The sequence below is a fragment of the Nostocoides sp. F2B08 genome (genome assembly GCF_009184895.1).
Taxonomy (GTDB): Bacteria; Actinomycetota; Actinomycetes; order Actinomycetales; family Dermatophilaceae; genus F2B08.
On the sequence record NZ_WESE01000002.1, the window covers coordinates 1 to 113,074 of the forward strand.

At 70.1% G+C, this 113,074-nt stretch carries 115 protein-coding genes, 5 tRNA genes and 1 pseudogene (1 of these 121 cut by a window edge); 45 read left to right on the forward strand and 76 right to left on the reverse strand.

Annotation, left to right across the window (positions count from 1 at the left end):
* The first annotated feature begins 468 nt into the window (after positions 1-468).
* Positions 469-1,224 carry an alpha/beta fold hydrolase gene (locus GA707_RS03565; protein WP_193315158.1) on the forward strand — a complete coding sequence of 252 codons (756 nt, stop codon included), beginning with the start codon at positions 469-471 and terminating at the stop codon, positions 1,222-1,224.
* A 222-nt stretch (positions 1,225-1,446) separates the two neighbouring features.
* Here the strand turns inward: GA707_RS03565 and GA707_RS03570 are convergent, their stop codons facing one another.
* The 7 genes from GA707_RS03570 to GA707_RS03595 all read right to left on the reverse strand — a co-directional run bounded on the left by GA707_RS03570 (position 1,447) and on the right by GA707_RS03595 (position 6,914).
* Entirely contained in the window at positions 1,447-1,791 is a 345-nt protein-coding gene (locus tag GA707_RS03570; protein ID WP_152177080.1) for an antibiotic biosynthesis monooxygenase, read from the reverse strand.
* Positions 1,792-1,886: 95 nt separating this feature from the next.
* Positions 1,887-2,393 carry a DinB family protein gene (locus GA707_RS03575; protein ID WP_152177081.1) on the reverse strand — a complete coding sequence of 169 codons (507 nt, stop codon included), beginning with the start codon at positions 2,391-2,393 and terminating at the stop codon, positions 1,887-1,889.
* A 187-nt stretch (positions 2,394-2,580) separates the two neighbouring features.
* Positions 2,581-2,736, reverse strand: a complete 156-nt coding sequence (locus GA707_RS20710) for a hypothetical protein (RefSeq protein WP_193315159.1) — start codon at positions 2,734-2,736, stop codon at positions 2,581-2,583.
* Positions 2,737-2,922: 186 nt separating this feature from the next.
* Positions 2,923-2,995, reverse strand: a tRNA-Thr gene (locus GA707_RS03580).
* A 61-nt stretch (positions 2,996-3,056) separates the two neighbouring features.
* Positions 3,057-4,736, reverse strand: coding sequence for a threonine/serine exporter ThrE family protein (locus GA707_RS03585; protein WP_193315160.1), 1,680 nt, complete (start codon positions 4,734-4,736; stop codon positions 3,057-3,059).
* Positions 4,733-6,373, reverse strand: coding sequence for a serine/threonine-protein kinase (locus GA707_RS03590; RefSeq protein ID WP_226963504.1), 1,641 nt, complete (start codon positions 6,371-6,373; stop codon positions 4,733-4,735). Before GA707_RS03590 ends, GA707_RS03585 begins: the two co-directional genes overlap by 4 nt.
* 112 nt (positions 6,374-6,485) lie before the next feature.
* Positions 6,486-6,914: a CBS domain-containing protein gene (locus GA707_RS03595; RefSeq protein WP_152177083.1), complete on the reverse strand. Its 429-nt coding sequence runs from the start codon at positions 6,912-6,914 to the stop codon at positions 6,486-6,488.
* 308 nt (positions 6,915-7,222) lie between these two features.
* Between GA707_RS03595 and GA707_RS03600 the strand changes: the two genes are divergently transcribed.
* Entirely contained in the window at positions 7,223-8,326 is a 1,104-nt protein-coding gene (locus tag GA707_RS03600; RefSeq protein ID WP_152177084.1) for an ABC transporter ATP-binding protein, read from the forward strand.
* A gap of 104 nt (positions 8,327-8,430) precedes the next feature.
* A complete protein-coding gene (locus GA707_RS03605) occupies positions 8,431-9,675 on the forward strand; it encodes a DUF4032 domain-containing protein (RefSeq protein ID WP_152177085.1) in 1,245 nt (414 codons plus the stop codon).
* Positions 9,676-9,766: 91 nt separating this feature from the next.
* Here the strand turns inward: GA707_RS03605 and GA707_RS03610 are convergent, their stop codons facing one another.
* From GA707_RS03610 to GA707_RS03635, 6 genes are all read right to left on the reverse strand, one after another.
* Positions 9,767-10,207: a DUF2752 domain-containing protein gene (locus GA707_RS03610; RefSeq protein WP_193315161.1), complete on the reverse strand. Its 441-nt coding sequence runs from the start codon at positions 10,205-10,207 to the stop codon at positions 9,767-9,769.
* An 11-nt stretch (positions 10,208-10,218) separates the two neighbouring features.
* Positions 10,219-10,551 (reverse strand): DUF4190 domain-containing protein, encoded by a 333-nt coding sequence (locus GA707_RS03615; RefSeq protein ID WP_152177087.1) that lies wholly within the window; start codon positions 10,549-10,551, stop codon positions 10,219-10,221.
* Positions 10,552-10,629: 78 nt separating this feature from the next.
* On the reverse strand, positions 10,630-11,604 hold the full coding sequence (rlmB, locus tag GA707_RS03620) for a 23S rRNA (guanosine(2251)-2'-O)-methyltransferase RlmB (protein WP_152177088.1): 975 nt from the start codon (positions 11,602-11,604) through the stop codon (positions 10,630-10,632).
* Position 11,605: 1 nt separating this feature from the next.
* A complete protein-coding gene (gene cysS / locus GA707_RS03625) occupies positions 11,606-13,132 on the reverse strand; it encodes a cysteine--tRNA ligase (protein WP_152177089.1) in 1,527 nt (508 codons plus the stop codon).
* Between the two features lie 149 nt (positions 13,133-13,281).
* Positions 13,282-13,926 (reverse strand): MBL fold metallo-hydrolase, encoded by a 645-nt coding sequence (locus tag GA707_RS03630; RefSeq protein ID WP_152177739.1) that lies wholly within the window; start codon positions 13,924-13,926, stop codon positions 13,282-13,284.
* A 51-nt stretch (positions 13,927-13,977) separates the two neighbouring features.
* Positions 13,978-15,069 carry an S-(hydroxymethyl)mycothiol dehydrogenase gene (locus tag GA707_RS03635; RefSeq protein WP_152177090.1) on the reverse strand — a complete coding sequence of 364 codons (1,092 nt, stop codon included), beginning with the start codon at positions 15,067-15,069 and terminating at the stop codon, positions 13,978-13,980.
* 217 nt (positions 15,070-15,286) lie between these two features.
* Between GA707_RS03635 and GA707_RS21070 the strand changes: the two genes are divergently transcribed.
* Entirely contained in the window at positions 15,287-15,601 is a 315-nt protein-coding gene (locus GA707_RS21070) for a transcriptional regulator (RefSeq protein ID WP_226963505.1), read from the forward strand.
* Positions 15,602-15,630: 29 nt separating this feature from the next.
* Here the strand turns inward: GA707_RS21070 and GA707_RS03645 are convergent, their stop codons facing one another.
* From GA707_RS03645 to GA707_RS03660, 4 genes are all read right to left on the reverse strand, one after another.
* Positions 15,631-17,094, reverse strand: a complete 1,464-nt coding sequence (locus GA707_RS03645) for a protealysin inhibitor emfourin (protein ID WP_152177092.1) — start codon at positions 17,092-17,094, stop codon at positions 15,631-15,633.
* A gap of 65 nt (positions 17,095-17,159) precedes the next feature.
* On the reverse strand, positions 17,160-17,648 hold the full coding sequence (gene ispF / locus GA707_RS03650) for a 2-C-methyl-D-erythritol 2,4-cyclodiphosphate synthase (RefSeq protein ID WP_152177093.1): 489 nt from the start codon (positions 17,646-17,648) through the stop codon (positions 17,160-17,162).
* Positions 17,645-18,352, reverse strand: a complete 708-nt coding sequence (gene ispD, locus GA707_RS03655; RefSeq protein WP_226963506.1) for a 2-C-methyl-D-erythritol 4-phosphate cytidylyltransferase — start codon at positions 18,350-18,352, stop codon at positions 17,645-17,647. Before ispD ends, ispF begins: the two co-directional genes overlap by 4 nt.
* Before the next feature lie 30 nt (positions 18,353-18,382).
* Positions 18,383-18,865, reverse strand: coding sequence for a CarD family transcriptional regulator (locus tag GA707_RS03660; protein WP_152177094.1), 483 nt, complete (start codon positions 18,863-18,865; stop codon positions 18,383-18,385).
* A gap of 254 nt (positions 18,866-19,119) precedes the next feature.
* Here GA707_RS03660 and GA707_RS03665 point away from each other — a divergent pair, with 254 nt between their 5' ends.
* The gene (locus GA707_RS03665; protein ID WP_152177095.1) at positions 19,120-19,617 is read left to right on the forward strand and encodes a hypothetical protein; all 498 of its coding nucleotides are present in this window, start codon (positions 19,120-19,122) and stop codon (positions 19,615-19,617) included.
* Between the two features lie 125 nt (positions 19,618-19,742).
* Here GA707_RS03665 and GA707_RS03670 read toward each other — a convergent pair whose 3' ends face one another.
* Complete coding sequence (locus GA707_RS03670) at positions 19,743-20,441, reverse strand: response regulator transcription factor (RefSeq protein ID WP_152177096.1); 699 nt, start codon at positions 20,439-20,441, stop codon at positions 19,743-19,745.
* Positions 20,438-21,775 (reverse strand): cell wall metabolism sensor histidine kinase WalK, encoded by a 1,338-nt coding sequence (locus GA707_RS03675; protein WP_226963507.1) that lies wholly within the window; start codon positions 21,773-21,775, stop codon positions 20,438-20,440. The genes GA707_RS03670 and GA707_RS03675 overlap by 4 nt, the downstream gene beginning before the upstream one ends.
* Before the next feature lie 268 nt (positions 21,776-22,043).
* On the opposite strand from GA707_RS03675, the gene phoU reads away from it, so the two are divergent.
* Positions 22,044-22,733: a phosphate signaling complex protein PhoU gene (gene phoU / locus GA707_RS03680; RefSeq protein WP_152177097.1), complete on the forward strand. Its 690-nt coding sequence runs from the start codon at positions 22,044-22,046 to the stop codon at positions 22,731-22,733.
* Positions 22,734-22,765: 32 nt separating this feature from the next.
* Here phoU and GA707_RS03685 read toward each other — a convergent pair whose 3' ends face one another.
* Positions 22,766-23,506: a phosphoglyceromutase gene (locus tag GA707_RS03685; protein WP_152177098.1), complete on the reverse strand. Its 741-nt coding sequence runs from the start codon at positions 23,504-23,506 to the stop codon at positions 22,766-22,768.
* A 44-nt stretch (positions 23,507-23,550) separates the two neighbouring features.
* The gene (locus tag GA707_RS03690; RefSeq protein WP_152177099.1) at positions 23,551-24,072 is read right to left on the reverse strand and encodes a YbjN domain-containing protein; all 522 of its coding nucleotides are present in this window, start codon (positions 24,070-24,072) and stop codon (positions 23,551-23,553) included.
* Positions 24,073-24,108: 36 nt separating this feature from the next.
* Between GA707_RS03690 and GA707_RS03695 the strand changes: the two genes are divergently transcribed.
* Entirely contained in the window at positions 24,109-24,912 is an 804-nt protein-coding gene (locus GA707_RS03695; RefSeq protein WP_152177100.1) for a class I SAM-dependent methyltransferase, read from the forward strand.
* Positions 24,913-24,930: 18 nt separating this feature from the next.
* Here GA707_RS03695 and GA707_RS03700 read toward each other — a convergent pair whose 3' ends face one another.
* The 11 genes from GA707_RS03700 to GA707_RS03750 form a co-directional block, all read right to left on the reverse strand.
* Positions 24,931-25,308 carry a phosphomannose isomerase type II C-terminal cupin domain gene (locus GA707_RS03700; protein WP_226963508.1) on the reverse strand — a complete coding sequence of 126 codons (378 nt, stop codon included), beginning with the start codon at positions 25,306-25,308 and terminating at the stop codon, positions 24,931-24,933.
* Positions 25,309-25,349: 41 nt separating this feature from the next.
* The gene (locus GA707_RS03705) at positions 25,350-25,664 is read right to left on the reverse strand and encodes a DUF2516 family protein (RefSeq protein ID WP_152177102.1); all 315 of its coding nucleotides are present in this window, start codon (positions 25,662-25,664) and stop codon (positions 25,350-25,352) included.
* 45 nt (positions 25,665-25,709) lie between these two features.
* Complete coding sequence (gene dtd, locus GA707_RS03710; protein ID WP_152177103.1) at positions 25,710-26,135, reverse strand: D-aminoacyl-tRNA deacylase; 426 nt, start codon at positions 26,133-26,135, stop codon at positions 25,710-25,712.
* A gap of 10 nt (positions 26,136-26,145) precedes the next feature.
* Positions 26,146-27,168, reverse strand: coding sequence for an asparaginase (locus tag GA707_RS03715; protein ID WP_152177104.1), 1,023 nt, complete (start codon positions 27,166-27,168; stop codon positions 26,146-26,148).
* 152 nt (positions 27,169-27,320) lie between these two features.
* Positions 27,321-28,001 carry a hypothetical protein gene (locus tag GA707_RS03720; RefSeq protein WP_152177105.1) on the reverse strand — a complete coding sequence of 227 codons (681 nt, stop codon included), beginning with the start codon at positions 27,999-28,001 and terminating at the stop codon, positions 27,321-27,323.
* A gap of 2 nt (positions 28,002-28,003) precedes the next feature.
* The gene (locus tag GA707_RS03725; RefSeq protein ID WP_152177106.1) at positions 28,004-28,657 is read right to left on the reverse strand and encodes a helix-turn-helix domain-containing protein; all 654 of its coding nucleotides are present in this window, start codon (positions 28,655-28,657) and stop codon (positions 28,004-28,006) included.
* 243 nt (positions 28,658-28,900) lie between these two features.
* A complete protein-coding gene (locus tag GA707_RS03730; RefSeq protein WP_152177107.1) occupies positions 28,901-29,386 on the reverse strand; it encodes a DUF4395 domain-containing protein in 486 nt (161 codons plus the stop codon).
* Positions 29,387-29,573: 187 nt separating this feature from the next.
* Positions 29,574-30,410, reverse strand: a complete 837-nt coding sequence (locus GA707_RS03735) for a 3-keto-5-aminohexanoate cleavage protein (protein WP_152177108.1) — start codon at positions 30,408-30,410, stop codon at positions 29,574-29,576.
* A gap of 57 nt (positions 30,411-30,467) precedes the next feature.
* Complete coding sequence (locus GA707_RS03740) at positions 30,468-31,010, reverse strand: DUF2231 domain-containing protein (protein ID WP_152177109.1); 543 nt, start codon at positions 31,008-31,010, stop codon at positions 30,468-30,470.
* 135 nt (positions 31,011-31,145) lie between these two features.
* Complete coding sequence (locus GA707_RS03745; RefSeq protein ID WP_370460013.1) at positions 31,146-32,249, reverse strand: folate-binding protein YgfZ; 1,104 nt, start codon at positions 32,247-32,249, stop codon at positions 31,146-31,148.
* Complete coding sequence (locus GA707_RS03750; RefSeq protein ID WP_152177111.1) at positions 32,243-32,674, reverse strand: Fur family transcriptional regulator; 432 nt, start codon at positions 32,672-32,674, stop codon at positions 32,243-32,245. Before GA707_RS03750 ends, GA707_RS03745 begins: the two co-directional genes overlap by 7 nt.
* A 47-nt stretch (positions 32,675-32,721) precedes the next feature.
* On the opposite strand from GA707_RS03750, the gene GA707_RS03755 reads away from it, so the two are divergent.
* Positions 32,722-33,717: an LCP family protein gene (locus tag GA707_RS03755; protein ID WP_152177112.1), complete on the forward strand. Its 996-nt coding sequence runs from the start codon at positions 32,722-32,724 to the stop codon at positions 33,715-33,717.
* 259 nt (positions 33,718-33,976) lie between these two features.
* Here GA707_RS03755 and GA707_RS03760 read toward each other — a convergent pair whose 3' ends face one another.
* The 4 genes from GA707_RS03760 to GA707_RS03775 form a co-directional block, all read right to left on the reverse strand.
* Positions 33,977-34,474, reverse strand: a complete 498-nt coding sequence (locus GA707_RS03760) for an FABP family protein (protein WP_152177113.1) — start codon at positions 34,472-34,474, stop codon at positions 33,977-33,979.
* Positions 34,475-34,610: 136 nt separating this feature from the next.
* A complete protein-coding gene (locus GA707_RS03765; RefSeq protein ID WP_226963509.1) occupies positions 34,611-34,979 on the reverse strand; it encodes a DsrE family protein in 369 nt (122 codons plus the stop codon).
* Entirely contained in the window at positions 34,976-35,881 is a 906-nt protein-coding gene (locus GA707_RS03770) for a hypothetical protein (RefSeq protein ID WP_152177114.1), read from the reverse strand. The genes GA707_RS03765 and GA707_RS03770 overlap by 4 nt, the downstream gene beginning before the upstream one ends.
* A gap of 21 nt (positions 35,882-35,902) precedes the next feature.
* On the reverse strand, positions 35,903-36,163 hold the full coding sequence (locus GA707_RS03775; RefSeq protein ID WP_152177115.1) for a MoaD/ThiS family protein: 261 nt from the start codon (positions 36,161-36,163) through the stop codon (positions 35,903-35,905).
* 51 nt (positions 36,164-36,214) lie between these two features.
* On the opposite strand from GA707_RS03775, the gene GA707_RS03780 reads away from it, so the two are divergent.
* The 9 genes from GA707_RS03780 to GA707_RS03820 all read left to right on the forward strand — a co-directional run bounded on the left by GA707_RS03780 (position 36,215) and on the right by GA707_RS03820 (position 45,864).
* Positions 36,215-36,943, forward strand: coding sequence for a response regulator transcription factor (locus GA707_RS03780; protein WP_152177116.1), 729 nt, complete (start codon positions 36,215-36,217; stop codon positions 36,941-36,943).
* Positions 36,940-37,890, forward strand: coding sequence for a mycothiol synthase (gene mshD, locus GA707_RS03785; protein WP_152177117.1), 951 nt, complete (start codon positions 36,940-36,942; stop codon positions 37,888-37,890). Before GA707_RS03780 ends, mshD begins: the two co-directional genes overlap by 4 nt.
* 42 nt (positions 37,891-37,932) lie before the next feature.
* Entirely contained in the window at positions 37,933-40,194 is a 2,262-nt protein-coding gene (locus tag GA707_RS03790; RefSeq protein ID WP_152177118.1) for an RNA degradosome polyphosphate kinase, read from the forward strand.
* An 11-nt stretch (positions 40,195-40,205) separates the two neighbouring features.
* Entirely contained in the window at positions 40,206-41,168 is a 963-nt protein-coding gene (locus GA707_RS03795; RefSeq protein WP_152177119.1) for an NUDIX hydrolase, read from the forward strand.
* Positions 41,169-41,360: 192 nt separating this feature from the next.
* The gene (gene pstS / locus GA707_RS03800; protein WP_226963510.1) at positions 41,361-42,488 is read left to right on the forward strand and encodes a phosphate ABC transporter substrate-binding protein PstS; all 1,128 of its coding nucleotides are present in this window, start codon (positions 41,361-41,363) and stop codon (positions 42,486-42,488) included.
* 161 nt (positions 42,489-42,649) lie between these two features.
* Positions 42,650-43,597, forward strand: coding sequence for a phosphate ABC transporter permease subunit PstC (pstC, locus tag GA707_RS03805; RefSeq protein ID WP_152177121.1), 948 nt, complete (start codon positions 42,650-42,652; stop codon positions 43,595-43,597).
* Positions 43,597-44,700, forward strand: a complete 1,104-nt coding sequence (gene pstA, locus GA707_RS03810) for a phosphate ABC transporter permease PstA (protein ID WP_152177122.1) — start codon at positions 43,597-43,599, stop codon at positions 44,698-44,700. Before pstC ends, pstA begins: the two co-directional genes overlap by 1 nt.
* Positions 44,701-44,776: 76 nt before the next feature.
* Positions 44,777-45,556, forward strand: coding sequence for a phosphate ABC transporter ATP-binding protein PstB (gene pstB / locus GA707_RS03815; protein ID WP_152177123.1), 780 nt, complete (start codon positions 44,777-44,779; stop codon positions 45,554-45,556).
* Positions 45,557-45,657: 101 nt separating this feature from the next.
* Positions 45,658-45,864 (forward strand): hypothetical protein, encoded by a 207-nt coding sequence (locus GA707_RS03820; protein ID WP_152177124.1) that lies wholly within the window; start codon positions 45,658-45,660, stop codon positions 45,862-45,864.
* 180 nt (positions 45,865-46,044) lie between these two features.
* Here the strand turns inward: GA707_RS03820 and GA707_RS03825 are convergent, their stop codons facing one another.
* Positions 46,045-46,656, reverse strand: coding sequence for a hypothetical protein (locus tag GA707_RS03825; protein ID WP_226963511.1), 612 nt, complete (start codon positions 46,654-46,656; stop codon positions 46,045-46,047).
* A 119-nt stretch (positions 46,657-46,775) separates the two neighbouring features.
* On the opposite strand from GA707_RS03825, the gene GA707_RS03830 reads away from it, so the two are divergent.
* On the forward strand, positions 46,776-48,011 hold the full coding sequence (locus tag GA707_RS03830; protein WP_152177743.1) for a YihY/virulence factor BrkB family protein: 1,236 nt from the start codon (positions 46,776-46,778) through the stop codon (positions 48,009-48,011).
* Positions 48,012-48,025: 14 nt separating this feature from the next.
* Here GA707_RS03830 and GA707_RS03835 read toward each other — a convergent pair whose 3' ends face one another.
* The gene (locus tag GA707_RS03835; protein ID WP_152177126.1) at positions 48,026-48,286 is read right to left on the reverse strand and encodes a GlsB/YeaQ/YmgE family stress response membrane protein; all 261 of its coding nucleotides are present in this window, start codon (positions 48,284-48,286) and stop codon (positions 48,026-48,028) included.
* Positions 48,287-48,384: 98 nt separating this feature from the next.
* Here GA707_RS03835 and GA707_RS03840 point away from each other — a divergent pair.
* Positions 48,385-48,457: transfer RNA gene (locus GA707_RS03840), tRNA-Lys, on the forward strand.
* Between the two features lie 19 nt (positions 48,458-48,476).
* On the opposite strand, the gene GA707_RS03845 is transcribed toward GA707_RS03840, so the two are convergent.
* A complete protein-coding gene (locus GA707_RS03845) occupies positions 48,477-48,887 on the reverse strand; it encodes a PPOX class F420-dependent oxidoreductase (protein ID WP_152177127.1) in 411 nt (136 codons plus the stop codon).
* A gap of 301 nt (positions 48,888-49,188) precedes the next feature.
* Positions 49,189-49,665: a VOC family protein gene (locus GA707_RS03850; protein ID WP_152177128.1), complete on the reverse strand. Its 477-nt coding sequence runs from the start codon at positions 49,663-49,665 to the stop codon at positions 49,189-49,191.
* 84 nt (positions 49,666-49,749) lie between these two features.
* Here GA707_RS03850 and GA707_RS03855 point away from each other — a divergent pair, with 84 nt between their 5' ends.
* Complete coding sequence (locus GA707_RS03855; protein ID WP_152177129.1) at positions 49,750-50,052, forward strand: putative quinol monooxygenase; 303 nt, start codon at positions 49,750-49,752, stop codon at positions 50,050-50,052.
* A gap of 156 nt (positions 50,053-50,208) precedes the next feature.
* On the opposite strand, the gene GA707_RS03860 is transcribed toward GA707_RS03855, so the two are convergent.
* The 4 genes from GA707_RS03860 to GA707_RS03875 all read right to left on the reverse strand — a co-directional run bounded on the left by GA707_RS03860 (position 50,209) and on the right by GA707_RS03875 (position 53,632).
* Complete coding sequence (locus tag GA707_RS03860) at positions 50,209-50,430, reverse strand: hypothetical protein (protein WP_152177130.1); 222 nt, start codon at positions 50,428-50,430, stop codon at positions 50,209-50,211.
* A 464-nt stretch (positions 50,431-50,894) separates the two neighbouring features.
* Positions 50,895-51,542: an SRPBCC domain-containing protein gene (locus GA707_RS03865; RefSeq protein WP_152177131.1), complete on the reverse strand. Its 648-nt coding sequence runs from the start codon at positions 51,540-51,542 to the stop codon at positions 50,895-50,897.
* A complete protein-coding gene (locus GA707_RS03870) occupies positions 51,539-52,363 on the reverse strand; it encodes a D-hexose-6-phosphate mutarotase (RefSeq protein WP_152177132.1) in 825 nt (274 codons plus the stop codon). The genes GA707_RS03865 and GA707_RS03870 overlap by 4 nt, the downstream gene beginning before the upstream one ends.
* 9 nt (positions 52,364-52,372) lie before the next feature.
* A complete protein-coding gene (locus GA707_RS03875; RefSeq protein WP_152177133.1) occupies positions 52,373-53,632 on the reverse strand; it encodes a DUF445 domain-containing protein in 1,260 nt (419 codons plus the stop codon).
* 180 nt (positions 53,633-53,812) lie between these two features.
* On the opposite strand from GA707_RS03875, the gene GA707_RS03880 reads away from it, so the two are divergent.
* Positions 53,813-55,255, forward strand: a complete 1,443-nt coding sequence (locus GA707_RS03880) for a GuaB1 family IMP dehydrogenase-related protein (RefSeq protein WP_152177134.1) — start codon at positions 53,813-53,815, stop codon at positions 55,253-55,255.
* An 8-nt stretch (positions 55,256-55,263) separates the two neighbouring features.
* A complete protein-coding gene (locus GA707_RS03885) occupies positions 55,264-56,310 on the forward strand; it encodes a PHP domain-containing protein (RefSeq protein ID WP_152177135.1) in 1,047 nt (348 codons plus the stop codon).
* Here the strand turns inward: GA707_RS03885 and GA707_RS03890 are convergent.
* Positions 56,297-57,283: a hypothetical protein gene (locus GA707_RS03890; protein ID WP_152177136.1), complete on the reverse strand. Its 987-nt coding sequence runs from the start codon at positions 57,281-57,283 to the stop codon at positions 56,297-56,299. The genes GA707_RS03885 and GA707_RS03890 overlap by 14 nt on opposite strands.
* 167 nt (positions 57,284-57,450) lie before the next feature.
* On the opposite strand from GA707_RS03890, the gene GA707_RS03895 reads away from it, so the two are divergent.
* The 3 genes from GA707_RS03895 (at position 57,451) to GA707_RS03905 (ending at position 57,754) form a co-directional block, all read left to right on the forward strand.
* Positions 57,451-57,523 (forward strand) — tRNA-Glu (locus tag GA707_RS03895).
* Between the two features lie 22 nt (positions 57,524-57,545).
* Positions 57,546-57,619, forward strand: a tRNA-Asp gene (locus GA707_RS03900).
* Positions 57,620-57,677: 58 nt separating this feature from the next.
* A tRNA-Phe gene (locus tag GA707_RS03905) sits at positions 57,678-57,754 on the forward strand.
* Positions 57,755-58,250: 496 nt separating this feature from the next.
* Here the strand turns inward: GA707_RS03905 and GA707_RS21075 are convergent.
* Genes GA707_RS21075 through GA707_RS21085 form a run of 3 tightly spaced genes read right to left on the reverse strand, consistent with a single transcriptional unit; the run spans position 58,251 to position 59,286 of the window.
* Entirely contained in the window at positions 58,251-58,481 is a 231-nt protein-coding gene (locus GA707_RS21075) for a hypothetical protein (protein WP_226963512.1), read from the reverse strand.
* Positions 58,478-59,125 (reverse strand): hypothetical protein, encoded by a 648-nt coding sequence (locus tag GA707_RS21080; protein ID WP_226963513.1) that lies wholly within the window; start codon positions 59,123-59,125, stop codon positions 58,478-58,480. Before GA707_RS21080 ends, GA707_RS21075 begins: the two co-directional genes overlap by 4 nt.
* On the reverse strand, positions 59,074-59,286 hold the full coding sequence (locus GA707_RS21085; RefSeq protein ID WP_226963514.1) for a hypothetical protein: 213 nt from the start codon (positions 59,284-59,286) through the stop codon (positions 59,074-59,076). The genes GA707_RS21080 and GA707_RS21085 overlap by 52 nt, the downstream gene beginning before the upstream one ends.
* Positions 59,287-59,981: 695 nt before the next feature.
* On the opposite strand from GA707_RS21085, the gene GA707_RS21090 reads away from it, so the two are divergent.
* Positions 59,982-60,452, forward strand: coding sequence for a DUF6325 family protein (locus GA707_RS21090; RefSeq protein ID WP_152177137.1), 471 nt, complete (start codon positions 59,982-59,984; stop codon positions 60,450-60,452).
* Between the two features lie 302 nt (positions 60,453-60,754).
* On the opposite strand, the pseudogene GA707_RS03920 reads toward GA707_RS21090, so the two are convergent.
* From GA707_RS03920 to GA707_RS03940, 5 genes and pseudogenes are all read right to left on the reverse strand, one after another.
* Positions 60,755-62,347, reverse strand: a pseudogene (locus GA707_RS03920) (SulP family inorganic anion transporter); the annotation flags it as partial.
* 142 nt (positions 62,348-62,489) lie between these two features.
* Positions 62,490-62,921, reverse strand: a complete 432-nt coding sequence (locus GA707_RS03925; protein WP_152177138.1) for a hypothetical protein — start codon at positions 62,919-62,921, stop codon at positions 62,490-62,492.
* A gap of 92 nt (positions 62,922-63,013) precedes the next feature.
* Positions 63,014-65,269, reverse strand: a complete 2,256-nt coding sequence (locus GA707_RS03930; RefSeq protein WP_152177139.1) for an AAA family ATPase — start codon at positions 65,267-65,269, stop codon at positions 63,014-63,016.
* 274 nt (positions 65,270-65,543) lie between these two features.
* A complete protein-coding gene (locus GA707_RS03935; RefSeq protein WP_152177140.1) occupies positions 65,544-68,447 on the reverse strand; it encodes an arylsulfatase in 2,904 nt (967 codons plus the stop codon).
* A gap of 446 nt (positions 68,448-68,893) precedes the next feature.
* Entirely contained in the window at positions 68,894-69,268 is a 375-nt protein-coding gene (locus GA707_RS03940) for a DUF4440 domain-containing protein (protein ID WP_152177141.1), read from the reverse strand.
* A 177-nt stretch (positions 69,269-69,445) separates the two neighbouring features.
* Here GA707_RS03940 and GA707_RS03945 point away from each other — a divergent pair, with 177 nt between their 5' ends.
* Both GA707_RS03945 and GA707_RS03950 read left to right on the forward strand, forming a co-directional pair.
* Positions 69,446-69,916 carry a UPF0158 family protein gene (locus GA707_RS03945; protein ID WP_152177142.1) on the forward strand — a complete coding sequence of 157 codons (471 nt, stop codon included), beginning with the start codon at positions 69,446-69,448 and terminating at the stop codon, positions 69,914-69,916.
* Between the two features lie 169 nt (positions 69,917-70,085).
* On the forward strand, positions 70,086-70,400 hold the full coding sequence (locus tag GA707_RS03950) for a sporulation protein (protein ID WP_152177143.1): 315 nt from the start codon (positions 70,086-70,088) through the stop codon (positions 70,398-70,400).
* Positions 70,401-70,536: 136 nt separating this feature from the next.
* On the opposite strand, the gene GA707_RS03955 is transcribed toward GA707_RS03950, so the two are convergent.
* The 5 genes from GA707_RS03955 to GA707_RS03975 form a co-directional block, all read right to left on the reverse strand.
* Positions 70,537-70,929 (reverse strand): VOC family protein, encoded by a 393-nt coding sequence (locus tag GA707_RS03955; RefSeq protein ID WP_152177144.1) that lies wholly within the window; start codon positions 70,927-70,929, stop codon positions 70,537-70,539.
* Between the two features lie 203 nt (positions 70,930-71,132).
* Positions 71,133-71,465 (reverse strand): hypothetical protein, encoded by a 333-nt coding sequence (locus GA707_RS21510; protein WP_152177145.1) that lies wholly within the window; start codon positions 71,463-71,465, stop codon positions 71,133-71,135.
* 112 nt (positions 71,466-71,577) lie between these two features.
* A complete protein-coding gene (locus tag GA707_RS03965) occupies positions 71,578-71,961 on the reverse strand; it encodes a hypothetical protein (RefSeq protein ID WP_152177146.1) in 384 nt (127 codons plus the stop codon).
* A 479-nt stretch (positions 71,962-72,440) separates the two neighbouring features.
* Positions 72,441-72,788 carry a type II toxin-antitoxin system PemK/MazF family toxin gene (locus tag GA707_RS03970; protein WP_152177147.1) on the reverse strand — a complete coding sequence of 116 codons (348 nt, stop codon included), beginning with the start codon at positions 72,786-72,788 and terminating at the stop codon, positions 72,441-72,443.
* Entirely contained in the window at positions 72,775-73,005 is a 231-nt protein-coding gene (locus GA707_RS03975) for a ribbon-helix-helix domain-containing protein (RefSeq protein WP_152177148.1), read from the reverse strand. The genes GA707_RS03970 and GA707_RS03975 overlap by 14 nt, the downstream gene beginning before the upstream one ends.
* Positions 73,006-73,289: 284 nt before the next feature.
* On the opposite strand from GA707_RS03975, the gene GA707_RS03980 reads away from it, so the two are divergent.
* Positions 73,290-74,057, forward strand: a complete 768-nt coding sequence (locus GA707_RS03980; RefSeq protein ID WP_226963515.1) for a class I SAM-dependent methyltransferase — start codon at positions 73,290-73,292, stop codon at positions 74,055-74,057.
* A 274-nt stretch (positions 74,058-74,331) separates the two neighbouring features.
* Here the strand turns inward: GA707_RS03980 and GA707_RS03985 are convergent, their stop codons facing one another.
* The 7 genes from GA707_RS03985 to GA707_RS04015 all read right to left on the reverse strand — a co-directional run bounded on the left by GA707_RS03985 (position 74,332) and on the right by GA707_RS04015 (position 84,304).
* Positions 74,332-75,000, reverse strand: coding sequence for a TrkA family potassium uptake protein (locus GA707_RS03985; protein WP_226963516.1), 669 nt, complete (start codon positions 74,998-75,000; stop codon positions 74,332-74,334).
* Entirely contained in the window at positions 74,993-76,354 is a 1,362-nt protein-coding gene (locus GA707_RS03990; RefSeq protein WP_226963517.1) for a TrkH family potassium uptake protein, read from the reverse strand. The genes GA707_RS03985 and GA707_RS03990 overlap by 8 nt, the downstream gene beginning before the upstream one ends.
* A 130-nt stretch (positions 76,355-76,484) precedes the next feature.
* Positions 76,485-76,802: a carboxymuconolactone decarboxylase family protein gene (locus tag GA707_RS03995; RefSeq protein WP_152177150.1), complete on the reverse strand. Its 318-nt coding sequence runs from the start codon at positions 76,800-76,802 to the stop codon at positions 76,485-76,487.
* A complete protein-coding gene (locus tag GA707_RS21100) occupies positions 76,792-78,333 on the reverse strand; it encodes a hypothetical protein (RefSeq protein ID WP_226963518.1) in 1,542 nt (513 codons plus the stop codon). Before GA707_RS21100 ends, GA707_RS03995 begins: the two co-directional genes overlap by 11 nt.
* A gap of 1,373 nt (positions 78,334-79,706) precedes the next feature.
* On the reverse strand, positions 79,707-81,578 hold the full coding sequence (locus GA707_RS04005) for an HAD-IB family hydrolase (RefSeq protein ID WP_226963519.1): 1,872 nt from the start codon (positions 81,576-81,578) through the stop codon (positions 79,707-79,709).
* Positions 81,565-83,952, reverse strand: a complete 2,388-nt coding sequence (locus tag GA707_RS04010; protein WP_152177151.1) for a glycerol-3-phosphate 1-O-acyltransferase — start codon at positions 83,950-83,952, stop codon at positions 81,565-81,567. The genes GA707_RS04005 and GA707_RS04010 overlap by 14 nt, the downstream gene beginning before the upstream one ends.
* Before the next feature lie 40 nt (positions 83,953-83,992).
* Positions 83,993-84,304, reverse strand: a complete 312-nt coding sequence (locus GA707_RS04015; RefSeq protein ID WP_193315164.1) for an HGxxPAAW family protein — start codon at positions 84,302-84,304, stop codon at positions 83,993-83,995.
* 191 nt (positions 84,305-84,495) lie between these two features.
* Between GA707_RS04015 and GA707_RS04020 the strand changes: the two genes are divergently transcribed.
* The 3 genes from GA707_RS04020 (at position 84,496) to purM (ending at position 87,325) form a co-directional block, all read left to right on the forward strand.
* On the forward strand, positions 84,496-85,647 hold the full coding sequence (locus GA707_RS04020; RefSeq protein WP_226963520.1) for a Glu/Leu/Phe/Val dehydrogenase: 1,152 nt from the start codon (positions 84,496-84,498) through the stop codon (positions 85,645-85,647).
* 249 nt (positions 85,648-85,896) lie between these two features.
* A complete protein-coding gene (locus GA707_RS04025) occupies positions 85,897-86,094 on the forward strand; it encodes a DUF3073 domain-containing protein (protein WP_152177152.1) in 198 nt (65 codons plus the stop codon).
* An 85-nt stretch (positions 86,095-86,179) separates the two neighbouring features.
* Positions 86,180-87,325, forward strand: a complete 1,146-nt coding sequence (purM, locus tag GA707_RS04030) for a phosphoribosylformylglycinamidine cyclo-ligase (RefSeq protein WP_152177153.1) — start codon at positions 86,180-86,182, stop codon at positions 87,323-87,325.
* Between the two features lie 360 nt (positions 87,326-87,685).
* Here the strand turns inward: purM and GA707_RS04035 are convergent, their stop codons facing one another.
* The 4 genes from GA707_RS04035 to GA707_RS04050 all read right to left on the reverse strand — a co-directional run bounded on the left by GA707_RS04035 (position 87,686) and on the right by GA707_RS04050 (position 91,662).
* The gene (locus GA707_RS04035; RefSeq protein ID WP_226963521.1) at positions 87,686-88,237 is read right to left on the reverse strand and encodes a cysteine hydrolase family protein; all 552 of its coding nucleotides are present in this window, start codon (positions 88,235-88,237) and stop codon (positions 87,686-87,688) included.
* Positions 88,234-89,760 (reverse strand): cytosine permease, encoded by a 1,527-nt coding sequence (locus GA707_RS04040; RefSeq protein ID WP_152177154.1) that lies wholly within the window; start codon positions 89,758-89,760, stop codon positions 88,234-88,236. The genes GA707_RS04035 and GA707_RS04040 overlap by 4 nt, the downstream gene beginning before the upstream one ends.
* Positions 89,761-89,831: 71 nt before the next feature.
* A complete protein-coding gene (gene purF / locus GA707_RS04045) occupies positions 89,832-91,430 on the reverse strand; it encodes an amidophosphoribosyltransferase (protein ID WP_152177155.1) in 1,599 nt (532 codons plus the stop codon).
* Position 91,431: 1 nt separating this feature from the next.
* Positions 91,432-91,662 carry a hypothetical protein gene (locus GA707_RS04050; RefSeq protein WP_152177156.1) on the reverse strand — a complete coding sequence of 77 codons (231 nt, stop codon included), beginning with the start codon at positions 91,660-91,662 and terminating at the stop codon, positions 91,432-91,434.
* Between the two features lie 108 nt (positions 91,663-91,770).
* Here GA707_RS04050 and GA707_RS04055 point away from each other — a divergent pair, with 108 nt between their 5' ends.
* From GA707_RS04055 to GA707_RS04085, 7 genes are all read left to right on the forward strand, one after another.
* Entirely contained in the window at positions 91,771-93,438 is a 1,668-nt protein-coding gene (locus GA707_RS04055; protein WP_152177157.1) for a molybdopterin-dependent oxidoreductase, read from the forward strand.
* Positions 93,439-93,589: 151 nt separating this feature from the next.
* Positions 93,590-94,270 carry a fasciclin domain-containing protein gene (locus tag GA707_RS04060; protein WP_152177158.1) on the forward strand — a complete coding sequence of 227 codons (681 nt, stop codon included), beginning with the start codon at positions 93,590-93,592 and terminating at the stop codon, positions 94,268-94,270.
* A gap of 101 nt (positions 94,271-94,371) precedes the next feature.
* Entirely contained in the window at positions 94,372-95,028 is a 657-nt protein-coding gene (sigK, locus tag GA707_RS04065) for an ECF RNA polymerase sigma factor SigK (protein WP_152177159.1), read from the forward strand.
* The gene (locus GA707_RS04070; protein ID WP_152177160.1) at positions 95,025-95,819 is read left to right on the forward strand and encodes an anti-sigma factor domain-containing protein; all 795 of its coding nucleotides are present in this window, start codon (positions 95,025-95,027) and stop codon (positions 95,817-95,819) included. The genes sigK and GA707_RS04070 overlap by 4 nt, the downstream gene beginning before the upstream one ends.
* Before the next feature lie 2 nt (positions 95,820-95,821).
* Positions 95,822-96,184 carry a sterol carrier family protein gene (locus tag GA707_RS04075; protein WP_152177161.1) on the forward strand — a complete coding sequence of 121 codons (363 nt, stop codon included), beginning with the start codon at positions 95,822-95,824 and terminating at the stop codon, positions 96,182-96,184.
* A 209-nt stretch (positions 96,185-96,393) separates the two neighbouring features.
* Positions 96,394-98,541 (forward strand): bifunctional UDP-sugar hydrolase/5'-nucleotidase, encoded by a 2,148-nt coding sequence (locus GA707_RS04080; protein WP_152177162.1) that lies wholly within the window; start codon positions 96,394-96,396, stop codon positions 98,539-98,541.
* Positions 98,541-99,194 carry a class F sortase gene (locus tag GA707_RS04085; protein ID WP_152177163.1) on the forward strand — a complete coding sequence of 218 codons (654 nt, stop codon included), beginning with the start codon at positions 98,541-98,543 and terminating at the stop codon, positions 99,192-99,194. Before GA707_RS04080 ends, GA707_RS04085 begins: the two co-directional genes overlap by 1 nt.
* Positions 99,195-99,220: 26 nt before the next feature.
* On the opposite strand, the gene purL is transcribed toward GA707_RS04085, so the two are convergent.
* Positions 99,221-103,180, reverse strand: a complete 3,960-nt coding sequence (gene purL, locus GA707_RS04090) for a phosphoribosylformylglycinamidine synthase (RefSeq protein WP_152177164.1) — start codon at positions 103,178-103,180, stop codon at positions 99,221-99,223.
* Positions 103,181-103,338: 158 nt separating this feature from the next.
* On the opposite strand from purL, the gene GA707_RS04095 reads away from it, so the two are divergent.
* Together GA707_RS04095 and GA707_RS04100 are read left to right on the forward strand one after the other, a co-directional pair.
* The gene (locus GA707_RS04095; RefSeq protein WP_152177165.1) at positions 103,339-103,821 is read left to right on the forward strand and encodes a GNAT family N-acetyltransferase; all 483 of its coding nucleotides are present in this window, start codon (positions 103,339-103,341) and stop codon (positions 103,819-103,821) included.
* A gap of 45 nt (positions 103,822-103,866) precedes the next feature.
* The gene (locus GA707_RS04100; protein ID WP_152177166.1) at positions 103,867-104,175 is read left to right on the forward strand and encodes a hypothetical protein; all 309 of its coding nucleotides are present in this window, start codon (positions 103,867-103,869) and stop codon (positions 104,173-104,175) included.
* A gap of 10 nt (positions 104,176-104,185) precedes the next feature.
* Here GA707_RS04100 and GA707_RS04105 read toward each other — a convergent pair whose 3' ends face one another.
* Entirely contained in the window at positions 104,186-104,845 is a 660-nt protein-coding gene (locus tag GA707_RS04105; protein ID WP_152177167.1) for a hypothetical protein, read from the reverse strand.
* A 50-nt stretch (positions 104,846-104,895) separates the two neighbouring features.
* Between GA707_RS04105 and GA707_RS04110 the strand changes: the two genes are divergently transcribed.
* From GA707_RS04110 to GA707_RS04120, 3 genes are read left to right on the forward strand one after another with little or no spacing between them, the layout of a single operon-like run.
* The gene (locus tag GA707_RS04110) at positions 104,896-105,075 is read left to right on the forward strand and encodes a hypothetical protein (protein WP_152177168.1); all 180 of its coding nucleotides are present in this window, start codon (positions 104,896-104,898) and stop codon (positions 105,073-105,075) included.
* A 9-nt stretch (positions 105,076-105,084) separates the two neighbouring features.
* Complete coding sequence (locus GA707_RS04115) at positions 105,085-106,032, forward strand: phosphotransferase (RefSeq protein ID WP_152177169.1); 948 nt, start codon at positions 105,085-105,087, stop codon at positions 106,030-106,032.
* Positions 106,029-106,817 carry a spermidine synthase gene (locus GA707_RS04120; RefSeq protein WP_226963522.1) on the forward strand — a complete coding sequence of 263 codons (789 nt, stop codon included), beginning with the start codon at positions 106,029-106,031 and terminating at the stop codon, positions 106,815-106,817. The genes GA707_RS04115 and GA707_RS04120 overlap by 4 nt, the downstream gene beginning before the upstream one ends.
* A 34-nt stretch (positions 106,818-106,851) precedes the next feature.
* Here GA707_RS04120 and GA707_RS04125 read toward each other — a convergent pair whose 3' ends face one another.
* The 3 genes from GA707_RS04125 to purD are packed head-to-tail and all read right to left on the reverse strand — an operon-like array spanning position 106,852 to position 109,925.
* Positions 106,852-107,724, reverse strand: a complete 873-nt coding sequence (locus GA707_RS04125; protein WP_152177170.1) for a hypothetical protein — start codon at positions 107,722-107,724, stop codon at positions 106,852-106,854.
* Positions 107,725-107,742: 18 nt separating this feature from the next.
* Positions 107,743-108,648 carry a phosphoribosylaminoimidazolesuccinocarboxamide synthase gene (locus GA707_RS04130; RefSeq protein ID WP_152177171.1) on the reverse strand — a complete coding sequence of 302 codons (906 nt, stop codon included), beginning with the start codon at positions 108,646-108,648 and terminating at the stop codon, positions 107,743-107,745.
* Entirely contained in the window at positions 108,645-109,925 is a 1,281-nt protein-coding gene (gene purD / locus GA707_RS04135; RefSeq protein WP_152177172.1) for a phosphoribosylamine--glycine ligase, read from the reverse strand. Before purD ends, GA707_RS04130 begins: the two co-directional genes overlap by 4 nt.
* A 138-nt stretch (positions 109,926-110,063) precedes the next feature.
* Between purD and GA707_RS04140 the strand changes: the two genes are divergently transcribed.
* Positions 110,064-112,382: a UvrD-helicase domain-containing protein gene (locus tag GA707_RS04140; RefSeq protein WP_370459994.1), complete on the forward strand. Its 2,319-nt coding sequence runs from the start codon at positions 110,064-110,066 to the stop codon at positions 112,380-112,382.
* A 24-nt stretch (positions 112,383-112,406) separates the two neighbouring features.
* Here the strand turns inward: GA707_RS04140 and GA707_RS04145 are convergent, their stop codons facing one another.
* Positions 112,407-112,586, reverse strand: a complete 180-nt coding sequence (locus GA707_RS04145; protein WP_152177173.1) for a DUF5302 domain-containing protein — start codon at positions 112,584-112,586, stop codon at positions 112,407-112,409.
* A 196-nt stretch (positions 112,587-112,782) separates the two neighbouring features.
* Positions 112,783-113,074, reverse strand: partial view of an adenylosuccinate synthase gene (locus GA707_RS04150; protein WP_152177174.1) — the 3' end only. The gene runs 1,010 nt beyond the window's last position; 292 of the gene's 1,302 nt are visible here — the last part of the coding sequence; the start codon falls outside the window, past its right edge; it ends in the stop codon at positions 112,783-112,785.

Sequence of the window (113,074 nt, forward strand, 5' to 3'; positions counted from 1 at the left end):
GCCGCCACCGGGCGGCGCGACCAAGGAACATCCAGTGGAACCCTCCCGGCAGCGAGGCCGGGAGGTCACCCCTGCCCCGACATCACCACCCGAGACTCATCCTCGCGAGGCCAACACCCAAAACGTCATCGGTGGATCCGGGCTTAGAGCAGGGCAGACCCCTCTGGAGCCACACCATCGCCACGGTGTCCGGCGGGACCGCAAACCGAAAGAGAGCCACACCGATCACGCTGGTGGGCAGCCGGATAAAGAGCAACCCGCCGGACACCTGGATCGAGTCTGGCCAGACACCGGCCCTACCCACAAGCATCCAAGTAGCCGGATATGGCCGCGCCCAGGGGCATATCGCTGTGCTCCATACTGAGAGGCGTGGCGGGCCTTTATCGTTCCTCTGTCGGCCAGGCTCGGGTGCGGAACTGGTGTTCGGCACGGCTTTCTAGCTGGGATCTCCCGCACGAGGATCACGAGATGGGCACATCCTGCGGACAGACTCATGTCGTCTCCGTCGGGGCCGGTGACGGTGTCTGCATCTATCTGCCGGGCACGAACTTCAACGCCGCGACCAGCACGGTTGCGATCGACGCGCTCGCCTCCGGCTGTCGGGTCTACGCCGCAGACCTGCCTGGGCAACCAGGTCTGAGTTCGGCGGCCAGACCAGGTCGCCAGGCCCGAGGCTATGCGGGGTGGGTGACGGAGCTGATCGCCTGGGTCAGACACCGGCACCGCCGGGAACGTCTCGTGCTCGCCGGGCACTCCCGCGGAGCTGCCGTGGCCTTGTCTGCCGACCCGCACGACGTCCAAGGCTTAGCTCTACTTTCTCCGGCTGGCCTGACGACTGTGCACCCGTCCATGGAGATGCTGCGAGCCACCGTGCCCTGGATCGTGCGTCGCGACCAAGCCGGCGCCAGGCGCCTGCTCGAATACATGTCCGGGCCCGGACACACCCCGAGCGACGACCTGGTCGAGTGGATGACGCTGGTCTCCCAGGCCTGTCGGACGACCGGCGCTCCGGGGCCGCTATCGAAGGAGGACCTCATCAGATGGAAGGGTCACGATGTGCTGGTCGCGGTCGGCGAGAACGACGTGTTCTTTCCCGTTAGCACGCTTCGAGAGCCGTCGAGATCCATGCTCGGACAGGAACCGATCGTCGTCCCCGGCGCCGGTCACCTCCTCGTCGATGAGGAGTCCGTGCTGATCTCACAGATCGTGACAAGCCTGCTCTGATGTGGCGCTGTTCCATCGGTCGATGACCCTTTGAACCCAGAGCGTCACAGTCAAGGGTGGCCCTTCTCGCCGATAGTCCGCCGCCTCCGTCCTTCGGCGACCGACCAGGGGTGAACCCGCGTCTCACCTTCGTCCCGTCCTGGGAGCCTTCGCTTCTACGTACCACGGCTCGACCACCCGGACGTGGGCATACCCCGACACCCCGGCGCCTTGAGCGGTGGGCTACGACCCACCTTCACGGTCAGCGGCCAGATGATTCTCGACGACATCGAAATGCGCCGAGTGCTCATCGAAGTGCGACAACAGGGCCCGCGCCTGTGGGGGTACGACGCTGCCGAGCCCATCGCCGCCGGCGAACTCCCGCACCCCATCCCAATCGTCGAAGGTCATGATTGTCACGAACTGGACCTCCGTTCCGGACGGTTCGCGTTCTCGCAGGATCTCGGTCGCACGAAGGCCAGCGATTCGCCGAGCTGTGATGCCTGGAACGATCGTGGTGTTCAGCAGGTGCTCGTATTCGTCAGCGTTGTCCACGCTCGTCCACCCGCGCCAGACCCGCTTGATCATGACTCCTCCTCGGTACCCGGCCAACCTGATTGTCGCCGCACGGCCAAAGGTGCCGCAACCCTCGACCACCCGGAAGGAACTGCAAGAGGGTGTGCTCAGATTCCGGTTGATCCGTCGAGGGTCTCGCGAATGATGTCCGCGTGCCCTGCATGCCGGGCCGTCTCTTGGATCATGTGGAACATGACGTAGCGCAGGTTGCACTCGATGATGTCGGTCCTGGTGCATGGGCTGTCCAGATCCATCGATGCCACGACAGCGTGCGACTGCGCGATCTGTTCGCGGTACTCCGCGACCCAGCCCTCCACCGTGTCGCTCTCATTGACCATCATGTCGGCGTCGAGGGGTTCGGGTCGCACCTCGGGCCAGCCGTCGGGAAGTTCACGGCCGGCCATGATGACCTGGAACCATCTCTGCTCCCATGTCGCCGCATGCTTGACCAGCCCAAGCAGCGACAGCGAACTCGCCGTCGGCGCCTCCCGTGCCAGCGCATCATCGAGCCCTTCGATCTTCCTGATCAGCCCCTCGCGTTGTGCGTCGAGATTCATCGCGAGGGCCTCGCGCTCCGAGTCAAGTGCGAGCAACTGGGTGTGATGGACGGGCACGCGGGGATGCTAGCGACGTTCGTGGCACGCGCGCTAACCGACACCAGGACGAGAGCTGACCGCGTCGATTCCCCCCAGGCTGTCGCTCGCCAGACAGCTGGCCTGATCGCGGATGGCATCGCTGTGGGCAGAGCGCATCGAACGGATGCCTACTCCGGATCACGACCGTCACGCGCCTCGAGGTAGGCTACTGCGCCCGCACCGCCAAGGACGCCCGCTCGATGTTGACCAGCACGCATGTCGCGGCGATGCCGGTGGAGTACCCGACCCCGAGCATCGAGGCCCACGCCGTGCAGGTGCAGGTGCTCTTGGTCGGAGAGGATCGACATCGCGAGCCCTCCATCCTCGACATCATCATCGCCGCAACAGCAGAACTGGCCGGACTGACCCTCCCTCACCTGGACAAGGAGTTCGCGCTCATCGCCACCATCACGGGCCAACGCAACGAGCGACTCCGGATGTGGGCATTCCGCCGGAGAGTCGCAACGAACTCGCCGAGGGAAGCGGCGACTGCACACTGTGACATGAGAGCTGGAGAAGGGACTCGAACCCTCAACCACCTGTTTACAAGACAGGTGCGCTACCGATTGCGCCACTCCAGCGGGCCCCGGCACGGGACCTCAGCAGTGTAACCAGCCTGGGGCCGGTCACCTGATGGTCGACTCAGCCCTGACGGCGGCGGCGATGGTCCCACCGGGCACGGCTCAGTCGACGTCCGACCGGGTTCATCATGATGTCTCCGAGCGTGGTGCCGGTGGCGATGGCCAGGAGGGTGGCCATCGCACCGAGCAGGGTGGTGATGCCGGACTGGACCGACAACGTGCCCGCGAACGGCCCGGAGGAGACCACCATCTCGTAGAGGCCGCGGAAGATGGTGAGCCCTGGGAGCAGCCCGAAGCTCGACGGGATGATGACCGTCAGCGCCGGGGCCCCGGCCCGTGTGGCGATCAATGCCCCGAGGACGCCCACGAAAACGGCTCCCACACCGACCGAGCTGGACTGTCCCATGCCGACGACGTCGGACATGGTGCGGTAGACGAGGACGGCCCCGGCCGAAAGCAGGGCGATCGGCACGAGGAGGAGGCGACGGCTGAGCACGGTCACCGAGGCGAAGAGGCCGAGCACGAAGGCACCGATGACCGCACTCGACAGTGGAGCACCGAACGTGCGCAGGTCCAGCACCTCGGGTGAGACGAAGTCGGACTCGAGTGCGTTCGCAACGGCCAGGGTCAGCGAGAGTGATCCCGCCACACCGATGATCAGTCCCGAGGTGTTGAGGAGCACCGCCAGCATCCGACCGGCACCTGTGACCTGGTAGCCGGAGATGACGTCCTCGACCGCTGACGCCATCGCTCGCCCTGGAAGCAGGACGACGATGCCGCCGGCGACCATGTAGGCGAAGTCGGCAACGGACAGCGGGAGCCAGTCCCGGATGCCGGCGACGTAGGCCAGCCAGGCCAGGCTTGTCGCGATGAAGCCGCCCGCGGCGACCTGGTAGAACTCGGGGAAGCCGTGGTTGCCGAGGACCCTGGTGCTGCGGTGGACCACCATGGCCGAGCCGATGGTGATGAGCACAGCGACGAAGCCGGCCCCGAGCATGAACGTCACGGCCCCGGCGAAGACCCCGGTCGAGATGAGAACCATCCAGTCCGGATAGTTGCGGCGGTGGATCTGGATCCGGCGCAGCCGGTCCCGCACGACAGGCGCGTCGAAGCCATCGGCCACGATCTCCTCCACGAGCCGGTGGATGCCATCGAGGCGGGCGAAGTCCTGGCGGGAGCCCTGGACCACGCGCAACCGGGTGATGGTCTGACCGTCGCTGAGCACACACTGCATGAGCAGCGACTGCAGCGTGATGTCGACATCCAAGCGCCGCAGACCCGCAGCGGCCCCCACCGCGACGATGCTCGCCTCGACCTTCGACGCCGCCGCACCGCAGCGCAGCATGAGTTCGCCGAGCCGCAGGGCGATGTCGATCGCCTCACCGGCAGCCTGGACCTCGCTCTCGGAGGCGGTGAGCTCCTTGGGAGACCGCGACATCCGGTACGGAGTGTGCCGAAGCCGGTCGACGATCGGCATCGGCTGGGTCGGGGTGTCTCCGTGCCACAGCCGGCTCCGCCCGTCCTCCCGCTGCTGCTCCCTCGCGGTATCGGCCGCCGCGGCCACTGGACCCTCGTCGCGCCGGACCTCAGCCCCGCCGCCCCCCGCCGGGTCAGCCGGCTCCGACGGGCCGGTCGGCTCGACGACAGGGTAGATGCCGCGGTCGGCCGCCGGGTCCGGCCGGTCGCCGACGTCCTGGAGCCCGACCGGCTCGGTCTCGGGGCCCGTCTCCGGGTCCCTCACGGCAGCTCGGGCGGCCCGGAGGAGGGCCACCAGGTCGGTTGCAGCTCGGCGGTCGTGGTGAGCCAGATGATCGAGCCGAGGGCGATGACGCCGAGGACGATGAGGAACACCTGACGCGCTGTCTGGGTGGGGGTGAGCCCTCGCACCAGGCTGCGTGTCCCGCGCCGCAGGCTCGCGCCACCCGGCCCCCACCATGAGGCAAGGACGCCGCCCACGGCGCCCGCGGCGAGTGGGAGGGGCCGGATCGGCTCGATGAGTCCCCCGGTGCCTGCAGACACGAGGAAGGCCACGGTGAACATGACGCCCACCGCGACGATGAGTGGCACGATCGAGAACACGAGGGAGCCGAGCAACCCGAGCACGAAGTGCAGCGGGCTGGCCGCGACCGCGAGCGGCACGTCGGAGCGGCGCACGCCGCGTTCGGTGCGGCGCAGGATCAGGCTGGTCACCGAGCGGTCCGCCGTCCGGGCGAGAGCGCCGAGGGAGACGAGCAGGCCGAACGCGAACAGCGGCGCCGCGGCCGCCAGCGCGGTCAGCATCGCGCCGACCGCAGCGATCTCGCCGCTGCGCCCGGGACGCCCGATGCGCGGGTCCACCCCGGCCGGGGCGCCCATCGCGGCCTCCCAGTCGCTGACCCCGTTGGCGATCGGAGGGTATGCGGTGGCCGGGGCCCGCCCGGGGTCCTGCGCCGGGGGCGGTGGCGGCGGTGGCGGGTCGGAGGACACCGGCCCAGCGTCCGGAGGTGGTGGCGGCGGATTGTCGATGACCTGCGTGTGGGCCGACCACCGGGTTCCGTCGGCGACCGGCTCGCCCGCCGCATACCGGCGGAGTGCCTCGACCACCTCGGTGCTGCTCGGGCGGTTGTCCGGATGCGGGTCGAGTGCCGCCCGCAGGAGCGGCCGCAGCCCGGGGTCGGTGTCGCGCAGGTCGCTCTCGCCGCGGGCCACGCGCGCGAGGACCGCCTCCATGGGTCCGCGGCCGAACGGCGGCCGGCCGGTGGCGGCGAACGCCAGCGTCGCGGCCCAGCCCCACCAGTCGGTCGCCTCGGAGACCTCGGCTCCTTCGACGATCTCCGGCGCCAGGTACCCCGGTGTCCCCATGACCAGCCCGGTCATCGTCAGCCGGATGTCGTCCACCGCATGCGCGATGCCGAAGTCGATGAGGACCGGCTCTCCGTCGACGACGAGGACGTTTCCGGGTTTGAGGTCGCGATGGATCACTCCCGCCGCGTGGATGGCGTCGAGGGCGCCGGCAAGGCCCTCCGCGAGGCGAGTGAGGTCGTCGCCGTCCATCGGGCCGTGCTCGGCGACGTAGTCGTCCAGTGGCGGGCCGGGGACGTACTTCGTCACGAGGTACGGTCGTGGGCCGTCGAGGTCGGCGTCGAGGACGGGTGCGACGTTGGGATGGCGGACGATCTCGAGGGTCTCGACCTCGCGCGCGAGTCGGGCCCTCGCGTCGGGGTCGTGGGCGACGTGCGGGCGGAGCACCTTGATGGCGACGGCTCGGCCCTGTCGGTCCAGGGCGAGGTGGACGACTCCCATGCCGCCCTCGCCGAGCTGCTGGACGAGGCGGTAGGGACCGAGGCGTGAATGCTCGGCCAGGGGCGGCTCGTTGCCGTCCATCACCTCGGTTTCCATGTCACCACGGTACGTCCCCACGGCGCTCTGGACCGAGTTCCGCCTTCGCCGAGGGCGACGCGTCGAGTCCGCGAGAGACACCTCCCGGCCGAAGGCGTCGGCCGGCGGCGGTCTACTGGTTGATGTAGGAGGCCAGCTGGTCGCGCTCGGACTGCAGGTGCACGATCCGGTGCTTGACGACGTCGCCGATCGAGACGATGCCGATGAGGCGACCCTCCTCAACGACCGGGACATGCCGGATTCGGCGCTCGGTCATCGTCGACTCCAGGTCGTTGACGTGGTCGTGCCGTGAGCACGTGTGCACCTCGGTCGTCATGATGGCGCTCACCGGCCCGTCGAGGCAGGGCGCGCCCCTCGTGTGAAGGTGGCGCACGACGTCCCGCTCCGACACGATGCCGTCGACAGTGTCACCCGTCTCGGAGACGACGACCGCGCCGATCCGGTGCTCATCGAGCAGGGCGAGCAGGTCCATGACGCTGGCATCCGGCCTGATCGTGATGACCCCGTCACCCTTGTGGCGCACGATCTCGGAGATCTTCATGGCTGCTCCTGACTCGTCGGCGGAGGAACACGTCGGCGTTGTGGGTAGAACCCTAGTGTCCACCGCAGGGACATGCCACACATAGCGGCGCACGTCTCAGCCCACGGCGAGCACCGCATACGGAAATGTCTGCGGGACGGGCGGGACGCCCGTCGAACACACCCGCACGAACGTTGGGCGGCGATTGCACACGGACCCCCTGGACACGGCATACTGGTGAAACCGCTTACACAGACGTGAGTGGCTGCATCCTGATGCAACGGATCGTCCGGCACGTACCTGCCGGCTGAAGGAAAGGCAATGACGCCATGGCAACAGTCCGATTCGACAAGGCGACGCGCATCTACCCAGGCGCGGACAGCCCGTCGGTCGACAAGCTCGACATCGACATCGCGGACGGGGAGTTCCTCGTCCTCGTCGGCCCCTCCGGATGTGGCAAGTCCACCTCCCTCCGGATGCTCGCCGGCCTCGAAGAGGTCAACGAGGGCAAGATCTGGATCGGTGACCGTGACGTCACCAACCTCTCCCCCAAGGACCGTGACGTGGCCATGGTCTTCCAGAACTACGCGCTGTACCCGCACATGACGGTGGCGGACAACATGGGCTTCGCGCTCAAGATCGCCGGCGTCGACAAGTCGGAGATCCGCAGGCGCGTCGAGGAGGCGGCCAAGATCCTCGACCTCGAGCCCTACCTCGAGCGCAAGCCGAAGGCACTCTCCGGTGGCCAGCGCCAGCGCGTCGCCATGGGTCGCGCGATCGTGCGCTCGCCCCAGGTGTTCCTCATGGACGAGCCCCTGTCGAACCTCGACGCGAAGCTCCGCGTGCAGACGCGCACCCAGATCGCCTCGCTCCAGCGTCGGCTCGGGGTCACGACGGTCTACGTCACCCACGACCAGGTCGAGGCGATGACGATGGGCGACCGGATCGCGCTGCTCAAGGACGGCATCCTCCAGCAGGTCGCCAGCCCGCGCGAGATGTACGACAAGCCCGCCAACGTCTTCGTCGCCGGGTTCATCGGCTCGCCTGCCATGAACCTCCTCTCCGTGCCCGTGACCCAGGACGGTGCGAAGTTCGGCACCCACCGGCTCGATATCGGCCGTGACGAACTGGCCAACGCCGGCAGCAAGGTCGTCGTGGGCGTGCGGCCCGAGGACGTCGAGGTCCGCACCGACAACGACGGCCTCGAGATCGAGGTCGACGTCATCGAGGAGCTCGGCGCGGACGCCTACGTCTACGGAAGTCCGGTCAGCAAGGACATCCACCTAGAGGGCAGTGACGAAGAGGGCGAGCGCCCGTTCATCGCCCGGGTGGACGGCCGCAACGTGCCGCGCAAGGGAGAGCACATCTTCGTCTTCCCCAAGCCGCAGCACATTCACGCGTTCAACCAGGAGACCGGCGCCCGGCTCATCTGACCGCCCGACTGCTCAGCGGTGGGCCGACTCAACCGACGGGTCGGCCCATCGCTGACGTCGGACCGGGCTGACAGCCGAGGCGGGACGACACCGAGGAGACCGTCGTGGCACTCGAGATCACGGCCGCCCGGGCCGATCCGGCCCTGCTCGACCTGCCCTGGGACACCCCGCTCGAGGAGTGGCCCGACGAGATCCTCGCGGCATACCCCCGCGGCATCTCTCGGCATGTCGTCCGCTTCGTCAAGCTCTCCGGCCGCGTGCTCGCGATAAAGGAGATCAAGACCGACATCGCGCGGCGCGAGTACGAGATGTTGCGCAACCTGCGGCGACTCGACCTGCCGAGCGTCGAACCGTTCGCCGTCATCAGCGGTCGGGTCTCTCGCGACGGTGAGCAGTTGGACGGGGCGCTGATCACCCGCCATCTCCAGTACTCGCTCCCCTACCGCGCGCTCTACAGCCAGTCCCTGCGCAAGGGAACGGCGAGCCGGCTCATCGACGCCCTCGCCGTGCTGCTCGTGCGTCTGCACCTGGCCGGCTTCTGGTGGGGCGACGTGTCGCTCTCCAACACCCTGTTCCGTCGTGACGCCGGCGCCTTCGCGGCGTATCTAGTCGATGCCGAGACCGGAGAGCTGCGGGTCCAGCTGTCGGACGGACAGCGGGAGCACGATCTCGACATCGCCCGGGTCAACATCGCCGGCGAGCTCATGGACCTCGAGGCGGGTGGCCTGCTCCAGGAGGACCGCGACCCGGTCGAGGTCAGCGAGCGCATCATGACCCGCTATCGCGAGCTCTGGAGCGAGCTCACCGACACCGAGATCGTGGACACCGGCGAACGGTGGCGGGTCGACGAGCGGATCCGCCGGCTCAACGCGCTCGGCTTCGACGTCGGCGAGCTCGCGATGACGACGGACATCGACGGTACCTCGATCCAGATCCAGCCCAAGGTCGTCGACGCCGGTCACCACTCGCGCCGGCTTCTCCGCCTCACCGGTCTCGACGTCCGCGAGAACCAGGCCCGCCGGCTGCTCAACGACCTGGACTCCTACCGGGCCGCGCTCGGTCGTCAGGCCGACGACGAGGAGAACGTCGCCTTCGACTGGCTGCACGAGATCTATGAACCGCTGGTGCGCTCGGTCCCCAAGGAGCTGGCGCGCAAGATGGAGCCGGCCGAGTTCTTCCACGAGCTCCTCGAGCACCGGTGGTACCTCGCGGAGAAGCTCAAGCGGGATCTGTCGCTCCCGGAGGTCAAGGAGGACTACCTCGCCAACGTCCTGCCGACGAAGCCGGACGAGAAGGAGGTCGTCGGCGTCGATACCGTCGAGATGCCGGTCGTCGCCTGGGACGACTGACGGCGTCCGGCGGGTGGCATGTGGTGCCGAACGGCGCCTGCACGCACCACCTGGCACCACATCGGGGCTCGACCGGCATCAGGGCCGAGGGCTACACCGGCGAGATGAAGTCCAGGCCGGGCAGGTTGCGGACCACGCCATAGACGATGACGGCGATTCCGATCGTGATCGGCACCCATGACGGCGGGTTCCACACGAACCTCTCGCCGCGCCAGCGCAGCACGACCCATCGAATGAAGACGAGCGCGAGAATCAGCAGCAGCGGCGGCATGATCGGGTTGCGGGCGAACGACTCCACCAGGTCGCCGTTCGCGAGACTGTGCATCGACCGCAGCGACCCGCAGCCGGGGCAGTACAGCCCCGTCACCGCGAACAGGGGGCAACTCGGGTAGTTGCCCGACGCATACGGGCTGACCGAGCCGATGTAGGTGAACGCCGCCGCCGTGCCGGCGACGATCATCGCCGGCGTGCGCAGCCGGGCGACCCGGTCCGCCTGCTGCGGACCGGGTCGCTCGACCGTGCGGGTGTTCATGGAGTCCATCGTCACATGGAGGAGTCCAGGCCCCCGCTGAGGGCGGCAAGGCCACCGAGGAACACGAGCCAGATGATCGACAGGACGAGCAGAACGGTGCCGATGATGCCGAGGATCCGGCCGATCTGGACGATCTGTCGGTTCGAGTAGCGACCGGGCGAGGCGTCGATCTCCTTGAGCGCGTTGTTTCCCATGAGCCATGCGGCGATGCCGAGCGGGCTGCAGCAGACGAGCGAGAGGATGCCGAGAATGAGGATCGTCATCCCCTTCGGGTGGTCGACCGCACCCGGTCCGCCACTCGGCGGGGGCGGGGGCGGCGGCGGGGTGGAGCCGTAGTCAGACATGAAGACCTTCCTGGTAGATCGTGCCGCCGGGTCGAGGTCCCCCGGCCGGAGGCACGGTGCGTTCGTGCGTCAGCGATCCTAGCCGCGGCCGGAGCGTCGGCGCGCGATCTCGTAGAGTGTCACGCCCGCGGCGATCCCGGCGTTCAGCGACTCGGCAGAGGACGACATGGGGATCGAGACGATCTGGTCACACGTCTCCCGGACGAGCCTCGACAGGCCCTTGCCCTCGGAGCCGACGACGACGACGAGCGGCTCGGAGGACAGCTCCAGACCGGGAAGGTCCACGTCACCGTCCATATCGAGGCCGATGACGAAGAAGCCCGCCTTGCGGTACTCCTTGAGCGTGGTCGTCAGGTTGTTGGCCTGTGCGACCGGGATGCGGGCGGCCGCCCCGGCGCTGGTCTTCCACGCCGAGGCGGTCATCCCGACGGAGCGGCGGGCCGGGACGACGACGCCGTGCCCGCCGAAGGCACCCACCGAACGGATGATGGCGCCGAGGTTGCGGGGGTCGGTGATGCCGTCGAGGGCGACGACGAGGGGGATGCCCGGAGCTTCGGGATCGACGAAGTCGCTCGGGTGTGCGTACGCGTAGGGGGGGACCTGAATCGCCAGCCCTTGGTGGACGGCGCCGTCGGTGAGCCGGTCGAGCTCGCCGCGGGGGGTCTCGAGAACGGGGATCGTGCGCTCGGCGGCGATCTTGAGCGCCTCCTTGACGCGATCGTCGCTCTCGATCCGGCCGGCGATGTAGAGCGTCACGACCGGCACCTCTGCCCGGAGCGCCTCGACCACGGCGTTGCGGCCGGCGACGATCTCGCTGCTGGCCCGCTCACGGCGAGGCGGACGCGAGCCGCCCCGGCCGGATCCGCCGCCGTCGCGGCCCGTGCCGGCGGGCCGGGCCTTCTTGTAGGCCTTGTGGTTCGGCCGCTCGGCGGCCTTGGGGGTGGGGCCTTTGCCCTCGAGGCCCTTGCGGCGCTGGCCGCCGGAGCCGACGATGGCGCCCTTCTTCGAGCCGGACCGGCGCACGGCGCCTCGGCGTGATGAGTTACCGGCCATATCAGGCCTCCGAGTCGTCGGTCGTGGTAGTGCTGGTCGTTGTGGTACTGGCCGGCGCAGCGGTGGAGGTCGCAGCAATGGTCGTCGTGCTGGGAGTGGGCGGCGCGGCGAGCGACCACCGCGGCCCGGTCGGCGTGTCCTCGATGACGATGCCCGCCGCCGTGAGCTCGTCGCGGATGGCGTCGGCCGTGGCGAAGTCGCGGTCCGCGCGAGCCTGCGCCCGCGCCGCCAGCCGACCCTGGATCAGGGAGTCGAGAGCGCCGGTCGCATCGGGACCCTGAGGACCCCCCGCGTTCGACTGCCAGGCCGGGTCGAGCGGGTTGACCCCGAGGACGTCGGTCATCGCGACGACGAGGTATGCGGCGGTCCGGGCCGCGTCCGTCTCGCCTCGGTCGAGAGCGCTGTTGCCGGCGCGCACGGTCTCGTGGACGACGGCGAGAGCACCGGGCACGCCGATGTCGTCGTCCATCGCGGTGACGAACGCCTCCGGGAGCGCTTCGTCGCCCGTCGGCAGGTGCGTCACGAGGTCGGGCAGTGCCCGGGACAGGAAGCCTTCGATCCGTTCGACCGCGGCTTGGGCCTCGTCGAGGGCGCCGTCGTGGTATTCGATCATGGAGCGGTAGTGCGCGGCCGTGAGGTAGTAGCGCAGCACCAACGGCCGGACAGTGCGGGTGAGCTCGGTCACGGCGAGCGCGTTGCCGAGCGACTTGCCCATCTTCGAGCCCTTGACCGTCACCCACGCATTGTGCAGCCAGTAGCGGGCGAAGCCGAGGCCGGCGGCCTGGGACTGGGCCTGCTCGTTCTCGTGGTGGGGGAAGCGCAGGTCCACGCCCCCACCATGGATGTCGAAGGTGTCACCGAGGTACTTGCGGGCCATCGCGGAGCACTCGAGGTGCCAGCCCGGACGCCCCGGCCCGAAGGGCGTCGGCCAGGACGCGGTCTCCGGCTCGCTGGGCTTGCGGCCCTTCCACAGCGCGAAGTCACGCGGGTCGCGCTTGCCGCGCGGATCGGCGTCCTCGGCGTCGGACATGTCCTCGAGCCGCTGCCGGGTGAGCGAGCCGTAGGCGGGCCAGGACCGGACGTCGAAGTAGACGTCGCCACTGCCGTCCTCAGCGGGGTAGGCGTGGCCTTTGTCGATGATCGTCTCCATGAGCTGGATCATCTCGGGCACGTGCCCTGTGGCCCGCGGCTCGTAGGTCGGCGGCAGGACCCCGAGGAGCCGCAGCGCCTCCGCCGTCTCCACCTCGTTGCGATAGCTGAGCGCGTACCACTGCTCGCCGGAGTCGGCCGCGCGGGCGAGGATCTTGTCGTCGATGTCGGTGACGTTGCGGATGAGGTCGACCTCGTAGCCGTGACCTCGTTCGAGCCACCGCCGCAGCACGTCGAACGACACGGCGAAGCGGACGTGACCGATGTGCGGAGCACCCTGCGTCGTGAGCCCACAGATATACAACCCGACCCGGCCCGGGGTCAGCGGCGTGAACTCGCGCAGCGAGCGCGTCGCGGTGTCGTGGAGGTGCAGACTCACCCGCCCAGCCTACCGGCGCACCGCGGGCTCCCCTTTCTCTCCCCAACCGGCAAAGGGATCCTTCACCACGGCAACTAAGCGTGGTGAAGGATCCCTTTCTCTCCCCAACCGGGAAAGGCGAGCGAGCCGACCGACGCCCGGAGAGCCGATCAGTGACCGCGGTCGATCCACTCCTGCAGGTGCGGCTTCTCGGCGCCGATGGTCGTGTGGTCGCCATGGCCCGTGAGCACCAGGGTCTGGTCGGGTAGTGACAGCAGCCGGGACGAGATGGAGTCGATGATCGTCGGGAACGAGCTGTAGGAGCGTCCTGTCGCGCCGGGTCCGCCCTCGAACAGCGTGTCGCCGGAGAACACGACTCCGAGGGCCGGGGCATAGAAGCAGCAGGCGCCCGGCGAGTGGCCCGGGGTGTGCAGCACCTCGAGGGCGACGTCGCCGACCATGACGCGGTCGCCGTCGGCGAGGTCGTGGTCCGGCTCGACCTCGATGACGGCGTCCCACAGCATGCGGTCGTCGGGATGGATCTGCACCTCGGCGCCGGTGAGGTCCTGGAGTGCGACGACGGCGTCGATGTGGTCGTTGTGTCCGTGGGTGCACAGGATCGTCGAGAGGACCCGGTCGCCGACGGCCGCCTTGATGGCCTGCGCGTCATGAGCCGCGTCGATGACGACGCACTCGCTGTCGTCGCCTACCACCCAGACGTTGTTGTCGACCTCCCACGACCCCCCGTCGAGCTCGAAGACGCCCGAGGTGACGACCCGGTCGATGCGCACGCCGCCTGCCGAGGCGGGCAGCATCAGCTGGTTCGGGTCGCCGGACTGCTTGATGTTCTCCGACACGGATCCTCCTCAGGAGTCGATGATGACGACGGACCGCAGCACGTCTCCGCGGTGCATCTTCTCGAACGCCTCCTCGACATCGCCGATGCCGATCTTCTCGGTGACGAACGCGTCGAGGTCGAAGCGACCCTGGCGGTACAGGTCGACGAGCATCGGGAAGTCCCGCTTGGGGAGGCAGTCGCCGTACCAGCTCGACTTCAGTGACCCTCCCCGGCCGAAGATGTCGATCATCGGCAGCGTCACCTGCTTGTCCGGGGTGGGGACGCCGACGAGGACGACCGTGCCGGCGAGGTCACGCGCATAGAACGCCTGCTCGTAGGTCTCCGGGCGGCCGACCGCCTCGACGACGACGTCGGCGCCGAAACCGCCGGTGAGCTCGCGAATGCGCTCGACGGCGTCCTCGGTGGAGCTGTTGACCGTGTGCGTGGCGCCGAACCGCTCGGCGTGCTCGAGCTTGCGGTCGTCGACGTCGACCGCGATGATCGTCGTCGCGCCACTGACCTTGGCGCCCTGGATCGCCGCGTTGCCGACGCCGCCGCACCCGATGACCGCGATGCTGTCCCCGAGGCCGACGCCGCCGGTGTGCACGGCGGCACCGAAGCCCGCCATCACGCCGCACCCGAGGAGACCGACCGCCGCTGCGTCCGCGTCGGGGTCGACCTTGGTGCACTGGCCCGCGGCGACGAGCGTCTTCTCGGCGAAGGCACCGATGCCGAGCGCCGGGGTCAGCTCGGTGCCGTCGGTGAGCGTCATCTTCTGGGTCGCGTTGTGCGTGGCGAAGCAGTACCACGGCTTGCCCCGATGGCACGCGCGGCAGTTGCCGCACACCGCCCGCCAGTTGAGGATGACGAAGTCACCGGGCGTCACCTCGGTCACCCCGTCACCGACCGCCTCGACGACTCCGGCAGCCTCGTGTCCGAGGAGGAACGGGAACTCGTCGTTGATGCCACCGTCGCGGTAGTGCAGGTCGGTGTGGCAGACCCCGCACGCCTGGATGGCGACCACGGCCTCACTCGGACCGGGGTCGGGGATGACGATGTCCGTGAGCTCGACGGGCTGGCCCTCGGCGCGGGCGATGACGCCCTTGACGGTCTGCGGCATGGCGGCTGGCTCCTGTGCTGTCGGTGGTGCGTGTCGATGCGGTGGTTCTCGCACGGGCGGCTGCACGCGCAGCGACCGTGCTCAGTGTCGCCTCCCACTGTTGTATGCGGTGCGCGCCTCAAGCAAGCACGTGCCGGTCGATCGCGACCACGGCCGAGCACGAATTGCCCGACCTACGCCTTTCCCGAGCGGAAACTCATCGGCCTACGATCGAGCCGTGAGTCCCCATCCACGCTTCGACCGCGTCATCCACGAACCCAACCGGCTGCAGATCTGCGCACTGCTCACGCCACGCCCGAGCATGGAGTTCGCCGAGCTCCGCGACGAGCTCGGCCTCGCCGACGCCGCGCTGTCCAAGCACCTCAAGGCCTTGGAGACGGCGGGCTACGTCACGCTGCGCAAGGCCCTCTCCGACGGCCGGATCCGCACCTCGGTCGCCATCACCCCCGCCGGGCGGGAGGCGGTCTGCGGGCACGTGTCCGAGCTCCAGCGGCTGGCGCGGGTCGTCTCGCCACGGTCACGCGCACGCTGAGCCACGCGCGGCCGGCCGGCGACCTTCGGCTACCGATCGGCCTCGAGAGCCCGGTCGAGCAGCTCCCGGGTGGGCTCGTCCAGGGCCGTCTCGGGAACCTCGACATCGACCGGGGGTTCGTCGCAGCAGACCGCGTAGCTGTACCGGTCGGCGGCCCCGGCCCGCTCGGCGCGGGCGGCGGCAGCGCGCAGCTCCGGACCGGTGAGCAGCTCCGCCCAGGCCCGGGCGTCGGCGGGCTCGAGCTCGTCGAGGCGCACCCGACGTTCGCGGACCAGGCCGGTGAAGCCACCCGACCTGCGGACCAGGACTTCGGCGTCGACGACTCCCGACACTGCGGACCCGGGCGGCGGGGTGGCCCGGTCCGAGGGCGCGCCCGACCCCGCCGCAACGACGCCGACAGCCTGCCACGCCTCCCGGACGGCACCATGCTCGACCGATTCCGTGCCGAAACGGCGGGCGGCGGCACTCTCTGTCAGGGCGGCGAAGGTGGCGAAGTCGCAGTCGGCGTCGATGTCTCCGGTGATCGCGTCGACCCAGATCCTCCCCGCCCGCTCCCACGCGAAGCCCCCGATCGCGGTCGCCGCCAGGACGAAAGCCCGGTTGGGGATCCCCGAGTTGATGTGGACGCCGCCGTAGTCAGCCGCGGTGACGACGAAGTCGTCCATGTGCGCCGGCTGTGGGTCGCGCCCCAGCCTCGGGTCGTCGTATGCGGTGCCCGGCTCCCGCATCGACCGCAGCGCGACGCCGCTCACGCCGGGGAGAAGAAGGTCCGCGCCGACGAGCCAGTCGGCTTGATCGGCGCGCTGCCCGAGCTCGCGCTGGACGACGAGGACCCCGAAGACGTCCGAGACGTGCTCGTTGAGCGCTCCCGGCTGGCCCCGGTAGACCAGTCCGGAGGTGTACTGGGTGACTCCGTGCGCGAGCTCGTGACCGATCACGTCGAGGCTCGCCGTGAAGCGATCGAAGATCACCCCGTCGCCGTCGCCGAACACCATCTGGTCGCCGTCCCAGAAGGCGTTGTCGTAGCCCCGGCCGTAGTGGACGGTGGCCAGCAACGGCAGGCCGCGGCCGTCGAGGCTGTCCCGGTCGTACTCCGCCCACCAGAGTGCGTGGGTGGCACCGAGTCCCGCATAGGCCTCGTCGACGGCGATGTCCCCGGTAGCCGGGTCACCCTCGCCACGCACCCGCTCGCCCGGCAGGCCGGTCCCGCCCCGGGCGTCGAAGACGGTCCGGTTCGGCCGGCCTGCAGCCGCCTCCACACCCGAGGGCACCTGCTCGGTCTCCGGCCGCGGTGGGGCGGCGGTCGGCGAGCCGCGGTGTCGACGCAGTTCCGCGTCCTGCTCCATGGTCAACCGCGCGTGACGCTGCAGGACCGGGTCGCCAGAGGCCTCGAGCGCCTCCAGGACATAGGGCGGGATGATCGTGCAGGGGTGCACCGTTCGCCGGGGCGGCCCGGAGTCGCGGCGCGACCGGTGCGGTGATGAGGAAGCCATAGCCACACTCTGCCGGACGGCGCCGACAGCCGCCCGGCGCCCACCGGTCGTCACCGGCCCGCGGCTCACCCGATCGGCACGACCAGCGCCGTCGCGATCGCGGCGATGCCCTCGTTCCGGCCGGTCAGGCCCAGCCCGTCGGTCGTCGTCCCACTCACCGACACCGGCGCCCGGGCCGCCGCGCTGAGCGCCGTCTCCGCCTCCGCACGTCGTGAGCCGATGCGCGGTCGGTTGCCGATGACCTGCACGGCGATGTTGCCGATCTCGAAACCCGCCGCACGGACGAGCCGGGCCGCCTCGGCGAGGAGAGTCACGCCCGAGGCGCCGGCCAGCTCAGGACGGTCGGTCCCGAAGTGCGAACCGAGGTCACCGATCCCGGCGGCGGTGAAGATCGCGTCACAGGCCGCGTGCGCCGCGACGTCGGCGTCCGAGTGTCCTTCGAGCCCGCGCTCCCCCGGCCAGTGCAGCCCGGCGACCCAGAGCTCGCGCGCGGCCCCGGCCACCGCATACGCATGGACGTCGGTGCCGATCCCCACCCGTGGCGTGCCGGTCATCGGTCTCCTTCCGCGACCAGCGCGCGAGCGCGCTCGAGATCGTCCGTGGTCGTGATCTTGAGCGCGAGCGGGTCGCCCTCGACGACCACCACGTCGTGCCCGAACAGTTCGACGAGAGCGGCGTCGTCGGTCGCCTGCAGGTCACTGGCGTACGCCGCGCGGAGCAGATCCGCCGCGAAGCCCTGCGGCGTCTGGACGGCCCGCAGGGCCCCGCGGTCGGGGGTTCCGGTGATGACCCCGCGCGCGTCCACCGTCTTGATCGTGTCCACGACGGGTATGCCCGGGACGGCTCCCGAGGCGCCCGCGGCCACGGCGGAGATCACGCGCTCGAAGACACCGACCGGGGTGAGGCACCGTGCGGCATCGTGCACCAGGACGATGTCGCACTCGGGCGCCAGGGCGGCCAGGCCGGCCCGAACCGAGTCGCTGCGCTCGGCCCCTCCGGGGACCACGGCGGTCGTGACCGGACCGGCACCGCACGCGCGGCCGACGACGGAGCACGCCTCAGCGAGGAGATCCTCCGGGACGACGACGACCAGCGCCGATGCTCCGGCGGCGAGGGCACCTTCCAGAGCGCGCTGTAGGAGTGTCTTGCCGGCCAGCTCGACGAAGGCCTTCGGGCGTCCGGCCCCGAGCCGGCTGCCGCTGCCGGCCGCAACGAGGACGACGCCGACGCTGTGGTGCACAGCGTCGGCGTCGGTCACGTGAGGCGGGACGAGATCACTCGCCGTCGATCAGGAGGCGAGGACCTCGTCGAGGATCGTCTCGGCCTTCTCCTCATCGGTCTTCTCGGCGAGCGCGAGCTCGGAGACCAGGATGTGGCGGGCCTTGGCGAGCATGCGCTTCTCCCCGGCCGACAGGCCGCGGTCCTTGTCGCGGCGCCACAGGTCGCGCACGACCTCGGCGACCTTGATGACGTCACCGGAGGCGAGCTTCTCGAGGTTGGCCTTGTAACGGCGCGACCAGTTGGTCGGCTCCTCGGTGTAGGGGGCCCGGAGGACCTCGAACACGCGGTCCAGACCCTCCTTGCCCACGACGTCGCGGACTCCGACGAGGTCGCAGTTCTCTGCTGGTACTTCGATGGTGAGATCGCCCTGCGCGACCTTGAGCTTGAGGTACTGCTTCTCAACGCCCTTGATCGTGCGGATGTTGATCTCTTCGATCAGAGCCGCACCGTGGTGCGGGTACACGACCGTTTCGCCGACCTTGAAAACCATGTGGTGTTATCCCCTTTCGCGGGTGTCCAGTTTAACACGCCACGCCCGGGGGCGGCGGTCGTCGAGACCGCATCACTGCTGCTCACGAGCCCCTCGGTGCCCTCACCAGGGGAGTCTCGGACTTCGTGACCAGGCTTGACTTCCATGCGAATTCATGTATCCACGCGAGACGCGACGCCGTCCCGCATCCGCTCTCTCATGGTCCCGCAACGGTAGTCCGACTGGGGCCCGGAGCGGGGCGGTACTGTATCCCCGTGACCTCGACGACGATCTCCGCACCCCGCCGCGGCCGCCGCGTTCTCGCCGCTGTGAGCGCCCTCGCCGCTTCCGCGCTGCTCTCCGGATGCGCCGTGTTCTCGCCGATGGCGACGGAGATCCCCTACAACCCGGGCGATGGCGTCTCGGTGACGGTCGACGCGGTCGAGGTCCGCGACATCATCGTCATCGGCACCGAGGAGGGCGCCGAGGCCACGATCTCCGCGTATCTCGTCAACAACTCCGATGACGATGTGACGGTCACCTTCCAGGCCGAGGGAGCGTCCCCGGCAACCATCGAGGTCCCGGCCAACGCCGCCCTACAGGCATCTCCTCCCGGCGACGCCGGTCTGACGATCGACAGCCTGCCGGTCGCACCCGGAGCGATCGTCCCGATGCAGGTGCAGGTGGATGAGGGCGCGCCGGCTCTGGTGAACTCGCCGACGGTGTCGGCGAGCGTCCCGCTCTACACGGAGTTCGCGCCGAGCGAGGGCTGAGGGCGAGACGTCCGAGCACCACGAGGGATGATGGGTCCACGCACGTTCCAGGCCGTGCTTGAACCCATCCGTCGTGAGGGCTGGGAGGGCCACAACCATGCGTCGTCGCCGCCTACCTCGCCGGCTCAGACCGCCGACTGCGGGTCCGCCTCGAACTTGTAGCCCAGACCCCGGACCGTGATGATGTGCCGCGGCGTCGCGGGGTCGGTCTCGATCTTGGCGCGCAGGCGCTTGATGTGGACATCGAGGGTCTTGGTGTCGCCCACGTAGTCGCTGCCCCACACCCGGTCGATGAGCTGACCCCGGGTCAGGACGCGCCCCGCGTTGCGCAGCAGCATCTCGAGCAGCTCGAACTCTTTGAGCGGCAGGTTCACCTGGGTGCCGCCGACGGTGACGACGTGGCGCTCGACGTCCATCCGGACGGGTCCCGCCTCGACCGTGGCGGGCACCAGCTCCTCCGGCTCCGCCAGCCGGCGCAGCACGGCCTTGATGCGGGCGAGCAGCTCACGCGAGCTGTAGGGCTTGGTCACGTAGTCGTCCGCGCCGAGCTCGAGTCCGACGACCTTGTCGATCTCGCTGTCCTTGGCAGTCAGCATGATGATCGGCACGCTCGAGTGAGCGCGCAGGCGTCGGCAGACGTCGACCCCGGACATCCCGGGCAACATGAGGTCGAGCAGCACGAGGTCCGCCCCGTCCGCGTCGAAGCGGGCGACCGCATCCGGACCGGTCTCGGCCACCGTAACGTCGTAGCCCTCCTTCTCGAGCAGGTACGACAGCGGCTCCGAGAACGATGCCTCGTCCTCGACGAGGAGTATGCGGGTCATGCGGTCCTGGCTCCTTGGTCGGATGTGGTCGAGGGGATCTCGGGTCGACCGCGGGCATCGGTCGGTGGGTTGCGGGCGGCCCGGCTGATCGTTCCGAGATCGGCGGACTCCGCCGACCCGTCGTCCTCGGGGTCGACCTCGCCGCCGTCGTCATCGGGGCCCGTATGCAGGGGCAGGCGGATCGTGAACGTCGCGCCCTTGCCCTCCTGGCTCCACACCGAGACGGTGCCGCCGTGGGTCGAGCAGACGTGCTTGACGATGGCCAGACCGAGGCCGGTGCCGCCGGTCGCACGCGAGCGGGCGGGGTCGATCCGGTAGAAGCGCTCGAAGATCCGGTCCTGCTCCGCAAGAGGTATGCCGCGGCCGTGGTCGGCCACGACAACCTCGACGGTCTCGCCCCGGCGCGCGGCCCGGACGGCCACACGAGTGCCCGGCTCGGAGTAGTTGACGGCGTTGCTCACGAGGTTTCGGACCGCGGTCACGAGCAGGTCCTCGTCGCCGAACGTCGTCAGACCCGGCTCGACGACCGTGTCGATGGCGATGTCCCGGGACTCGGCGGCCACCGCGGTGGAGTCGACCGCCTCCCGGACCACGGTGGCGATGTCGACGCGCCGGGGCTCGTGCAGGGAGTCGGCGGCCTGGAGCCGGGTGAGGTCGACGATGTCCGTCACGAGGCGGCCGAGTCGTCGGGACTCGACCTGCATCCGGGATGCGAAGCGCTCCACGGCAGCCGGGTCGTCCTTGGCGTCGAGGACCGCCTCGGCGAGCAGCGACAGTCCCCCGACCGGAGTCTTGAGCTCGTGGCCGACGTTGGCGACGAAGTCCCGGCGGACCTGCTCGACCCGCTGCTCGTGGGTCCTGTCCTGGATGAGGATGACCACGTGGTGCTCGTCGAGCGGAGCCACCCGCACGACCATGACGAGAGGCTCCCCGTCGTCGCCGGGCTCGCTGAGCCCCCGGCCGATCCGTAGCGTCTCCTCGCGGATGACGCGCTGTTCCCGCACCTCGCGAACGAGTCTCTTGATCTCGTCGTGGACGAGGACGTTTCGCCGCACCAGACCGTAGGCCGACGCAGAGGGTGAGGCCGAGAGGACGAGGTCGGACGGGTCGACCACGATGGTCGTCGACGAGAGCACGGAGAGGACGGCGCCGGCTCCCGGGGGCAGCGTCCGCGAGACCGGGTCGGCTCCGGAGCCGGCGTCGGTGGCCACGTCATCGGACCGGCTCACGCCCGCGCCTGCTGCCGCGCCTCGGCGACGGCTCATCAGCAGCCAGACTGCCCCGGCGGCGACGGTGGCGCCGATGAGGATGCCGAGGAGGAGGTCGACGGTCACGCGTCCCAGCGTACGCAGCGGTCGGGCAGGCTAGGTCCTGGCATCGACCGCTCACGTGCACCCCACCAAGTGTTCACCTGCCCTCTCATCCGCGTTCACCGTGGGGTGGCAGCGTGCCTGATGCGCGGTCGGCCGCTCGCGCGCGCCCATCTCCGCGAACTAGGTTGGGGGAGCCGACGGCCGCAGCGGCTCGCAACCACGACCAGCGACGCCCGCCACCCGACTCGAACCGACCATCCGACGCATCTGAACATCGAAGGACGCATTCATGCGGGACGCATTCCACGAGGACCTCGACCGGATCTCCGACCAGCTCGTCGAGATGACCCGACTGGTCAGTTCGGCCATGTCGCGCGCCACGACCGCGCTGCTCGACGCCGACATCACGCTCGCCGAGCAGGTCATCGAGAACGACGCGCGCATCGACGCGCTCCGTGAGGAGCTCGACATGCGGGCGATCGACCTGCTCGCCCGGCAGCAGCCCGTCGCGACGGACCTGCGCATCGTCGTCACGGCGATGCGGATGAGCAGCGACATCGAGCGCATGGGCGACCTTGCCCGGCACGTCGCCAAGGTGGCTCGGCTGCGCTTCCCCCACTCGGCCGTGCCGGCCGACCTGCGGGCGACGATCCTCCAGATGGGGCAGGTCGCGGAGCGAATCGTCGAGAAGGCCGGGTCGATCATCGCCGCGAAGGACGCCCAGGCGGCTCTGACGCTCGAGAAGGACGACGACGCGATGGATGACCTCCACCGCGAGCTGTTCGCCCGACTCGCCGACGACACGTGGCCGCACGGCACCGAGACGGCCGTCGACATCACGCTCGTCGGCCGCTACTACGAGCGCTTCGCCGACCACGCGGTCTCGGTCGCCCGCCGCGTCATCTTCCTCGTCACCGGCGAGTGGGAGCCCGAGGCCCTCACGGACCACGAGGAGGCCGAGGACGGCTACGGCGACTGAGCCGTCGGCGCTCGGTCCTCGGACCGGGGCGGCTACTTGCCCTGGTTCGCCACCGCGGCTGCAGCGGCGGCCGCCGCCTCGGGGTCGAGGTAGCGCGCCGGCTCGCTCGGCATGAAGTCCTCCCCGAGCGTGTAGAGCAGCGGCATCCCGGTCGGGATGTTGAGGCCGGCGATGTCCTCGTCGGAGATCTGGTCGAGGTGCTTGACCAGGGCCCGCAGGCTGTTGCCGTGGGCGGCGACGAGCACCGTGTGGCCGGCCTTGAGGTCGTCCTGGATCGGGCCCTCCCAGTACGGCATCATCCGGGCGATGACGTCCTTGAGGCACTCGGTGCGGGGCACCTCGATCCCGGCGTACCGGGGGTCGTCGGTCTGGGCGTACTCGTCGTCTGGCTCGATCGGCGGCGGCGGGGTGTCGAAGCTGCGCCGCCAGAGCATGAACTGCTCGTCTCCGTACTTCTCCCGGGTAGCGGCCTTGTCGAGACCCTGCAGCGCACCGTAATGGCGCTCGTTGAGCCGCCAGTCGCGCCGCACCGGGATCCAGTGCCGGTCGCACACGTCGAGGGAGATGTTGGCCGTGGTGATCGCCCGGCGGAGCAGGGAGGTGTGGACGACGTCCGGGAGCAGACCGGCCTCGGCCATCAGCTCACCGCCGCGCACCGCCTCCGCTCTGCCCTCCTCGGTGAGGTCGACGTCGACCCATCCGGTGAAGAGGTTCTTCGTGTTCCAGTCGGAGACGCCATGACGGAGGAGGACCAAGGTGTACGGAGCGCTCATGCCCCGAGCCTAGCGATGCACGGGGCGGCACGGCGGAAGACCTGTCAGAGGGTGCCGTCGGGGGCCGTCAGGCCGGTCTCCTGCTCGAGCAGGCGCCGGAACGCGGCGAGGTTGCGCAGCGACTCCCCCCGGCTGATCCGCCACTCCCACTCTTTCTTCATCGAAGACAGGAAGCCGAGGGCGAGCAGCTCGTTGAAGTGGCTGTCGGCGGCGTCGAGCAGGACTCCGAACAGCGCATCGAGGGACTCGTCGTCGACCGCGCTCAGGGGCAGGCGGGCCACGACGTAGACGTCCCCGCTCTTGTCGATGGCATAGGCGGCACCGGGGAGTCGGAGGTTCTTGCGCAGGAGGTAACGGTAGACGTCGGCGTGGTTCTCGTCGGGGTTGCGGATGACGAAGGCGACGGCGGATACCGCCGAGTCGCCGACGACGACCGATGCGACCGTGCTGAGCTTCTTCTCGCCCGGCAGCTCGACGACGACCTCGCCGTCGCGCGCTCCCGCCTCATGGCTCAGACCCGAGGCGTCGAGGTAGGCGGTCAGCGTCTCGAGGGCGGTGGCGCTCATGCGGTTCAGCCTCTCACGCGTGGCTAGCCTGACCTCATGTCCTCCCCTCGCGCGCCGATCGGCACGGTGACCAGGGGCACGACCAACCCCAACCGGCTGCGGCGGTGCGACCGGTGGCTCGTCGCGACCCGGCGTCGCGTCCTTCGCGGGGCCGAGGACCCCCTGGTCGTTGACCTCGGCTACGGGTCCTCGCCGGTGACCGCCCGCGAGCTGAGGGACCGGCTCCGACGCGTTCGACCGGATGTGCGCGTCGTCGGTGTCGAGATCGACGGCGACCGCGTCGATGAGGGTATGCGCATGGCCGACCCCCCGTCCCTCACCTTCCGCCGGGGCGGGTTCGAGATGGGCCTCGCGCGCGATGAGCGGCCGGTCGTGGTGCGGGCGTTCAACGTCCTGCGTCAGTACGACGAGGCGGAGGTGGCCGGCGCGTGGGCGGAGGTCACCTCGCACCTGGCTCCCGGAGGCCTGCTCGTCGACGGCACGTGCGACGAGATCGGCCGGGTCGCGGCGTGGGTGACGGTGACGGATGAGGGCCCCCGCAGTCTGACGATCAGTGTCCGCACCGGCTCGCTGACGCGGCCTTCGGTCGTGGCCGAGCGCCTGCCGAAGGTGCTCATCCACCGCAACGTCCCCGGCGAGCCGGTCCACGCCCTGCTCCGCGATCTCGACGCCGCCTGGGAGCGGGCCGCGCCGCACTCCGCCTTCGGGTCGCGGGCCCGGTTCGTCGCGGCCGTGACCGCACTCGCCGACTCCGGACGCTGGCCGGTCGAGCCGGCGCCCCGGCGGTGGCGGCTGGGTGAGCTGACCGTGGACTGGAGCGCGGTAGCGCCGCAGCGGTGAGGTCGGCCCGGACCTCCCTCATCGGCGCGCGTAGTCGTCCTCGACGCGCTCGATGTCGTCCTCGTCGAAGTCGCCGTACGCGAGCTCGAGCACCCGCCCGCGGCCCGGGCCCGGGTTGGCCATCCGGTGCAGTGCACCCACCGGGATCCAGATCCGCTCACCTGCAGCCGCCATCCATGAGCGCTGCCCCACCGTGATCTCCATCGGCCCGTCGAGGACGATCCAGTACTCGCTGCGGCGCGCGTGGCGCTGCAGCGAAAGGCGATGACCGGGCTCGACGGTGATCACCTTGACGGTCGTCGGCTCGTTCTGGGAGTACTGGTCGAACCGTCCCCACGGCCGCACGTCGCTCAGGTGGCGGCGGGATGCCTCGGGATGCACGTCATCCGGATGCACGACCTGGTCCGCGGTGGCACCTGGTCCCGCACCTGGAGAGGTCACCATGTGTCACGGGACGGGCCGCGTGATCCGCCGATCGAGCGCACCGCCGGACGCACGTCGGCCAGGTAGACACCCGCTCCGACCACACCGAGCAGCGCGAAGAGGTTGAGCGGGTTGCCGAGGGTCAGGAAGCCCAGGAGGGCCGCGACTCCGGTCACGGCGAGCCAGATCGGCTTGGTCCGCTTGCCGGCGGCGACATAGGCGTCCGACCTATGGCGCAGGGCGTCGACGAACGCGAAGACCTCCATGCCGAGGATCGCCAGGGAGAGGACGAGGGAGATCGTCAGCTGGGCGTTCCCGATGGCGTTCATGACTCAAGGGTAACCGGGGGTCAGCCTCCTCGAAGTCACCCGGCCTCACGCCTCGAGCAGGATCGTCACCGGTCCGTCGCCGGTCAGTTCGACCTCCATCTCCGCCCCGAACCGGCCGGTCGCGACCGTCAGCCCGCGCGCACGGAGCCCGGCGGCGACCAGCTCGACGAGGGGTTCGGCCACCGCGCCGGGGGCAGCGGCGTTCCAGGTCGGACGGCGCCCCTTGCGGCTGTCCGCGTAGAGCGTGAACTGGCTGACGACGAGTACCTGCCCGCCGACCTCCGTCACCGACCGCTCGTCGCGCATGATGCGCAGGTCCGCGACCTTGCGCACGAGGTAGTCGACCTGCGCCGGGCCGTCGTCGTGGGTCGCTCCGACGAGGACCACCAGGCCCGCTCCGGTGATCTCCCCGACGGTCTCCCCGGCCACCCGAACCCGGGCGCCGGTGACCCGCTGGACGACGGCGCGCACCGCATACCCCCTAGACGCCGACGGCGACGACCGCGCCGACCGGCTTCCCGTGACCGAGGACAGGGACGTCCTCGACGATCTCGTATGCGGTGCTCGCCACCGCGAGCCGCCGCAGGGCTGCGGCCATGATGACCGGACGGGCCCGCTGTGGGCCTCCGCCGACGCCACCTCCGCCCTCGGCGAGCTTGAGGGCCACGCCGCGACCATCATCCAGACCCACGGCGAAGACGCCTTCGGCGCCGTCCTTGGCGATCAGGCCGGACGTGCCCTCGATGAGGGTCGTGACATCGCGGCCGGTTCCACCGAGGAAGCGCGGCTCGGAGCGGATCGCCGACGCCACGGTCCCTTCGGGGGTGTCGGCCGGGGCGGACGCGATCCGGGAGAAGGCCCGCGCCAGACCGGTGAGCGAGATCGCGAGCACGGGCGCGCCGCACCCGTCGGTCGCGACCGCCGCCGGGGTCTCACCGGCGAGGTCGGCGACGGTCTCCGCAACGGCTCGCTGGAGCGGGTGGTCGCGCTCGAGATAGGTCGCCGGGTCCCAGCCCGCGGTCACACACGTCGCGAGCATGCCGGCGTGCTTGCCGGAGCAGTTCTGGCCCAGTGACGAGGCCGGACGGCCCTCGCGGATCCAGCGATCGTGCTCGCGGTCGTCGATCGGCATGCCGGGGGTGTTCTGCAGGGCGTCCACAGTCAGGCCCGCTCCGGCGAGGATGCGGCGGACCCCTTCGAGATGGAACGGCTCGCCGCTATGGCTCGCACAGACGAGGGCGAGCAGGTCGGGCGACAGCGCGAGTCCGGCGCGGACCATGGCGACGGCCTGGAGCGGCTTGAGCGAGGAGCGCGGAAAGGTCGGCGAGTCGATGCCGCCGTGCCGGATCAGCACCTCTCCGGAGCCGTCGATCGCGACCAGGCTCGCGCGGTGCACCGACTCGACGAACCCGTCCCGGACGTAGTGGGCGAGGATCGGTGCGTCGGTGAGGACGGTCCCTGGCGTGCCGGCGGTCTCGTCGGGTGCGTGGGGCGGGGCGGTCATGGCCGGTCAGCCTAGTGCCCGCCACGGATGGCAACCCGACGAACGACAGCCCGACGAACGACAGCTGGCCCCGGCGGGGGTCTCCCGACGGGGCCAGCTGGCTTGGTGTGCGAGTGAGGTCACTCGCAGTCGCGCACGCGAGGTGCGAGCAGTCAGTCGCCGACCTTCTCGGCGGCCTTCTCGGCGGCCTTCGGGGCAGCCTTGGCGGTCTTGCTCGCGCTGGTCGACGCCGCCTTGGTGCGGGCGGTCGTCTTCTTCGCGGCGTTCTTGGTGGTGGTGCTGGTCCGCTTGGCGGCGGTCCGGGTGCGCTTCGCGGACTTCTCGACCTCGGTCGCGACGACCTTGGCCTCGTCGTTCACGGAACCGGCGATGACCTTGGCCTCGTCGGTGACGGACTCCGCGATCACGTCGGCGAGGCGGGCGGCCTCCTTGCGGGTGGTGGTGATCGTCGCCTTGGCGGAACGCTCCACCTCGTCGTAGGCGTTGCGGGCCGAGGTCACGGCACCCTTACCGAGCGCAACGGTGCTCTCGGCCTGGGCCACGAGGTCCTGGGTCGCCTTCTGGTTGCGGATGCGGTCGACGAGCTTCTCGCCGCGCACGGCGAGGTCCTCGTAGGTGTCGCCCGCGGCGTTCGCGAAGCTCACGACAGCGTCGATGGTCTTGCCCGGGAGGGCGGCGACGCGCGAGGGCAGCTCGGCCGGAGCGTAGTCGGCGCGCACCTTGGCGGCGCGAACCTGAGCGTCACGGACCTCCTCGACGGCGAGGTCGAGGACGCCGACGGCGGCGTAGAAGGTGGTCTGGTTGGTCTTGCGGACGTCGTCGATGATCGACATGTTCACTCCTTGGTGGTAGTGGTCTTGGGGGTGGTGCGGCTCGCTCCGGCCTTGGTGGCCGGGTTGGTCGTGCTCGTGCGAGCCGCCGCCTTCTTCGTGCTGGTCTTGCTGGTCTTGCGGGTCGAGCCCGATCGGGTCGAGCTCTTCTGCGGCGTCTTCTTCCGCGTGGTCGCGCCGGTGGCGGCGGCCTTCGTGGTGGGACGCTTCGGGGCCTTGGCAGGGGCTTTGGCAGGGGCGTCGGCAGGTGGTGCTGCAGGGGTTGCCGGGTCCGAGGACGACTCGACCGGGCGGGCCGCCTCGCCCACGAAGGAGCGGTAGATGTCGATGAGGGTCGACTTCTGACGCTCGGTGAGGGCGGGGTCTGCGGTGACCGCGGTCTCGACGTCCCACGGGCGGTGCTCGCTGACCGTTCGCTCGTCGAGGAATCCCGCCTTGACGTACAAGGACTCCGACGAGATCTGCAGGCCCTTGGCGAGCTGCTGCAGGATCTCGGCGCTGGGCTTCTTGACTCCGCGCTCGATCTGCGAGAGATATGGGTTGCTGACCCCGGCGAGATCCGCGAGCTGCCGCAGCGAGAGCCGGGCGGAGGTGCGCTGCTCGCGCAGGTACTCCCCGAGGCTCTGACCGAGGTTCTCGATCGGGTTCCGTGAGGTCATGCCTCAAGTATGCTTGCTCCAGTTAGCAAAATGCAAACTGGGGCAAGCGTGTGGATGGTCACACAGGGGCGGGGAATGAATCGGGGGCGCGCTGACGCAGGATCCGGGCTGGTCAGGGCTGCCTGCGGCGCGCTTGGGCCGCCCATCCAGGAACCGCGCACGCGAGGGACGGCGCAGCGGTGGCTATCGAACCGGATAGCCGACGGTGCGCCGTCCGTCGCGGTTCGGGACCGCCCTCTCGCGTCAGCGGCGGGCGAGCGCGAGGTTGGAGCAGGCCTCGCAGGTCTCCTCGGGGATCAGGCCCCATTCCATGAGTCGCGCGAAAGCCCAGCAGCCGGCGCAGAAGCCGATCGAGGACTCGAGGACGGCGAAGAACACGAGGACGGCGACGAGCACGGTCGGGAGGACGACGAGACCGAAGCCGAGAGAGGCGACGGCGGCGGTCGTCGTCACGACGAGACCGACACCCTGGGCGAAGCGCTTGGGCGGACCCGCCGTGGGGATCGGCGGCCCGAGGCGAGGCGCGATGTGGTCGGCGACGAGGCGGCCGAGCGGGCTCATCCGCGGGCCGCCGACGACGCGGAGCAGGAAGCCGACGGCGAGCAGGGCCGTGATGACGTGCCAGCCGGTCACAAGTGCCAGGATGCCGAATGCGGCCACGACGCCGGCGATGACGCGCGCGGCGCGCTCGTTGACCACTGCGGGGAAACCGATGATTTGGGTCGCCATAACTACAGATTATGCGTATGCGCGGGTCGCCCATGCACGCACCGTCCACATTCCGGGCTCACAGTCCGACCCGGCATCCGGTCCCGCGCCGATGCACCCGAACTGCGACCTTGCTCCTGCAACTTCAGGGGTCAGGTCGGACTTCGGGTGCGCGGGCTGGGATCGGGCGCCCGACCGGCATGTCGGGTCAGGGGGTGCGGCGGTCCTTGACGCCGAGGAGCTCACGGGCGTCGGCGGTGCTCATCGGCGGACGCTGCATCAGGGTGGCGAGCTCCGCGGCCCGGGCCACGAGCTCGTCGTTGTGCTGCACCTGGCGACCCCGCGCATACATGATGTTGTCCTCCATGCCGACCCGCAGGTGACCGCCGGCCGAGAGCGCGGCGGCCATGACCGGGAGGTGCGACCGTCCGATGCCGGTCGCCGACCAGCTGGTCACCTCGGGCGGGAGCATCGCAACGCCGGCGAGCAGCGCGGCGGCGGTCCCGGGCATGGCGCCGGGAACGCCCGTGACGAAGTCGACGTGCACCTTGCCGCCGAAGGGGAGGCCGTGCCGGTCGATCAGGCGGGCGAGAGCCTGCACGTGGCCGAGCTCGAACAGCTCGAACTCGGGCACAACCTCGCGCTCCTGGGCCTGGACGTACAGGTCGGACATGAAGCCCCAGGGGTTGAGGAAGACGTCGTCACCGAAGTTCGTCGTGCCGCAGGTGAGGCTGCACGAGTCCGGCGCGGCGTCGAGCACCGTCAGCCGTTGCTCGAGCGGGTCGTGCACCGACCCGCCGGTCGAGAGCTGGACGACGAGGTCGGTCGCCTCGCGGATCGCGTCGACGGACTCACGGAGCAGGGCGCCGTCGAGCGTCGGTCGGTGGCCGGCGTCGCGGATGTGCAGGTGGATCATCGCGGCCCCGGCGCCCTCGCAGCGGCGCGCCGTCTCGACGAGCTCTTCGACGGTGGTCGGCAACTGCGGGACGTCGGCCTTGCTCAGCTCGGCGCCGGTGGGCGCGACGGTGATCAGCGTGGCGGTCATAGGGCCATCGTGCCAGCGACCCACCGGCGGAACCGCCGGACCCGTCCGACACCCGGCTCAGGCGGGTCGGAAGCCTTCGGCCTGGGTCGTCTCGTCGGCGACCCGCACCCCGTAGCGGTAGGCGAGCTTGCCGCCGAGCCACCCCGAGGCGCCGAGGGTGGCCATACCGACGACCGACATCACCAGTGCGGCCACACTGACATCGTCGAGCCCCTGCCCCCGGCGGACGGCGAGGTTGACGAGGTAGAGCGTGAGCACGCCGATGTTGAGCAGCATGTGGACCAGACCGGTCTTCCAGGCCGCGGTGCCGCGGGGGATCATCTTCCAGTCCAGGCCGCCGGTCACGGCCGCCAGGACCGCGCCGACCGCGCCGATTCCGATCAGCCAGGCCGAGCCGGTCGCGAACGGCGCGGGGTCATCGACGACCTGCGCGATGCCGTCGAAGACGAGACTCGAGGTCCACGCGCCGATCGGGATCGTCACGAGGATCGGGTGGACGGGATGTCCGTAGAGACCCTGGAGAGCCGACTTCGGGGCCTTCGCCCGGTCGTCATGGGTGCTCGCGGGGGTGTCGGGGTGGGATGTGCTCTGGTCGTCCATGTCGTCCTCGGCTTCCTCTCGGCGTGCCCGTCCTCGGCAGAGTGGAACCGCGTCGGGCGGCGGTCTATCGACGGTACCCCCGAAAGGCGTCGATGACACGGAAGCTGATACGGAGGACTGCCGTGAGTGGGCAGGTCAGGGGGTGACCACGACCGTCTGTGCGGCGCTCACGAGCGAGTCGCCCTCGCCGACGAGCAGCACGGCGTCCGGGTCGGTGTTGCGCTTGATGACGGCGAGTGCGATGGGCCCGTCCTCGTAGTGGCGGGCCACCGACGTCACGTGCCCCACGGCGCGCTCGCCGAGCCGGACCGGGTCACCGGGGGCCGGCAGGGTGTGACCCGAGCCGTCGAGGTGGAGGAAGACCAGCCTGCGGGGCGGACGGCCGAGGTTGTGCACGCGGGCGATCGTCTCCTGGCCGCGGTAACAGCCCTTGTGCAGGTGCACACCGGTGCGGAGCCAGTCGACCTCGTGGGCGATCGTGCGGTGGTCGGTCTCGGCGCCGAGCCGTGGTCGCCAGGCGGCGATGCGCAGGGCCTCGAGCGCCCAGGTGCCGGCCCACCGCAGGTCGTCGCGTCCGGCCAGCTCCGCCAGCAGCGCCCGCGGGACGACGTTCTCGACGAGCGACCAGTCCGCGCCCGGGTGGTCGGCGACGGGACCGTATGCGGCGGTGTCCCCCACGAGCTCCCCCGCCTCCGTGCCGGGCCAGGGGTCGCGCCAGCGGGCCACCGGCTCGACGCCCAGATCGGGCAGGTCGGGCACGTCGGGGAGGTCGCCCATCGTGGCGAGCACCGCATACTCGTCGGTGACGTCCGCGACCTCGACCCGCAGCATGAACCGCATCGAGTCCAGCCAGGCGGCGAGTGTGGGCGCTGTGCCGGGCTCGACCGTGATCCAGACCCGCTCGCCGTCGTCGACGAGATGGAGTGCGTGCTCGATGTGCCCCTTGGGGGACAGCACGAGGGTCTCGGCGCTCGCTCCGGGCGCGAGCCCGGTGAGGTGCTGCGAAGTGAGCGAGTGCAGCCAGGACAGCCGGTCGGGGCCGGTGACCGTGAGCACGCCCCGGTCGGAGAGGTCGACGATCGCCCGACCCTCGCGGAGCAGGCGCTGCTCGGCCATCGGGTCGCCGTAGTGGGCCGCGACGCCACCTGGACCCGGACCGGACTCGTCGGCGCTCGCGAGGGCTGCGGCGACGGAGACGTCGACCGCTCCGGGCAGGTCGAGCAAGGGGGAGGTCAGGATCGGCACGTGGAGCACTCTCCTTGGATGGCCATGTGGGTGACGTCTGCGGCGAAGCCGTGCTCGCGCTCGAGGGCGGCCACGAGACCCCCGGCGAGCTCGGCCGGGCTCTCGGCCACGGCACCGCAACTGCGGCAGACGAGGTGCAGGTGCCGGGCGTGGTCGGCGCGGTGGTAGGTCGGGGCCCGGTGGTCGAGATGGGTGTGGGCGACGACGCCGACCTCCTCGAGCGCCTCGAGCGCCCGGTAGACCGAGGACGGCGGCACCGGCGGACCACTCTCGTTGACCCGCTCGATGATCGCGTCGGGGGTCGAGTGCGGCATCTCGGTGACCACCGCATACACCCTCTCGCGCGTGCCGGTCACACGCATGCCGGCGGCGCGGAGGGTGGAGGCGAGCTCGGGGCGCTCGCCGGTCGAGCCTGACATCCCTCAACTGTAACGAGCCGCCCAGACTGCCCCCGTACACTGCTGGCGTGCTCGACGAATTCACCGAGGAGAAGGAACAGACCCCCAGCCGGGCCGGCCGAAAGGTCCTCACCGGCTTCCTCGTCCTCCTTCTCGCGGGGGTGGCGATCGTCGGTGGCTTCGCGATCTACCTCGCGACCATCGTCACGACGAACGTCTCCAGCGAGGCCGACATGCTGCCCTCGATGGGCCCGACCCGTGCTGACGGCAGCCCGGTCGAGATCCTCGATGAGACCGGCATGAACATCCTCTTCGTCGGCGCCGACACCCGCCCCGGCGACGTCGGGCGCTCCGACGTCATCGTCCTCGCCCACATCACCGAGGAGCGGGACAAGGTCTATCTGACGCACTTCCCCCGCGACCTCTACGTCCCCATCCCCGGACGCGACAACGACAAGATCAACGCCGCCTACGCGTACGGCGGCACCTCGCTGCTCGTCGAGACGATGCAGAACCTGCTCGGCGTCGAGATCCACCATGTCGCCAAGACGGACTTCGAGGGCTTCCAGGGAATGACGGACGCCGTCGGCGGCGTGCGCGTCTATGCCGAGGAGGCCAGTGAGCGCGGCGAGATCCAGCAGGGCTGGAACGACCTCGACGGCGAGCGGGCGCTGGTGTTCGTGCGGGAGCGCTACACGCTGAGCCAGGGCGACATCTCCCGCGGCTTCCGCCAGCAGGCGTTCATCAAGGCGCTCATGCTCAAGGCCCTCAGCCGTGAGGTCATCACCAACCCGATCCGGCTCGCGCAGTTCGTCGACGCGGCGACGCAGAACCTCGTCGTCGACGAGGACCTGGACCTGAACGAGATGCGCAAGCTCGCGTTCTCGATGACCGGCCTGCGCGGTGACGACGTCGTGTTCATCACGGCGCCGTTCTCCGGGTTCGGCACCGCCCCCGACGGCGGCTCGATCGAGATCGTGGACGAGCCCGCCATGGAGCAGCTCGGCTCGGCGATCCGGACCGACACGATGGAGACGTACTCCGATGCGAGGGTGACGCCCTAGTCGCTGGGCCCCGCACCAGCATGCCCAACGCGCGATATGTCACGCCCCTGGCATACCCGCAGCACCACGCCCCAGCACCAGCATGCCCAACGCGCCATATGTCGCGCCCCTGGCATACCCGCAGCACCACGCTCCCGCACCAGCATGCCCAACGCGCCATATGTCGCGCCCCTGGCATACCCGCAGCACCACGCCCCCGCACCAGCATGCCCAACGCGCCATATGTCGCGCCCCTGGCATACCCGCGCCGAGCCGGTGACTACTCCACGCGCTTGAGCTCGGCGGACAGGTGGCTCTGCAGGGGCTGACCGACTGCCGCCATGTCCATCGCGTACATGAGCTTGCCCTCGACGTAACCATAGAGCCGGTGCCCGGCGTTGTACTCCTTGGCGTGCGGACTGCGCACGACGCTGTCGGTCTTCACCTCGACCTTGGCAGGGCTGGTCGTCCCGTAGTACATCTCGATGATCCCGGTCGGGTGAGCGAGGAGGAGCTCGACCTCGTCGCCGGGCAACGGACGCCAGAACCCGACCTCGGTCGCGAGCGGCCGGACCTGGTTGCCCTCCTCGTCGAGGAGCCACGTGCGGCTGTGCCAGTGCAGGAAGGGCCGCCCGTCGTGAGTCACGCTGAGCTCCTGCCCGAAGTTCGCCGACTCGATCGTCGGGTAGCCGACGACCCCGACACCTTGCCATCGCCCGATCATCCAGGCGAGGGGCGCGAGCTCACGGGGCATGTCGGTGTCGAGGTGGAACGGCATGCAGACGATGGTATGCGCCACGCACCCGGGCACTCCGGCCGCGTTTGGTGCACTGCACTGTGTTCGGTGCGCTGCATCACACCGAACACAGTGCAACGCACCACACAGCGGGATGGTCGAGAGACCGAGCGAGAGATCAGTAGACGAGCGCTTGGACCCCGTCGGCGAGACTCTCCTCCACGAAAGCGGCGGCGCCGGCGATCCGGATGCCGGGGATGAGGGCCTGCTCCGTGAGGTCGCGGCGGCGGGCGCACTGCGCGCACACGGTGACCTGGGCGAGCTCGACGAGGGTGTCACGGAGCTCGGCGACCGGGACGGCGTGCGGCAACGCCGGAAGGGTCTCGGCGAAGCCGGGGACGGCGAGCGAGGTGGCCTCCCCCGACAGCCACACCCCCACGCGCACGCCGCTGGCGGCCGCGGTGGCCGGCACGGTGAGGGCCTGGTTGAGCCGCTCGGCGGCGTCGAGGTCGCACGTGACCTTGACGAGCAGCCGTCTCGCGCTCACCGAACGACAAGCTCGTAGAGAGCCCAGAGCAGCGCACCCGGGAGGGCCACCGACGCCAGGCCGGTGGCGATCTGCCCCTGGCTGGAGAAGCTGCCCGCCTCCGGCGCGAGCAGCCGGCGGAACGCGTGCCCGAGGGCGGCGCAGCAGACGCCCACGAGGGCGGCGGGTGGGATGTCCGGCGCGCCGATGATGACCGACAACAGCGTGCTCGCGAGGCCGCCGACGACCATCGACAGTGGCAGCAGCCACGGGCGAATCAGAGCGTTGCGCACGAGTAGATCCGCGCTCGTTCCCGCCGCGATCGCCACCATGGCGCAGGCGATGATCTCCGGACCGTTCTGCACATGGATCAAGGGAAGATAGGCCATTCCCGAGGCGATCACCACCAGTCCGAGGGCGGTGCCCATAACGGACTCGGCCAAGCGCGGCCGGCCGTCGCGACGCAGCAGCTGCTGGACGAACATCGCGATCAGCCCGAGGGCCAGCGCCGCGCTGCTCCACCGCAGGTAGGGCGAGGTCTCGGCGGCGAAGAACGAGCCGACGAGCAACAGTGAGGTCAGGGCCAACACGCTGCTCGAGCCCTTCGGCGACGGCAGCCCGGCGGCACGGGGCCAGCCCCACGCGATCACGAGCGAGCCGAGGAGGACGGCCATCGCCAGCACGGTCTCCCCGGCGAACGCCGAGACCGCGATGAGGAGCGCACCGATGACCGTCGCGGGGATCCCGATGACGCGCGTCACGTGCGCGATCGGAGGCAGCTCCACATCGGGCCGGGACTCGAGGGCCGCACGCCGCGCAGCCCGCGTCAAGAACGGCTGAGCGCCGGTGTCCATGACCTGGACCGTGTCCGGGGCCGGGGGCGGCTCCGGCGGGCCTGGGGGGCCCGATCGCTCAGCGCTCATCGAGCCAGTGTCCCAAACAGCTCACCCACCGGCAAAGGGCGGCAGCACCTCGAGTGCCTCCGCCTCCCCGACGGGCTCGTCACGGCTGGCGGCACGACCGTCGAGAAGGAGCGAGGCCACCTCGAGGACCGGCCCCAGACCCGGCCGGCTCCGCTCGACCCGCGCGACGACGTCGGCGACGGTCGCATCGGCGGCGACCGGCACATACTCCTCCGCCACACCCGCCGCGGCCTTCGCACCGGCCCAGTACCGCACGAGGAGGCCCTCGTCGTTCGGTCTCATGCGTCGTCCTTCCGGGGTTCGGGGTCGTTGCTCTCACCTATCCTGCCTGGTATGGCGCAGGTCGTGCTGCTGACCTCCGCGCTCGGCCCGAGTGCGGAGGTGCTCCCTGCGCTGGGCCTGCTCACCCACCACGTCAGCGTCGCCCCCGCCGAGGCCAGCGCGCTCATCGACTCGACGCGCTTCGTCTACGACCTGGTCCTCGTCGACGCCCGCACCGAGCTCGTCGCCGCCAAGTCCCTCTGCCGCGTCCTCCGCACGACGGGGTTGTCGGCACCGCTCCTGGCCATCCTCACCGAGGGCGGGCTCGCCGGCCTGACGTCCGAGTGGGGGGTCGACGACGTCGTCCTCGCCACGGCCGGCCCGGCGGAGGTCGAGGCCCGGTTCCGCCTCGCGCTCGGCCGCACGTCCGGCGACGAGCCGGAGGACCCGCAGATCAACCTGGGCCCCCTGAGCATCGACGAGGCCGCGTACTCCGCCCGGCTCAGGGGACGTCCTCTCGACCTCACCTACAAGGAGTTCGAGCTCCTGAAGTACCTCGCCCAGCACCCCGGCCGGGTCTTCACCCGCAGCCAGCTGCTCCAGGAGGTCTGGGGGTACGACTACTTCGGCGGTACCCGCACGGTGGACGTCCACGTGCGCCGCCTGCGGGCCAAGCTCGGCGCGGACCACGAGGTGCTCATCGGCACGGTCCGCAACGTCGGCTACCGCTTCGTACCGGAGGAGGCCCCCGAGGAGAACGCCGATCTCGACGTGCCGGACCGGGTGGGGCGTCGCTCGTGAGCGCGCGCATCGAGACCCGCACGACCTTGGCCGCGGCGGAGGCCGAGACCGTCCGCGAGCTCGCCCGACGCGCCGAGTCGGCCGACGGCGTGGGTGCGCTGTCCGAGGCATCCCGCCTCGCACTCGGTCCGGATTCGCCCGCCGGCACCACTCACGTGCTGGCCCGAGCGGACTCCGACGCCGCGGTCATCGGGTACGCCCAGGTCTGGCCGGACGACAGCGCCGAGCTCGTCGTCGACCCCTCGGCCCGACGGAGCGGCGCGGGTGGCGCCCTCTGGGCGGCGGCCCACGCCGCGGGTGCACAGCGGGTCTGGGCCCACGGCGACCTCCCGGCCGCGCGGGCTCTGGCCGAGGCGCTGGAGCTCACCCCGGTCCGGTCACTGCTGCGCATGGGTCGCCCGCTCACCCCCGACGACTCCTCTCCGCGCCCGCTCCCGAATGGGTATGCGGTGACCACCTTCGCCGTCCGCCGCACCCAGGTGCCGGACCCCCTTGAGGAGCTGCGCGCCCTCAACGCGGCGGCGTTCGCTGACCATCCCGAGCAGGGCCGCCTCACCGTGGCCGACTTGCGGGCGCGCACCGAGGAGCCCTGGTTCGAGCCCGAGGGCCTGCTCTACGTCAGGGACGAGTCCGACCGCGACAGGGGCCCGGTCGCGTTCCACTGGACCAAGATCGAGCCCGGCCAGGACGGGTCCGGCGCGGCCGCCCCACGTGTCGGCGAGGTCTACGTCGTGGGGGTGCATCCCGCATACCAGGGTCGTGGACTGGCCGGACCACTGACCGATCTCGGCCTGGCGCACCTGGTCTCCCGCGGCTGCACCGACGTCGTCCTCTACGTCGACGGCGAGAACGCCGCGGCACGCGCCACGTACGAGCGGGCTGGGCTGGGGGTGCAGGCGACCGACCGGGTGTATGCGGTGGTCGCTCCCGAGGGTCGGGCAGGGTGATCATCGGATGACTCGATCTGCGATGCAGGGCAGGATGGTGCCATGAGCACCGCCGCGACGACCGACCTGGCATCCGGCGACGACCTCGCCGGCGACGAGCCGGTCATCGTCCCGGAGATCTCGATCGCGAGCTCGTCGCCGACGGACAACCCCCGCCTCCAGCCGCGCGCCTCCAACGGCAGGTTCGTCAAGCAGGACTTCGGCGACCTGGCCGGCGAGCTGCCGGCGGACCGCTACCTCGACCGGGAGATCTCCTGGCTGCAGTTCAACGAGCGCGTGCTCCAGCTCGCCGCGGACGAGTCCGTCCCCCTCCTCGAACGGGCCCGCTACCTCGCGATCTTCGCGTCGAACCTCGACGAGTTCTTCATGGTGCGGGTGGCCGGCCTCAAACGCCGCATCGCGACGGGCATCGCGGTCCGCTCGGCCAGCGGCCTCGAGCCGCGCGAGGTGCTCGAGCAGATCGCCGAGGTGAGCCACGAGCTCATGGACCTGCATGCAGCGGTGTTCCACCAGCAGGTCCGGCCGGCGCTCGAGGTCGAAGGCATCTCCATCGTCGAGTGGGACGACCTCGACGAGGACGAGCAGGCCGAGATGACCGACCTGTTCACGACCCAGATCTTCCCGGTTCTCACCCCGCTCGCGGTGGACCCGGCGCACCCGTTCCCCTACATCTCCGGCCTCTCGCTCAATCTGGCCGTCCTGCTCACCAACCCCAAGACAGGCAAGGAGCACTTCGCCCGCGTCAAGGTGCCTCCGCTCCTGCCCCGACTGCTCCAGGTCGGGGACGACACCCCGTATGCCGCCAGGCTCCTGCCGATCGAGGCCGTCATCGCGGCGCACCTCGACCAGCTCTTCCCCGGCATGGACATCGCCGAGCACTTCACGTTCCGGGTGACCCGCAACGAGGACCTCGAGGTCGAGGAGGACGACGCCGAGAACCTGCTCACGGCGTTGGAGCGCGAGCTGACGAGGCGTCGGTTCGGACCGCCCGTCCGCCTCGAGGTCGAGCGCGACATGGATGACCACGTCCTGTCGATGCTCGTGCGCGAGCTCGGCGTCGCGGGCTCGGAGGTCTACCACCTGCCGCGTCCGCTCGACCTGCGCGGCCTCGACGTCGTCGCCGACCTGGCCCGCTCCGAGCTGCAGTTCGACCGGTTCCTGGCCCGCACCCACCCCGACCTCGCCCCGACCGAGAGCGCCAAGGCGCGCGACATTCTCGCCGCCGTCCGCAAGCAGGACGTGCTCCTCCAGCACCCCTACGACTCGTTCTCCACCTCGGTCCAGGCGTTCATCGAGCAGGCGGCCGCCGACCCCAACGTCCTGGCCATCAAGCAGACGCTGTACCGCACGAGCGGCGACAGCCCCATCATCGACGCGCTCATCGACGCCGCCGCCGCCGGCAAGCAGGTGCTCGCGGTCGTCGAGATCAAGGCGCGCTTCGACGAGGAGAACAACATCTCCTGGGCCCGCAAGCTCGAGCAGTCCGGGGTGCACGTCGTCTATGGCATCGTCGGACTGAAGACGCACTGCAAGCTGGCTCTCGTCGTCCGTCAGGAGGCCGACGGCCTCGTGCGCTACTGCCACATCGGGACCGGCAACTACAACCCGAAGACGGCCCGTCTCTACGAGGACCTCGGTCTGCTCACCGTGGACCCCGAGGTCGGCGAGGACCTGACGCGGTTGTTCAACCAGCTGTCCGGCTGGGCGCCACGGAGCCGTTTCAAGCGACTCATGGTCGCCCCGCGGTCCCTGCGCTCGGGTCTGGTCGACCTGATCGACCAGGAGATCGCCCGGCACGAAGAGTCCGGTGACGGGTCGATCGCCTTCAAGGTCAACTCGATCGTCGACGAGGGCGTCATCGACGCGCTGTACCGCGCCTCCCAGGCCGGCGTCCCGGTCCAGCTGTGGGTGCGCGGAATCTGCGCCCTGCGGCCGGGCGTCCCCGGCCTGTCCGAGACCATCGAGGTCCGCTCGGTCCTCGGCCGCTTCCTCGAGCACTCCCGCATCTTCGCGTTCGGCGGTGGCGGGGAGCCGGTCGTCTACATCGGCAGTGCCGACATGATGCACCGCAACCTCGACCGTCGGGTCGAGGCCCTCGTGCGCCTCACCGACCAGCGCCACCTCGCCGACGTCGACAACCTCATGGCGCTGGGCGCCAGCGACGACTACGCCCACTGGCGTCTCGGGCCGGACGGACGGTGGACCCGGGTGGCGACGACAGACGACGGCGAACCGCTCGAGGACCTCCAGGCCGCGCTGATCGCGATGCACGAGAAGCGCCGGCGCAAGGCTCGGCGCCGGTAGGTCCGTCGGGTATGCCGTCGACGATCCCCGCAGCGGGGACCTTGCCCTGGCGTCGCACCAAGGGCGGTGGTCTCGAGGTCCTGCTCGTGCACCGACCCCGCTACCACGACTGGTCGTGGGCCAAGGGCAAGCTCGACCCGGGCGAGGAATGGCCGGTCGCCGCCGAGCGCGAGACGCAGGAGGAGACCGCCGTCCCGGTCCGGCTCGGCCGACCCCTTCCACCGGCGTCGTACACGGTGCTCGACAGCAAGGGTGTGCCCACGACAAAAGAGGTCCGGTACTGGGCCGCCACTCCTGCCGGGCCGGCGGGCAAGCTGCGCAACGAGATCGACGAGATCGCCTGGCTCAACGTCCGTGAGGCGCATGACCGGCTCGACTACTCACGCGACCGCGACCAGTTGCGGGCTCTCGTCCGCGCCGACCAGGAGGGCGAGCTCGAGACGACGCCGTTCGTCCTCGTGCGCCACGCCAAGGCGGTCTCCCGCTCCGCCTACGACGGCCCCGACGACCAGCAACGACCCCTCGATGATCTCGGCCGCGAACGGGCGAGGGACCTCGTGGCCCTGTTCCGCGCATACGGCGTCGAGCGGGTCGGCAGCTCGCCGTCGGTGCGCTGCGTCGACACGGTCGTGCCCTTCGCGGAGTCACTCGGGCGCGGCGTCAGGCTGCACCCGTCGCTCAGCGAGGAGGACCACGTCGTCGACCCGGCGGCGGCCGCCGAGGTGACCCGGCTCCAGCTCGCCAAGCGCCGCTCGCGCGTGCTCTGCGGTCACGGCCCGGTGCTGCCGACCATGCTGCACGTGCTGTCCGCCCAGTGCTCGGCGAGCGAGTCGGGGCGGGCCGCCCAGGTGATCATCGACGACGCCATCGACCTCGGCCTGGCCAAGGGCGAGGTGCTGGTGGCCCACATCAGCCGCTCGCCCGTGCTCGGTCCCCAGGTGGTCGCCGTCGAGCGCTTCCTGCCTCCCGCCTGAGCGGCGTCACGCCAGCAGAAGAGGGGCAAGTGGTAGGCAAAGTCTGACCACCGTTCACCTGCCGTTCACCCTCGTCGCGTTCACTGGTCATCGCTCCTCCCTAGCGTCGATGTCGCACGCCCGATGGAGGTCGCGCCTCGGAGCCGCCTTCGGTGTGCCCGTGAATCCCTGAGTCAAGAGAGGCCACTTCTCGTGAACCGCTCCACCTTCCGCATCGCGGCCGCACCGGCCGCCCTGCTCCTCACCCTCACCCTCGCCGCCTGCGGCGCGGCGAACGAGGGCGGCGCCACCGACGGCGGTGGCGACTCCACCGCCACCGACGCCGCCCCTGAGGGTGAGTCGCTCTCCGGGTCGATCGCCGGCGCCGGGTCCAGCGCCCAGGCCGCGGCCATGGAGGCCTGGCGTGCAGCCTTCGAGAGCGCCAACCCCGACGCCACCGTCACCTACGATCCGGTCGGCTCCTCCGGAGGTCGCGAGCAGTTCCTGTCCGGCGCGGTCCAGTTCGCCGGGTCCGACGCCTACCTCGACGACGAGGAGGTCACCGCGGCGGTCGAGCGTTGTGGCGACGGTGAGCTGATCCAGCTTCCCGCCTACATCTCCCCCATCGCCGTGGCCTACAACGTCGAGGGCATCGACGACCTCCAGCTCTCGCCGGAGACGCTCGCCCGGATCTTCACCCAGGAGATCACCACCTGGGACGACCCGGCCATCGCCGCGGACAACCCCGACGCCACTCTCCCGAGCACGCCGATCACCCCCGTCAACCGGTCCGACGGTTCCGGCACCACGGCGAACTTCACCGACTACCTCGCCGCCGCGGCTCCCGACGTGTGGACCTACGGCGAGGTCGACGACTGGCCGGTCGCCGGCGGCACCGGGGGCCAGGGGACCTCGGGTGTCGTGGCCGCCGTCAACCAGACCGACGGTGCGATCGGCTACGCGGACGAGTCCCAGATCGGGGAGCTCCCCGCGGTCAACGTCGGCGTCGGTGGAGAGTTCGTCGGCCCGTCGGCCGAGGCCGCCGCTGCGATCATCGACGCCTCGCCGCGCGTCGAGGGCCGCAGCCAGTTCGACTACGCGATCGAGATCGACCGACAGACCCAGGAGTCGGGTACCTACCCGATCGTCCTCGCGGCCTACACCATGGCCTGCACCGCCTACGACGACCCCGCCGATGCCGCGCTGACCAAGGCGTTCCTCGACTACGTGATCTCCGAGGAGGGCCAGGCGGTCGCTCAGGAGAACGCCGGATCGGCTCCGATCTCGGACACCTTCCGCGGGAACGCCCAGGCGGCGATCGACGCCATCGTCACCGAGTGACGAAGACCCACCCGTGACGTCGGTATCCGCGTGAGATCACGCGACAAGGTCGGGGGCGGCGTGAGACCGTTGATCACGGTTCATGTCGCCCCCGGACCATGCCGCCGCCACTTCGAGTCACCCGTTCCTGACGTGATCCCCCTCCCCACGACGGAGACCTCATGAGCACCACGGCGCAGACCCCAGCGCAGACCTCCTCGAAGCCGGTCCGCCGCCCCGGCGACAGGATCTTCGCCGGCCTGTCGACGGCCTCCGGAATCCTCATCCTCACGACGCTCGTCGGAGTCGCCGGCTTCCTCCTGTGGCAAGCCTGGCCCGCCATCACAGCCGACCCCTCGGAGGTGCGCGGCGGTCAGGGTCTGCTGTACTACATCGGCCCCCTGGTGTACGGAACGCTCGTCGCGGCCGTCATCGCTCTGCTCATCGCGTTCCCGCTGTCCATCGGGATCGCGCTGTTCATCTCGCACTACGCTCCTCGCCGGCTGGCCCAGGCGCTCGGCTACATCGTCGACCTGCTGGCCGCGGTCCCGTCGGTCGTCTTCGGCCTCTGGGGCGTCTCGGTCATCGGTCCGATGATGCTCGGCATCCAGGCCTGGTCGGTCGACAACCTCGCCTTCCTGCCCTTCATCGGCGGACCCGCGTCTCCCAAGTCGATGCTCGTCACCGGCACGGTGCTCGCCATCATGATCCTGCCCATCATGACGGCCGTTAACCGTGAGGTGTTCCTCCAGACGCCCCGGCTGCACGAGGAGGCCTCCCTCGCCCTGGGGGCGACCCGGTGGGAGATGATCCAACAGGCCGTCATCCCCTTCGGACGCTCCGGCGTGATCTCCGGCGCGATGCTCGGCCTGGGCCGAGCTCTCGGCGAGACGATGGCGGTGGCCATCATCCTGTCGATCTCGGCCCGCTACACCCCGATCATCACGAGCCCCGCCAACCCGGGCACGATCGCAGCGGACATCGCCCTGCAGTTCCCCGAGGCGCCGACCGGGCCACCCCTGGCGACCCTCGTCGCGAGCGGCCTCGTGCTGTTCTGCGTGACCCTCATCGTCAACATGACCGCCCGCTGGATCGTCTCGCGTCGCGCCGAGTTCTCGGGAGCCAACTGATGACCACCACCCAGACCCGGCCGGCTCGCAAGCCGCTGCCCCCCAGGCCTCTGTTCGACGACGACTCGAGCGGCATCAAGTCCGGCCGCATCACCCGAGTCCAGCACGTCGGCATCGTCGTCGGGTCGGCCGTCGCCGCGGCGCTGCTGCTGACCGCCTTCAGCGTCCTCGGTCCCTTCGCGCTCTTCGTCACGACCGCCCTGGTCTACCTCCTCGGTGTGTACGGCGTCGCCCGCGCCGTCGAGGGTCGCCGACACGCCACCGACCGGGTCGTCACCGGCCTCGTCACGACCTTCTTCCTCATCGCCCTCGCGCCGTTGGTCTCGGTCGTGTGGACTGTCGTCAGCCGGGGTCTGGCCAGGTTCGACGTCGAGTTCTTCACCTGGTCGATGCGGGGGGTGCTCGGAGAGGGCGGCGGCGCCTACCACGCCATCATGGGCACGCTGATCATCACCGGCATCACGACCCTGCTGTCGGTGCCGATCGGCATCTTCGCCGCCATCTACCTCGTCGAGTACGGCGGCAGGGGTCGGCTCGCCCGGGCCCTGACCTTCTTCGTCGATGTCATGACCGGTATTCCGTCCATCGTCGCCGGACTGTTCGCCGTGGCTCTGTTCACCCTGTTCCTCGGACCGGGCATCAGGATGGGCATCATCGGCTCCGTCGCGCTGATGGTGCTCATGATCCCCGTCGTCGTCCGGTCCACCGAGGAGATGCTCCGGCTCGTGCCGAACGAGCTCCGCGAGGCGTCCTACGCCCTCGGTGTGCCGAAGTGGCTGACGATCAGCAAGGTCGTGCTCCCGACCGCGGCAGCCGGCATCGCGACCGGTGTCACCCTTGCCATTGCGCGGGTCATCGGCGAGACCGCCCCCCTTCTCGTGACCGTCGGCACGACCACCGGTCTGAACATCAACCCGTTCGAAGGTCGCATGCAGACCCTTCCGGTCTTCGCCTACTACAGCTACGCGACGCCCGGCATCCCCCGGGAGGCCTTCATCGAGCGGATGTGGGCATCCGTGCTGACTCTCATCCTCATTGTCATGACGCTCAACATCGTCGCGCGTCTGATCTCCAAGTTCTTCGCACCCAAGACCGGCCGCTGATCCCGGCCGGCCAGCGCATACCCACTCGAACGCACCAGCCCAGCCGAACCGCCCAGGACGACAAGGAACCGCACTCGTGTCCAAGCTCATCGAGGTCAAGGACCTCAACATCTACTACGGTGACTTCCTCGCCGTCGAGGACGTCACGATGACGATCGAGCCGAAGTCGGTGACCGCCCTCATCGGTCCCTCAGGCTGCGGCAAGTCGACCTTCCTCCGATCGCTGAACCGGATGCACGAGGTGATCCCCGGGGCCTACGTCACCGGTGACGTCACCATGGACGGCGAGAACCTCTACGGACGCTACGTCGACCCGGTCAGCGTGCGCCGTCGCATCGGGATGGTCTTCCAGCGGCCCAACCCGTTCCCGACCATGTCGATCAAGGAGAACGTCCTCGCCGGCGTCAAACTCAACAACCGCCGCCTCAACAAGTCGGACTCCGAGGAGCTCGTCGAGAGCTCGTTGCGCGGTGCCAACCTCTGGGAGGAGGTCAAGGACCGGCTCGACAAGCCCGGCTCGAGCCTCTCCGGTGGTCAGCAGCAGCGGCTGTGCATCGCGCGCACGATCGCCGTCAAGCCGGAGGTCGTCCTCATGGACGAGCCCTGCTCCGCGCTGGACCCGATCTCCACGCTCGCCATCGAGGACCTCATGACGGACCTCAAGGACGACTACACGATCGTGATCGTCACGCACAACATGCAGCAGGCCGCGCGCGTCTCGGACCGGACCGGGTTCTTCAACATCGCCGGCACGGGCAAGCCGGGCAAGCTCATCGAGTTCGACGACACCGAGAAGATCTTCAGCAACCCCTCGAACAAGGCGACGGAGGACTACGTCTCGGGTCGGTTCGGCTGATCGGCTGATCGTCTGATCGGCCGAGGCCGTTCGGGCCAGGGCTGTCGCCACGCAGTCGACCCTGGGTTGCGTAGGGAGTGTGCGGTGCGCATCCTGGATTCGTGCAGCAGAGCGCCCAACCGCCCTGGGAGATCGTCGAACGGGGCGTCTTCGCAATCGGGTCCTGCCGGGTATGCGGTTGGCAGTCCCCCGCCCGCCGCGCCTACTCGACGGCCCGCAGAGAGGCGACCGAGCACGGGGACGTCTGTCCGGGCCCGCCGAGCGCGATCGAGCTCGCGCCGGCGCCGCAGACGCCGGCTGTCCCCTGAACCGCTCACCGGAAACGGGCGTTTCCCGTGGGAATGAGCGTGGCCACGCCGGACTGGGAGCGCCTCACGGCGCGAGGCCGCTCGTAGCGGCTTAGTTTGGGACCCGGGGCTACCGCAGTCCGGCGCAGCCCGTCGATGCTAACGCGCTGAACGGTGCGTCGCCAAAGATGGCCGGCATGCTCAACGCAGCTCTCCGGCTCGCCACAGCCGGGCACATGCCTGCAGATCGAGCGCCGTGGACTGCATGGCCGCGGCCTGCGTCGTCTGTCGCGTGCCGTCCGCCGGGTCGTCGATGTCGGCGCCGTCGGCAAGCTCGGCGCGCCCGGAGGCCACCACGTGACAGAACGCCGAGGCGCGGTCGAAAGCCGTCGCGACGTTGCCCGAGTAGACCCCGCGAAGGATCTCGTCGGCAACCAGGCCGACCTCGACCGGCCCGGGCGGCTCGGCACTACCGGCCACGGCGTGGTGAGCTTCGGCGAAGCGCATGCCCGCTGTGTACTCACGGCTGGCCCGCTCGGGGTCCCTGCGGATCCACTCACGGATGACGTAGAGCCGCCAGAGCACCCCGGGGAGGCTCCGCGCCGGCCGCTCGGACCACAACTCGGCCAGCGTCGACAAGCCCACCTCGTCGACGAGAGCGATGAAACGCTCGGTGCTCGCAGCGTCCCGCCCGGCCGCGACGACCAGGGCGGCACTCTGGTGTGCCGCCTCGACCAGATCCGCCGGGTCGGGCGTCAGGCCGCCGTACTCCTCCATCGCCTCCGGACCGAAATGCACAGGTCGGCGGGGCATACCTCGTCCACTACTGGGCATCACACCAGTGTCCCACTCCGACCGACCCTCTCGTTGTCGCCTTGGGTAGTGTCGAGAGAACGACGCTCAAGACGAGGGCGGCCAACCACCGCATACCGATGGAGGATCCCGTGGCCCGCGAAGGCGAGAGCACCGTCAAGGCGCAGACCGCGCCCGAACCCGACGAACGGCGAAAGCCGGAGAACCCGACCGATCTCGACAAGCCGCCGATCACGCTCGCCATCAAGGGGGCGGTCCAGGAGTTTGTCCGCGACCAGGTGACCGACCTCGCCGCCGCCCTGACCTATTACTCGGTGCTCTCGATCTTCCCCGCGATGCTCGCGCTCATCTCGCTCCTCGGGGTGGTCGGTGAGAGCGAGGCGACGGCGGAGGCGGTCATCGACCTGCTCCGCCAGGCCGGTCAGGATCAGGCTGCCGAACTCCTCGCCGACCCGATCCGCAACATGGCGGAGTCGCAGGCTGCGGGATGGACGCTGGCCTTCGGTCTTGCGCTGGCCCTGTATGCGGCGTCGAACTACGTCAACGCCTTCGGGCGGGCGATGAACCGGATCTACCAGATCGACGAGGGCCGACCGTTCTGGAAGCTACGCCCGCAGATGCTGGCCGTGACGATCATTCTCGTCCTGATCGCGGCCATCATCATGCTCGGCCTCGTCCTCAGCGGTGAGGTGGCGGCGACGATCGGGAGTCTCGTCGGTCTGGCGGACGAGTCCGTCCAGATCTGGAACATCGCCAAGTGGCCGGTAATCCTCGTTCTCGTCGTCCTGGCGGTCGCGATCCTCTACTACGCCACCCCCAACATTCAGCAGCCCAGGTTTCGGTGGATCAGCCTCGGGGCCTTCGTGGCGATCACCGTCTGGATCATCGCCACCCTCGGGTTCGGCTTCTATGTCTCGAGCTTCGGCAACTACCAGCGGACCTACGGGTCGCTCGCTGGTGTCATCGTGTTCCTTCTGTGGCTGTGGCTGACCAACCTCGCCCTGCTGTTCGGCGCCGAGGTGGACGCCGAGGTCGAGCGGTCCCGGCAGCTGCAGGCGGGCATCAAGGCAGAAGAGACCCTGCAACTGCCCCCGCGCGACACGTCCAACTCCGAGAAGGCCGCGGAGCGGCTGCAGGATCGCGTCGAAGAAGGGCGGCGCATCCGGATGGCGGCTCGCGAACAGGGGGCCTCGGGCCATCGTGCGCGGGCGGCGGGAACCGGAGACCGGCCATCCGATGGGCGCGCGGTCGAGGATCAGGAGCACCGTGTGGGAGCGAGTGCTGACCCGGCCTACGGGCCTGGGTCGAGGGTCGAGCTGGAGCCGCTGCCGAGTGAGCGGGCCCGCAGCCGCTGACCGCGTGAGTGCGCTCAGGCGCTGCGGCGTTGCTGGAGGAAGCGCCAGCCCGCGGTCACGATGACGGCTCCGACGATGGAGCCGATGATCCCGCTGGCCCGCAGCTCGAGTCCATCGCCGGAGAGCAGGCTGATCAGCAGACCGCCGACGAAGGACCCGACCAGCCCCGCGACGATGGCCATCGTCCAGTCGATGGAGGTGCGACCGCCGCCGAGGATGAGCTGGGCGGCGGCGCCGATGAGCATGCCGAAGAGGATCAGAGCGATGATGAGCATGAGCGGAGTCTAGAGCGTCTGTCCGCTCGCCTCCGGAAGGATCAGAATGACGAGTTGCTAGTGTTCCGTGGTGCGTCGGTGACTCACCACGGGCACCAGGGCCTCTAGCTCAATTGGCAGAGCTGCGGACTTTTAATCCGTAGGTTGTGGGTTCGAGCCCCACGGGGCCCACTGAGACATCTTGGCGGGGCTACGTCGACAAGCCGGAGGACCGCAGGAATCGGTCGACCTCGATCCGCAAAGCCACCCGTTTCGGATTCGGCCTGGGCGTTCGGTACCGCAACGCGTACCGCTCCTCCGCGCGGCGAACCGATCGAGGATCCGACCGAACCTCTGCCCTGCCCTCGATCGTCGACCACCTGCGGCCGTCCACCTGGCACGCCGACACCCTGGGGTCGGCTGACGCGTGGACCGCCTTGCGCGAGCTCTCGGACGTGATGACCCACGCGCACCGCCACTCGAGATCGAGGGCCACTCCGACCGGGGTCACATGGGGTGTACCGTCCGTGCGCAGCGTCGTCAGGGCGCACAAGTGTCGTTCGCTCCAGAACTGCAGGAGCGATGGCGGGAAGTCGTCCCAGTCCGGTATCCAGGAGGTCACCCGGTCATCCTCGCACCCGGGCTCGGTGCTCCTCGGTCAGCGTCCTCGGTCCCGGGGAGTGCCGGGGGCGAAGACACAGAGCACCTTCACGTGTGTCCGGGGGCGCACCACGTGTGGCTCACCGATGCCAGCGGAGTACCTGCTGCGCGGGCGAAGTGGAACGGTGACCCCTGCGTGCCCGTCCTCCACACGGCTCGAAAGTGGTTTCGTGAACCGAGTTCCCGATCTCTTCGTCGGCCAGAGTCAGGCGGCGACTCTTTTCCAGCCCTTCCCGTTGACGTCGCGTTCGTCACCGACGATCTCACTGACGCTGCGGACGATCATCTTCCAGAGTCGTGGGCGGGGCGTCTCCGCCGAGGTCGAAGGCCGTGGCGTGGTGGGGTTGATACAGGAGCATGTCGTCGGCTCCTGGGACGTGCAGCGTGGCTCCTCGACCGAAGCCCATCTCGGTCGCATCGCCCGCGAAAGAAGCGCCCCGGTCGGAGAGCTCGGCGATGGTGGCGTCGAGATCGTCGCACATCACCGCGATGGCATGGTGCGTCGCTGAGCGGTGGTCCGTGCCGTCGACCTGCCAGACCGTCGGGTGCACCCCGAGCTCGCTCGGTCCGGTCCGGAAGATCAACCAGTCCGCAGGATCCTGCCCGCCGGTGCCGGTGCCGGTCCCTGCATCACCGCGATCCCCTTCGCTGACGAAGGGCCACTGCAGCACGTCCTTGAAGAACGCCCTGGTCGCCGTGGGATCGTCTGAGTAGACGAGCGTGTGGATCGCCGTGATCATCTCTAAACGGTAGCCCTGGTTCAGCCGACCCTCCACCCGTCCAGGTTCAGCGCGACTGTCAGAACTGTCGTCCATAGTGGAGCCATGACCTTCGCCAACGTAGGAAGTCTCGGTTCGGTCCCTGGCGGGCGCGATCGCCTCGTCGAGATCCTGACCCGTCGCAGCGCGGACCTCGAGGCAGCCGGGTGCTTGCTCTACGAGGTGGGGGTCAACGACGAGCAGCCGGACACGGTCTTCGTCGTCGAACTGTGGACGTCCGCCACGGCCCACCGAGAGTCGCTCCAGCTGAGCAGTGTGCAGGCCGCCATCCAGGAGGCTCGCCCTCTGCTCTCGGGCGAGATGCACGGCCTTCGCTTCGACGTCGTCGGCTCCCCACTCAGGGACTGAGCCCCACGAGCAGGAACTCGCTCAGGACCTGTGAGATGGACCTTTCCGTCAGCGGTGGGAGGCTGGGTTCTTCGCCTCGGGTGTCGGGGACCTGACCCTCCGCCGACTCGGCCAGCCGATCGAGCTCATCGTTGGGGGTGAGGCGCGTGGGTCACGTCATGAGCGTCGCGACGCCTTGGGCCGCGCAGCATGCGTCAAGGTCATCGGGAGCAGTCCGCCGATGATATTGCCCGGGGTCGCGAGGGCGACGTTGCCGATCGCGTCGTCGTAGCCGACTCCCGCTCCGAGCCACCCCCCGAAGAGAAGGTGAAGGGCAGACACGACGACGTGGTCCAGCGGGCCGAGGGGGAGGAAGACACCCACGGTGTACGTGAGCACCATCTGACTGATGACCGAGCCCCCGCGTTGAGGAGATACGACAGCAGAGTCAGCAGGGTGCCCGCCGCAATCGCGCGTGCGAAGGTCGCCCACGCGCTCTTTCCGACCATGTCCTCCCTGACCATCGCGAGGGCGTCGCGAGCACCCTCCGGCAAGGTTCCCGGGACGGAGAAGACGGGGCCATCACAGCCCGCCGATGAGGTTCATCACCAGGACGATCCCCCAGAGTCGGCCGAGCGCCGTCAGGGCAGTGCGACCGTCGTGGTCGGCGGTTGCGGCCACCGGGTCGAAGAAGTCCTCCGTTGACGCCGGCGTCGACGCCGGTCGTCGCCCGCACGAGCGGCGGCATGGCGAGCCGCCGTCGGCCCTCCCCTGGCCCGGTCGTAGATCTTTGCCGGGTCGGGTGCAGCCGCCGCCTCTGGCTAGGTATCCAGCAGGACCACCACGAACCGGGAGCAGAATCGTTAGGAGCGCACGCGCTCCTCGAGGCCCCGGAACATGCCGCGGGTCATGATGTGGTCGGCCGGCGTGATGAATGCCCGGTATCCGAGGTCGAGCCATGCCGGCGAGACCCAGCCGCGGTTGCGGATCAGCATCCGGGTCCCTCCGGTCCCGACCTGCCGGAGGCTGAACGTCCACACCCAGTCCAGGGAAGCCCCGAATCGTTCCTGCCACCCGGGCGGCAGGTGCGTGCGCGAGTGCAGCACGAGGGTGTGGGGCGCGTCGGCGACCTCGACGACGAACTCCGCCGTCCCCGGGGGACCGTCGGGTATGCGGTCGCCCGGCTGCAGGTCCCGCACCAGGTCGGGGTCGAGCCGGTCGGCGCTCGGGAGGTTGTCGGGGAAGATCAGCCGGTCCACCCAGCGCGGGGTGTACCAGCCGCCCCGGTGCCAGCCGACCTGGGTCAGCCACGGCCACACCTCCTCCGGAGGCGCCGAGAGCGTGGCCGCATGGTTGGTCACGAGGCTGGGCTGAGCGATGAGCTCGTCGCCGGGAAGCAGAGCCGCGCGCTCGGCGGCCGTCGATCCCGAGGTCGCACCGAGTCGGTGGATCACGGCGTAGGCGCCCGCGGCCACTGCGACGGTGGCGACGACGCGGGACCGGATGCTCATGGTCGCGCGACCGCGATCGTCGTGGACAGCGTGTGCGACTCGCCCGGGTCGAGGACCACGGCCCCGTCGAAGACACGCCCTGCCTCGACGCAGACGAACCGCTCCCACTCCCCCGGCCCGAGGTCAGGAAGCCCGGCGGCCTTCTCCTCCCATGGGTTCCAGACGACGATGTGCGATGCACCCTCGGTGGAGACCGTGATCTCTCGACCCGCGACCGGGTCGAGGACGCGGACCGGGCCGGGCGACGCATACACGCTGTCGGTCTCCTGCCAGAAGGTGAGGTCCCCGCTCTGCTCACGCACCTGCATGTCGGCGGTCTTGTCGACGTAGGACGCGCCGTCCAGGCCTTCGATCCGCACCCGGCGGATGTCGTCGACGCACAGGTAGGTGTGTAGGGCCGCCTCGTAGGAGAAGGCCACGGAGTCGAGGTTGGTCACCGCGAGCGAGACGGTGAGGTTCGTGCTGAACCGTGCGGTGAGCAGCGCCCAGTATGCGTGGGGCCAGTAGTCGTCCGTCGCGTCGTCCTGTGAGAGCCGGTAGGTGACGGTCTGCGCGTCGTCGGTGACGTCGTTGCCGACCTGGTGCCACGTCGTCGTGCGGGCGAAGCCGTGACCGTACGGGGAGCCCGGCTCCCGCCCCGGACCGAACCACGGGAAGCAGACGGGCACGCCGCCGCGGATGGCGGTGTCCTGCGCGTAGACCGCTGCGTCGCTCGTGAAGACCACCGGCCGTTCATCGCGCGGCTGCCACTCCATCACGTGGGCGCCGTGGTCGAGGACCGATCCGGTGCAGGTGGGGATGTCGATGGTCTGCGCGCGCATGCTCGCAGCCTAGTAACCGAGGACCTGGCTGATCGCGTGGATGACGACGCCGGCGAGGGCGCCGATGATCGTGCCGTTGATCCGGATGAACTGCAGGTCGCGCCCGACGAACAGCTCGATCCGCTTGGAGGCGACGTCGGCGTCCCAGGAGTCGACGGTGTAGGAGATGACCTGGGCCAGCTCACCACCGTAGGTGTTGACGAAGAACCCGACCATGTCGCCGAGGAAGCCGTCGATCCGCTGTCGGACCTCATCGTCGTCCTGCAGCCGCCCGGACAGGTGCTCGAGCAGCTCCTCGCCGCGCCGCCAGAAGTACGAGGACCGGTCGTCCATGGCCGCGAGCAGGGTCGTCTTGAACGAGCCCCACAGGCTGACGAGCGAGACGCTCACCTGCGGGTTCGATAGGAGACGGGACTTCAGCGCCTCGGCGCGCTCCATGACCTCGGGGTCGGTCTGCAGGTCCGAGGACAGCTGGCGGAGCAGGTCGTCGAAGGCGACCCGGGCCGGGTGGCGGGGGCTGCTGCGGATGTCGTCGATCCAGGCGATCACCTGGTTGTAGGTCCAGCCGATGACCTTGCCGTCGACCCACGGCGGGCTCCACCAGGGGGCGCGCTCGCCGAGGACGGCCGCGAAGGCGTCGGGGTTCTCCCGCAGCCACTCCTGCAGGTGCTCGAGCGTGAGGTCGACCAGGCCGTGGTGCACGCCGTCGTCGACGATGCCCTCGAGGAGGGTTCCCGCGATCGGGGCGACGGGCTCCTTGGCGAGTCGCGGGAGGAGGAAGTCGTCGAGCAGCGCGGCGACGTCCTCGTCCTTGATCCGCGCCAGCCCCACCTTGCCGACCCGCACGAACTCGGTCAGGGCGCGCTCCCGGTGGGCCGGCTGGGCGAGCCAGACCCCGAGCCGCTTCGGCACGTCGGCTGCGAGGAGCCGGTCGCGGGCGATCTCCTCGGTCATGAAGTTCTGGGTGACGAACTCCTCGAGGGATCGTCCGAGCTCGGCCTTGCGCTTCTTGACCAGGGCGGTGTGCGGCACGGGCACGCCGAGGGGGTGTTTGAAGAGCGCCGTGACGGCGAACCAGTCCGCCAGCGCACCGACCATGGCCGCCTTGGCGGCGAAGTTCACATAGCCCCAGACCCCGCTCTGGTCGAGCCGGATCGTCGCGAGCCAGATCAGCGCACTCACGACGAGTAGCGCGGTCGCGACGAACCGCATCTGCCGAAGTCCGCGACGCCGCGCCTCGTCGGCCGGCGTCTCCACGAGGAAGCTCACGGTCTAGATCCTGCCCTACTCGTTGGGCGCACCCGCGACGCGGTGCGACGACGACGGAGTCGGAGGTATGCGGTGCGCACCTCCCCGTCCGTCTCACCCAAACCGGTGGACGGGTCGTTTCGTTCCCACGCCGTCGTCGGTCGCAGGGGACCGGTCACCTCCGCGCCGTAGATTGACCCCATGCGTTTCCTCGGCGGCCTGCAGCCCTCCTACGACCTCACGTACGACGACGTGTTCATGGTGCCGAGCCGCTCGGACGTGACGAGCCGACTGGACGTGGACCTGGGCACCGTCGACGGCACGGGGACGACGATCCCACTGGTCGTGGCGAACATGACGGCGGTCTCGGGCCGGCGGATGGCCGAGACGGTGGCCCGCCGCGGCGCCATGGCGGTCATCCCGCAGGACATCCCGATCCCCGTCGTCCGCCAGGCCGTCGAGCAGGTCAAGTCGGCTCACCTCATCCACGACACGGCCGTGACCGTCCAGGCGCACGACACCGTCGGCTCGGTGAACGCACTGATCTCCAAGCGCGCCCACGGAGCGGCCATCGTCCTCGACGACTCTGGCACACGACCGGTCGGCATCGTCGCGGAGTCCGACCTGAGCCGGGTGGACCGCTTCGCCCAGGCGCGCGATGTGATGTCGACCGACCTCGTCACGCTGCCCGATGGGCTGTCCCCCCAGGATGCCTTCGATCGACTCGAGCTGGCCCGACACCACCTGGCACCCGTCGTCGACGACGAGGGGCATCTGCTCGGCGTGCTCACCCGTGCGGGGGCGCTGCGCTCGGGCCTGTACACCCCGGCGACCGACGGCTCGGGCCAGCTGCGGATCGCTGCCGCCGTGGGCATCAACGGCGACGTCGCCGCCAAGGCGGCCGAGCTCATCGAGGCCGGCGCCGACACCCTCGTCGTCGACACCGCCCACGGTCACCAGGAGAAGATGCTCGAGGCACTGCAGGCCGTCCGTCGCATCGACCCGCAGGTCCCCATCGTCGCGGGCAACGTGGTGACGGCCGAGGGCACGATCGACCTCATCGACGCCGGCGCCGACATCGTCAAGGTCGGCGTCGGCCCCGGCGCGATGTGCACGACGAGGATGATGACGGCCGTAGGCCGACCGCAGTTCTCCGCTGTGCTCGAGTGTGCCGCCGCCGCCCGCGAGCGCGGCCGCCACGTCTGGGCCGACGGCGGCGTGCGCCATCCGCGCGACGTCGCCCTCGCGCTCGCCGCCGGCGCCTCGAACGTGATGATCGGATCCTGGTTCGCCGGCACGCTCGAGAGCCCGGGCGATCTGTACTCCGACAGCGACGGCCGGCTCTACAAGGAGTCCTTCGGGATGGCCTCCTCCCGGGCCGTGCGCAGCCGCACCGCGTCGGACAGCGCCTACGACCGGGCCCGCAAGTCGCTGTTCGAGGAGGGCATCTCCTCGGCGCGGATGTACGTCGATCCGGCCAAGCCCAGCGTCGAGGACCTGATCGACACGATCATCGCCGGTCTGCGGAGCTCCTGCACGTACGCGGGGGCGACGACCCTCGAGGAGTTCGCCGACCGGGCGGTCGTCGGCATCCAGTCGACCGCAGGGTACGCGGAAGGCCGACCACTGCATACCTCCTGGTAGTCCCGACCATGCACACTCTGGAGCCACTGACTGCGCCCGTCGAGCCCGAGGACGCGCTGCGGCGCATCGCGGTCCTCCTCGAGCGGGAACGGGCCGGCACGTACCGGGTGGAGGCGTTCCGCAAGGCGATGGGTACGGTCCGCGAGCTCGGTCCCGAGGCGGTCGCCCGACACGCGAACGAGGGCACCCTGCAGACGGTGCCGGGCATCGGCAAGTCGACGGCCGGCGTGATCGCCGAGGCGGTGGCCGGCGCGCTCCCCGCCTACCTCGCCACCCTCCAGGACCGGTATGCGCCGCTCGCGGACGGCGGGTCCGCCCTCTTCGGTGCGGTGCAGGGCGACTGCCACACGCACTCGACGTGGTCCGACGGGGGGTCGCCGATCGACGAGATGGTGCTGACCGCCCTCGAGCTCGGGCATCGCTGGATGGTGCTCACCGACCATTCTCCTCGGCTCCGCGTCGCCAACGGGCTCTCCCCCGAGCGCCTGGCCCAGCAGATCGCCGTCGTCGAGGCGATCGACGGTCACCTCGGCGACTCGTTCAGCCTCCTCAAGGGGATCGAGGTCGACATCCTCGACGACGGGTCCCTCGACCAGAGCGACGCGATGCTCGGCCGGCTCGACCTCGTGACGGCCTCTGTGCACAGCAAGCTGCGAATGAACAAGGCCCCCATGACCCGCCGCATGGTCGCCGCGGTCACCAACCCCCGGGTCAACGTGTTCGGCCACTGCACCGGCCGGCTCGTCACGGGGTCGCGAGGCACCCGAGCGCAGTCCGAGTTCGACGCGCGCGTCGTCTTCGAGGCCTGCGCGGAGAACGACACAGCGGTAGAGATCAACAGTCGCCCCGAGCGCTGCGACCCGCCCGACGAGCTCATCGAGCTTGCGCGCGACATCGGCTGCCTGTTCGCCATCGACTCCGACGCCCACGCTCCGGGTCAGCTCGAGATGAAGGCCTATGGAGCCGAGCGGGCCGAGCGGCTGGGTATCGAGCCGGACCGGGTCATCACCACGTGGGACGTGGACCGGCTGCGCGAGTGGGTCAGTCGCGGGTGACGCCGACGAAGGACTCGAAGTCCCCGGCCTGACGCAGACCGGTGACGACGACGTAGTGGGCTCCGAAGTCCTCGTTGATGCGGGCCTCGAAGCCGGCAGCGGTGAGAATACGCACGAGTGCCTTACCCATCTCCTGGCAGACTGCCCCGGCCCGCAGCAAGGCGTCGGAGTCGTAGTCGCCTGTGACGACCGCGTCCGAGCAGCGCTGGCGCAGGACGTTGCCGGTGTGCCAGTGGATGGCCACGCAGCGCTGCGCGAGGTCGACGTCGTCGACGACCTCGACCCGAGCACCGGGATGGTGTGTGTCGTCCTCGCCGACGACCTCGAAACCGGAGGCGGTGAGGAGCATCCCGACCTGGAAGCCGAGAGTGTCCAGCTGCCTCGTGGTGAAGAGGCGGCACGGGCTCCCCTCCTCCAGGCACTCGGCGAGGTGTGCGCCGATGGTCATTGCGTGCTCGTAGAGGTCCCGGTCGCCCATCGCTCGGATGACCTTGGAAGAGCGCTGCGCCTCCACGACGTCGAGACAGTCGAGCACCACGGACTCAAACGTGCCCGGTCGCTCCGCGTCGGGGATGCCGTGCCGGACCGCATAGACGTGATCGAGCCCCGCGGCGATCTCCCCGAGCCGGAAGGACGAGACGTCCGCGAGCTCCTCCGCGGAGCCGGAGCGGGCCAGCTGCCAGAACGTGCGGACCATGTCGAGGATGTCGAGGACGATGTCGCTGGGCGACTCCGGCTGTTCGCCGGTGTCGGCGCTGGCGCGCGCGGTGGTCGTGTTCTCGTGCGGCCGCTCGGACAGTCCCTCGTCGGCGTACGACTGGTCGTGGACGAGCGGAAGGCCCGCCCAGAGCTCGGTGACGAGTCCGGAGATCACACGGTAGGTCCCCTCGTCCGCGTGGTTCTTCGCGACCGGCAGCAGGACGGTGCCGGCGTAGGCACCGAGTGCGACCGCCTGTTCCATGGATTCGGTCATGACCTACCGATGATGGACCCTGTCCAGGCTTCGGTGAAACATTCGGAGCCGCCGGGACCTCGGTTTGGTCTGTGCCCGGTGTTTGCGTATAGTTGCGACGTCTTCGACGGATCCGACCGTAGTCACCTACGGACAGGGCGTTAGGCGCGTCGGGATCTGCCGAGCAGGTCCCCATCGTCTAGCGGCCTAGGACCCCGCCCTTTCACGGCGGTAGCACGGGTTCGAATCCCGTTGGGGATACGCGTGTCTTGCACACCAGCAAGGCCCCGTAGCGCAGTTGGTTAGCGCGCCGCCCTGTCACGGCGGAGGTCGCGGGTTCGAGTCCCGTCGGGGTCGCTCATCATGAGCGAGAAGGTCACCGGTCCGCCGGTGACGCGCCGGTCGTGGTGGCTTCGGCCAGGTAGCTCAGTTGGTACGAGCGTCCGACTGAAAATCGGAAGGTCGGCGGTTCGACCCCGCCCCTGGCCACCAGCAAAGCCACAGGTCATAGCGTTTCAGCATGGTGGGCGCACCTCCTCGGAATCCACGCTTGCTAACACTTTGCTCACAGGGCACCCAGCCGCGCTACTCCTAGGGACGTCAGCAGGTCGGCGGCAACGGGCGGGATGCATTCACTCGCGCCCCCGGGCGCCGAGACGCGACCTCAGGCCGACCTACGGAGTCGACGCGGCGAGGCGATGCGATGCGATATCAACACGTCGCCGACAGCCCGACTGCCGAGATCGCGCGACGCCTGTCAGCCCTCGCCCCTCGGGACAGGAAGAGATTCGACCGATGAAGGCGGTGTCGCGCCGAAGGCCCCTGCAACGCCTGGGCCACAAGCCCAGCTACTGGCGGGCGTGACGGTGCCCTACGACGCATAGCCATTGACCGTCACCCCACCCGGCTCGCCCTCGCCCAGGGGGCGACTACTACGGACCGAGCTGCAGCCCGGACGCTGCCGTGACGGTTTAGTGGCGAGACCGTTTTATGCCACCCTGCCGTGGCAGTCCTCGATGCGCTCTCCACTCCGGCGGGTGCATGGCTCCTGCAGGTCGCGCTTCGCGTCGCGCGCGGCATACCAGTCGCGCAGCCCGCTGGCGTCACGCCCCTGCCGCACCAGCGCCGCCATGACCCGCATTGGCCCGTCCACGTGGGTGAAGAACTGCTTGTAGCCGGCGCACGGGTAGTGCAGCCCGGGCTCGCCGTCGGGGGTCACCGCGAAGCGGTCCTTGGGGCAGCCGCCGTTGCACGCGAAGCGCACTCCTCAGGAGCGGCAGTACTGCGGCAGCGACTCCAGCTTCGCCCGGCGGAACGCCCGCTGCTGCGGCAGGTCGACCGACTCGAGCAGTGTGGGCCCTCGGCGATGATGCCGAGGAGGTACCCCGGCTCGACGTAGTGGTCGCACGAGTAGAGGTCGCCGTTGTGCTCCAGCGCCACGGCATCCCCACAGGTGCGGGGGGTGGACGCACAGCCCGACCTGGTCCATGCCCATCCAGTGCGCCAGCGATGTGTCGAACATCGACACGAAGACGTCACCGACGTCGTGGCGGGCCACTCCTCGAAGACCTCGACGAGGAAGCGCCCCCACTGCTGCGCCGACACGGTCCGGTCGGTGACCCGGTCTCCCTCCTTGCGGTACAGCGGTCGGTTCCCGACACGGGTACCCCGCCCCGCCTCGGCGAGCGGCAGCAGCTCCGGGGTCACCCGCTCGACGATGGGGATCAGCTGCACGAACGTGGCTCCGAGGTCGTCGCGCAGGAACCGGTACACCTCCAGCCCGGAGTGGCCGTTGGCCGAGTTGACCGTCGTCAGGGCGTTCCAGTCGACCCCGTGCCGGCGCAGGGCGTCCAGCCCTCGCATCGCCCGGTCGAACGTCGGCTTGCCGCCCTTGTCGACCCGAAGGCGTCGTGCATGGCGCGCGGCCCGTCGACCGACACCCCGATGAGGAAGTCGTACTCCTTGAGGAACGCGGCCCACTCGTCGGACAGCAGCGTGGCGTTGGTCTGGATGGTGTTGAGCACCCGCTGGCCGGGTGCCGCGAACCGCGCCTCGAGCTCGAGCGTGCGCCGGAAGAAGTCCAGCCCATCATGGTCGGCTCGCCGCCTTGGAATGCCACGACCACCTCGTCCGCCCCGCGCTGGGCACCGAGCACCGGGGCGATGTACGCCTCGTGTACCTCGGGCGGCATCCGGAACCCGCTGCCGGGGTACAGCTCGTCCTTGGAGAGGAAGAAGCAGTACTCGCAGTCGAGGTTGCAGGTCGCCCCGGTGGGCTTGGACATGACGTGGAACGCGCGGGGAGTCGTCGGGCGGGTGCCCTGCCCCGGGTCGTGCCCACCGGAACTCACCGGTGCCACCGGCGCCCCCTCCGCGTGTCCATCACCATGCCTCCTGGCCCCACGGTGCCGTGTTCGCCACCTTTGTTGCTGGAGCGCCCTCAGGCGCGCACGACGCCGGACGTGCCCGGCTCCGTGCTCCTCATCCTGCCCCGACCAGCGGGTCGCGGCATCACCTTCCGGAGATGAGGCGACGTCGCCTCGGACTCGCCGAACATGCCCGGCTCGACGAAACCGGCGGCCGCCTGCCGCGGCACGTATCTCGCCCCTCCGGGGTGAGACGCCGGCGGAGGGGGTGCGGTCGACTGGAGTGGACGCGGACAGCCCCGACAACCACGGTGGCGACCCTCGGGTCGTGCCGTCCGAGAGATGGAGGAAGCGATGGTGGCGTCACCCGACGTCCTGGGGAGTGTCGACTGGATCGTGGTCGAGTTCCCCGGGAGCAAGTTCAACGGCGAGGTGGCTCCGGCGATCCTGGACCTGGTCGACAAGGGACTGGTCAGGGTGCTGGACCTGCTGATCATCAAGAAGGACGACGAGGGTGAGTTCGAGGTCTTTGAGGCGACCGACCTCGAGGACACCGAGCTCGGCGAGCTGCGCCGTCACGAGGCCGATCTGGCGATGGTGCTCAGCGAACAGGACATCACCGACCTCGCCGTGACGATCGAGCGCGGTAGCTCTGCCGCGGTGCTGGTCTGGGAGAACCTGTGGGCCGCTCCGGTCGGCGCCGCCATCCGCCACGCCGGCGGCCAGCTGGTCGCCAGCGGGCGAATCCCCACCCAGGCCATCCTGGCCGTCATGGAGGCCGACCTCGAGTCCGAGTCGGCAGAGCAGCTCACGGAAGGAGACTGACATGCCCATGGCCCGCAGGCGCATGCGCCGAACTGCAGCAGTGGTCGGGGGCGCGGCAGTGGTCGCCCACGGCGTGAACCGCCGTGGTGACCGCCGCGAGGACCGGCGCGACGACCGCCGCGACCGCAGAGGCCGCTGACCCGAGGAGCCGGGGCTGCCTCGCACGCGAGGCGGCCCCGGCTCGCCGTTCCCCTCCGTGCTGACGGCGTGCCTCGGGCTGGGCAACGCCAGACTCGGCCAGGATCCACGCGAAGCGCCTCGATGGCTGCCCGGTTGGTGCCGAACGCGGTGGTGCCCTCGTCGAGGCCGTAGTGGCTGAGCAGGGCCGCCACGCCGGGGCGCACACGGCTGAAGTGCAGCTGCACCGACTGGCTTTCCAACCAGTTTCGGCTCTCGGTGAAGCCTTCGGCGCCCGTGATGTCGATGTCGGTCACGCCCTCCATGTCGAGGACGAGGTGCTTCAGAGCGGCACCCTCTCCGGGCGCCGGATGCGCCCGGGCTGTCTCGACCGCCGCGTGGATCGCGCTGTCGAGCTGGCCGACGTTGGCGAAGAAGATCGGCGCCGCGAACCGCATCACGACGACACCGGGGGCGGCCATGGTCACCCCGGGCGGCACGGGCAGCAGCGCGTGGTAGGCATCCGTGTCGGCGCTGAGCACGTCGACGGCGGGTGCCGCGGCCCGAGCGGCGAGGTTGACCAGGGCGAGCACGAAGGCGATGAAGATGCCCGGGATCGGCCCCAGCAGCAGGGCACCGAGGAAGCAGGCCGCGGCCACGGCGAACTCCGCGTGGTTGAGCCCCCACAGTGCGTGCAGCTCGGGGATGCCGAGCAGGGGGTAGACGGCCACCGCCACGACCGCACCGATCGCTGGGGAGGGGATGTCCTCGAGCACCGCGGTACCGAACATGAGGAGCAGCAGGGTGATGGCGGCGGCCACGATGCTGGGCAGCTGGGTGCGCGAACCGGCCTGGTCCATGGCGGCAGTTCGTGACGTCGAGGAACCCAGCGCGAACCCGCCGGTGAAGCCCGACGCGATGTTGCCGACACCGAAGGCGGCGAGGTCGCGGTCGGGGTTAGTCGGGTATCCGTTCTTCGCGGCGTAGCTTCGAGCGACGAGCAGGCCTTCGGCGACGGTCACCATCGTCAGGGCCAGGGCCGAGGGGACGAGTGACATCCACTGCTTGAGATCCAGGGCCGGCAGCGTGAGCTGTGGCGGGCCCGCCTGGACCTTCCCGAGTACGGCGACGCCCCGGGCCGCCAGGTCGGCCCCGACCACCGCCATGGTGGCGAGCACCATGACGACCAGTGCCCACGGCACCGAGCTGTTGAGCCGCCGACCGACGAGCAGGATGGCGACGGACGTGGCGGAGATGACGAGCGAGATCCAGTTCAGCGTGTCCAGACCCGTCACCAACTGCCAGACCTTGTCGACGAACTCGCCACCGCTGTCGATCTTGATGCCCAGCATCTTCGCGACCTGGCTGACCAGGATGTCGAGTGCCAGCCCCCCGACGAAGCCGACCAGGATCGGCTTGGAGAGGAAGTTGGCCAGGAAGCCCAGCTTGAGCACGCTGCAGGCAAGGAACATCAGACCGCTGATGACGGCTTGCGCCAACGCCATGCTCACGTAGTCCTCGCTGCCGGCGACGGCCAGGCCGCCCACGGAGGACGCCACCAGGGCGGCCGCCGCGGCATCCGGGGACGCGACCACCTGCTTCGAGGACGTCGTGAGGGCATACAGGATCGACGGCACGACGAGCGCGTAGAGCCCGGCCGTCGCCGGCAGCCCGGCGATCTGCGCGTAGCCGATGTTGAGGGGGATCGCGATCGCGACCAGCGTCACTCCGGACAGCGCTTCGAGGCCGATGTTCTCCCTCGTCAGTCCGGGCACCATCGTGCGCACGGCAGGACCTCCTCAACTCCGGGCCGCGTGCCGGTCAGCCGGCGCACGGACGCCTCGCTGCCTGTTCTATCGGGCAGCCACTCGCGCCGGACCACCCTGAAGAGGTGACCTTTGACGGCGGGGCGCCCGCTCGTCACTCCGCGAGGTGTCCGTGACCGATGAAGAGGATGCACGCGCCGCAGCGGTCGGGCAGGTTCCCCGTGGTGCCCTCGATCTCGTACTGGATGCCCGAACCGCTGATCCTGGGTGAGCGCAGCAGCAGGTGGGGGTCGGGGAACCGCTGTGCAGCCGGGTCGGCCTGCCCGAGGAGCGCAGGCAGTGCAGCCTCGCCGAGGCCGCTGCGCGGGTCCCACCACAGATCCAGGAAGGTGCCGGTGGATAGGTGGCCGACCCGACGGGACAGATCCTCCATCAACCAGATGGTGGTCGGTGCGAGGTCCTGGACGATGAGCCGGTGATGTGCCTTCACGCAGGATGCAGCCACCTGGATGAACAGCACGTGGGTGAGCGCAGCATCGGCCAGGACACGCAGCTCCTCACTTCCCGGCACGGTTCTGGATCCCATGGCACGACCTCACAGTGATGGTGGACGCCTTGCCTCCAGCCCACCAGAGGCCCCAGGCCCCCACATCACCCCAGCGGGGCGAGGTCGGGCGTTCAGCCGTATGCGGGCGCCTCGAGGAGTCCTAGTTCCTGAGCCCGCTCCACCACTTCTGCCCGCGAGGACACGCCGAGCTTGCGGTGGATCGACGCCACGTGCGTCTTCACGGTGTTCTGGGTCACGAAGAGGTGCTCGGCGATCTGCGGCAGCTGCAGATGACTCGGGAGGAACTGCAGCACCCGCATCTCTGCGGCGGTCAGAGCCGGCGAGTACACGCCGTCGACGCGCAGGCGGGCGAGCGCGGCCTCAGCGTCCTCCAGGAGGTCCTGCGCCAGGGTGGCGCTCAGGTCTGCGGTCATTCGGGCCCTGGCCTCCACGATGAGCTGCGCGGCCAGGCTGCGGTCGCCCAGTGCAGTGGCCGCGCGGGCCTGGATCAGCCGGCCGCACACCTCGAACCAGGGCGCGACGTCGCCCAAGCGGACCGTCAGCCGGCGGGCCGCTGCCAGCGTGGAGGGGGCCTCCGGGTCGCGGCGCAGGGCCTGGACCAGCGCCTGGGCCGTGATGCAGTGCGCGGAGCTGGCGAGGCGTTCGAGACGGTGGTCGAGGATGACCTCGCGCGCGAGGAGGATCAGGCGCTGTCCCGTGGCATGGTCACCGCCTGCCAGGGCGAGCACACCGCGCCACGAGAGGGAGTCGGCTCGGATGAGCGGCACGTCCAGAACCCGGGCGAGGCGCTCGGCCTCGACGAGGCACTGGGCTCCCTCGTCCGCTCTGCGCTTCAGGGTCAGTACGACACCCCGGACGAACATGGCAGCGGCGCGGAAGCCCTCCTCGGGTGGCAGTCCCCGAGCGGACGCCTCGCACAGGGCAAGTGACTCGTCGAGGCCGACCCGGCCCACCAGAGCCACGAGGAAGGCCAGCGCGGCCGCATAGGGCGATTCGCCGGCTCGTCGCTCCCATCCCGCGCCGGCATGACGTTCGCAGTGCAGGATCCACCGGTCCATGCGGTCGGTCTCGGCGTTCTGGAAGGCGAGCCAGGCCGCGGACAGGCTCAGCCACGGGTCGTGCGCGGCCTGCTCGTCGGTCAGGTCTCGCAGCCAGAAGGCCAAGCGGTCGGTCTCACCGCGGCCGAGGCACCTCATGGTCCCGGACCAGACCAGGCGCCCCGTTAGCGCGATGTCGTGGGCACTCTTCGCGTGCCGGACGGCCAAATCGAGGTCACCGGCGTCCGCGAACCACGCGCAGGCACGCCGGTTCAGGTCCGTCACCTCGGTCGGGGAGCTGCGGGACAGCTCGAGCCTCAGGGACTCACCGAGCAGGTGGTGGTAGCGCACCCGCGAGCCGGGAGGGTCGAGCGGGATGACCAGCTGCAGCTGCTCGAGCAGCCGGGCGATGGCTCCGGCGGAGTCGTTACGCCGCAGGACGGCGTCACAGAGCTCGGGGGTCAGCTCCTCCAGGACCGACGTGCGGAGCAGGAAGCTGCGAAGGTCGGGGTCCAACGGGGGAAGGATCTCGGTGCTGAGGTAGTCCGCGATGGCGCGAAGGGGGTACGTGGCCCGTGTCGAGGGGGCCGAGGGAGTGGACCGCGCACCGGATGACATGGCCAACGCGGTCAGGTAGATAGCGACGGCCCACCCCTCGGTGGCGCGCACGACCTCTTCCACGTCCTCGGCCGAGAACGACACCCCCTGCCGGTGCAGCAGCTCGGTGGCCTCCGTGACGTCGAACCGGAGGTCGCTCTCGGAGATCTCCAGCAGCCTTCCCTCGGCTCGCACCCGCGCAAGCCAGGCAGGGGTCGGGTCCCGGCTGAGCAGGATGACCCGGCACTCCGGGGGGATCGTGCGGCACAGGACGCGGATGACCTCCCGGCTCGCGGAGTGCCGGAGGAGATGGACGTCGTCGATCACCACGGTGTACGGCCGGGTTCGGGACCGGAGCAGTCGGGCAAGGGCCGGCAGGACGACGCTCGAGAATCCCGGCTCGGCAGCGCCGATGCTCGAGTGCAGGATCGGCGCCCGGGGACCTACGGTCTCGAGGAGGTCGACGAGTGCTCGGGTCAGGGCAGCCGGCTCGTCGAGACGCACGCTGATGGGCAGCTCGAGCCGCGCTCGTCCGTCGGTCTCGTGGAGCTGCCGGGCGAGGATGGACTTTCCGGCGCCCCCGGGGCCGCTGACCGTCACGACGGGGGCGGGGCGATCGCTCGTGAAGCGGTCGACCACCTCGAGCAAGCGGGTACGCGTGATCCAGCCGGCCCCCTCGGCTGCAGGCGTCACGGCGGCACCCGGCACGAAGGCGTCGTCAGGGGTGGTCACGACGGTCCTCCGCCGCCTGGACCCCCGGCCATTGCGGCATCTCGACGTCGGGGCGCTTGGGTCCGGTTCTCATCCACGGTTCTCGTCTGCTCTGGGGCGTGCCCGGTTCGGGCTCTGCCAAGAGCATTCCACGGGGACCAGCGGACCGGGACCCCTCAATGGCACGGCTCACTCGCCGGAGGGTGCTTCGGGGTCGACCCACGATGCCGCGAGCAGCTCCGGCGAGCGCCTTCTCGGCCCGCTGCGCGCTGATCCGGACCCGGCGATGGCCGGCTTAGCCGGCGGCCCCGTGAGCGATGGCGGCTCGCGCGGTTGCCTCGTGCAGCGACACCTCCGTGTCATGGGAGCCCGGCGCGAGGTCGAAGACGACGTTGCGCACCGTACCGGTGAAGGCGTAGGGAGCACGGTCCTCGTAGTCGAGGTCGACGACGCCGCCGTTATCCCGCGAGATGTCCATGCCTGCGTAGGTGGTGAACAGCAGCGCGATGCTGTGGGGCAGCGGCCCCTCACCGATCTGCCGGTCGTCGGCCCACAAGGTGACGTGCCCGCCGGTGCCGGGCGTGGCCTCGTCGGCCTCGAACAGCATCTTCAGGGTGACGTCACCGGTGGGGATCGGTTCGGTCGAGGTCTGGCGGTAGGTGTCGATGCCCAGGAACTGGTAGGTGTGGTTGAGCAGCCCGTTCTCGTCCACCCACAGCGCGAAGCCACCGATGAAGTCCGCGAAGGCCACGAGCACCCCTTGGGCACCGCCCTCCGGGACGTGGACGTCGGCCTCGATGGCGTAGGAGCGGCCGTAGATGCGGGGGATCATCGTCGTCTGGATGTTCTGAACGTCACCGGCGAAGGTGAACCGGGTCTGCGTCGGCATCGGCGGCAGGATCCCGAAGAAGGCTGCGAAGCCGCCGAGCAGAGGCAGCACGCGGTGACGCTCGGCTTCCGACCAGAAGAGCTCCACCAGCTCGGCCAGCTTCTCCGGGTTGTCCGCGGCGAGGTCGTGGGCCTGGGAGAAGTCGTCGGGCAGGTAGTACAGCTCCCACACGTCGTCCTGCGGGTTCCACTCACCGCCGGGCCCGAACCGGGCGAGGGTCGGCGGGGAGAAGTCCCACGGCAGCTTGTCGAGCTTCGTGCAGGCCCACCAGCCGTCCTTGTAGATGGCGCGGCTGCCGTACATCTCGAAGTACTGCACAGTGTGCTGCTCGGCGGCGTCGGGGGCGTCGAAGGTGTAGGCGAAGCTGGTGCCGTCCATCGGCTCCTGCTCGATGCCGTCGACGACGCTGGGCTCCGGGAAGCCGATGACCTCCAGGATGGTCGGGACGACGTCGATGCAGTGGGTGAACTGACTGCGCAGGTCGCCGCCCGCGGCGATCTTGCGGGGCCAGGAGACAACCATCGGGTCGCGGGTGCCACCGAGGTGGGAGGCCATCTGCTTCCCCCACTGGAACGGGGTGTTGTTCGCGTGCGCCCAGGCGGCGGCGAAGTGCGGTGCGGTGTGGAAGCCGCCGAGCTCGGCGATGCCGCCGTACTTGTCGATCAGCGCCAGCTGTTCCTCGGCGTCGAGGACGACGCCGTTGAAGAAGGTGGTCTCGTTGAACGACCCGGTGGTGGTGCCCTCCATCGACGCGCCGTTGTCGCCCCAGATGTAGATGACCAGCGTGTTGTCGAGCTCGCCCATCTCCTCGATGGCGTCGAGCAGGCGACCCACGTTCCAGTCGGCGTTCTCCGAGAATCCGGCGAACACCTCCATCTGGCGGGCATAGAGCCGGCGTTCGGCCTCGGAGAGGCTGTCCCACGCGGGGAAGGCGTCCGGGCGCGGGGTGAGCTCGGTGTCCGGTGGGACGATGCCGAGCTTCTTCTGCCGCTCGCGGGTCCGTTCACGGTAGGCGTCCCAGCCGTCGTCGAACTGGCCCTTGTACTTGTCGGCCCACTCCTGGGCGACGTGGTGCGGTGCGTGGGTGGCGCCGGTCGAGTAGTAGACGAACCACGGCTTGTCGGCGTCTTGTGCTCGCACGGCGTGCAGCCACTCGACGGTCTTGTCGGTGATGTCGTCGGGGAAGTAGTAGAGCTTGCCATCCTCGCCCTCGGGAACGCCGAGGGTGGAGTTGTCCTGCGTGATGATTGGGTCGTACTGGCCCGCCGCTCCGGTCAGGAACCCCCACCAGTGGTCGAAGCCCCAGCCGGTGGGCCAGTGGTCGAATGACCCGGCCGCGCCCATGTCGCGTCCGGGGGTCATGTGCCACTTGCCGAACCCGCCGGTGATGTAGCCGTTCTCCCGCAAGATCCGGGGGAGGGCGGTGCAGGCCCGGGGGCGGATGCCGGTGTAGCCGGGGAACGGACCGGGGAACTCGGCGATGCCGCCCATACCGACGCGGTGGTGGTTGCGACCGGTCAGCAGGGCCGCGCGGGTCGGTGAGCAGACCGCGGTGACGTGGAAGCTGTTGTACGTGAGGCCCTGCTGCTGGACGCGGGTGAGGTTCGGGGTGCGGATGCCGCCGCCGAAGGTGTCGGGGCCGCCGAAGCCGGCGTCGTCGATGAGGACGATGAGCACGTTCGGTGCGTCCTCGGGGGCTTTCGGGCCCGCGACGATGCTCCAGTCGCCGACCGACTCGTCGATGGTGTGACCGGCCACGCCACTGAACTGCCGGTCCCGGAGAGGGAGCACGGAGCGGTCGGGTGAGAACTTGCCCATGGCCTCGGCCAGCTTCACCCTGAGCTCGTCGATGCCCCTTTCGTCGCTCTCGACGACGGACTTCAGCGGGGCACCGGGCAGGGCCCGCTCAACCGCCAGCCGGGCGTCGGCCGGGAAGACGCCGATGATGACGGCCGTGCCGGCCTTCAGGGCGGTCCCGACCTGCTCCTGGACCGCCGCGGTCAGCTTGTTGCCCGCGAAGTGGCCCACCACAGCGCCCGCAGCCGCACCCACCGCGACGGCCCCGAGCATCGGTGGAGAGAACATCCCGATGAGCACACCCGCTCCGCCGCCCCACGCTGCGCCGCGCCGACCCAGGTGGTTGCCGGTATCCATCAGCCGGGGCTCACCGTCGGCGTCCTTGCCGACGAGGATCATTCCCTGGCTGCTCAGCTCCTTCGCCTCGACCTTCGACGCCAGCGATCGGAACTCCGCCTCGGCCACCTCGACGTCCGGATAGCCGGCCACGATCAGCATCTCGGTGTCACTCATGCTGTACTCCTATCGGGTCCCGGCCCCATGCCGGGACAGCCATCGGTGCGGTCTTCACCGCGGTGGTTCAGGTCGGCACGGGTTCGATCCCTTGCGTCTGCCTCCGGGAAGGTCAGCGAGCGCGTGAGCGGGGTGGACACGAGTGCCACGATTCGAGCATCTCCACCTCCTCCGGACGGGTCATCACCCTGACCGGGTGAGGAGGTTGCCGCGCCGAGGCTCCGTGGCCCGCACCTGACCGGACCCGGTCCAGTGCCCGGGGGACGGGACGCTGTGACACGAACCACCGGCCGCCGCGCCTTCCCTGTCGCGCTGGCGATCGACTCGCATCTCCCCTTTCGTGGGTGAGGCGCGCGTTAGCGGGCACCTGCTCATCCCCCAGGGCCTTGCGCGCGCACGGGTTCCGTGTCACACCGCGGGGGCTAGGCGTGCAGCTCAGCCAGGGGTCAGTGGGTTATCGCGGTCTGCTGGTAGAGAACCAAACGGGCTTCGCCCTCGACCATTCGGTAGACGCTGGTCATCAGCGCGATGAACGGCTGATCGTCCCCTTGACGTACCGCGCTGGCTCGATAGACGACGGCCGCAGCATCGTCATTGATCGGCACGAGACTCTCTTGGGACAGTTCATACGACGTCCACGGCGGCGAGTCGTTGAGCGTGCTCGCGATCGTCTCGCGGTCGAGGATCATGCCGTTGACGAGGATCATCACCGCCTCCGGCATCATCAACCGGCCATAGAAATCCCCGCCAACCGAACGACAGAGAGCGTCCCAACCCTGGTGCTCAAGCTCCATGAGCCGCGTCAGATTCGTTCCATTCATGCTTCTCAAGGGTATGGGTTCTCGGGCAGACCACTCCCACCGCCGCCGGTCACAACACGTGATCGAACTGCCGGCACGAACTGTCCACGAGGGTGCGGCACTCCGCCGGTTGTTCGGCGTTGTCGGTCGCCTGTTGTTTGTGGCGACAGCGTTCGGCTGAAGCCATACGCTGATTCGATGCTGGATCTCGATGCTCTCGACGTTGAAGAGATCGCAACCGCCTTGGCCGACCAAACCGACTACGAGCACCGATGGCTGATCGACCCAAGGACCGGTGAGATCGTGTTCTGGACCAGCGACACCGGCATCGACGGTGAGCACCCGGTCGACCTTGACGATCTCGACCTGATCCTCATCGACCCCCTCCCTCCGTACGTCTGGTACCAGGACATGGTCGACTTCGCCGACGGCATCAGCGACCGCGCTGCCGGCCAGCGCCTGCACCGATCGCTGCAGGGCAAGGGCGCCTTCCGGCGCTTCAAGAATGAGCTCTACCAGCGCCATCCCGATCTGATCTCCGTCTGGCATGCCTTCAGGGATGCCCGGGCACGGGTCCGTGCCGTGAACTGGCTGGCCGAGGAGGGACTGATCGACGAAGACGCCGTTGGACAGTTCGAGCGGGTGAATCCTGGCCCCGACCTGCCGTAACACAATCTACGTCCGCACGTCGCGCCCGCCGAGGACTCGCGTCTCATCGCCGCCAGTCGGCGCGTGACGAACTCGGCGCCATGACAGCCCAAGGGCTTTCTGACGCTCCTCGAGCAGATGTGTGTTCTGCTGGACGAACCAACGACGACCCAACCGCAGGAGGTGCGTGATGACGCCCGAGGACATCCTGACCCGAGTAGGTGACCAGCTCGGCATCCGCCGGGTGTTCGGTGAACCGATCGACCGCGACGGAGTCACCCTCGTCCCGGTCGCCGTGTCGATCGGCGGCGGAGGCGGAGGCAACGGTCCCGAGGACCAGGGCAGCGGCGGAGGCTTCGGCGGCATGGTCCGGGGCATCGGCGCCTACTCCATCAGCAAAGGCCAGGTCCGCTTTGTCCCCGCCGTGGACACCACGGCCCTGGCGGCGCTGTTCGTCCTCGCCGTCGGCGTCGTTGTCCGCGTGAGACGACGGCGGGCGGCCTGACCAGGCGCGACTTCAGCCGCTTGGGTCAGTGGGGCGGTTGCACTTCGCCGTGCGCCCTATCGGCGCGAGCGGATGCACTTCTGCCGAGCAGGAGCGACGTCCCCTGGGCTTCCTATCGACAGCTTGTTGCCCGCGGCTACGGACGCTGGTTCGGCCAGCCGCCGTACGGAACGGTGAGGATCTCGAGGATGTGACTGTCCGGGTCCAGCCAGTACAGCCCGCGGCCTCCGTCGTTGGTGTTCGTCTGCTGCGGTCGACGCCGCTCGGGGTCGGCCCAGTAGGGGATGTCGCGGGCCAGGATTCGCGCGTGGATCTGGTCGAACTCGTTCTCGTCGACAAGGAAGGCGTAGTGCTGCGGGTGCACCGTCCCCTCCTCGAGGAAGTCCAGCGAGACGTCGTTCGCCACCTGGACCACGGAGAACGGTCCGAAGCTCGTCGGGGCGGGTAGTCCCAGGATCTCGGACAAGAACAATGCCGAGGCCTGCTTGTGGCGGCAGTACACAATCGTGTGGTTGAGCCTCACCGGCATCCGAACCTCCTGTCGGATCATGCAGCGAAGCGGTGGCGGTTCTCCGCACACCGGGTCATCGCGCCGTTTGTCGGAGAGCGTCGGCCGCGTGCCCTGAGGTGCGCTCACCAATCTAGACCGTCGGGTACGAGGGCGTCCGCCTCGTGCGCGTCGACGCGGGCAGAAGGGGCGCGCCAGGTCCCCGTCGCGGAGCGGCTATCGCGTCATTTCGCCGCCTTGGCCCGGTGCGCGATCTGGTCCTCTCGCTCCGGGATCGTCGCGGCGATCCCGCGGGCGCGCAGCCGGCCCGGTTCGCCTTGGACGGGTAGCCCTTGGGCTTTGCCTTCCTGTGGCGTCCGGGTCAGTACATCGCCGGCGCTGTACCGGCTGTGCTGTCGATCGCACTGCCTCACGAGCTTGTCTCTGAGCGCATCAAGGAGATCGCTCATCCGGCACTCAATGTGTGGATGCACCACGTCGAACTCGCACGGGTCGCTGACGTCGACGATGAGCTCGCAGGTTGGCTCGCCGAGGCCTACGCCAAGGCCGCGTGGCACACACCGAGGACTTCTGACCTCGCCTACACAGAGATTGGCCCTTCCGCGGCAGTTGGGCCAGGCTCACGCCAGCGGAGCTTATTGGGCGCTCAAGAGTGATGCCGTCAAGGCATCACTCCCTAGGACGGACGCGGCGGCCGTCGTCAAGCCTTGTCGGCAGACTGCCTCCGAGCGATTGCCAGTGCTCCGCCAACTCGGGGAGAGGCGACGTGGCTAGCAGGTCGTCGCGCCATTGGTCCCGGTCTCGCGCCGACTGCTCCATGCTCTCGTCCAGCTGGCTTTCAGGGTCGACGCGAGATGCCGTCCATCCCGGCACGAGCTGTCCCATGACATCGTCGTTTGCGGCCACCACGCCCTGATGAGCCGTGAATGCGGCGCCCTTCCGGCGTATCTCGTCTCCACCCTCCAGGGCGACAAGATCGTCGAGGTAGACGAGCAAGCCTTCGGTACACCTGGCCCCATGGGAGAGCGCGACTCGAAGCACGTCGTCATCCATCACACGAGTGGATGCTTCCCAACCCAGACGATCGACGGCTAGTGCGGGGTTCTCCCGCAGTCGCTTCAGCAGCATGAGTGAAGGGATGTCGACAACTTGCATGGGGCGGGATGGCTGCAAAAGATAGTACATTTCTTTGACGTTACATGCAGGCGGTCCATAGAGCGAATGGCACCCATACGGAGTCAGTGGACGACCGGTGTAGTCACAGCCACCCTCCTGAGCGATGATCTACGTACGGGCGCGAATCCCCGCAGGCAACCCGCTGCAGTTCCTCGTGGCTGACCGATACCTCGTCGCCCATGGGCCCTCCTGACCGAGCGCACCGTCCTCGTCCATAGGACCATCCTTCGAGCCTGTCGCCAAGGCCCGCTTGGTGTTGGCCGATCACGTCGTCGGGGCCCACAAGTCGACCGGACCCCCGCCCATCCCGAGCCAGGACACTCCGCCGCGAGCCGGGCTGCCTGCAGGCGATGCGATCACAGCTGGAGGTGCAGGCGTAACGCTTCGTCCACCAGCGCCATCAAAGGCGCCGGCACGCGGCCGAGAGCAGGCCCGAGCCTCTCCACGGAGACGGAGCGGATCTGTTCGGCCTGAGCTTTTGAGTCCACCCGCAACCCCGTCTCCTCGGCGGGCAGGGCGACCTGGAACGGGTAGACGTGGGTCAGGTTGCTGGTCACCGGCACGATGGTGACGGCTCCCCGGCCGAGCCGAGCAGCGGTGGCATTGGCGCGGTCGTTGCTGACGACCACGGCTGGCCGGCGCTTGTTCGCCTCGCCGTGACCGGCCGGGTCGAGATCGACCAGCCGGATCTCACCGCGAAGCATCGGGCAGCCCGTCCGCTGTGGTCTCCTCCCACGAGGCCGCGTCACCGGAGGCCTCCCACTCGTCCCAGGCTGCGGTGTAGGCGTCGTCGAGCTCGGGGTTGCTCAGCAGTCGGATGGCACGCTGGATCGCCGCGGACCGGCTGGTGATACCGGCAGCGTGGGCGTAACGGTCCAGAGCGGCGACGTCCTCATCTGGGAGGCTGATGCTGAGTTTCACCTCTCTATCCTACCTCGGTAGCACCACTCTGCTACCCGTTCGTGTCCGGCGCTGCGAATGCGCGGCGCTTCGCCGCGTGGGTTGCGCACGTGGCCGTGTTCTTCCCGCGATCCTGCTCGTCGACCATGAGGTGCTCGAGAACTGCGACCCCGGGCTCGGGGGAGCATGCGGCAACGGCCCTCGTCGCCGATGGGGTCTGCGCTCGTGGGGCGAGCGTCGTCCTCAGAGCGGCCCGGTCGGTGGCGGACTCGATGTCACCGCCCACTTTCGGGGAGACTGTCCCTGTGGCCGAAGGCAGAGCGGCAGAGATCGCCGTGAACCGGGAGGTCTGGGCGATCGTGAACGAGCGCTTCACAAACGGGGCGGCCGAAGGCATGTGGGTCATGCCGGAAGTGGTGTGGGGCCTCTTCGCCACGCCCGAAAGGGAACTCGGCGTCCTCGGCGACGTCGAGGGTATGGACGTCCTGGAGCTTGCCTGCGGGACTGCGTACTTTTCCGCCTGGCTCGCGCGCGCAGGCGCCCGTCCGGTCGGCCTGGACTTCTCCGGTGAGCAACTCGCAACGGTGCGGCACCTCCAAGCCCGGCTCGGTCCCGACTTCCCGCTGGTCCACGCGGATGCCGAGCAGGTCCCGTTGGCCAGTGGGCTCTTCGACCTCGTGGTGAGCGAGCACGGTGTGGCTGCCTGGTGCGAGCCTGAACGCTGGTTGCCCGAGGCCGCCAGGCTTTTGCGGCCGGGCGGCCGGTTGGTCTTCTTGACGAACAGCAATCTCTCTGCGCTGTGTGTCCCGGCCGATGGCGGGGTTGCTGGAGATCGGCTGCTTCGCGGCCAGCGGGAGACCCGCCGAGTGCAATGGCCAGGCGGCGGCATCGAGTTCCATCCCTCACACGGTGACTGGGTGCGGCACCTGCGAAGTGCTGGTTTCATCATCGAGGCGATGCACGAGATCTACGCACCAGACGATGGCATCGACCACCCGTTCTACGAGATCGCGTCCCGGGAGTGGGCGAACAGGTGGCCGGCCGAGGAGCTGTGGGTAGCGGTCCGCCCCTAACTGAGCCGACCCCAGCCGCTACGCAGGCCGTCATTCAACGCGCGCCCTACGGCTGCCGAGTCGACTCGCACCGTCGAGGCCGGGCACGATCAGAGTGGGTTGATTCGGCCCTCGCATGCTCGAGCTACGAGGTCGTTGCGGTTGGCAGGTGCCGGTCCTGCCGAGCATGTTCGAAATGTCTGAGTTGACTGTCTTCTGGCTGAGGAAGAGCTCGTCGGCTCGTCTAGACCGTCGACCCCGGCCAGGTCACACCGATAGGTAGCACCCGAGCCACTCACTCCTGGTCCGAGAAAGCCTCGACCTTGCGCCGCTCTCCGGAGACGATGATGAGATCCCCTTCGTTGACGACCGAGGTGGGCGTCGCATACGAGAAGTCCCTCCCTTCGCTCTTGATCCCGACGATGGTCACCCCCCAACGCTGTCTGACACCGGCCTCGGCGAGCGTGCGCCCGAGGATGTCGCGGGGCGGCTTGGTCTTGACGATGGCGTAGCCGTCGTCGAACTCGATGTAGTCGAGCATTCGGCCCCGGACCAGGTGAGCGACGCGTTTTCCCATCTGATGTTCCGGACGCACTATGTGCGCGACCCCGACCTGCGAGAGGATCTCGCCCTGCGAGGTCGTGATCGCCTTGGCCCAGATGTCGGCGACCCCGAGCTTGCGCAGGACGAACGCCGTGAGCACGCTCGCCTCGAGATTGTGCCCGATGGCGATGACGGCCTTGCTGAACTCCCCGACACCGAGCTGTTCCATCGCCTGGGCGTCCGTGGCGTCCGCCTGGACGATGTGGGTCCACCGCCCGGCAAGGTCCTGGACCCGCTTGAGGTCGTTGTCGATCGCGAGCACTTCGACCCCGTCCCGCTCGAGCTCGTCGGCCAGGGACTTGCCGAACCTGCCGAGACCGATGACGACGACGCCGCCGCCGCGTCCAATCCTCTTAGCCAATGAGGGGCGCTCCTTCCGGGAGGTGGTAGCGACGCGTCCGCTCACGCAGAGCCAGCGCCGAGACCAAGGTGATCGGGCCGAGTCGCCCGAGGAACATCAGGACGACGAGGACCAGCTGCGCCGGGCCGCCGACCTCAGGGGTGATGCCGGTCGACAGCCCGACCGTCGCGAAGGCTGACGTCGTCTCGAACAGCACGTCACGGAAGGGCAGGTCGGTCAGCTCGGTCAGGAGCATCGTCCCACCCATCACTGCGGCCACGCCGAGGAGGGCGACGGTCGTGGCCTGGCGCACGACGCGGTGGTCGATCCGTCGGTCGAACGCGATCACGTCGTCGTCCCCGCGGACCTCGGCGAGGATGACGAAGAACAGGACGATGAACGTCGTCACCTTCAGCCCACCGGCCGTACCAGCCGAGCCGCCGCCGACGAACATGAGCATGATCGTCGCGAGCAGCGTCTCGTCGGTGACCTGACCGTAGTCCCACGCGTTGAAACCGGCCGTGCGCGGCTGGACGGCATGGAACCAGCCGCCGAGAACCCGCTCGACCGGTGTCAGCGTGCCGAGCGTGCCCGGATTCGTCCACTCGGTGAGCGCGATGAACGCCGTGCCACCGATGAGGAGGACACCGGTCATGACGAGGGTGAGCCGGGTGTGCAGACTCCAGGTCCGCGGTCGCCGGTTGCGCATCAGCTCGACGAGAACGGGGAAGCCGAGACCGCCGATGACCACCGCTATGGAGATCGGCATGAGGATGAAGCCGTCCGTGAGGAACCCCATCAGGTTGTCGCTGAAGAGTGCGAAACCCGCGTTGTTGAACGACGAGACGGCGTGGAAGACCCCGTGCCAGAGAGCGGTCGGCCAGGTGTCGTCGTACATGTCGCGGAACCGCAGCGTCAGGAGCAACGCCACTGTGCCCTCGACGGCGACCGTGATCAGGAAGACGCCCTTGAGGACGCGTCGCACGTCCCCAGGGCCGACGCTGCGCGTCTCCGCCGCGGCCGTGAGGCGCGTCCGCAGCCCCATCCGCCGCGACAGGAACAGCCCGATCAGCGACGCCATGGTCATGATCCCGAATCCACCCACCTGGATGAGGCCGAGAATGACGGCCTGGCCGGTCGGGCTCCAGTAGGTCGCCGTGTCGACGGTGATCAGTCCCGTGACACAGACGGCGCTGGTCGCCGTGAAGAGTGCCGTGACGAACGGCGCGCCACCCTCACCAGTGCGCGAGACGGGCAGCATGAGCAGCATGGTGCCGATCAGGTCCGCGATGAGGAACGCGGTGACCAGCACCTGCGCCGGGTGTCGGAAGACGGGTCGCCCGCCGGCCACCAGCGGGCGTCGCGCGAGGAACACCCCGCAAGGATGACAGACCCCGCCGCGGGACCTCGCTCGAGGTATGCGCTGCTCACCTCCAGCGGCGCCCTCGCCCCCGTGCGGCAGGGGTCAGGGACGCTCGCGGGTGGTCCCTCCGATGAGGGTCAGCTCACTCGTCGTCCTCGTCCATCACGGCGATGACGAGCCCGAGGGCCTCGGTGATGTTGACGGCGGCGGACATCGTCCGCGCAGTCCCGATGATCGGAGCGACGGCGACGAGGACATTCTGGACATCCTCGATGGTGACGCCCGACTCGACGGCGGGACCGACGTGCGCGACGTACGAGATCGGTCGTGCATCGACGGCGGCGAGCGCGGCGATCCGGACCATCAGCAGTGCGTCGTCGGACAGGTCGCTTCGCTCCAGCGAGGCGGCCGTGAGTGCCGCGATCGTCTCGAGGACGGGGCTGTCTGTCTCAGCGGGCATGGTGCTTCTCCTTCTCTTCGGGGTAGTCCGACGAGCCGGGATTGGCACGTCGGGGTGTGTGGGCGGACTGGGCCGCCGGTGGGTCGAGGATGAGGTCGACGACGAGGGCGGTCCATCCGGACTGATGCATCGCTCCCAGCCCCGCCCCGTCGTCGCCGTGGAAGTACTCGAAGAACAACAGGTTGTCCTTCCACGCAGGGTCCTCCTGGAGTCGCGTGACCCCACCGAACACCGGACGACGGCCGTTGTCGTCGGGCAACCAGATGGCCAGCAGACGATCGGCGAGATCCTGCGCCACCTGCCCGAACGTGAGCCGCCGTCCGGATCCGCTGGGGTACTCCAGCGTGAAGTCCTCGCCCAGGAAGCGGTCGAGGTTGACGAACTGACGGATCGCCAGATAGTTCAGCGGCATCCACACCGGGCCACGCCAGTTGGAGTTGCCGCCGAACATCGCGGTGCTCGACTCGGCCGGCTGGTAGTCGATCGAGGCGCCGGGCACGCCATCGAGCTCGTAGGGCCTGCCCTGATGACGCTTCGACAGGGACCGCAGCCCGTGGGGAGACAGAAACGCGTCCTCGTCGAAGAACTCCTGCAGGGCCAGACCGATCTGGTCCGGATGGAGGACGGAGACGAGGATGCTCTCCCGGCCGTCGACGTCCCGCACCCGACCGTCCAGGGTGCCTCCCTCGCGAGCCCAGTTCTCCCGGAGCCGCGCGAAGCCCTTGCCCAGTCGCGCGATGCCCTCGGCGGTGGGCCGGGGCAGAGCGCTCGCCGGCAGCAGGGGTATGAGGCCGGCGATGGTCCGCACCCGGACCGCGGTCGCCTGTCCGGATGGGAGCACCAGTCGGTCGTAGAAGAATGCGTCGTCCTCGTCGTAGAGCCCCTGTCGCTCCAGGGCCCTGCTGATCTGCAGGAACTGCTCGAGGAACTTGATGGTCATGTCGTCGTAGACGTCGTTCTCCCGCGCGAGCTCGGTCGCGATGAGCAACATCGAGAGGGCGTAGTACGCCATCCAGGCGGTTCCGTCGGCCTGCTCCAGCCGGACACCGTCAGGGAGGTTCGACCGGTCGATGGGGCTGATGTTGTCGAGGCCGAGGAACCCTCCGCCGAAGACGTTGTTGCCGTCGGCGTCCTGGCGGTTGAGCCACCACGTGAAGTTGATGAGCAGCTTCTGGAAAACCCGCTCGAGGAACTCGCGGTCCTGTCCGCCGTCGATCCGGAAGACCCGCAACGCCGCCATGACGTGCACCGGCGGGTTGATGTCGTCGAAGTTCCACTCGTATGCGGGCAGGGCACCGTTGGGATGCTGGAACCACTCGCGGAGCAGCACCAGCATCTGGTACTTCGCGAACGCAGGATCGAGGTGCGCCCAGGCCACGGCATGGAAGCCGAGGTCCCAGGCGGCGAACCACGGATACTCCCAGGGGTCCGGCATCGCGAGGACGTCGAAGGCCTGGAGGTGACGCCACTGGGCGTTGCGGCCGTGACGTCGCGAGGCCGGTGGTGCCGGCTGTCCGGGATCGCCGTCCATCCAGCGGGCGACGTCGTAGGGGGTAGATCTGCTTGCTCCACACGAGCCCGGCACTCGCCTGGCGGAGGACGCGGAGCTGCTCGGGCGTGGTCCCGCTGGGTGCCAGCGCGCCATAGAACTCGTCCGCATCGGCCTCCCGGACCCGGATCACCTCCTCGAAGGCCTCCGCCGCCCACGCCGGGTCGCCGCCGCTTGCGCCGTCGGCGTGACCGTGCATCCGCAGACGCAGCTCGGCGATCTCCCCTGGGCCCAGCGTCAGCCGGTAGCGGAACGCAGCCTTGGTGCCGAAACCCTCGGGGTTCACCGTCGCGGCCCCGGAGACGATGTGGTCGTTGATCCCGTCCTTCGGGTACGGCGTCGTCGCAGGCGCACCGAAGACGCGGGGCATGTTGGTGTCGTTCTCACAGAAGAGGAGCTCCGGCATCGCGCCGTCCGGGCCGGGAGCCGCATCCAGCCGGTAGCCGGCCAACGAGTGGTGCTGACTCACCCGCAGCGAGGCGTCGTCGCCCTCCATCCGCGGTCGTTCGGCACCCGGGTCCCAGGACCACGTGTTCCGGAACCACCACGCCGGCAGCACCTCCAGGGTCGCCTCCTGCGGTCCGTGGTTCTCGACGACGACACGCATGACGAGCTCGGTGGGCGACGCCTTGGCGTACGTGACGTCGACGGACCAGTAGCGGTCCTCGTCGAACACTCCGGTGTCGAGCAGCTCGAGCTCGGGGTCCTGCAGGCCACGACCGTGGTGCACGAGGGCGTCGTAGGGGAACGCCGTCTGGGGATAGTGGTACCGCCAGTGCAGGAGGGCATGGCTCGGCAGCCCTTCGAGGTACCACCAGTACTCCTTGGCATCCTCGCCGTGATTGCCCTCCGGTCCGGCCAGGCCGAACATCCGCTCCTTGAGGATCGGGTCCCGTCCGTTCCACAGGGCCAAGCCGAGGCACAGCTCATGCCTGATGTCCGAGATCCCCGCCATCCCGTCCTCGTTCCACCGGTAGGCACGGGATCGAGCGTGATCGTGCGGGAACGAACGCCAGGCGTCACCGTCGGCGGAGTAGTCCTCGCGCACCGTGCCCCAGGCACGCTCACTGAGATACGGACCCCACTCGTACCACGGGTTGGCGGAGAACAGGTCGGTCTCCGCCCGGCCCGTCGCCTCGGCCAACCGGCGGTGTTCCGCGGTGTCCGGGCCCGTTGCCGCCTGGGTCGCGCCGCTCGCCGGGTCGGACAATGCTCCTCCTGTGCTCGCACCACACGGCCCATGCCGCCTGCGAGTTCAGCATCGGACACAGCCCCTCGGCGCGACTCACCCTTCATGGATGAGATCCGGCCCCGGCGCCCCGGCCGGGGCAAGCGAAGACCCGCCGGCGCGCGGCTCAGAGCGGGGGTTCCGGGCTGACCATCTCGACGATCGAGTGCCGTTCGCGACTGCGCCGCGTCCCGGACGGAGTCGACCGCGGTGCGATCTCGAGCCCGCCGCTCGACTTCTTCGCCGTCGACTTCTTCGCCGTCGCCTTCTTGGCGGTTGCCTTCTTACCGGTTGCCTTCGTGCCGGTCGGCTTCTTCGTGCTCGTCGGCTTGGTGGCAGCAGACTTCTTCGCGGCGGATTCCTTTGCCGCCCTCGTGGTGGTCCCCGACTTCTTCGCGGTGGCGCGCTTGGCCCGCGGCTTCCGGGGTGCCGACACCGGGGCGTCGTGCTCGCCGTCCTCGACCGGTCGGGGTTCGAGCTCTTCGCCCTCGAGGTTGGCGACGTCCACCTCGCCGGGGGTGTGGGCCTGGGTGGCCACTCCGGAGACCGTGGCCGGGCCCTGCGGCCACCGCGCGAGGGTGTCGGCATACATCTGGCGAACGTCGGCGACCCGCTCACGCATCTCGTCGGGATCCCAGGTCGAGACGTCGATCGGCTCCTTGACGACCACCTGGACGGTGCCGGGCTTGATCGTGAACGAGTCCCGCCACATCAGCTCGCCGGCGTTGCGGATGACGATCGGCACGACGGGGACGCCCGCCTGCCGGGCCAGATGGAATGCGCCGGTCTTGAACGGCCCGAGGGTCGGAGTCAAGGACCGGGTGCCCTCGGGGGCGATCGCGATGGAGATCCCCTCCTTGAGCTTCTCGACCGCGGGCGCCAGAGCCTTGCGCGGGTCCTTGCCGCCCTTGCGGTCGACGAAGGCGACGCCGGCGAACCGGAAGGGCAGGCCGACGATGGGATCCCGCTTGAGCTCCTGCTTCGCAACGCCGGTGAACCCGTGCCGCAGCAGATAGCCGGCGAGGGGCAGGTCCAGCTGGCTCTGGTGGTTGAAGATGAAGACCGCGGGGCGGTGCGACCAGAGGTGCTCCTCCCCCTGCACCTCGACCTGGATGCCGGCCAGTCCGAGTGAGAGCTCGGACGACAGGGCCGCCATCGTGTCGACGGCCCGGCGCCGGGAACGGTTGAGCAGGCCGAATGCGGCACCCGTGAACATGCCTGCTGTCAACCCGCCTACGGCGGCACCGCTGCGGAGCAAGTCCCTCACTCCTGGGATGCCCCGGGCCCGGAAGTCGAGGATGGGCCAACCCTGTTCGAGAGCGTGGACGCGCAGCCGCGGCTCGGAGGTCGTGGCCGCCGGGCGGCCCACGAGCTCGAGGAACGGGATGTCCTCGTCGCCGTTGGAGTAGCCGTAGGACTGCTCGAGGTCGATCTCGTTGGCGGCAGCGAACTCGCGGACAGCGTTCGCCTTGCCGGATCGCCACAGTGTCTTGCCGGGACGACCGGTGAGGTTGCCCGCCTCGTCGACCTCGAGTGGGGTGTAGAGCACGTGCCGGACGCCGAGGACGTCCGCGGCGGGCTGGATCTGGAACCGCGTCGCCGAGGAGGCGAGGACGACCGTATGCCCCTTGCGCTGGTGGGCCTCCACGAGCTGCCAGGCTTCGGGGAAGATCCGGCTCGCGACGCTGGCCCGGAAGACGCGGTCGCCGTCGGTGAGGATCTCCTCCTCGGGACGACCTTTGAAGGTGCCGAGCCCGACGCCGACGAAGCGCTCGAAGTCCTCCTCGGTTGTGATCCCACGCAACGCGAGCGCGATGGTCTGCAGGCCCTCGACGGGTCCGACCTTGCCGCGCCGGATCCGGTCGAGATAGAAGTCGACGGCCGAGAAGCCGTGGATGAGCGTGCCGTCGAAGTCGAAGAACGCCCCGATCGCCGGACCCTCCGGGCCGTTGTAGACCTCGTCGAGGCGATGCTGTAGGGCGGCGTCAGTCAGGGACACCGGTGACCTCCGCTCGGATGGATGCGTCCAGGAACTCGATCGCCCGCACACGCCGGACGAGATCACGAGCGTATGCGGCGCTCGCCTCCCGCCGCGAGGCCAGGCCCTCGTGGGTTGCGTCACCGTCGGCGGCGTCAGTGACGTCTATGGCGTCGGCGGCCGCGACGTCGACAAGGAGACCGAGGTTGGCCATCAGGTCGAGCGCGGAGGCGAACAGCTCACGGCTGAGGCCCTCCGGACCGTGTAGCCGGCCCTGGAGGAGCATCTGGCGGCCGACCTTCTCGCACTCGGCGACGAAGGCGTCCCGGGCGGCGGTGTCCTTGCGGTCGAGCTCGTCCTCACCGCGCAGGGAGAGTCGCTCGGCGACGACGAGCTGGGCGTCGAGGAAGGATCGCAGGACGCGGTGTGCCATGAGCACCTGGGATCCGGCTAGGACGTTGCGCACGGCCTCGAGACTCGGGGCGGTGTCCTCCCAGTCGGGGTCGAGCAGGTCCATCTCATCGCGCAGCTCGTCGACGAAGACGCGGCGGGTGGGGAAGAAGAACTCGAACTTAAGCTGGTCGCGGATCGTGTTGGCCTCGTCCCAGACCGCCTCGATGATCTCGCGCGCGGAGACCTCCTCGTCCTCGGACATCCGCTCGGCCACGTGGAGGATGGACAGCTCGAGGATGGCGCGGGTGATGAACCAGTGGATCGCGTTGTTGCGGTAGAACGCGGCGACGAGATGCTGGCCACGCTCGATCGCGTAGACCGGCTCCTCGCCGTCCTCGTAGGCCGTGACGACCTTGGCGCGCACGAGCTGCGTCAGGACCGTCTGCAGGCCCAGCGCGTCACGCAGTCGCTCGAGCCCGGTCGTCGGCAGGCCGCGCTTCTCGATGTAGTCGAGGATCGGTGCGATGACCTTGAGGATCTCGTCGACGGTCTGCGCCTGGTCGCGGACGCCGAGGAGGGTCAGGGTGAGCAGGGCGTTGGCGGTGATCGGTGTGGAGGAGTTGATCCCGACGGCCACCTCGAAGGCGACCTTCTGCAGGGCGATCCGCTGGTCGGCGTCGGGCGCGTCGGCCGGGGCCATCCGAGTGGCGAGGCTGAGCGGCTCGCCGAACCGGACGTGCGCGTTGCCGCCGGTCGTCGACCGCTGGGAGCGCGCATACTTGGCCAGCCACTTCAGCCCCTCCGGCTGCTTGGCCGCCCCCGCCTGCTCGGCCGCCATGACCGCGACCTCGTAGAGCCGGTCGTACGTGATCGAGACCGGGACGAGGTAGACGTCCTCGACCCGACCGCTCGTGACGGCCTGTGCGACGTAGGACAGGAGCCCGTAGCGCGGCGAACGGAGTTTCCCCGTGCGCGAGCGTCCACCCTCGAAGTACCACTCGAGGTTGAAGCGCTTGGACAGAAGGTAGCCGAAGTACTCCTCGACGACCGCCTTGTAGATCTTGTCGTCCCCGAAAGAACGGCGGATGAAGACCAGACCCGCGCGGCGCGCGATGTTGGAGATCGGCCAGATCCGCAGGTTGGCCCCGCCCATGACGTGGTTGCGCGGGAAGTCGTTGCGGGCGAGCACGTCGCCGAGGACCAAGGTGTCGACATAGGAACGGTGTGAGGGGAGGAAGACCAGCGCATACTTCTTGTTCAGCTCGCGGAGCCGGCCCAGACCGCTCTCGTCCGCGATGACGTTCCAGGTCGACGAGTGCAGCGGGTCCATGAGGGCCTGGAACAGGTCTACGGCGGCCCGGCTCTGGACTGCGACGAGCTCGCCGAGTGCCGCCTCGGCCCGCTCGATCGCCTCCTTCTCCGAGATGCCGGTGTCCTGGGCGATCTCCACCAGGCGACTGCGGAACTCGGCGCGCGAGCTGATCTCCTCGGCGACATGGTGCGGAACCTTGTAGCGGTCGCCGATGAAGGATCGCTCGGCGCGGTCGAGGGCGACGATGGCGGCCCGACGGACGAAACGGGCGAAGTCCTCGGGATCCTCGGCGTGGGAGCCGACCGCGCGACGGTGTCGCGAGCGCAGCTGGCTGAGCAAAGCCGGCGCACCGGTCAGGACGCGCTGCCGCTCGGGGTCGCGTGCCGCGAGCCGGCGCTGGATCCACGAGGCGGGACGCCGCGGGGTCGCCATGAGGGCCAGCTCCGACCAGCGCGAGGTCGACTCGTCTCTCTGCACACTCGGCAGCCACGCGACCCGCACCGGGAGGATCAGCGCCTCGGCGTACTGCGGCAGCTCCGCCGCGAGGCCGACCTCGTCGATGACCTTCGTGACGCCGCGACCCTCGTCGCTCGAGGCGGCCCACTCCTCGATCAACCGGCGTTCGGTGGGACTCGCGCCGCCGCTCATGAGGGCGAGCACAGGGGTGGGCGTCGAGCGCGGCGGCGTCATCGCGGCTGGCTCACTGGATGCTGATCCGGTCGTCCGTCGCTCAGCTGATCCCGACCTCGTCCCCGTTCGCGACCTCGGGGGCGTCCACGATGTTGGTCACCTCGCCCTTGCCGCGCACGCCGTACCCGGTGGACGACAGCACCTTGCCGACCACCAGGCCGACGATGGTGAGCCCGATCCCGATGGCGAGCAACGGCATCCGCGCATCCGCCAGAGGGAAGGCCAGGGCGATCAACGCCGCCGCGACGAGCAGGAGGCCGACCGTGGTCCAGGACGCGACACTCTGTCCGTGGTGGTCGTGCACGACGTTCTCGGGGGTCTGCGAGTGGTCGCCTGAGTGCTTGCCGGCCATGATGCTCCCTGTGTTCGTCGGCCCGTGCGGGACAGTGCGCTCAGTCTAGTCACCCGAACGGTTTGGGACCTGGCCGAGCCCGGAGGCAGACTAGGCGCGACAGAACGAGGCCGGAGAGCCGCATACCCTCGCGCCCCGGCCGACCGGTCGCGCCACCCCCGCGGCCGCATCCGAGGCAAAGGAGCCTTCCCGTGACCGTCGCCGACACCGCCGTCGCGAACCCCCCGACCACCGCCGGCGCCGCAGAGCTGCTGGCCGCGGCCGAGCACGAGCAGATCGTCTCCTGCGTCGACCGGGAGAGTGGGCTGCGCGCCATCATCGCGATCCACGACACCTCGCTGGGGCCGGCGCTCGGCGGCACTCGTTTCTTTCCGTACGCCTCCTACGCCGAGGCCCTCGAGGACGTCCTCCGACTCTCGCGTGGCATGAGCTACAAGAACGCCGTCGCCGGACTGCCGCACGGAGGGGGCAAGGCGGTCATCATCGGCGACCCGGCCCGGGACAAGACCCCCGAACTGCTCCGCGCATACGGTCGCTACGTCCAGACGCTCGGCGGCCGCTACGTCACCGCCTGCGATGTCGGCACCTTCGTGGCCGACCTTGACATCGTCGGCGAGACGACCGCGTTCGCGACCGGGCGGTCGCTCGAACGAGGCGGGTGCGGGGACAGCAGCGTCCTCACCGCATACGGGGTTTTCCAAGGTATGCGCGCCGCAGCCGAGCACGTCTGGGGCACCCCCTCCGTGGCCGGGAAGCGGGTGGGAATCTCCGGGGTGGGCAAGGTCGGCCGGCAGCTGGCGCAGCACGTACTCGCCGACGGCGGGTCCGTCGTGGTCGCGGACGTCGACGGGGCGGCCGTGGACCGGCTGCGTGCGGAGCATCCGGAGGTCGAGGCCGCGGCGAGCACCGAAGAGCTCGTCGCTCTCGAGCTCGACGTCTTCGCGCCGTGTGCACTCGGCGGCGCGCTCGACCCCGCCACCGTCGAGGCGCTGAGCGCCCGCATCGTGTGCGGGGGCGCCAACAACCAGCTCGTCACGGAGGGGCCCGGCGGGACCGCCGACCGACTGGCCGAGCGCGGGGTTCTCTACTGCCCGGACTTCCTCGTCAACTCGGGCGGGGTGATCCAGGTCAGCGACGAGCTGCACGGCTTCGACATGGAGCGCGCCCGACGCAAGGCGAGCGAGATCTTCGACCACACCCTCGAGGTGCTCCGGTCGGCGGACGAGCTCGGGGTCACGCCCGCCGCGGCCGCCGACCACGTCGCCGAGGAGCGGATGGCTCGCGGAGGACGGACTCCGTGGGTGGCGCAGGCGGGATCATCCGACGCGCGGGCGCAGGCCTGAACGCCCAGGTCAACGGCCAGATTCGGCCACTGCGCGGTCAGTGTCCGGGGCGCCGAGGGGTCCACGCCTCGGACGCGCGCCCACCCAGCGGACGGCGCGTGGACACGGAATCATCGGGACTCATGTAGCGTTGACCTCACGACACGTACACACACCCCCCGGGACCGCTCCGTGGAGTCGAAGGAGTGCACGGCACGACTTCGGCTCTAACGATGCCGCCCCGGACGACGCACACAAGGGGGTCACGCCATGGGGCGCGGCCGAGCCAAGGCCAAGCAGACCAAGGTCGCTCGTGAGCTGAAGTACTACAGCCCACAGACCGACCTGAGCGCGCTTGAGCGAGAACTACACGGAGACGTCGGCACCGACACCCGGGACCAGTGGTCCAAGGATGACGACGCCGACGAGGACGACGACTACGAGCGGTGGATCTCGGGACAGCGCTGAGGCGCCGTCCACGCTCATCCCCTGGCTGTGCGGGTGCACACCCGTCACCTGATGCTGCCCTCGGGCGGCACTAGGCTTGCTGCCCGTGACCGACCAGTCGAGCCCCGCCTCCCCGACCGCCGACGCACCGATCACCTACGCGACGGCCGGGGTGGACATCGAGGCCGGCGACCGGGCGGTCGAGCTGATGAAGGCCTCGGTCCGTCGCGCGACCCGTCCCGAGGTGCTCGGTGGGCTCGGTGGCTTCGCGGGGATGTTCGACGCCTCCGCCCTGGTGGGCATGAGGAGGCCGGTGCTCGCGACCTCGACCGACGGTGTCGGCACCAAGGTCGCGATCGCGCAGGCGCTCGACCGGCACGACACGATCGGCCACGACCTGGTCGGCATGGTGGTCGACGACATCGTCGTCTGCGGGGCCGAGCCGCTCTTCATGACCGACTACATCGCCTGTGGTCAGGTGGTTCCGGAGCGGATCGCGGCCATCGTCGGCGGCATCGCCGAGGCCTGCGCCGCCGCAGGGGTCGCGCTCGTCGGCGGGGAGACCGCAGAACACCCCGGGCTGCTCGAGCCCGACGAGTATGACGTCGCGGGAGCGGCCACCGGGGTCGTCGAGTACGACGACGTCCTCACCCCTGAGCGGGTGCGGCCCGGAGACGTCGTCCTCGGGCTGGCCTCCTCGGGCCTGCACTCGAACGGGTACTCGCTCGTGCGCCGCGTCATCGCCGCCGCCGGCTGGTCGCTCGAGCGTGATGTGCCGGACCTCGGACGCACACTCGGCGAGGAGCTGCTCATCCCGACGCGGGTGTACTCCGCCGACCTGCTCGCGCTCCTTCGCCACGACGACGTCGAGGTGCACGCGCTCTCCCACGTGACCGGCGGAGGACTGGCGGCCAACGTGGCGAGGGTACTGCCGCATACCGTGCACGCGCGGCTGGACCGCTCGACCTGGGCCCGGCCGCCGGTCTTCGACCTCGTCGCCGACCTCGGCCGGGTGCCGCAGGACGACCTCGAGCGCACCCTCAACCTCGGGGTCGGCTTCACGGCGATCGTGACGCCGGAGTCCGTCGAGGCGGCGATGACCCATCTGCAGGACCGGGGGATCGAGACCTGGGTGATGGGCGAGGTGCACGCGCAGGATGAGGCGCCGATCGAGGTGGGTGTCGAGGTCGTCCGCGGCGCCAAGGGCGTCGACGGCGGCTCGGTGCAGCTCGTGGGCCAGCACCCCCGCTGACGCGCGCGCCTCCCACCTGAGCGTCGGTATGCCAGCCGCGCGACATCCCACGCCCCTGACATGCCGCAGCCTCACGCCCGCCTCACCGGCGTGCCAACCGCGCGACATCCCACGCCCCTGACATGCCGCAGCCTCACGCCCACGTCACCGGCATGCCAACCGCGCCACATCCCACGCCCCCGACATGCCGCAGCCCCACGCCCACGTCACCGGCGTGCCAACCGCGCGACATCCCACGCCCCTGGCATGCCGCAGCCTCACGCCCACGTCACCGGCATGCCAACCGCGCGACATCCCACTCCCCCGACATGCCCGAGCCCCACGCCCGCCTCACCGGCATGCCAACCGCGCGAGGCGCGATCACACCACGGTGATCTGCGGGCCGTAGAGCGCCATGACGGCGAGCGCGTGCCGGTGGTTCTCCACCGTCGAGCCGGCACACGCGTCCCCCGCCACCCGCACCGTCGCGCCGGCATCGGCGGCGGGCAGCGCGGTCGAGATGACGCAGCAGTCGGTCGACACCCCGGCCAGCGTCAGCGCGGGCTGCTCCCCCACGATCGCCCGCAGCTCGGCGGTCCACTTCCCGAACGTCCCCGCCGTGACCACGTGCTCGCCGCGGCCGACGAGGTCGGGGACCAGCGCATACAGGTCGTCGTCCTCAGGGACCAGCGCGAACGGCCACTCCTCGTAGTACCGCCCCCACGACCCGCCCAGCCCAGGGCGGGCGACGAAGCGGGTCAGGACAGTGCGCTCCGGTCCGTATGCACGGGCCAGGTCCGCGACCCGCGGCACCGTCTCGGCCCACATGGGCGAGCCCCACGGCGAGGTCGTCGGGTCGGCGAAGACGAACTGCGCGTCGATGACGACGAGCCAGTCCTCGCCGTCGACCGGCCCGAACACCGGCCCACTCACACCCGCTCCTCCTGCCGTGCCACCCTGGTGCGGCGGGCGACGTAAGTGATCGCGAAGGATGCGACCAGCGCGATCAGCACGCCGAGGTTGGCGTAGGCCCAGTTGCCCTCCCAGTACGGCCCGCCCTCCTCCGCGGAGACCCACGTGGCCAGACCGAGCGGCTCGAGCAGGTAGCCCTGCCAGTTGTTCCACGCCGCGTCCTCGGCGAAGAGGTTGACGACGAGCCCCCACCCCACGATGGAGGTGCCGACGAGCGTGGCGATCGAGGTCCAGTCCCAGGCGCCGTACCGCCCGGAAGCGTCGAAGAGCGCCTCGTCGTCGTAGTCCCGTTTGCGCAGGGCGATGTCGGCGATCATGATCCCGGCCCACGCGGCGAGTGGCACCCCGAGGGTGATGAGGAAGGACTGGAACGGGCCGATGAAGCTCTCGGCGAAGAAGACGACCCACACCGTCCCGGCGGTGAGGATGAGCCCGTCGATGAGGGCGGCCATAGGGCGTGGGATGCGCACGCCGAGCGAGAGCAGGGTCAGGCCCGAGGAGTAGATGCCGAGGACGGCTCCCGAGACGAGGGCGAGGATGGCCGCCACGAGGAACGGCACGAGCACCCAGGTCGGCAGGAGGGTCGCGAGGGTGCCGATCGGGTCGTCGCCGATCCCGGCGAGCACCTCCTCGTCTGACCCGGCGATCGTCAGGCCGTAGAGGACGAGGAGGGTCGGGCCGAGCGCGCCGCCGAAGGTGTTCCACGCGACGATCGAGGCACCCGGGGCGTCCCGGCGCTGGTAACGGGACCAGTCGGCGGCGATGTTGATCCAGCCGAGGCCGAACCCGGTCATCACCATGACGAGGGCCCCGACCATCGCGCCGGACGAGCCGCTCGGTAGCGAGGAGACGGCGTCCCAGTCGATGTACTGCACCGTCATGGCCACGTAGAGGATCGTGATGGCGGCCGTGATCCAGGTCAGGATCGACTGCATCCGCATGATGACGTGGTAGCCCATGACGGAGGCGACGACGATGAGGGTCGCGACGACGACAGCCGCGACGACCTTGGTCGTCGTGCCGCCTCCCCACCCGAGCCGCTCGAAGATCGTCGAGGTCGCGAGCACGGCGAGGATGGCGAGGAAGGTCTCCCATCCGATCGAGACGAGCCAGCTGATCACGCCGGGGACCTTCTGCCCGGTGACCCCGAAGGCCGCGCGCGAGAGGATCATCGTCGGGGCCGAACCGCGCTTGCCCGCGATCGCGATGACCCCGCAGAGCATGAACGAGACGACGACGCCGACGACGGTGACGACCGCCGCCTGCCAGAACGAGATGCCGAAGCCGAGGACGAACGCGGCGTAGGAGATGCCGAACACCGAGATGTTCGCCGCGAACCACGGCCAGAACAGGTCCCGCGGGCGGGCGGTGCGCTCGGACTCGGCGATGATCTCGATGCCGGTCCGCTCGACGCCGAGGCGGCGGGTCTCCTCGACGACGCTGGTCGGGGTCTCGGGCGGGGTCGCCGGAACGCTCGTGCTCATGGGGAGAGCCTGCCAGAGTCCCGCTCCCACGTGCGAGGACGCCGCCGCGCCATGGGTATGCGGTGGCCGCCTCAGCGGTCCGACGTCACCACCGGAGTGGGCCGGGACATCGTCGGGTGCGCCAGGACGCGGGGGCCGCCGTTCGGGCCCTCGCCCGTCGACTCACCCGAAGCGGCGTCCGCCACCTCGACCTCGTCGAAGGCCAGCTGCAGCTCGAGCACACCCTTGCCGAGCTGCTGCTCATCTGGTAGCGGGACGGGGTACGCGCCGGTGAAGCACGCGGTGCACAGCCGCTCGCGCGGTTGTCGGGTCGCGGCGACCATACCCTCCTCTGAGATGTAGCCGAGCGAGTCGGCGCCGATCGACATCCGCACCTCCTCCACGGCGAGGCCGGTGGCGATGAGCTCCGCGCGCGAGGCGAAGTCGATGCCGTAGAAGCACGGCCACGTCACCGGCGGCGAGGAGATGCGCACGTGGACCTCGGCGGCCCCGGCCTCGCGCAGCATCCGCACGAGGGCCCGCTGGGTGTTTCCGCGGACGATCGAGTCGTCGACGACGACGAGCCGCTTGCCGCGGATGACGTCGCGCAGCGGGTTGAGCTTGAGCCGGATGCCGAGCTGGCGGATGGTCTGCGAGGGCTGGATGAAGGTCCGCCCGACATACGCGTTCTTCACCAGCCCCTGGCCGTAGGGGATGCCCGAGCCCTGGGCGAAGCCGATCGCCGCAGGAGTGCCGGACTCGGGCGTCGGGATGACGAGGTCGGCGTCGACCGGGTGCTCCCGCGCCAGTGTTCGCCCCATCTCGACCCGTGCCTCGTGCACGACGCGGCCGCTGATCGTCGTGTCGGGGCGGGCGAGATAGACGTACTCGAACACGCAGCCCTTGGGCTCGGCCTCGGCGAACCGCCTCGACCGCAACCCCTCCTCGTCGATGGCGATGAGCTCGCCGGGCTCGACCTCGCGGATGAAGGAGGCCCCGACGATGTCGAGGGCCGCGGTCTCGGAGGCGACGACCCAGCCGCGCTCGAGGCGACCGAGGACCAAGGGGCGGATGCCGTGGCGGTCGCGCGCCGCATACAGGGTGTGCTCGTCCATGAAGGTGAAGCAGAACGCGCCGCGCAGGAGGGGGAGAACCTCCAGGGCGCGCGCCTCGAGGGAGCGGTCCGGCGAGTCGGTGAGCAGCGCCGTGACGAGGGCGGTGTCGGTCGTGTTGCCGCGACGGAGCTCGCCGGTCAGCTCGGCATCACCGCTGCGGGTCCGGACCAGCTCGCGCAGCTCGGCGCTGTTGATCAGGTTGCCGTTGTGGGCGAGGGCGACGGTGCCGCCCTCGTGCCCGCCGAGGGTCGGCTGGGCGTTCTCCCACGTCGACCCGCCGGTGGTGGAGTAGCGGCAGTGGCCGACCGCGAGGTGCCCCCGCAGTGAGGCCAGCGCACGCTCGTCGAAGACCTGGGAGACCAGGCCCATGTCCTTGTAGACGAGGAGTCGGTGGCCGTCGCTCGCGGCGATGCCGGCACTCTCCTGGCCGCGGTGCTGGAGGGCGTACAGACCGTAGTAGGTGAGCTTGGCGATGTCCTCACCCGGAGCCCAGACGCCGAAGACGCCGCACGCGTCCTGCGGACCCTTCTCCCCCGGGACGAGGTCGTGGCCGAGCAGTCCGTCCCCGCGGGCCACGTCAGCGGTCCCGACGCGTGATGACGATGTCGGCGATGACTCCGGCGAGCGCGCCGAGGATGGCGCCGAGGAAGGCGAACGTCACGACCATGTAGCCGAGCGCGGAGTTCTCCGAGAAGGTCGTCGCCGGATTGTCGCTCAGCGTCGAGATCAGGCCGCCGACGATCCCGCCGACGATGACGCCGGTGCCGATGAAGGCGACGAAGTTGGGATAGCGGGCGTTGGTGCGCACGACGTCCACGATACGCGCCTGTCCGGGGTGAGCCCGTACCCTAGGACCTGGGCTGATCAGTGCAGTTCCTCGCCCATCCGGACGGCCCCCGGCACCGAAGACCACATCATGAGGACCTATCCCGCCACGGACGCCCCCGCACGCGGCACGACCGGCGCGTCCGGCGGGGCGGGCGGCCGCGCGAGCACCGCCCGGTATGCGCTGGCCGGGTTGCTCAGCGCCGCCGGTGCCATGGCCGCGGGTCACGCAGTCGCAGGGCTCGTCGAGCCCGCCGCCTCGCCCGTGCTGGCCGTCGGCACAGCGGTCATCGACGCGACCCCCACCCCGGTGAAGACGTGGGCCGTCGACGCCTTCGGCACCGCCGACAAGCCGATCCTCATCGCCGGGGTGGCCGTCGTGACGGCGCTGCTCGCCGCGACCGCCGGCATCCTCAGCCGGCGCCACCCCTGGGCCGGGGCCGCGATCGTCATCGTCCTCGGGGTGCTCGCGACCCTCGCCGCCCACCTCACCGTCGGCCAGTCGCAGATGGCGATCCTTCCCGGCGTCATCGCGACGATCGTCGGCGTCGCCCTGCTCTCCTGGCTCACCTCGCTCGCGGCGAGGGCCGATTCGACACGAACATCTGGCCCGTCCGGACCCGACACGCAAGGAACGCGGGAGGTCGAGCGTCCGACGGACCACGTCGCCGAACCGGGCGGAGCCTCGCTCGCCGGGGCCGGAGCCGACCGGCGCACCTTCGTCATCGGCTCGATCGGGGTCGCGGCCGCCGCGGCGGGCCTGGCCGCAGTCGGCCAGGTGTGGGCGCGCCCGGCACAGCTGGCCCGCGCGATCGTGCTGCCCCCCGCGACCGAACCGCTCGGACCGTTGCCGACCGATCTCGCCACCGAGGTGTCCGGGATCTCGCCGCTGCGGACGCCGACCGCCGACTTCTACCGGATCGACACCGCCCTGACCCTGCCACGGGTGGACCTCGACTCGTGGCGGCTGCGCATCGACGGCGATGTCGACAATCCCTACGAGCTCTCGTTCGACGACCTGCTCGCGATGCCCCTCATCGAGCGGGACATCACCCTCAACTGCGTCTCGAACGAGGTCGGCGGGCCCTACATCGGCTCGACCCGCTGGCTCGGGGTGCGCACCTCGGACCTCTTGGCCGAGGCCGGGGTGCGGCCCGGCGCGGATCAGATCCTCAGCCGCTCGGTGGACGGGATGACCATCTCCACTCCCGTGGCGGCGTTGACCGACGACCGGGAGGCCCTCATCGCCATCGCCATGGACGGTGCGCCGCTTCCGCAGCGAAACGGCTTCCCGGCCCGCCTCGTGACGCCGGGGCTCTACGGCTACGTGGGCGCGACGAAGTGGCTGGAGTCGCTGACGGCAACCACGTATGCGGCCGAGCGGGCCTACTGGACCGAACGGGGCTGGGCCGAGCTCGGGCCGGTCAAGACCCAGGCCCGGATCGACACGCCCGCGCCGCTGCGGCCGATCCGTTCCGGCCAGACGGCCATCGGTGGGGTCGCCTGGGCGCAAGGTCGGGGGATCGAGCGGGTCGAGGTGCGCATCGACGACGGCCCCTGGACCGAGGCGACCCTCGGCGACGACGTCGGGATCGACTACTGGCGCCAGTGGTACCTCCCGTGGGAGGCCACGACGGGTCGGCACACGCTCGTCGTCCGTGCGACCGACGGGACGGGCGAGACCCAGACGGAGGAGCGCGCCGACGTCTTCCCGGACGGCGCCGCCGGTTGGCACACCGTCGTCGTCACCGTCGCCTGAACGGCAGAGCGTCCGGCGGCCGATTCCGCCCGCTCAGCCATGCCATAGATCGGCTGGCAGCGAAAAATATTGCCACACAGGGCAATCCGGCGGCGCACCAGCCTCGAACCCCTCCCGTCAGATCACCCGAACGTTGCACCAGGAGGACCTCATGACCGGCACCACCACCCGACGCCGCGGCGGCATCGTCGCCCTCGCCCTCGCCATGTCCCTCGGCCTGGCGGCCTGTGGCTCGGACGACGGCGACGCCGCGACCGACACCGGCACCATGGCCGAGACCACCGAGCCGATGACCGAGGACACGGACATGGCCACGCCGACCGACGAGATGACCGAGGAGATGACCGACGACCCGATGGCGATGGGTGAGCCCTTCGGCCCGGGTTGCGCAGCCGTCCCCGCGGACGGCGCCGGCTCCTTCGATGGGATGTCGACCGACCCGGTCGCGACGGCCGCCTCGAACAACCCGCTTCTCAGCCAGCTCGTCGCCGCGGTCGGCGAGGCCGGACTCGGCGACACCCTCAACACGACGGAGGACATCACCGTCTTCGCACCGACCGACGACGCGTTCGCCGCTGTGCCCCAGGAGACGCTCGACGCGGCCTTCGCAGACCCGTCGGGACTGCTCACGACCGTGCTGACCAACCACGTCGTCCCGGAGCGACTCAGCCCGGACATGCTGGCCGGCGACCACGAGACCCTGGCCGGCACGACGATCACGGTCGAGGGCTCCGGCGAGGAGTTCACGGTCGGCGAGGCCGCGATCGTGTGCGGCAACGTCCAGACCGCCAACGCCACGGTCTACATCATCGACCAGGTGCTCCTGCCCTGATCGCGTGACCACCGCATACCTCCATGCTCATCGGCCTGATCACCCCGGCGCGCGCGGGCTCCACTCGCCGCGCGGGTGAGACACGGGCCATGATGGACGGCATGTCGACACCCTCCTCCGGCTCTGCGCTGGGGGAGGGTGCGTCACGCCGTCCCGCAGCCGCAGCGGAGAAGGAACGCGAGCAGGGCGGGGTGGCGGGCGACCGCGGCGACGCGACGGAGCTCACCGAGCTCGTGCGGGCGACGGCCACCGGTGACGAGGGGGCGTTCGAGCGCCTCTATGACCGGATCGCACCGCGGGTGCACGGTCTGGTCGTCCGCGTGCTCCGGGACGCCGCCCAGGCCGAGGAGGTCACTCAGGAGGTGTTCCTCGAAATGTGGCGCAATGCCCGCCACATCGACCTATCCCACAGTTCACCGATGGGCTGGATCCTCACCCTCGCCCACCGTCGCGCCGTCGACCGGGTCCGCAGCGCCGAGGCCGCGCGTCGACGCGACCACCTCGACCTCGTGCGCGACCCACGCCGTAGCCTCGACGAGACGGTCGAGCGCGCACACGCCAACCTCGAGGGCGACCGCGTGCGCGAAGCACTGGGCGCCCTCACCGACCTCCAGCGCGAGGCCATCCAGCTCACCTACTTCGACGGATACACCCACACTCAGGTCGCCACGATGCTCGATATCCCACTCGGGACCGCCAAGTCCCGCATCCGCGACGCGCTGCTGCGGCTGCGCGACGTCCTCGGGGAGGACACATGACCGACCCCAGACACGAGTCGGATCCCACGCACGACCCGGATCCCACGCACGCCCACGTGCGCGACCTGCTCGCCGCATACCTCCTCGACGCGGTCGACGAGCACGAACGACTGCTCGTCGAGGAGCACCTGCTCACCTGCCCCGACTGCGAGCACGAGGTGGCCACGCTCACGCCCACCGTCGAAGCCCTCGCTCTCGCGGCGACGCCGCAGACCCCACCGGCGCAGGTCCGCGAGGCGGTCCTGCACGGCATCGAGCCGGCCTCCCGCCCGGGCGCTCCACGACAGACGTCGCCACCGACCGCCTTCGCGGACCCAGCCCGCCACGACGACCTCGGCGCCCGCCGGAGCTCGCGCGCCGCACGGCGGCTCAGTCTCCTCGTGGCGGCGGCGGCCGCAGTCGCGTTGTTCATGTTCGTGGCGATCGGCCCGTTCCGCGGCGCGCCGGACCTGACGACCGAGACGGTCGCGGCGGCGGCCGACGCCCAGCGGTTCGAGGCGCAGGTCGGCGAGGCGACGGCCACGGTCATCGTCAGCCGGGAGATGGACAAGGTGGCGATCGAGACGCGCGATATGACGCCTGCACCGGAGGGGCGGGACTACCAGCTGTGGTTCAGCCACCCCGACGGCACCGTGTCGGACGCCGGGGTCATGCCGCGCGACGAGGACGCCGAGATGGTTATCGAGGTCGATCTCGGCGACGCCGTCGGCGTCGCCGTGACGATGGAGCCCGAGGGCGGGTCCGAGCAGCCGACGAGCGAGCCGGTGCTCGTCGTGCCCTTCGAGGCCTGAGCGTGCCCCCGCGTCGCCGCATCCCTCCCGAGGAGGGACGTGCCGCCGTGCGCGACTGGGAGGAGCACGGCGAGTCGCTCGACCGGTCCACCCTGGCGACGGCGGTCCGGTATGCGCTGGAGGAGCTGGCCACGCGCCATCCGGGCCGCAGTGTGGAGGTCCGGGTGCCCCCCTTCGGCGCCGCCCAGGCGATCGAGGGGCCGCGGCACACGCGCGGCACGCCGCCGAACGTCGTCGAGACCGACGCCCAGACCTGGCTGGCCCTCGTTACCGGCCGCGTGGCGTGGACGGATGCGCAGGCGTCGGGGCAGGTCCGGGACAGCGGCATTCGCGCCGACCTCGGTGGCTGCCTGCCACTCCGGTGACCTCCCCAATAAGGAAGAGAGAACCGACCGTTCGCCAACTCGTTGCAGGTCAGGCAGCAAATCGTCACGCGACAAGTCACCTGAACGGCACCTGATAGGGCAGGATGCAGTGGTCTGCGCCGGACCTTCGACCGGAGCAGCGCGGCGCCGGTCGGCGCGTTCCCTGAATGTGACCCTGTGAGGTTCGGTATGTGTGGAGGTTGTGTGTGATGGCGTGGCGAGCGAGATCGACGGCGGCAGCGGTGGGAGCCGCGGCCCTGGGGGCATCGATGATGGCCGGTTCGGCGATGGCGGCCGACCGGGTGGACACGATCGACCCGGCCCTGACGCCGGTGACGATCTTCAACATCAACGACTTCCATGGCCGCATCGACACGAACAACACCGGCGAGCTCGGCCTGAACTTCGCCTGCACCCTGGAGACCGCGAAGGAGGCGGCCGGGGACAACTGGATCTTCCTCTCGGCCGGTGACAACATCGGCGCCTCGCCGTTCACGAGCTCGATCCTCGAGGACGTGCCGACGATCGAGTTCCTCAACGCCCTCGAGCTGAGCGCGTCCGCCGTCGGCAACCACGAGTTCGACAAGGGCTTCAGCGACATCGAGCCCGGTGGTCGCGTCGACACCCTCGCCGACTTCCCGCACCTCGGCGCCAACGTCTACGAGCAGGGCACGACGAACCCGGTGCTCGACGAGTACTACGTCCAGACGGTCAACGGGGTGCGCATCGGCGTCGTCGGCGCGGTGACCGAGCAGACGCCGACCCTGGTCATCCCGACCGGGGTCGCAGGGCTCGACTTCGGCGACCCCGTCGCCGCCGTCAACCGCGTCGCGGAGCAGCTCAAGGACGGCGACGAGGCCAACGGCGAAGCCGACATCGTCATCGCCGAGTACCACGAGGGCGCGACCGGCAACGGCACGCTCGAGGAGGAGCTCGCGTCCGGTGGGATCTTCGCCCGGATCGTCAACGACACCGTGGCCGAGGTCGATGCGATCTTCACCGGTCACACCCACCAGGCCTACACCTACGACGGTCCCATCCCCGGCGGCACCGGCACCCGCCCGATCGTGCAGTCCCAGAGCTACGCCTCGTTCATCGGCCAGGTGACGCTGGGCATCGACCCGGTGACCCTCGAGCTCGTCGAGTACACCGAGGTCAACGTCCCGCCGACCGCGGTGACGCCGGCGTGCGAGGCGGACCCGCAGTTCACGGCGGCCCGCGACATCGTCCTCGCGGCGGTCGCCGAGGCGAGCGAGCTGGGTGCCGAGGTCATCGGCGAGATCACGGACGACATCACGACGGCCTTCTCCGACCAGGACGGAGTCGCCACTCGCGACGACCGGCAGCGTGAGAGCAGCCTGGGCAACCTCGTGGCCGAGGCGTGGCTCTGGGCGATGAACCAGCCCGGGCGCACCGGTGCGGACATCGGCATCATGAACCCGGGCGGTCTGCGCTCCGACCTGTTCTACGAGCCCACCGGCGCCGAAGCACCCGGTGAGGTGACCTACGCGGAGGCGTACTCGATCAACCCGTTCGCCAACACGCTGCAGACGATCGACATCACCGGCGCCCAGTTCAAGACGCTCCTCGAGCAGCAGTGGCAGCCGGAGGGCGCCTCCCGGCCGTTCCTGAAGCTCGGCCTGTCGGACAACGTCCGTTACACCTTCGACGCCGACGCGCCCGTGGGCGAGAAGATCACCGGCATCTGGTTCAACGGTGAGCCGATGAGCCCGACCGACACCTTCACCGTTGCGGCCGGCTCGTTCCTCATCGCCGGTGGCGACAACTTCACCGTCCTGACCGAGGGCACGAACAGCCGCGACAGCGGACAGATCGACAGTGACGCGTTCATCAACTTCCTGATCCAGAACGCTCCGGTCTCGCCGTCCTACGAGAAGAACGGCGTCGCGACGAACGCCGTGCAGCCCGTGGTCGTGTCGGCCGGTGGCTCGACGAGCTTCGAGGTGTCCGGCATCGACCTGACCAGCCTCGGCGCCCCGGCGAACACCGAGTTCGACGTCTACCTGGGCGAGACGCTCATCGGCACCGCCGCCATCGAGACGGTGCGGATCGACGGACTCCCGACCCGCGACGGTCGCAGCACCGTGAACCTCGCGGTGCCGGCGGACTTCCCGGCCGGGCCGACGGTCATCACGCTCGTCGCCGCTGAGACGGGCACCGAGGTCAAGCTCCTCGCAGAGGTCAAGGCCGCGGCCACCGGTCCGGTCGTCGAGACCGACGTTCCGGCCGGCTCGACCGACCTGGGCGCTCTCGGCCTCCTCGCCGGCCTGACGGTGGCCGTCGCGGCCGTCGCCGGTCTCGCGACGACCCGTCGCCGGAGGTACGCTCAGCACTGATGAACAAGCGCCCCCTCCTCCTGGTGGGTGCCCTGGTCGCCATCGTCGGCGCCGCGTTGGTCCTCTTCTGGACCCAGCGCGGCGCCGACGCCGGTTCCGAGGTCGCCACCGCCCCCGAGACCTCCGTCACCTCGACGGGATCACCGTCGGCGACACAGTCCGCCACACCGTCGACGACGGCCGAGCCGCCGCAGGGCAACGCCCCGGACCCAACCGGCCATGTGCTGAGCATCCCCGACATCGGCCTCGAGGCCGACCTGCACGCGGAGGGTCTGCGCGACGGCAAGGTCAACCCACCCGCCGGCAGCGTCATGTGGTTCACCGGGTTCGACCGAGTGGCACCGGGTGAGGTCGGGACCTCGGTCATCGCCGGCCACGTCGTGGCGAACGGCAGTCCCGACCGGTTCGCCGAGCTCGCGCAGGTCGAGGTCGGTGACGAGGTCCAGGTGACCACCCCGGACGGCGAGCCGGCGACGTTCACGGTCGTGCGCGCCGGTGTGGTCGACAAGGACGCGCTGACGACCGACCAGGCAGTCTGGGGTGCGAACACCTCCGTCCGGCGCCTGGCGATCATCACCTGCGACGACGCCTTCGGCTTCCGCGACGACGGCCACCGCGTGGCGAACTACGTCGTCATCGCCGAACCCGCCTGACGGCCGACCCGTCTCCCTGCCTTCTGTCAGCCGACGTGCACGCGCGCGTTGCGGAACATCCGCAGCCACGGACTCTCGTCCTCGACGGCACCGGTCGTCCACGACATCTGCGCGCTGCGCTGCACGCGCTCCGGGTGCGGCATCATCGCGGTGAACCGGCCGTCGGTGGTCGTGACGGCGGTCAGGCCGTCGGGTGAGCCGTTCGGGTTCAGGGGGTATGCGGTGGTCGGCTGCCCGTCGACGGTCACGTAGCGCAGCACGCGGCTCACGGAGCCGAGGTCACCGCGCGTCCGGAAGTCGGCGTACCCCTCGCCGTGGGCCACCGCGATGGGGATGAGCGACCCGGCCATCCCGGTCGTGAAGACCGACGGGCTGTCGAGGACCTCGACGAGGGAGAGCCGGGCCTCGTACTGCTCGGACACGTTGCGGGTGAAGCGCGGCCAGGCCTCGGCACCGGGGATGAGATCGGCCAGCGCGGCGAACATCTGACAGCCGTTGCAGATGCCGAGGCCGAAGGTCTCGGGGCGGTGGAAGAACGCCTCGAACGCGTCGGTGAGCCGCGGGTTGAAGAGCACCGACCGGGCCCAGCCCTCACCCGCGCCGAGCGTGTCGCCGTAGGAGAAGCCCCCTGCGGCGACGAGACCGACGACGTCGGCGAGGTCGAAGCGCCCGCTCTGCAGGTCGGTCATGTGCACGTCCCACGCCTCGAACCCGACCCGGTCGAAGGCGAACGCGGTCTCGACGTGGCTGTTGACGCCCTGCTCGCGCAGGACGGCCACCTTCGGTCGCGCGCCCAGGTTCACGTATGCGGCGCTCACGTCCTCGAGGGGGTCGAACGTCGTGCGCAGGGTCAGAACCGGCTCGGCCGAGCCCGCGAGCGTGTGCTCGCTGTCGGCGGACTGGGGGTTGTCGCGGAGGCGGGCGATCCGCCAGGACACCTCGTCCCAGCTGCGCTGGAGGTCGACCAGGTCGGCGTCCAGGACGACAGCGCGCTGCTCGCCACCCGCACCCTCGACCGAGACACGGATGCGCCGGTCACCCGTGGTCCTCCCGACGACCCGTCCGAGCTCGCCCAGCCCGTGGGCGTCGAGGACCGAGAGCACCTCGCCGACCCTGCCCGGGTCCACCCCGATCACGACCCCGAGCTCCTCGGCGAGCAGCGCGGCGAGCGACGACACGTCGATCTCGACCCCGAGCCCGCCGGCGAAGGCCATCTCGCACACCGCCGCCCAGAGACCGCCGTCCGAGCGGTCGTGGTACGCGGTGACGAGCCCGCGCGCCCGAAGCTCGGCGAGGGCGCCCGCAAGGCGGGTCAGCCGGTCGGAGTCGTCGAGGTCGGGAACCTCCCCGCCGAACCCGCCGAGCACCCGGGCCGCGACCGAGCCGCCGAGGCGGTCGCGCCCCGCCCCGAGATCGACCAGCACAAGGGCCGATCCGTCGCGCAGCTGGGGCGTCCACGTGCCGCGCACGTCCGAGAGCGAGGCGAACGCCGTCACCACGAGAGAGACCGGCGAGGTGACCTGCCGGGTCTCCCCCGACTCGGCGTCGGCCCACTTCGTCCGCATCGACAGCGAGTCCTTGCCGACCGGGACCGAGATCCCGAGCGCCGGGCAGAGCTCCATCGCCACGGCCCGAACCGTGTCGAACAGCGCGGCGTCCTCACCCGGCTCCCCGCACGCCGCCATCCAGTTGCACGAGAGCTTGACCGAGGTCAGTGAGTCGAGCGGCGCGGCGAGCAGGTTCGTCAGTGCCTCCCCGACGGCGAGCCGCCCCGACGCGGGGGCGTCCACCGCCGCGACGGGCATTCGCTCACCGGACGCCATCGCCTCCCCCGCGAGGCCGACGTGGTCGGCGAGCGTGACCGCGACGTCCGCGACCGGCACCTGCCACGGGCCGACCATCTGGTCGCGGTGCGAGAGCCCACCGACCGTGCGGTCCCCGATCGTCACGAGGAAGCGCTTCGACCCGACCGTCGGGTGCCGGAGCACCGCGTGCAGCAGCTCCGGCATGTCGACGCCCTCGAGGTCGACGCCGTCGCCCGACCACGCCACCCGCGCGACATCCCGGGTCATCCGCGGCGGTTTGCCGAGGAGCACCTCCATCGGCATGTCGATCGGCCGGTCCGGGCCACCCGCGTCGAGGGCCGCGGCCTCCGCCGACCGGTCCAGCACGAGGCGGGCGTCGTCGCGGGCCACCCCGACCACCGCATACGGACAGCGCTCCCGCTCGCAGAGGGCCGCGAAGCCCTCGAGCGACTCCGGCGCGATCGCGAGGACGTAGCGTTCCTGGCTCTCGTTGGACCAGATCTCCTTCGGCGACAGCCCGCTCTCCTCGAGCGGGATCGCCGACAGGTCGAACCGGGCGCCGAGGCCTGCGTCGTCGACGAGCTCGGGGAAGGCGTTGGACAGCCCGCCCGCTCCGACGTCGTGGATGGCGAGGATCGGGTTGTCGGCGCCGAGGCTCCAGCAGTGGTTGACGACCTCCTGGGCGCGACGCTCGATCTCGGGGTTGCCGCGTTGGACGGAGTCGAAGTCCAGCTCGGCCGCGTTGACACCCGCCGCCATCGATGAGGCCGCACCGCCGCCCATTCCGATCCGCATGCCCGGTCCGCCGATCTGGACGAGCAGCGTCCCCGCCGGGAACAGGACCTTCTCGACGAGGGCGGCCGAGATCGTCCCGAGGCCACCGGCGCTCATGATCGGCTTGTGGTAGCCGCGGCGCATCCCGTCGACGGTCTGCTCGTAGACCCGGAAGAACCCGCCGAGCGCCGGACGGCCGAACTCGTTGTTGAACGCCGCCGCCCCCAACGGCCCCTCGACCATGATGTCGAGAGGTGTGGCGATGTGCCCCGGCGCGCCGTACACCTCACTCTCCCAGGGCTCCTCACCACCGGGCAGCCGCAGGTTCGACACGGCGAACCCGGTCAGCCCCGCCTTCGGCTGCGACCCGCGGCCGGTCGCCCCCTCGTCGCGGATCTCACCGCCGGCGCCGGTCGCGGCACCTGGGAACGGACTGATCGCCGTCGGGTGGTTGTGCGTCTCCACCTTCATCAGGACGTGCACCTCGTCGGTGCGCGCCGCATACGGACTCGGTCCGGCGAGGCCGTGCTCACCGCCGGCCGGGAGGAACCGGGTGCGCACCCCTCCCCGCATGACCGAGGCGTTGTCCTTGTACGCGACGATCGTGCCCTCGCCGGCGACCGCCTCGGTGTGCCGGATCATGCCGAACAGGCTGCGGGTCTGCGGCTCGCCGTCGACGACGAAGTCGGCGTTGAAGATCTTGTGCCGGCAGTGCTCGGAGTTGGCCTGGGCGAACATCATGAGCTCGACGTCGCTCGGATTGCGTCCCAGCCCGGTGAACGCCTCGACGAGGTAGTCGACCTCGTCCTCCGACAGCGCCAGCCCCCAGACCCGGTTGGCGTCCTCGAGCGCCCCGCGCCCGGCTCCGAGGACGTCGACGCGCTCCATCGGCTCGGCCTCCTGCTCGTCGAACAGGTGCCGGGCGTCCTCCCGGGTCTGCAGGACCGACTCGGTCATCCGATCGTGGAGCAGCGCGGCGACCGCGTGCCAGGTGTCGTGGTCGAGGCCGTTCGCGTCGGTGGCGCTGTCGCCGAGAGGCAGGTGGTACTCCGTCACCCTCTCCACCCGGTGGATGTCGACGCCGCACGAGTGGGCGATGTCGGTCGCCTTGGACGCCCACGGCGAGACCGTCCCGAGCCTCGGTGCCACGACGATCCTCACCTCTCCCCCGGTTCCCTCGCCCGACGTCGGCCGGTATGCGCTGCCGTAGTCGAGCAGTCGCCGCACCGTGGCGGTGGTCGCCTCGTCGAGGGGCGCGTCCGACGAGACGACGTGGACGTACCGAGCGGACACGTCGGTGACGGCGGGTGCGACCTGCCGGATCCGCGCCAGCAGAGCGGCCGCCCGAAAGGGGGAGAGTGCGTTGCCGCCCTCGACGATCGTCAGGTGGTGCGCGAGAGCCGTCACGTGCAGCAAGGCTACCGGTGGCACCCCGCCCCTTTTCCTCCGTGGGAAGGAAAGCTCGGGTTCGGGAAGGATCCCTTGCCTCCCCAACCCGGCACTTCTTTCCCGAAGCACGGGGGTGACGGGTGACAGCGCGTTGCCGACGGTGGAAGGGTGGACCGATGGACGAGGTCACGGTGCGCATCGGTACGGTCGCGGACGCCGACGTCGCAGGGCGGCTGCTCCACGACTTCAACACCGAGTTCGAGAGTCCGACCCCATCGGCGGCCGAGTTCGCCGACCGGTTCCGGACCATCCTCACCCGGGACGACGTCGTGCTCATCATCGCGATGGGCGAGGGCGAGGGGGGCGGCAGCGAGCCGGTCGGGTTCGCGCTCGTGACCATGCGCCCGACGCCGTACCACGACGGCCCGCTCCTCCAGCTCGAGGAGCTCTACGTCCGGCCGCGACTGCGGGACGGCGGGATCGGGACCCTCATCATGACGCGACTGCTCGAGCTCGCCGCCGAGCACTCGGCGGGTGAGATCCACATCAACGTCGACGAGGTCGACACCGACACCCGCCGCTTCTACGAGCGGCACGGGTTCACGAACATCGCACCGGGCGAGGACTACCGCATGCTCTGCTACATTCGCGAAGTGTGACCGGGTCGGCCGGCACCGCGGCGACGAGTGAAGTGGTGGTCCGGCATGGGTTCGACAGGCGCGTGGGTCGTCCGGGTGGTCGTGACACTGGGGCTGCTGGCGCTGGGTGTCCTGAGCCTGCCGCTCGTGGCCATCGTCTTCGACGGCGAGGGCCAGGAGGGCTGGATCATTCCGGTGCAGGTCGTGCTCATGGCTCTCGTCGGTGCCGGCGTGGGGCTTCTCGTCCCGACCCTGGCCGGGGAGGGTGCCTCGAGGACGCGCTCCGCAGTCGTGGGGGCCGTCATCGCGCTGGTCGGCGTGGCGGTCGGCCTCGTGCTGTTCTTCCTCCTGCTCAACGGCCTCGACGGACTGTGATGTCGCGCCGTCAGGTGACGTCGGCGCGGAGCACCCCCACCTCGGTCCCGTAGCTCCAGCCCGGACGCAGCGGCAGACTGTCCCCGCTCCAGAACCGGCCCGGGTCGTACCAGTTCATCGGCACGTCGTCCTCGAGGATCCCCATCGCCTCGAGCGTGACCCCGACGACCTCGGCGCAGTAGGCCGCCTCGGGGCGCACCGCCTTCTCCCGCGCGGCGCGTTGGGAGAGGTAGGCGTCGCGACCGCGCAGCCAGCGCCACGCCAGCTCGACCGTGCCCGGGAACGGGACGCCGTTGAGCCGGGCGATGGTCCGCAGCAGCGCGTCCTCCTGCTCGCGTCCGACCTCAGGGGTGAGCTGACGCACCCAGGCCCGCTGGCCGTAGCGCACCTGCCACGTCGTCACCGCCTCGGCGAGGTCGTGCAGCTGCACGCCGCGGTGGCGCGTCCCCGTCCAGTGGTCGAGCAGCGAGCGACCGAGCTCGGCATGCCACATCAGGGGTGGCAGGTCGTCGAGCACGACGGCCAGGCCGACGTGGTTGACGGGCGAGTTGCTCGCCGTCTGGATGACCCGGTCGGCTACGGTCCCGCCGCGGAACAGCCACAGGTCGCCCGTGCGCGTCTCCTCGACGGCCTGGTCGACGTCGACGCCGGTGTGACTGAAGATCGGCATGGGCACAGTCTGCCGACCCGCGCGCCGTCCGTCTCGCTATCGTGAGCGACATGAGCCCCTCGAACCGCGCGTGGAAGGTCACCGGCATCGCCGCCATCGTCGGCGTCGTCGCGACCGGAGTGCTCATCACGCGCAACGAACGGGAGCGGCGCGCCTACACCCCCGACGAGGTGCGCGACCGGCTGCACGAGCGCCTCGAGGAGGCCGAGCGGTCCACCGAGCCGCACTAGGCTGACGAAGTGCCGCAGGCCGAGATCGACGTCGACGAGTCGCTCGTCCGGCGCCTGCTCCGCAGCCTCCCCGAGCCATGGCGCGACCTGCGCGAGGCGCCCGTCGAGCACGTGGCGACCGGGTGGGACAACTCGGTCTGGCGGCTTGGGGTCGGCGACCCCTGCCGGCACGGACCGGGGTATGCGGTGCGCATCCCGGTCCGCCGGGTCGCCGCCCCGCTCATCCTGACCGCCGCACGCTGGGTCGGTGAGGTCACCGGTCCGATCCGCGGCGCCGGGTTCCGGGCACCGGTCCCGGTCCACGTCGCCGACCCGGCGGACCTGGTGCCGTGGCCCTGGTGCGTCGTCGAGTGGGTGCCGGGCACGGTCCTGTCGGCGGTTCCGGTGACCCGGCGCGGATCCGCGGCCGACGGCCTGGCCGCGGCGCTGCCCCTGCTGCATCGACCGGCTCCGCCGAACGCGCCCGTGAACCCCGGCCGGGGTGTGCCGCTCGCGGCCCGACGGGCCCTGACCGAACGCCACCTGCCCGCCGCCCGGGACCATCTCGGCGCCGACAGCGTCACCGACCTGCTCCGGCTCGTCGACCTCGCGGCCGCTGCACCGGGCTGGCCGCACGCGCCGGTGTGGTGCCACGGCGACCTGCACGCCGCGAACCTCGCGCTCGATGAGCGCGGACACAGCAGCCGGCCGGCCCTCGGCTTCCTCGACCTCGACGACCTCACGAGCGGCGACCCGGCGGTGGACCTGCGCGCTCTCTGGCTCGTCCTCGACGCCGACCAGCGGGAGCGGGCGCGGCGCACGCTCGAGGCGAGCGGCGCATACGATCCCTTCGTCTGGACCCGCGCGAAGGGGTGGGCGGCCGCATCCTTCGTCCTGCCGGTGGCCGCCGACCCCGAGGGCAGGGTGGCCTTCGCCGACGCGATCGAGCACGCCCTCGACCAGCTGGGGTGCCGGTGAGCATCGACGTCGTGGCGGACGAACGCGGCGGGTGGGTCGTCCTCGTGGACGGCCGTCCGCAGAGCCACGTCGATGCGGACGACCCCCTCGACCTCGCCTTCGAGTACGTCGCCCTGACCGCGGCGGCGGTCGATGCCGGACTCCCCGCCCCGGACCGCGTGCGGGCGACGCACGTCGGCGGCGCCGGGCTGACCCTGCCCCGATGGATCCAGGCGACCCGTCCCGGCTCTCCCCAGATCGTCCTCGAGCCGGACGGCGCGATGACGGCGCTCGTGCGCGACCGGCTGCCCCTGCCCCGAGGTCACCGGATCCGGGTCCGGGAGACCGACGGCCTGACCGGGGTGCGGGCCCTGACGAGCGACTCGGCCGACCTCGTCGTCGTCGACGCCTACGCGGACGGGCGGGTGCCCGCGGAACTCGGCGCCGTGCCGTTCCTCGAGGAGTGCGCCCGCGTGCTCGTCGGCGACGGACTGCTCGTGCTCAACCTCGCCGACGAGCCCGACGGGCGTTACGTCGACCGCGTCGGCGCCGGCGTCCGGGCAGCCGGACTGGAGCACCGCCTCGTCCTCGCGACCACGGACATCGTCAAGGGCCGGCGCTTCGGCAACCGGGTCCTGCTCGGCTCGGCCGCTCCCATCGACCGGGCGGCCGTCGAGCGTGAGCTGCGCCGCCTCCCCTGGCCGGCGCGCGCGCTGCTCCCTCGGCCCGCACGACCCTTCACCGCCGCCGACGCCCAGCCCTCCCCCGCCCCGCCGACGCTGGACCGCGGCTGGCGGGTGCGCTGAGGCGCGATGGCTGCTCCTCGGCGCAGACCGGAGATCAGCCGACGAACCGGATCGAGTCGATGATCGCGTCGATCTGGGCGATCGCCTCCGCTGAGGCACCGGGCTCCTGCTGGGCGTCGACGAGCAGGCGCCTGCCGTCGACGTCGAGAATCCACATCCGGTCGACCTCGCCGGGGAACCGGTGATAGCGCTGTCGACCGTTCGGCCACGTCGTCCAACTGACGTAGAGCGTGTCGCCCCTGCGGGTGTCGTCGCAGCCGACGAAGCTCCCCGGACGGTCCGACTCCTGGTCGGCCGGGACGCTCCATTCCATGAAGAGCCCCCACCGGCCGTCGAGCTCGACCTCCGTCGGCTCGCTCGCACCCCGTCGGGGCACCCGCTGCAGCGCCTGCGCGAGATCGCGGATGCCAGGGCCGACGAGCTGGCGCTCCCCGTGCCAGCGGCAGGGGTCGGCGAAGACCTGGGCGACGTTCCAGAACGAGATCGTCACCGCGTCGTCCTCACGGACCAGCGACCCCACCGGCAGCACCGACCACCCGTCGGGCACGGTGAGCTCGAGGACCGGCGGGTCGGGTTCGTAGCCCAGACCCTCGAGGACGTGCCGGTAGGTCCCCGGCTCCACGGGCCCGGTGAGCTCGTCGAGCCGCGGCAGGTCCGCCCCCGCCGGGCTCGTCACCCCCCTCGCACCGGTCGCCGTCGCGCCCGTCGAGGGCCGGGCCCCACCCGGCGACGGACCGGGCTCCGGCGGAGGCGCGGTGGGCAGGGCCGTGATCGTCACCGGGGTGGCCGAGTCCGTCCCGACGGCGGGTGCCGGGGCGGAGCCGGTGGCGGAGCACGCCGTCAGGACGGCGGCGGCGAGGCCACCTGCCAGCAACCGGGCGTGCCGGGCGACTCCACGGGGCTCCACCGGCACCACGTCGTCCCGTCAGAACGTGCGGCCGGTGAGGCGCTCGTAGGCCTCGACGTACTTCGCCCGCGTGCGCTCGACGACCTCCTCGGGCAGGGTCGGCGGCGCCTCGCCCGAGTCCTTGTCCCAGCCGGACGCCGGCGAGGTGAGCCACTCGCGGACGAACTCCTTGTCGAAGCTGGGCTGGGGGTGTCCCGGCTCCCACTGGTCCGCCGGCCAGAAACGCGAGGAGTCCGGTGTGAGAACCTCGTCGGCGAGGACGAGATCTCCCTCGTCGACACCGAACTCGACCTTGGTGTCCGCGATGAGAATGCCGCGCTCCGAGGCGATCTCGTTGCCGCGCGCGAGGATCGCCACGGTGAGGTCCCGGGCGCGCTCGGCCAGCCGAGGGCCGATCGCGGACTCGACCTGCGCATACGACATCGGCTGGTCGTGCTCGCCCTTGGGCGCCTTGGTCGAGGGCGTGAACACCGGCACCGGCAGCCGTGAGCCGTCGGTCAGCCCCTCGGGGAGACGCACTCCGGAGACGTGCCCGTCGGCGCGGTACTCGCGCAGTCCGCCGCCGGTGAGGTAGGCGCGGGCCACGCACTCCACCGGCAGCATCTCCAGGCGGCGGACGAGGACGGCCCGGCCGGTCACCTCGTCCGGGACGTCGGTCGAGACGATGTGGTTGGGCACGAGGTCGGCGAGCTGCTCGAACCACCAGAGCGACAGCTGGGTCAGGACGGCACCCTTGTCGGGGATCGCCGGCGACAGGGCGAAGTCGAACGCGCTGATCCGGTCGGAGGCGACGAGGAGCAGCCGGTCTCCGTGCACCTCGCCGGTGACCGGGTCGATCGGCGCATAGACATCGCGGACCTTGCCCGAGTAGACGTGCTCGTACCCGGCGATCGGGACCACACCGGCTCCATGCGGGTCGCTCACGACGGCACCTCCACCTCGCCGCGGACGGCTCTCGCCGCGATGTCCGAGCGGTGGTGCGAGCCGTCGAGCCGGATCCGCCCGACGGCGTCGTAGGCCCGCCCGCGTGCCTCGGCCAGGTCGGCTCCGAGGGCGACCACGGAGAGCACCCGACCCCCGGAGGAGAGGACCGTGCCGTCCGGGCCGTTCGCGGTCCCCGCATGGAGGACGTATGCGGTGGGAACCTCCTCGACGTCGGCGAGACCCTCGATGGGGTCCCCGGTGCGCGGGGTTCCGGGATAGTCCTCGGCGGCGACGACGACGGTCACGGCGGACTCCTCCCTCCACCGCAGCCGCGGGTGACCCTGCAGGGCGCCGGTGGCCGCCGCATACAGGAGGTGCCCGAGGGGACTGAGTAGGCGGGCGAGCACGACCTGGGTCTCGGGGTCGCCGAAGCGGGCGTTGAACTCGATGACGCGCGGGCCGCGCGAGGTCAGCGCGAGGCCGATGAAGAGCGTGCCGACGAACGGAGTGCCGCGACGGGCCATCTCGGTGACGACGGGCTGGGCCACGCGGGCGACGAGATCGTCGGCCAGGTGGTCCGGTGCCCAGGGGAGGGGCGAGTACGCGCCCATGCCACCGGTGTTCGGGCCGGTGTCGCCGTCGCCGACGCGCTTGAAGTCCTGAGCCGGCGTGAGCGGTACGACGTCCGTGCCGTCACAGACGACGAAGAGGGAGACCTCTGGGCCGTCGAGGAACTCCTCGACGACGATCCGGCCGCCCGGCTTGGCCAGGCACCGCTCGGCGTGGTCCAGCGCCTCGGTGAGGTCGTCGGTGACGACGACCCCCTTGCCGGCGGCGAGACCGTCGTCCTTGACGACGAACGGGGCGCCGAAGGCGGCGAGCGCATCGCGGACCTCGTCCAGCGTCGTGCACAGCCGCCCCATGCCGGTCGGCACCTCCGCCGTCGCCATGACCTCCTTGGCGAAGGCCTTGGAGCCCTCGAGGCGCGCGGCCTGCGCCGAGGGGCCGTAGCAGGCGATGCCCGCGGCGCGCACCGCGTCGGCGACGCCGGCGACGAGAGGCGCCTCGGGGCCGATGACGACGAGGTCCACGCCATGGCGGCGGGCCAGCCCGGAGACCGCATCGGGGTCGAGGGGGTCGACCGGCTCGCAGTGGGCACGCAGCGCCATACCGGGGTTGCCCGGCGCGGCGATGACGGCATCGACGTCGGGGTCCGCCGCCAGAGCTGTGACGAGGGCGTGCTCGCGGGCACCTGTTCCGACGACGAGGACCTTCACGAGGACCACTCTAGGGACTGCCCGCCCACGCGCACGGAGCCGTCCGCGCGGTCGGCGGACCTCGCCCGGGCAGGGCCTCGTGCAGGCGTAGACTAGACGGTTCGTGCCCATCCCCGAGGACGGAAGCCAGCGCCACCCGTGACAGAGCACAGCATCGACACCGGTGCTCGCGAACGTGCCGACAGCCGCGATCCCGCGGCCGCCGACGACGTCGCCCATGACCCCGCCGCCCGCGAGATCGCGATCGAGCAGGCGCACGTCGACCGGGTCTACACCGAGCTGGCGAAAGCACGCATCCGCACCGCCGACGTCGAGGCCGACGGCCTGGCCCGCGGGCGCACCGACCGGGTCGGCGACGTGCGCGACGAGGAGATGACCGGCCTCGTCGAGCGGGACGCGCTGGTCTATCTCGCCGCCAAGCGCCGCCACGACCTCGACCGCCAGTTCGAGGGGCTCGTGTTCGGCCGGCTGGACCTCGACCACAGCGGCGTGGCGACCGCCGGGGACGACGCCGATGATCCGCCGTCGGCGGCCGGTCTCTCGGCCGACGACCTCGAGGCCCGCTACATCGGACGGCTCGGCGTTCGCGACGACGACTACGAACCCCTCGTGATCGACTGGCGGGCTCCTGCAGCGGCTCCGTTCTATCGCGCCACCCCCGTCGACCCGCACGGGGTCGTCCGGCGCCGCGTGCTGCGCTGCGCGGGCCAGCGGGTCATCGGTGTCGAGGACGACCTCATGGTGGCCGAGGCGCCCGACGACCTCACCGTCGTCGGCGACGGCGCCCTCATGGCCGCGCTCACCCGCAGCCGGGGCTCGCAGATGCGCGACATCGTCGCGACCATCCAGCGGCATCAGGACGAGGCGATCCGCGCCCCCTCCCGGGGCGTCACCGAGATCACCGGCGGCCCCGGCACGGGCAAGACCGTCGTCGCGCTGCACCGGGCCGCCTTCCTCCTCTACAGCGACCGGCGCCGCTTCGAGTCCGGCGGTGTCCTCATCGTGGGGCCGTCCCCGGCCTATACGGCCTATATCGAACGGGTCCTGCCCTCACTCGGCGAGGACTCGGTGGCCCTCCGCTCGATCGGCGACCTCGTCGACGGCGTCACGGCGACCCGGCTCGACTCCCGCGAGGTGGCCCGGATCAAGGGTGCCGACCGGGTGCGCGGCATCCTCTCCCGGGTCTCGCACGAGCCTCCCCCGGATGCTCCGACCGAGTTCCGCGCGTTCGTCGCGGGCACGGCGATCCGGATCGGCAGCGAGGCGCTCGACCGGATCCGGCACCAGGTGCGCCGGGGGCACCAGCACAACCTCGGCGTCGCCGCGGCCCGCGCCGGGCTGGCCGACGTCGCGTGGGAGCAGCACCGCGCCGACGACCACGGCGCCGAGCGCTCCGAGTTCCTCGACCGGTTCCACGACTCGATGGAGGTCGAGCGGTTCATGCGGGCGTGGTGGCCGCAGCTCGACCCCCGTGAGCCGCTGCTCTGGCTCGCCGAGGAGGCGGTCCTCGCGAGGTGCGCGCACGGCATCCTCGGCCCCCGCGACCGGGAGCTGCTGGCCGCGTCGATGCGCGAGACGCTCGAGGTCGGGACGTGGTCGGTGGCCGACGTCGCTCTGATCGACGACCTGTTCGCCCGCCTCGGGCCGAGGCAGCAGGACCAGCCCGAGGAGCGTGGCTTCTACGAGGTCGAGGAGCTCGACGACCTCGGCGGCTACGGCGTCCAGGAGCTCGGGGCGGGATTCACCAACGGCCACCACGACGGCGGCCGGCTGCGCGAGCGCGTCGGGCACGACCCCCGTGAGCGGCTCCTGCAGGGCACGATCGAGCGCTCCCGCGGATACGCCCACATCCTCGTCGACGAGGCCCAGGACATCTCGCCGATGCAGTGGCGCATGCTCGGGCGTCGCGGCCGGCAGGCGTCGTGGACCGTCGTCGGCGACGACGCCCAGAGCTCCTGGCCGGACCCGGTCGAGGCACGACGGGCCCGGAACGAGGCCTACGGTCGCGGCGAGCGTCGCGGTTTCCACATGGACACGAACTACCGCAACGCCCGGGAGATCTTCGACTACGCGGCCGAGGTCATCCGCCGGGAGGTCCCCGACGCCGACATCCCTGCCGCCGTGCGCGACACCGGGTGGCCGGTCCGGGACCTCGATGTCGACGCGTCGTCCCTCGAAGACACCCTGGCGGTGGAGGTCCGTCGCCTGCTCGAGCTCGTCGAGGGCTCCGTGGCGATCGTGGCGGGACCACCGCATACAGCCGTCGCGGAGCGGGTCTCGCACCTGGCCGAACGGGTCGTCGTGGCGGACCCGCTCTCGACCAAGGGCCTGGAGTACGACGCCGTGGTGGTCCTCGACCCGACCCAGATCGCGGAGGAGATACCCGGCGGTGTACGAGCGCTCTACGTCGTGCTCACCCGGGCGGCGCACCGGATGACGGTGCTCCGCCTCGACTGAGACGCTCGCGGACGGAGGCGGCGGTCAGCCGGACTTGCGCCGGAACATCTGTTGCGTCGCGGACGTCTCGGCATCGTGGGCATGGTCGGCCTTGCCGTGACCCGCGCCGCCGCTGACGTCGCGGCCACCATGGGCCTTCTTGCGCTCGAGTGCCTCGCGGAACTTGGCCTTGACGTCCTCGGGTGCGCTGTCGTGCTTGCTCATGCCGGTCTCCCTCCGTCGAACGCGCCCGGGACGGCGCTGGGCACAGCCTCACACCGGACGTCGTGCGCGCGCAAGGAATTTGGGCACCGGTATGCCAACCGCGCCCCATGTCACGCGCCCGGCATACCCCCGACCCACCACCGAACCACCGGCATGCCAACCGCGCCCCATGTCACGCGCCCGGCATACCCCCGACTCACGGCAGCAAGGAGTGCCGCTCGATGATCTCGTGCCGACCGGGCCCCACACCGATCGCCGACACGCGCGCCCCGATGAGCTCCTCGACGCGCAGCACGTAGCGCTGCGCGTTCTCCGGCAGCTCCTCGAAGGTCCGGCAACCCGAGATGTCCTCCCACCAGCCGTCGAGGTATTCGTACACCGGCTTCGCGTGGTGGAACGCGCTCTGGTTGACCGGCATCTGCTCGTGCCGCACGCCATCGACGTCATAGGCCACACAGACCGGCACCCTCTCGAACCCGGTGAGGACG

Coding starts and splice junctions, on each gene's coding strand:
- GA707_RS03565 (WP_193315158.1), top strand. CDS start 469: ATGGGCACATCCTGCGGACAGACTCATGTCGTCTCCGTCGGGGCCGGT.
- GA707_RS03570 (WP_152177080.1), bottom strand. CDS start 1,791: ATGATCAAGCGGGTCTGGCGCGGGTGGACGAGCGTGGACAACGCTGAC.
- GA707_RS20710 (WP_193315159.1), bottom strand. CDS start 2,736: ATGGAGGGCTCGCGATGTCGATCCTCTCCGACCAAGAGCACCTGCACC.
- GA707_RS03590 (WP_226963504.1), bottom strand. CDS start 6,373: ATGGAAACCGAGGTGATGGACGGCAACGAGCCGCCCCTGGCCGAGCAT.
- GA707_RS03595 (WP_152177083.1), bottom strand. CDS start 6,914: ATGAAGATCTCCGAGATCGTGCGCCACAAGGGTGACGGGGTCATCACG.
- GA707_RS03600 (WP_152177084.1), top strand. CDS start 7,223: ATGGCAACAGTCCGATTCGACAAGGCGACGCGCATCTACCCAGGCGCG.
- GA707_RS03610 (WP_193315161.1), bottom strand. CDS start 10,207: ATGAACACCCGCACGGTCGAGCGACCCGGTCCGCAGCAGGCGGACCGG.
- GA707_RS03615 (WP_152177087.1), bottom strand. CDS start 10,551: ATGTCTGACTACGGCTCCACCCCGCCGCCGCCCCCGCCCCCGCCGAGT.
- rlmB (WP_152177088.1), bottom strand. CDS start 11,604: ATGGCCGGTAACTCATCACGCCGAGGCGCCGTGCGCCGGTCCGGCTCG.
- GA707_RS03630 (WP_152177739.1), bottom strand. CDS start 13,926: ATGCTGCCCGCCTCGGCAGGCGGCGTGCGCATCGACCGGGTCGTCACC.
- GA707_RS03635 (WP_152177090.1), bottom strand. CDS start 15,069: ATGCCGCAGACCGTCAAGGGCGTCATCGCCCGCGCCGAGGGCCAGCCC.
- GA707_RS03645 (WP_152177092.1), bottom strand. CDS start 17,094: ATGGCTTCCTCATCACCGCACCGGTCGCGCCGCGACTCCGGGCCGCCC.
- ispF (WP_152177093.1), bottom strand. CDS start 17,648: ATGACCGGCACGCCACGGGTGGGGATCGGCACCGACGTCCATGCGTAT.
- GA707_RS03660 (WP_152177094.1), bottom strand. CDS start 18,865: ATGGTTTTCAAGGTCGGCGAAACGGTCGTGTACCCGCACCACGGTGCG.
- GA707_RS03670 (WP_152177096.1), bottom strand. CDS start 20,441: ATGACCCGCATACTCCTCGTCGAGGACGAGGCATCGTTCTCGGAGCCG.
- phoU (WP_152177097.1), top strand. CDS start 22,044: ATGCGGGACGCATTCCACGAGGACCTCGACCGGATCTCCGACCAGCTC.
- GA707_RS03685 (WP_152177098.1), bottom strand. CDS start 23,506: ATGAGCGCTCCGTACACCTTGGTCCTCCTCCGTCATGGCGTCTCCGAC.
- GA707_RS03690 (WP_152177099.1), bottom strand. CDS start 24,072: ATGAGCGCCACCGCCCTCGAGACGCTGACCGCCTACCTCGACGCCTCG.
- GA707_RS03695 (WP_152177100.1), top strand. CDS start 24,109: ATGTCCTCCCCTCGCGCGCCGATCGGCACGGTGACCAGGGGCACGACC.
- GA707_RS03705 (WP_152177102.1), bottom strand. CDS start 25,664: ATGAACGCCATCGGGAACGCCCAGCTGACGATCTCCCTCGTCCTCTCC.
- GA707_RS03715 (WP_152177104.1), bottom strand. CDS start 27,168: ATGACCGCCCCGCCCCACGCACCCGACGAGACCGCCGGCACGCCAGGG.
- GA707_RS03720 (WP_152177105.1), bottom strand. CDS start 28,001: ATGTCGATCATCGACGACGTCCGCAAGACCAACCAGACCACCTTCTAC.
- GA707_RS03725 (WP_152177106.1), bottom strand. CDS start 28,657: ATGACCTCACGGAACCCGATCGAGAACCTCGGTCAGAGCCTCGGGGAG.
- GA707_RS03730 (WP_152177107.1), bottom strand. CDS start 29,386: ATGGCGACCCAAATCATCGGTTTCCCCGCAGTGGTCAACGAGCGCGCC.
- GA707_RS03735 (WP_152177108.1), bottom strand. CDS start 30,410: ATGACCGCCACGCTGATCACCGTCGCGCCCACCGGCGCCGAGCTGAGC.
- GA707_RS03740 (WP_152177109.1), bottom strand. CDS start 31,010: ATGGACGACCAGAGCACATCCCACCCCGACACCCCCGCGAGCACCCAT.
- GA707_RS03750 (WP_152177111.1), bottom strand. CDS start 32,674: ATGTCAGGCTCGACCGGCGAGCGCCCCGAGCTCGCCTCCACCCTCCGC.
- GA707_RS03760 (WP_152177113.1), bottom strand. CDS start 34,474: ATGCCGTTCCACCTCGACACCGACATGCCCCGTGAGCTCGCGCCCCTC.
- GA707_RS03770 (WP_152177114.1), bottom strand. CDS start 35,881: ATGAGCGCTGAGCGATCGGGCCCCCCAGGCCCGCCGGAGCCGCCCCCG.
- GA707_RS03775 (WP_152177115.1), bottom strand. CDS start 36,163: ATGAGACCGAACGACGAGGGCCTCCTCGTGCGGTACTGGGCCGGTGCG.
- GA707_RS03780 (WP_152177116.1), top strand. CDS start 36,215: ATGGCGCAGGTCGTGCTGCTGACCTCCGCGCTCGGCCCGAGTGCGGAG.
- GA707_RS03790 (WP_152177118.1), top strand. CDS start 37,933: ATGAGCACCGCCGCGACGACCGACCTGGCATCCGGCGACGACCTCGCC.
- GA707_RS03795 (WP_152177119.1), top strand. CDS start 40,206: ATGCCGTCGACGATCCCCGCAGCGGGGACCTTGCCCTGGCGTCGCACC.
- pstC (WP_152177121.1), top strand. CDS start 42,650: ATGAGCACCACGGCGCAGACCCCAGCGCAGACCTCCTCGAAGCCGGTC.
- pstA (WP_152177122.1), top strand. CDS start 43,597: ATGACCACCACCCAGACCCGGCCGGCTCGCAAGCCGCTGCCCCCCAGG.
- GA707_RS03825 (WP_226963511.1), bottom strand. CDS start 46,656: ATGCCCCGCCGACCTGTGCATTTCGGTCCGGAGGCGATGGAGGAGTAC.
- GA707_RS03830 (WP_152177743.1), top strand. CDS start 46,776: ATGGAGGATCCCGTGGCCCGCGAAGGCGAGAGCACCGTCAAGGCGCAG.
- GA707_RS03835 (WP_152177126.1), bottom strand. CDS start 48,286: ATGCTCATCATCGCTCTGATCCTCTTCGGCATGCTCATCGGCGCCGCC.
- GA707_RS03850 (WP_152177128.1), bottom strand. CDS start 49,665: ATGATCACGGCGATCCACACGCTCGTCTACTCAGACGATCCCACGGCG.
- GA707_RS03855 (WP_152177129.1), top strand. CDS start 49,750: ATGACCTTCGCCAACGTAGGAAGTCTCGGTTCGGTCCCTGGCGGGCGC.
- GA707_RS03865 (WP_152177131.1), bottom strand. CDS start 51,542: ATGAGCATCCGGTCCCGCGTCGTCGCCACCGTCGCAGTGGCCGCGGGC.
- GA707_RS03870 (WP_152177132.1), bottom strand. CDS start 52,363: ATGCGCGCGCAGACCATCGACATCCCCACCTGCACCGGATCGGTCCTC.
- GA707_RS03880 (WP_152177134.1), top strand. CDS start 53,813: ATGCGTTTCCTCGGCGGCCTGCAGCCCTCCTACGACCTCACGTACGAC.
- GA707_RS03885 (WP_152177135.1), top strand. CDS start 55,264: ATGCACACTCTGGAGCCACTGACTGCGCCCGTCGAGCCCGAGGACGCG.
- GA707_RS03890 (WP_152177136.1), bottom strand. CDS start 57,283: ATGACCGAATCCATGGAACAGGCGGTCGCACTCGGTGCCTACGCCGGC.
- GA707_RS21080 (WP_226963513.1), bottom strand. CDS start 59,125: ATGCGAGGGCTGGACGCCCTGCGCCGGCACGGGGTCGACTGGAACGCC.
- GA707_RS21090 (WP_152177137.1), top strand. CDS start 59,982: ATGGTGGCGTCACCCGACGTCCTGGGGAGTGTCGACTGGATCGTGGTC.
- GA707_RS03925 (WP_152177138.1), bottom strand. CDS start 62,921: ATGGGATCCAGAACCGTGCCGGGAAGTGAGGAGCTGCGTGTCCTGGCC.
- GA707_RS03935 (WP_152177140.1), bottom strand. CDS start 68,447: ATGAGTGACACCGAGATGCTGATCGTGGCCGGCTATCCGGACGTCGAG.
- GA707_RS03940 (WP_152177141.1), bottom strand. CDS start 69,268: ATGAATGGAACGAATCTGACGCGGCTCATGGAGCTTGAGCACCAGGGT.
- GA707_RS03945 (WP_152177142.1), top strand. CDS start 69,446: ATGCTGGATCTCGATGCTCTCGACGTTGAAGAGATCGCAACCGCCTTG.
- GA707_RS03950 (WP_152177143.1), top strand. CDS start 70,086: ATGACGCCCGAGGACATCCTGACCCGAGTAGGTGACCAGCTCGGCATC.
- GA707_RS03955 (WP_152177144.1), bottom strand. CDS start 70,929: ATGCCGGTGAGGCTCAACCACACGATTGTGTACTGCCGCCACAAGCAG.
- GA707_RS03965 (WP_152177146.1), bottom strand. CDS start 71,961: ATGGATGACGACGTGCTTCGAGTCGCGCTCTCCCATGGGGCCAGGTGT.
- GA707_RS03970 (WP_152177147.1), bottom strand. CDS start 72,788: ATGCTTCGCGGTGAGATCCGGCTGGTCGATCTCGACCCGGCCGGTCAC.
- GA707_RS03995 (WP_152177150.1), bottom strand. CDS start 76,802: ATGCCCGCTGAGACAGACAGCCCCGTCCTCGAGACGATCGCGGCACTC.
- GA707_RS21100 (WP_226963518.1), bottom strand. CDS start 78,333: ATGGACGGCGATCCCGGACAGCCGGCACCACCGGCCTCGCGACGTCAC.
- GA707_RS04010 (WP_152177151.1), bottom strand. CDS start 83,952: ATGACGCCGCCGCGCTCGACGCCCACCCCTGTGCTCGCCCTCATGAGC.
- GA707_RS04015 (WP_193315164.1), bottom strand. CDS start 84,304: ATGGCCGGCAAGCACTCAGGCGACCACTCGCAGACCCCCGAGAACGTC.
- GA707_RS04025 (WP_152177152.1), top strand. CDS start 85,897: ATGGGGCGCGGCCGAGCCAAGGCCAAGCAGACCAAGGTCGCTCGTGAG.
- GA707_RS04040 (WP_152177154.1), bottom strand. CDS start 89,760: ATGAGCACGAGCGTTCCGGCGACCCCGCCCGAGACCCCGACCAGCGTC.
- GA707_RS04055 (WP_152177157.1), top strand. CDS start 91,771: ATGAGGACCTATCCCGCCACGGACGCCCCCGCACGCGGCACGACCGGC.
- GA707_RS04060 (WP_152177158.1), top strand. CDS start 93,590: ATGACCGGCACCACCACCCGACGCCGCGGCGGCATCGTCGCCCTCGCC.
- sigK (WP_152177159.1), top strand. CDS start 94,372: ATGTCGACACCCTCCTCCGGCTCTGCGCTGGGGGAGGGTGCGTCACGC.
- GA707_RS04070 (WP_152177160.1), top strand. CDS start 95,025: ATGACCGACCCCAGACACGAGTCGGATCCCACGCACGACCCGGATCCC.
- GA707_RS04080 (WP_152177162.1), top strand. CDS start 96,394: ATGGCGTGGCGAGCGAGATCGACGGCGGCAGCGGTGGGAGCCGCGGCC.
- GA707_RS04085 (WP_152177163.1), top strand. CDS start 98,541: ATGAACAAGCGCCCCCTCCTCCTGGTGGGTGCCCTGGTCGCCATCGTC.
- GA707_RS04095 (WP_152177165.1), top strand. CDS start 103,339: ATGGACGAGGTCACGGTGCGCATCGGTACGGTCGCGGACGCCGACGTC.
- GA707_RS04100 (WP_152177166.1), top strand. CDS start 103,867: ATGGGTTCGACAGGCGCGTGGGTCGTCCGGGTGGTCGTGACACTGGGG.
- GA707_RS04105 (WP_152177167.1), bottom strand. CDS start 104,845: ATGCCGATCTTCAGTCACACCGGCGTCGACGTCGACCAGGCCGTCGAG.
- GA707_RS04110 (WP_152177168.1), top strand. CDS start 104,896: ATGAGCCCCTCGAACCGCGCGTGGAAGGTCACCGGCATCGCCGCCATC.
- GA707_RS04145 (WP_152177173.1), bottom strand. CDS start 112,586: ATGAGCAAGCACGACAGCGCACCCGAGGACGTCAAGGCCAAGTTCCGC.